Consider the following 113380-nt stretch of genomic DNA (forward strand, 5'->3'; position numbering starts at 1 on the left):
GTGGGACGGCGTTCGCGACCGGTTGCAGCGCGCCGCGGCCTGACGCGGGCGAATCTTTCCCTCAAGTTCGGCGGCGGCCGGCCGATAGCCCTTGCAGGATGCCCGTCAGGGCGCCTGCACCTTCGTCCGCCGAACCACCTGCGAGCCCGCCGTGAACCGCAACCACTTCGCTTTCCAGAGCGTCAGCGACGACCGTCTGGCCATCAACGACGCTACGAGACACCAGTACTACAGCACCATGCAGGCCGAGACCGGCGACGACGACCTGCTGCTGGCTGCGCTCAACCGCCGCAAGGCGCGCGCGCTGATCGCCCGCCGTGACCACCGCCGGCTGGGCATCGGGCTGGTGGTGCTGGCGGTGTGTGTCGTGCCCGCACTGGTCTGGTGGCTGGGCTGAACCCCACCCGCGGCGGCTTCAGTCGGGCAGGGAGGCGGTCCACTCGACCAGGGTGTCGAGCGCCGGGCGTGCCGCCATGGCGTTCGGGTGGTTGATGAACCCGACCACCACGTAACGACCACCGTTGCCCGCGTTCACATAGCCGGCGATGCCGGTCACGTCGCGCAGCGTGCCGGTCTTGAGCCAGGCGTTGCCATAGGCCGGGCTGCCCGGCTCCCGGCCGACGCGGGCCGCCGTGCCCTTGACCCCGGCCACCGACAGCGACTGGACGAAGGTCGCGCCGCGGGGGTGGCGGGCCGCGTGCTGCAGCAGATCGCCCAGGGCCTCGGGCGTGATGCGCTCGATGCGCGAGAGGCCGGAGCCGTTTTCCATCACCGGCACGGTGTGGCGGATGCCGAAGGTGGTTCTCCACCAGCGCGCGACGATCTCGCGCGAGCGCTCCAGCCGGCCCTGGCGTTCGGGCGTGAGCCGGCCGCGCGGCACGGTCATCGAATCCACCCGCGCGGGCGCCAGCTGCCCCAGCGTGAGGAACAGCTGCTGCGCCATCACGTTGTTGCTCCACTGGTTGACGTCCGCAATGATCTCCGACAGCGGCAGCGACAGGGCCTCGTGCAGCAGGCGGGCGCGGGCCGGGGTGGCGCCCATGACCACCTTGCCGGTGAGCGCGCCGCCGCTGTTGCGCCACAGGCCTTCGAGCGCGCGCGCCGCGTAGCTGGCCGGGTCCTGGTAGGCCACCGGCCACTCCTTGTCGCCGCAGCCGGCCGGGTAGCGGCCGGTGAAGCGGATCGCGTTGACGTCGTCGAAGCGGGCACCGATGGCGCCGCGCCAGTCGCCGCAGCCACCGCTGCGGGTGAGCGGCAGCGTGGCGTCCACCGCCAGCCCCGCCATGGGCGGTTCGCTGAACACCCGCGCCACGCCGGCGGCCGGGTCGGGAAAGAACTTGAGCACCACCGACTTGAAGTTCACCAGCAGCGCGTCGGGCCCGGCGTTGTAGGGCCGCAGCGCCTCGCCGTCGAAGGCGCCGGGGTCGCGCGGTGGCAGGTCGAAGGCGCTGTTGTCCAGCACCATGTCGCCCAGCACGACCACCACCCCCAGGTTCTGCAGCGCCTGGAAGGCGCCCTGGATGCGTTCGAGCACCAGCTTGGGGTCGCCGCCGCCCTTGATGTAGAGGTTGCCGCGCAGCGTGCCCCGGTCCACCACGCCGTCGGTGTAGAAGCGGGTCGACCAGGTGAAATCGGGGCCGAGCAGGTCCATCGCGGCGTAGGTGGTCACCAGCTTCATCACCGAGGCCGGGTTGACCGGCTGTTCGGTGTTGAAGCGCACCCGGGCGGCACCGGGGCCACCGACCGGCAGCACCAGGGCCGACATGGCCGCCGCGGGCACCTGGGCGCGCTGCAGCGCCGCCAGCACCGACGGCGGCAGGCCGGTCTGCACGGGGGGCGGAAGCGCCGCGGCGCGCGGCAGTGCGGAAGCTGCGGCGGTGGACGGTGCGCCGGGGGCATGCAGACCCGTTTCGGGGGTGAGGCGCAGCTCGCCGGCCGACAGCTCCTGTTCCTCCACCTGCGCAAGCGCACCGCCGCTGGCGGTCAGCAGCAGGCCGGTCAGCAGGGCAGCGTGCAGGGGGTGTCGCATGGAGACGCGATTATGGGTCCGGGCCCCTCACGGATAATCCCCCGAATGCCCGTTTCCGACCTGCGTTTTCTGGCGATCGACTCCAGCACCGACACCCTGTCGGTGGCCCTGGGCTCGGGCGCGCCCGGCGAGGTGCCGCTGGCCTTCATCGGCCCCGGCGCTGCCCAGGCCTCGGCCACACTGCTGCCGGCGGTGCAGTCGCTGCTGTCGCAGGCGGGCTGGTCGCTGGCCTCGCTGGACGCGATCGTGTTCGGGCGCGGCCCGGGCTCGTTCACCGGCCTGCGCACCGCCTGCTCAGTCGCCCAGGGCCTGGCCTATGGGGCCGGCGGCCGGCCGGTGCTGCCGGTGGACACCCTGCTGGCGCTGGCCGAATCGGCCCGGCTGCAGCGGATCGCCGACGGTTTGCCGGTGCCTTCCGTGATTGCCGCCCTGCTGGATGCGCGCATGGACGAGATGTACGTGGCCCTGTACGCCTGCGGCCCCGAAGGTCTGCGGACCGGGCCGCTGCAGGCGCCGCGCCTGTGTGCTCCGCAGGACCTGGGCGGCTGGCTGCGCGCCGCCGCACCGGACGACGGGCGCGACGTGCTGCTGGCCGGCAACGTGTTCGAGGTGTACCGCGACCGGCTGGACCTGCCGGCGCTCCCCCGGCAGCCCGCGCTGCCCACGGCCCAGGCCCTGCTGTCGCTGGCGCCGGCGCTGCTGGCGGCGGGCCACGCGGTGGACGCGCGCGAGGCGCTGCCGCTGTACGTGCGCGACAAGGTCGCGCGCACCACGCTGGAACGGGAGGGCCGGGCATGACCGCCCTGGCTGCGCCCTGGCCTGCGGCGGCTGCCGATCCCCAGCGCGGCCGCCGGGTGGCCTTCGAGCCCATGACGGACGCCGACCTGGACGCGGTCTGCGAGGTCGAGAAGACGGCCTATGCCCACCCCTGGTCGCGGCGCCATTTCGCCGATTCGCTGGCCAGCGGCCACCCCGCCGTGATGCTGCTGGCCGAGCCCCTGCCGGGCGAGGTGCCGCACCCGCAGCGCAGCGACGGCCGGGTGCTGCTGGGCTACCTGGTGGCCATGCCCGGTGTGGACGAGGTGCACCTGCTCAACATCACGGTCGCGCCCGCACAGCAGCGCCAGGGCTGGGCGCGCTTCCTGCTCGACGCCCTGGTGCTGTGGTCGCGCGGCCAGGGCGCGCAGTGGCTGTGGCTGGAGGTGCGCGCGGGCAACGACCCGGCGCGCACGCTCTACACCCGCTATGGCTTCCAGCAGGTCGGCCTGCGCCGCGCTTATTACCCGGCCGGGGGACTGCAGCGCGAGGACGCGGTGGTGATGAGCCTGGACCTGGCGGTCCGCGGCCCGGGAGACGGCGCATGAGCGACGCCAACGACGACCCCACCTCCTTCGTGCCGCAGCTGGACGCGCGCCAGCGTGCGATGCTGGCCGAGATGGGCGTGCGCGTCTGGGCGCCGCGCGCCGATGCGGCCGCGGTGGAGCCTGCACCGGCTGCGGTGCCGGCGGTGTCTGCTCCGGTGGCGCCCCCGCCGGCCGAGACCCGCCCCTCAGCCCCTCCTGCACCCGCCACCGCGCCGAGGACGGCGCCGGCTGCACCGGCCGTTGCACCGGTGGCCGTGCCGACATCACCCGCGGCCACCGAGCGCCTGCGCCCGGCCGGCGTGGCGCAGATGGACTGGCCGGCGCTGCGGGCGGCCGTGGCCGGCTGCGAGGCCTGTGGCCTGTGCAAGACACGGCGCAACACGGTGTTCGGCGTCGGCGACACGCAGACCGACTGGATGATCGTCGGCGAGGCGCCGGGCGAGAACGAGGACCTGCAGGGCGAGCCCTTCGTGGGCGCGGCCGGTCAGCTGCTGGACAACATGCTGCGTGCCGTCGGCCGCAGCCGCACGGGCGAGGGCGTCAAGGGTGCCTACATCGCCAACGTGCTCAAGTGCCGCCCGCCGGCCAACCGCAACCCCCAGCCGCAGGAGGTCGCGCAGTGCGAGCCCTACCTGGCGCGCCAGGTCGCGCTGGTGAAGCCCAAGATCATCGTGGCGATGGGGCGCTTTGCGGTGCAGTCGCTGCTGCGCACCGAGGAGCCCATCGGCCGCCTGCGCGGCCGCGTGCACCGCTACGAAGGCGTGCCGGTGATCGTGACCTACCATCCCGCCTACCTGCTGCGCACCCCGGCCGACAAGGCCAAGGCCTGGGAAGACCTCTGCCTGGCGATGGAGACGGCCGAAGGCCTCTGACGGTCCGGGGGCAGGGGTTCCCCCGGGTTGGCGGCCAGCGCCGGTCGCGCGATCCTGCGGTCATCACCAACGACGGGAGACCCCCATGACCCAGCTCTTCGACGCCCCCCTCATCGGCACCGGCCCGCGCAAGGTGCTGTGCCTGCATGGCTGGTTCGGCCATGCCCGCGGCTGGGGCCCCATGGTCCAGCACCTGGACAAGGACGCCTTCACCTACGCCTTCCTCGACCAGCGCGGCTACGGCCACCGCAAGGACAGCGGCGGCCCCTACACCATGGCCCAGATCGCGCAGGACGCGCTGGCGCTGGCCGACGCGCTGGGCTGGGACCGCTTTGCCCTGGTCGGGCATTCGATGGGCGGGCTGGCGATCCAGCAGCTGCTGGCCGACGCGCCGCAGCGGGTGCAGGCCCTGGTGGGCGTGACACCGGTGCCGGCCTCGGGTGTGCCTTTCGACGATGCGGGCTGGACCTTCTTCTCGGCCGCGGCCAAGGACGTGGGCACGCGCCGCGCCATCATCGACCTGACCACCGGCAACCGGCTCTCGGGCGTCTGGCTCGACGGCATGGCCCGGCGCTCGCTGCAGCACTCGGATGAAACCGCGGTGGCCGACTACCTCGTGGCGTGGGCCAAGACCTCGGTGCTGGACCGGGTGCAGGGCCAGACCCTGCCGGTGCTGGTGATCGCGGGCGAACACGACCCGGCGCTGGGCGCCGAGACCTGCAAGGCCACCTGGCTGCAGCACTACCCGAATGCCACGCTGGAGGTGATGGCCAACGCCGGCCACTACCCGATGGACGAGACGCCGATCGCGCTCGCGACGTCCATCGAACGTTTCCTGATGAAGGCGATGTGACTCAGGTGGCCGCGGTGGAGCGGGCGGGCCACAGCACCGTGGCGATCGAGAGCATCACCAGCGCCACGGCGGTCCAGTCCTGCCAGTGCAGCACCTCGCCCAGCCACCAGGCGCCGCTGAACACGCCCAGCACCGGGATGAACATCACCGACAGCGTGGACGCGATGGGCGGCAGCTCGCGCGCCAGCACCAGCCAGGCCACCTGCGCGAAGGCGAACACGCCGACCGCGTTGTAGGCGATGGCCGCCCACTGCGCGGGATTGGGGGCCAGCCACTGGCCGCGTTCGAACAGCAGCGCCAGCGTCGACATCCACAGCGTGGTCGCCACCGTCATCCAGAAGCTGATCGCCAGCGTGGGCGCAGCGATGCGGGTGCGGCGCATCAGCTGCGTGCCGATGGCCCAGGTGGCGGCGGCCACCAGCATCATCGCGACGCCCTGCGGCCGCCCCGAGAGGGTGGTGATCTCGTGCCACAGCAGCAGCACCACGCCCAGCGCGGCGGCGGCCACGCCGGCCCAGGCGCGCGTCACCAGCCGCTGACCGAACCACAGCGCGCCGATCACGGCCGAGAACACCGGCATGGTGTAGCCCAGGATGGCGGCGCGCCCGCTGGAGAGCGACTGGACCGCCAGGATCGCCAGTGTGTGCCAGAAGAACATGTTGAACACCGTGAGCACGGCCAGCTCTCGCCAGTGTTCGCGGCCGATGGTGAACGGCACGCACCGCAGCCACAGGAAGCCGCCCAGCAGCGGCAGCCCCAGCCACATGCACAGGGCGCGGAAGGTCAGCGGTGGAAAGCCGGTGACCCCGAACTTCATGATCGGCCAGTTGATGCCCCAGACCAGGGTGAGCAGGACGAGCAGAACGAGTTGCTGGCGGGAAAGCGACATGTGCAGAGCATCACGGTGATGGGGACGGTTGTCGATGAGGCGGAACGGATTCTTAAGCGGATTTAATAAAATCGCCCGCTTTGCCCGAATCCGACGCCTCCGGTCGGTCGTGATTGTTGTCCAACCAACGCCCGCCGGCCCATGGAAATCATCTGGTATCTGGAATTCATCGCACGGTTCTCGCTCAACCTGGGCGCAGCCAGTGTGCTGATGTTTGGCCTCTATTACAGAAGGCACCACAACCGCGACACCGCGGTCTCCGCCCTGCTGCTCAACGTGTTCGTGTTCGCCGTCCTCACGGTGCTGGCCGACGTGCAGTTCTCGCTGGCGGCGGGTTTTGGCCTGTTCGCGATCCTGGCGCTGTTCACGCTGCGCTCCGAGCAGCTGTCCCGGGTGGACATCGCCTACTTCTTCGGCAGCGCCTCGATGGCGGTGCTGTTCGCCATCAACGCGATCGACCGCGGCCTGATGGTCATCATCATCCTGGCCATGCTGGCCTCGGTCTACGTGCTGGACCACCCCAGGCTCAGCCGCCCGCTGCGCAGCACGCGCATCAAGCTGGACATGGACCGCAGCTTCGACGTGGGCGACGAGGCCGCGGTGGTCGAGGCCGTGGGCCGCCAGACCGGGCTGAAGGCGCAGCGCGTCCAGCTGGTCCGGGTGTGTGGCATCACCGAGACCGTGGAGCTGCAGGTTGAGTACTGATCATCCGGGCGCCGTCCCCGCGTCCCGGCTGGCCGGGTTCGCTGCCATCGGTCTGGCCGAGCTGAACGGGCAGGCCGCCCTGCTCAAGCGGCTGGAGCGCAAGTACGTGCTGGACCCGGCGGCGCTGGATGGTCTGTTCGACGTGCTACGCTTCAGCCACACGGTGCTGGAGATCGACGGCCTGCGCTCGCACGGCTACCAGAGCCGCTACTACGACACGCCCGACCTGCTGTGCTTCCGGGCCCACAACCAGGGCCGGGCCAACCGCTTCAAGCTGCGCATCCGGCGCTACGAGGACAGCGGCCTGGCCTTCTGCGAGCTCAAGGAAAAGACCCGGGTGGCGGCGACCGCCAAGTCGCGGGTGCCTCTGACTGGCCCGGACGATCTGGGCGCCGACTTCGGCGGCCTGCTCGGCCGCATCCGGCAGATCGCCGGCGCGGCGGCCGACCGTCCCTTCCTGCCGACGCTGGACGTGGGTTACCGGCGCATCACCCTGTTCGACGCGCGCGACCAGACCCGGGTCACCATCGACTCCGGCCTGTCGTTCAGCCATCCCACCGACCTCAGGGTCCACCAGACAACGGCCAGCGTGATCGTCGAGGTCAAGTCGGCGCGGCCGATGTCGCTGACCGACCGCCTGCTGCGCGATGCCGGCCTGCGGCCGCAGGCGCAAATGTCCAAGTACTGCATCGGCCTGCTGGCGTGCGGGCTCTGGACCGGTGCCAGCCGCTTCGGCGCCAACCACCGGCGGCTCGGGTGCCACCCGGTGGCGCCTGCGGCCCCGCCGATGTGCCCGGCGGAGGTGCCGGCATGAGTTTTCTGAACGGTCTGGGCCAGGCCCTGCGTTGCCTGGTGCTGCTGCTGGCCTGTGCCTGCTGGCCGGCGCAGGCGGCCGACATCATCAGCCCGCCGCAGTTCTCGCACGAGGCGGGGTTCCACCCCTACACCTTCAAGCTCAAGCTCTACCATCCCGACGCCGGGGTCTCGATCTTCTACACGCTGGACGGTTCGACGCCCTACGTGCAGTTCCCCTACGAGCGCAGCTTCCAGTACAAGACCGCCTACCGCCGCTCGCCGCGCAGCAAGGACGGTGTGCTGGAAAAAGGGCGGCTGGTGACGCTGCCGTACCGCGGGCCGATCAAGCTCTCCCGCGTGTTGAGCGGCGCGGGCCGCTACGCCCGCATCCCCACCAGCTACGGCGACCAGCCGGTGGCGCATCTGCCACCGGCACCCCCCGGCGCGGACCCCTATGGGTTGCAGCGGGTGTGGGACGAGTTCCTGGAGTACTCGCGCAATGGGATCGACGCCTGGGCGGGTGCAGACCCGGCGCAGGCGCTGGTGCACCCCCGCGCCAGCGATGGCCAGGTGGACCGGGCCGTGGTGGTGCGGGCGGTGGCGGTCGGTCCGCGCGGCGAGCGCAGCCACGTCGTGACCCGCAGCTTCTTCTTCGGCAACCCGGCGCGTTTCAACCTGCCGGTGGTGGTGCTCACGGCCGACCCTGAGGACCTGTTCGGCCACGAGCAGGGCGTGCTGGTGGCCGGGCGGCGCTTCGACGCCTGGCGCGAACGGCATCCGCACCACACCGCCACCGCGGGCACGGCCGACGCCAACTGGCGCGACGAGGGCGACAGCTCCGAGCGCGCCGTGCACGTGGAATACCTGGGCATGGAAAACGGCCGGCTGCAGTCCCAGCCGGCCGCGCAGTCGGCGGGTCTGCGGGTGCACGGGGCCTTCAGCCGGGCGGCGACCAACAAGTCCATGCGCCTGCACGCACGCAAGCGCTACGGCCAGGACGACATGGACGTGTTCGGTTCCATGGACCGGCCCTTTCCGGCCAAGCAGGTCATCCTGCGCAACGCGGGCAACGACCGCACGGGGGCGCTGTTCCGGGACGCCGTGCTGCACCGGGTGTTGGACGGTCTGCACCTGGAGGTCTCGCGCAGCCGCCCGGTGTCGGTGTTTGTGAACGGTGAGTACTGGGGGCTGTTCAACCTGCGCGAGCGCCTGGGCGATGACCACTTCGCCGGCCTGGCGGGCGTCAAGGACTCGGACATCGAACTCAGCCGGAACTACGGGGTCTCGGAGGAGCAGCCGGGCATGGCGCCCGAATGGCTGGACCTGATCGGGCGCATCGAGGCCGCGACGGCGGCGGGCCGCCCGGCGGGGCCGGTGGCCGAGGCCGAGATGGACCTGGCCAGCTACATCGACCTGCACATCGCGCAGATCTATGTCGGCAACATCGACTGGCCCTTCAACAACATGCAGGCCTGGCGGGTGCGTCCGTCGGCCTCGGTGCCCCCGCGGGCCCAGGCGCACCGCAAATGGCACTGGCCGGCCAACGACATGGACGCCTCCTTCCACGTGCCGGGCACCCCCAAGCTGACCGACATGCTGTCGGATCAGGGGCCGCGCGGCCGGCCGGACCTGGCCTGGAGCACCCGGCTGTTCCGCGCGCTCATGAAGGACCCGGCGGTCCGGGCGCGGTTCCTGCAGCGTTATGTGGACCTGCTGAACACCCGCTTCGCACCGGAGCGCGTGCACCGATTCGTCGACCAGTACCGCGGGGAGATCGCCACCGAAGTGCCGCACCACATCAACCGCTGGCGCGTGCCGGCCGACGTGGCGGCCTGGGAGCGCTCGGTCCGCCACGTCAAGGGGTTTGCCAGCCAGCGGGTGGGGGCGCAACTGGCGGAGTTCCAGTCGCTGTTCGGGCTGGAGGCGCCGGTGGCGATCCAGCTGGGGCCGCTGGTGCCGGGCGCGGTGCTGCAGGTCAACGGACTGCGCCACGAGGGCGATCCGTCGCAGCCGGTGACGCTGCGCTACTTCAAGGGCATGGCGCTGAAGATCGAGGTGCTCGAAGGCCCGTGCCGCCGCGTCCAAGGCTGGCAGGGGCAGGGCACCCGTGCGGCCTCGCTGGACCTGGTGGTGGACCAGCCGCTGGTGCTGCGGCCCGTGCTGGGCCCGTCCTGCGAGCCGGCGGGCACCGCCGCGCGACCGCAGGGTTCGTAAAATTCGGGCATGACCTTCCTCGACATGCTGGGCGCGGCAGAGCGCCAGAACCAGTCCCTGCTCTGCGTCGGCCTCGACCCCGATCCGGCCAAGTTCCCCGCGGCGATGAAGGGCGACGCCTCCAAGATCTACGACTTCTGCGCCGCCATCGTCGAGGCCACGGCCGACGCCGTGATCGCCTTCAAGCCGCAGATCGCCTACTTCGCCGCGCACCGCGCCGAAGACCAGCTCGAAAAACTCATGCGGCACATGAAGGCGGTGGCACCGCAGGTGCCGGTGATCCTGGACGCGAAACGTGGCGATATCGGCAGCACCGCCGAGCAGTACGCCATCGAGGCGTTTGAACGCTACGGCGCCGACGCGGTGACGCTCTCGCCCTTCATGGGTTTCGACTCGGTGCAGCCCTACCTGAAGTACCACGGCAAGGGTGCCTTCCTGCTCTGCCGCACCTCCAACCCCGGCGGCGACGACCTGCAGAACCAGCGCCTGGCCTCGGTGGACGGCCAGCCGCGGCTGTACGAACACGTGGCCGGCCTCGCGCAAGGGCCGTGGAACCTCAACGGCCAGCTGGGTCTGGTGGTCGGCGCCACCTACCCGGCCGAGATCGAGCGCGTGCGCGCACTGGCGCCGACCCTGCCGCTGCTGATTCCCGGCGTGGGCGCGCAGGGCGGCGACGCGGTGGCCACGATCCGTGCCGGTTACCGCACCCAAGGCGGGGCGACCACCGGCCCGGTGATCGTCAACAGCTCGCGCGCCGTGCTGTACGCCTCCGGCGGCGCCGACTTCGCGGCCGCCGCGCGCGCCGAGGCGCTGCGCACGCGCGAGGTCCTGAACGCGGCCAAGGGCTGAACGAAGGCCGACCATGAAGCTCTACGTGTCGCCCCGGGCCCCCAACCCGCGCCGGGTGCAGATGTTCCTGGCCGAGAAGGGCATCGACCCGGCGGCGCAGGGCATCGGGCTGGTGAACGTCGACCTCAACGCCCAGGAGCACAAGAGCGCGGCCTTCCGCGCCAAGAGCCCGCTGGCGCGCATCCCGGCGCTGGAGTTCGACGACGGGCGCGTGCTGACCGAGACGCGGGCCATCTGCACCTGGATCGAAGGCCAGTACCCCGAGCCCAACCTGATGGGCGTGGACGCCACCGAGCGGGCCTTCATCGAGATGGCCGACCGGCGCATCGAGTGGTACTTCCTGCTGCCCATCGCCAACTGCGTGCGCCACACCCACCCGGGCCTGGCGCCGCTGGAGCAGCCGCAGTTCCCCGACTTCGGCCGCTCGCAGGGCGAGAAGCTGCGCGAGACCGCGGCCTGGCTGGATGCCGAGCTGCAGCGCCAGCCCTGGATGGCGGGCGAGCGCTTCACCATCGCCGACATCACTGCGTTCTGTGCCATCGAGTTCGCGAAACTGATGCGCTTCAACGCCGGCGAGCAAGGGTTTTCCGCCTTGCAAGCCTGGCGCGACCGGGTCGCGCAGCGCCCCGCCGCACGGGCCTGAACCCAATGCCGGACGCCCCGCCGGGGCATCCGTGGGGCCCTTCATGTTGGGTGGCTATGATCTGCGCCCATGCTGTCCATTTGTCATCGCTCGGGCCTGGGTCTGGTTTTGTGTGCGTCCGCCGTCGCCGCGTCCGCTGCCGACGATGACTGGCTCACCATCGAAGGCGATTACCTGATCGGCGCCTCGGTCGTCTCCGGCAACGGACACATCGGCGATGCACCGGTGCGTTACGACTTCAAGCCCATGTGGGCCTTCCAGCTGGGGCCTTTCCGGGTGTCGCGCTCCCGCGCCTCCAGCCTGCTCAAGGCGGGCCGGGAGGAACTGGAAACCGGGGTCAGCGCCGACTTCGGCATCTTCAACGACTGGCGCCTGGGCGCTTCCCTGCGCATGGACAACGGGCGCGACTTCGGTGGCGACCCCCGCTTTCGCGGCCTGCCCGACATTCCGTCCACCCTGCGCGCCCGCATTTCCACCGGCTCGGCGCTGGGCGAGCGCTGGAGCTGGAGCACCAGCATCGACAAGGACCTGCTGGGGCGGCGGGGCGGGTCCCGGCTGTCGGCCGGGCTCGGCTACCGCCACCCGTTGACGGAACACAGCTACTGGGACTTCGGGCTGGGCGCGACCTACGGCAACGAGACCTACCTGCAGACCCACTACGGCATCACGCCCGAAACGGCCCAGAGCGTCGGGCGTTCGCCCTACACCCTCAGCAGTGGCTGGGAGAACATGCGCACCAGCCTGCAGTACACCCATGTGCTGAGCGAGCACTGGGTGCTGTTCGGTGGCCTGGACCTCTCGCGCATGCTGTCGGCGCCCTCGCGCAGCCCGCTGGTGGGCCGCAAGACGACGCATTCGATCAGCGCCGGCATCGCCTTCCGCGGCAAGCGCTGATCCTCAGCGACTGAGCAAGCGCGCCAGATAGCGCCCGGTGTGGCTGGCCTCGCAGGCCGCCACGTCTTCCGGCGTGCCCTGCACCACCACCGTGCCACCGCCCGAGCCGCCCTCGGGGCCCATGTCGATCAGCCAGTCGGCGGTCTTGATCACATCGAGGTTGTGCTCGATCACGACGATGGTGTTGCCCGCGTCGCGCAGCTGGTGCAAGACCTTGAGCAGCAGCTCGATGTCGGCGAAGTGCAGGCCGGTGGTCGGCTCGTCCAGGATGTAGAGCGTGCGGCCGGTGTCGCGCTTGCTCAGCTCCTGGGCCAGCTTGACGCGCTGCGCCTCACCGCCCGAGAGCGTGGTGGCGCTCTGGCCCAGGCGCACATAGGACAGGCCCACGTCCAGCAGGGTCTGCAGCTTGCGGTGCAGGGTGGGCACGGCGCTGAAGAACTCGGCCGCCTGCTCCACCGTCATGTCCAGGATCTGCGCGATGTTGCGGCCCTTGTACTGGACCTCCAGCGTCTCGCGGTTGTAGCGCTTGCCGTGGCAGACCTCGCAGGGCACATAGACATCGGGCAGGAAGTGCATCTCCACCTTGACCACGCCGTCGCCCTGGCAGGCCTCGCAGCGGCCGCCGGCCACGTTGAAGCTGAAACGGCCCGGGCCGTAGCCGCGTTCGCGCGCAGTCGGCACCTCGGCCATCAGCTCGCGGATGCCGGTGAACAGGCCGGTGTAGGTGGCCGGGTTGCTGCGCGGCGTGCGGCCGATGGGGCTCTGGTCGACGTTGATGACCTTGTCGAAGTGTTCGATGCCCTCGATGGCCTCGTGTTCGGCCGGCTCGTCGTGCGAGCGGTAGAGCGTGCGCGCCACCGCGGCGTACAGCGTGTCGTTGACCAGCGTCGATTTGCCCGAGCCGGAGACGCCGGTCACGCAGGTCAGCAGCCCGACCGGGAAGGCCACGCTCACGTCCTTGAGGTTGTGGCCCTTGGCGCCGCGCACGCGGATTTCCTGCAGCTCGCCCAGCGTGGCCTCGTGCGAGGCCTGGCGTTCGGCGCGGCGCTCGGCGGCCGGGCTCATGGGAAACCTCGACTTGACCGGCGCCGCCTTCACCTCGGGCTTGATCACCGGCAGCCAGGGCGTGCGCCGCGCGGGCACCGCGATCTGCTTGGTACCGCTGAGGTACTGGCCGGTGAGTGAATTCGGATCGGCCATCACCACCGCCGGCGTGCCCTGCGACATCACGCGCCCGCCGTGCACGCCCGCGCCGGGTCCGATGTCGATCACGTGGTCGGCGGTGCGGATCATGTCCTCGTCGTGCTCGACCACCAGCACGGTGTTGCCCAGGTCGCGCAGGTGCTGCAGCGTGCCGATCAGGCGGTCGTTGTCGCGCTGGTGCAGGCCGATGCTGGGCTCGTCCAGCACGTACATCACGCCACTCAGACCGCTGCCGATCTGGCTGGCCAGGCGGATGCGCTGGGCCTCGCCGCCGCTCAGGGTGTCGGCGCTGCGGTCCAGGCTCAGGTAGTTCAGGCCCACGTCGTTGAGGAACTTCAGGCGCTGGCGGATTTCGTTCACCACGCGCGCGGCGATGTCGGCCTTGGCCCCTTGCAATTCGAGGCGGCGGAAGTAGTCCAGCGCCTCGCCCAGGGTGATGTGGCTGACCTTGTAGATCGGCTGGCGCTGTTCGCCTTCACCGACGAACACATGGCGCGCCTCCTTGCGCAGCCGCGTGCCGCCGCATTCGGGGCAGGGCTGGGTGCTGCGGTAGCGCGCCAGTTCCTCGCGCACGGCCACGCTGTCGGTCTCGCGGTAGCGGCGCTCGAAGTTGCGGATGATGCCTTCGAAGGGGTGTTTCTTGGCGATCTTCTTGCCGGCGCGCTCGCCCGATTCAAGGGCGTAGCTGAACTTGATCTCTTCCTCGCCCGAGCCGTAGAGCAGCACCTGCTGCACCTTCTCGGGCAGGCTCTCCCAGGCCGCCTCGGCATCGAACTTGTAGTGCGCGGCGATGCTCTCGATCATCGCGAAGTAGTAGCCGTTGCGCCGGTCCCAGCCCTTGATGGCGCCGCTGGCCAGGCTGAGTGTGGGGAAGGCGACCACGCGCTCGGGGTCGAACACCTCGGTGTGGCCGATGCCGTCGCAGGCCGGGCAGGCGCCCAGCGGCGAGTTGAAGGAGAACAGGCGCGGCTCCAGCTCGCCCACCGTGTGGGTGCAGGCCGGGCAGGCGAACTTGGCCGAAAACGCCTGTTCCGCGCCGGTGTCCATGTCCACCGTCAGTGCGCGGCCCTCGGCCAGGCGCAGGGCGGCTTCGAAGCTCTCGGCCAGCCGCTGTCGCTGCGGGTTCGTGCCTTCCTCGTCGGCCGAGCGCACCTTGATGCGGTCGATCACCACGTCGATGTTGTGCTTCTCGGTTTTCTTCAGTGCCGGCAGGGCCTCGGCCTCCACCACCTCGCCGTTGAGGCGGAAGCGCACATAGCCCTGGGCCTGCATCTCGGCGAACAGGTCGGCGAACTCGCCCTTCTTCTCGCGCGCCACCGGCGCCAGGATCATCAGCTTCGTGCCCTCGGGCAATGCGAGGACGGTGTCCACCATCTGCGCCACGCTCTGCGAGGCCAGCGGCAGGTCGTGGTCCGGGCAGTAGGGCGTGCCGGCGCGGGCGTAGAGCAGGCGCAGGTAGTCGTGGATCTCGGTCACCGTGCCCACGGTCGAGCGCGGGTTGTGGCTGGTGGCCTTCTGCTCGATGGCGATCGCGGGCGACAGGCCCTCGATCAGGTCCACGTCGGGCTTGTCCATCAGCTGCAGGAACTGCCGGGCGTAGGCGCTCAGGCTCTCCACATAACGTCGCTGGCCTTCGGCGTACAGCGTGTCAAACGCCAGGCTGGACTTGCCCGAACCCGACAGCCCGGTGATCACCACCAGCGACTGCTTGGGGATGTCCAGGTCGATGTTCTTGAGGTTGTGCATGCGCGCGCCGCGCACCGACAGGGTGGAGGCGGTGGGGTGGGCGGCGGGGGCGGTGAGCTTGGAATCCACGGGAGGGGCATCAGATGGGCAACCCGACATGATAAGAGGCCGGCCCTTTCCCGGCCAAACCCCGGGACGCGCCATGACCGACAATCACGCCTTTGCCTCGACCGCACATTCCGCCGTGTCTCCGACCACCGCCACCCCGGATTCGACCGACTCCTCCCGCATGACACCCGACGAGCGCCGCGCCAGCGCCTCACTGGCCCTGGTGTTCGCGCTGCGCATGCTGGGCCTGTTCATCGTGCTGCCGGTGTTCGCGCTCGAAGCCGCGCGCCTGCCCGGCGGCGACGATCCGGCGCGGGTGGGTTTTGCCATGGGTCTGTACGGGCTGACGCAGGCGTTTTTGCAGATCCCCTTCGGCACCGCGTCCGACCGCTTCGGCCGCAAGCGCACCATCGTCGCCGGCCTGCTGCTGTTCGCGGTGGGCAGTGCCATCGCCGCCTGGGCGCCGGACCTCACCTGGCTGGCCGTCGGCCGCGCGGTGCAGGGCGCGGGCGCCATCTCGGCCGCGGTCACCGCCTTTCTGGCCGACGTCACGCGCGACGCCGTGCGCACCAAGGCCATGGCCATGGTCGGCGCCAGCATCGCGCTGATGTTTGCGCTGTCGCTGGTGATCGCCCCGCTGCTGGCCGGCTGGGTGGGCCTCTCGGGCATCTTCACCATGACCTGCACGCTGGCGCTGCTGGGCATCGCCGTGGTGCTGTGGGTGGCACCACCCGAGCCGGTGGTGCACAAGCCGTCGGACATGCAGCAGGTGCGCGGCGGCCTGGGCGAGGTGCTGCGCCACGCCGGCCTGCTGCGGCTGAACCTGGGGGTGTTCGTGCTGCACGCGGTGCAACTGGCCATGTGGATGGCGCTGCCCGCGCTGCTGGTGGACGCCGGACTGGCCAAGGCGGACCACTGGCAGGTCTACCTGCCCGCGGTGGCGGCCTCGCTGCTGGTCATGGGCGGCGTGCTGTTCCCCATGGAGCGCAAAGGCCGGTTGCGCGCGGCCTTCCTGGTGTCCATCGGCCTGATTCTGGCGGTGCAGCTGGGCCTGTGGGCCGTGGCCGGCGCGGCACCGGGCCTGTGGACCCTGGGCGGCCTGCTGTTCGTGTTCTTCATCGGTTTCAACATGATGGAAGCCAGCCAGCCCAGCCTGGTGTCCAAGCTGGCGCCGGCCCATGCGCGCGGCGCCGCGCTGGGGGTCTACAACACGCTGCAGTCGGTGGGTTTCTTTGTCGGCGGCGCCGTCGGCGGCTGGCTGGCCCGCACCCAGGGGCCGACTGGCCTGTTCGCCGCCTGTGCGGTGGCGACGCTGGTCTGGTTCGTGGTGGCCTGGCCGATGAAGGCGCCCGCGCCGAAGGGCTGAAACACCGTTCCGGACTCAGCTGGCGCCGTCCGGCGGGGGCGCGGTTTCCTTCGCCTCCCGTGCGCGGGCCTGTGCTTCGCGCAGGGGCCGCATCATCAGCCCCGACAGCGTGCTGTAAAGCGGGCGGCTGATCAGACGCGCGATCAGGCTGGCGATCATGGCCGAGGCCATCAGGCTCAGCACCATCGGACGGCCGTCGATCATCTCCATCACGATGATGAACGAGGTCAGCGGCGCCTGCGTGGCCGCAGCCAGGAAGCCGGCCATGCCCATGGCGATCAGGCTCGGTGCCAGGGTCTGGAACTGCGCGCCCGCCACCAGCTGGGCCATGTCGTGGCCGACGCCGGCACCAATGGACAGCGAGGGCGCGAAGATGCCGCCGGGCACGCCGCTCCAGGTGGTCAGCCAGGTGGCGACGAATTTGAGCAGCACATACAGACGGGACGCGTCGCTCTCGCCGGCCAGCATGCGCCGCACCTCCTCGGCACCGGCCCCGAAGGTGGCGCCATCCGTGACCAGGCCGATGACGGCGATCAACAGCCCGCAGCCGGCGGCAAAGCGCACCGGATAACGCTTGCGGAACGCGCTGAAGCGGTCGGGCATGCCCGCCGCCGAGGCGGCCAGCAGCCGCGCAAACAGGCCGCCGAGCACACCACAGGCGATGGCCACCGACAGGCCGGGCAGCAGGGCGCCCCAGCCCAGCCGGGTCACGGCCACCGAACCGAAATAGCTGAGGTTGCCAAAAGCCGAAATGCTCACCAGGCCTGCCAGGACGATGGCCGCGATGATCAGGCCGCTGTTGCGCGACTCGAGTTTCTTGGACAGTTCCTCGATGGCGAACACCACGCCGGCCAGCGGCGCATTGAACGCTGCCGCGATGCCGGCCGCCCCGCCGGCGACCAGCAGGGCGTGATCGTTCATCCCCGAGCCGGGGCGCAGCCAGCGGCGCGCGTTGTGCATCACACCTGCGGCCACCTGCACGGAAGGCCCCTCGCGCCCGGCCGAGAGGCCGGCGAGCAGGCTCATGGAGCCGAGCACCATCTTGGCCACCGTCAGGCGGATCGACACGAACCGCTGGCGCATGTCGCGCGGCAGGTGGGGGTCGAGGGCCGTCATCACCTGCGGAATGCCGGAGCCGGCGGCGCCGGGCGCGAAGCGGCGTGTGGCCCAGACGATGAAGGCGGTCAATGCCGGGGTCCAGATCAGGACCGCCCAGGGCGACCGGGCATGCAGGTGCGCGAACCACTCGAAGGCGGTTTCGCTCATCAGGGTGAAGATCACCACGCACAGGCCGGCGGCAACGGCATAGGCCAGCACGATCGACCGGTCCAGCCAGCCCCGTCCGTCCGACAGCTCGTCCTGCAGGTTCTGGAAAAAGTCCGGCTCACCTTTCATGGGCCCCGCAGTGTAGAAGCAAGCGTGCCCCCGGCCGGTTTATCTCAGTTCACAGGTCGTCTTCGCGGGTCGGACGGCGGGGAAGAAGGGCACTTGCGGCACAATGTCCGACCGCCCCGGCGCCGTCGCGGCGCCTGGTTCCAGTTCAGCAGGGTTCATCCATGGCATCCGTCAACAAAGTCATCCTCGTCGGCAACTGCGGCCGCGACCCCGAAATCCGTTACCTGCCCTCGGGCCAGGCGGTGGCCAACGTGAGCGTGGCCACCTCCAGCCGGCGCAAGGACCGCAACAGCGGCGAGACCATCGAAGACACCCAGTGGCACCGCGTCACCTTCTACGACCGCCTGGCCGAAATCGCCGGCGAATACGTCAAGAAGGGCCGCCCGATCTACGTCGAAGGCCGCCTGAAGTACGGCACCTATGTGGACAAGGCCACCGGCGTGGAAAAGAACACCGTGGACATCATCGCCACCGAACTGCAGCTGCTCGGCGGCCGCGAAGGCATGGGCGGTGGCGACGAGGGCGGTGGTGGTGGCGGCTACAGCCGTCCGGCCGCCGCTCCGCGCCAGGCGCCCGCGCCCCGTCAGGCACCGGCCCCCGCTCCGGCGGCCGCCCGTCCGGCCAGTGGTTTCGACGACATGGACGACGACATCCCGTTCTGATCCGAAGGAGACGGCCCCACCGCTCACCAGGCCCGCTCCCTCTCCGGGGTGCGGGCTTTTTTGTCGGCTCGGCGCCGTATCCGGGTTCAAGTCCGGGGGCGAACTGCCGAGGTAACAGGCTTCATTTGGGTCATCGCATGCATCAGGAACAGCACGTGCTTCGGCAGGGCCTGCTCGAGCTGGCCGGCGACACCTCGGTCGGGCTGCGCTGCTGCGAGAACATGGTGTCCCGGCTCGGGCGGCTGCTGGGCGTCCGGTACGTGTTCGTGGGGGTCATCGGCCCGGGGGAGGACCAGACGGTCCACTCCCTGGCCACCGCCATCGGCGGCGCGCTCTCGCCCAACTTCAGCTACGACCTGTCGGGCTCTCCCTGCGAAAGCATCGTCGGCAAAGGCATGTGCGTCTACTCCGGCGACGTCTGTGCCGAGTTCCCGGAGGACGCGCTGCTCAAGGAGATGGGCGTCAGCAGCTACCTGGGGGCGCCCATCTTCGACACCCAGGGCCAGGGCATCGGGCTGCTGGTGCTGCTGGACGACAAGCTGCTGCCCGACTCCGCGGAGCTGCGGGCGCTGGTCCAGATGCATGCGGCGCGGGCCGGGGTCGAGATCGACCGCATGCGCTACGAGCAGCGGCTCGAATCCCTGTCGGCCTCGCTGACCCAGGAGGTCGCCCGGCAGACGGCCCATCTGGAAGAGGCCAACCGGCAGCTGGCCTCGTTTGCCTACTCCATTTCGCACGACCTGCGCACGCCCCTGCGGCACATGATGGGCTACGGCGAGCTGATGCTCGGACTGGACAGCGTCGGCCAGGACCCCGAAGCCCGAAGCTGTGTCGAGGCCGTGCTGCAGGCGGGGTCGAAGATGGCGGTCATGATGGAGGCGCTGCTCGACTACTCGAGCAACCGCCAGGCCGAGCCCCGTTGCCAGTGGGTCGACCTGCCGGCGCTGCTCGCGGACATCGCCGCCCAGCTGGTGGGCGGCGCCGACCGGCTGCCGCGGCTGGAGTGGCCTGACGAGGCGCGGGTGTGGGCCGATCCGGCGCTCATCCGCATCGTGTTCCAGAACCTGCTGGGCAACGCGATCAAGTACAGCAGCAAGCACCCCAGCCCGCGGGTCTCGGTCACCTGCAGCGCAGGCATCGACATGGACGAGATCGCGGTCGAGGACAACGGCATCGGGTTCGACATGAAGCACGCCGACCGTCTGTTTGGCGTGTTCCAGCGGCTGCATGCCGAAAGCGACTACCCCGGGCACGGCATCGGGCTGGCGAACGCCCTGGGCATCGTCCGGCGGCACGGCGGGCAGATCGGCTTCCACGCCCGCCCCAACGAGGGTGCGCGGTTCGTGGTGTCGCTGCCCAGACCGCCGCAGACCCGGGGCTGAGCCGCCTGTGCCGGGCCGGGTGACAGAGGGGTTTCGGCACAATCGCGCCATGGACACCGCCCACCCCCTGCTGCCGACCAACGACCCCCTGCGCGAGATGCTGCACAACGAGGTGCACGCCCGCCCGCCGGCGCGCATCCGGCTGCCGGCGCTGGTGGTGTTCATCGCCGTGACCAACGATGGCGTGAGCCGTGAGCAGGAGCTGGCGCACCTGCGCCGCCTGCCGGGCCAGCAGGACCTGCAGGCCGAACAGCTCAGTGGCAGCTTCCTGCGCCTGCGGCTGCCGGGCTACACGCTCAAGTGGGAACGCCACACCGAATTCACCCGCTACTCGCTGGTGCAGCCGCTGCCCGAAGGCGCGCAGCTGGGCGCCCGCGACCCCGAACTGCTCTCGCACATCGTGCTGCCGGCCGACTGGCTGGCCGGCATCCCCGGGCGCACCATCGCCGCCATCAAGCTGGTGATGCTGCACGGCGACCTGGCGGACCCGCACGAGGCCCTGGCGCAGGGCCGCACCTGGCTGGGCGAACACACCGTGGTGGCCTCGCTCATGGGCAACCAGTCCCATTCGATGGTGATCACCGACCTGATGCTGCGGGAGTCCGGCTACGAACGCATCCTGGTGGTGGCGCCGCCCGACACCACCGAAACCCGGGCCGGCCGCATCTCGCAGCGCCTGCTGGAGATCGAGACCTACCGCCTGCTGGCGCTGCGCGGCCTGCCGGTGGCCAAGCAGCTCGGCCCGTTCCTCTCGCGCTGCGAGGCGCAGCTGGCCGACATCACCGCCCATCTGGAGAGCAAGAGCGCCACCGACCAGAGCCTGCTCGACACCCTGGTGTCGCTGGCCGCGGGGGTGGAGCGCGCCATCGCCGAACACGCCTACCGCTTCTCGGCCACGCGGGCCTACGACGGTCTGGTGGCGCAGCGCATCGCCGAACTGCGCGAGCAGCCGGTGCCGGGCACCCAGACGATTGGCGAGTTCATGCAGCGCCGGCTGTCACCGGCCATGGCCACGGTGCAGGCCACCGCGCAGCGCCTGGCCTCACTGTCGGAGCGCATCACCCGCACCAGCGCCCTGCTGCGCACGCGGGTGGACATTGCCACCGAGGTGCAGAACCAGCAGCTGCTGGCCAAGCTGACCCGGGGCCAGGAACTGCAGCTGCGCCTGCAGAGCACGGTGGAAGGTCTGTCGATCGCGGCCATCTCGTACTACGTGATCAGCCTGATCCTCTACCTCGGCAAGGCGGGCAAGGAGATCGGCCTGCCCATCAAGCCGGAGCTGCTGGCCGGCGCGGCGATTCCGCTGGTGCTGTGGTCGGTCTGGTGGACGACGAAGAAGATCCACGAGAAGCTGCACGCGGATCATTGAGCCCCTGCGCCAACCTGGCGGCGCGGGGCGTTCAGCTGCACCCGTTGTGCTGCTTCCACAGCGTCTCATGGCCGATGGCCTTGGCGAAGGCCGGCACCTGGCATCGTTCGGCGTCGGCCGCTGACGTCTCGCCCGGCGTGGGCTTGAGGCCCATCTCTTCCAGCGTCGCCATGTCGTCAAAGCCCTGCAGCGGGCCGGTGCGGTCGACCCAGCCCTTGGCCGCCACGAGCACGGCGGCGAAGGCCAGCAGCACGGCCGCCTGCGGCAGCGGCAGGCCCCAGCCCTTCTTCTGCGCCGGCAGCTCGCACACCCCGCCCGGGCACAGCTGGGCCTGCTCCTTGTGGAACAGGTTGTAGAGCTTGCAGCCCAGGCAGATGCCGAAGGCGGTCTCGAAGAACATCAGCAGCAGGCAGCTGCCGCAGATGAGCATGTTCAGCGGCCCCATGTAGCGGTTGAACACCATCAGGTACAGCATGGCCAGGCCCAGCAGCAGGCCCAGGCCCCAGGCGAAGCGCTTCTGCGGCGCGCCCACCCATTCCGGCGCCTGGTGGCGCACGATCCAGCCGCCGGCGATCATGCTCGGTGCCCAGCGCGGGTTGAGCATGCGCAGTGTCATGTCGACCAGGAACACGATGATGAACAGGCGCGTGTACTGGAAGTTGCCCAGCAGGAAGGAGTGCATGAACGACACCACGGCCGGGAAGAACAGCAGGCCGGCGGCGGCGCGGACCATGCGCTCGTTGACGACGCGGACCGGGTAGCCCTCGACCTGCTCACCGAAGGCGAACAGGCTGTTTTCAAGTTTTTTCATGCATGCATCCTGATATTTGAATGGATACCTGGAACTCTAGACCGATCAGGACGTTCCCGCCACCGGGTTTCTGGCGGGGGGCCGGCGTGGGGTGGCCGTGGTGGGACGCACCCCCGCCCCACGCACCTCGATGCGCACCCGGTCCAGCACCTCGCCGCGGGCGTTGAGCAGTTCGATCTGGTGTTTGCCCGGCCAGGGCATCCACGCCACTTCTTGGCCCTTGCCCAGCGGCTGACCGTCGATGCGCCATCGCACGTGGCCGGCCTCGGCCCGGAGCGTCAGGCGCTGGTGGGCCGGCGGGATGTCGGGGTCGAGGGCGAGGATGGTGCCGGTGGCCGGGCTGAGGATGCGCGGGCGCAGTGCCGGCGCGCCGCTGTCGCTGTCCGTGCCCAGGGCGAACAGCGGCTGTTCGGTGCCGGCGATGAACCACTCGCGCCGCGGCGGTTCCAGCTGCTGGCCGAAACGCACGGCCTGCGCCACCACGCCGGCCGGCGGTGTCGGCGCGCGGCTGGGCTGGCGTTCGTGCAGCCAGCGCATCAGGCCGGCCCAGACCGGCGCCGCGCCGGTGGTGCCGCTCACGTCGCCCATGGGCGCGCCGCTGGCGTTGCCGACCCAGACGCCCACCGTGTAGCGCTGCGACCAGCCCACCGCCCAGTTGTCGCGCATGTCCTTGCTGGTGCCGGTTTTCACGGCGGTCCAGACGCGGGTGGCCAGCAGGCTGTCGGTGCCGAAGGTGGCGGCCCGCGCATTCGCGTCGGACAGGATGTCGCCCACGATGAAGGCAGCGCCGGGGTCGAGCACCGCCTCGCTGCGCACCGCCAGGCGCGGGCCGGCCAGCAGCGGCGCGACCGGTGCGTGGCGGCCCTGGTTGGCCAGCGTGCGGTAGGCGTTGGCCAGCGAGAGCAGGCTCACCTCGGGGCTGCCCAGCGCGAGGCCGAGGCCGTAGTAGTCGCCGCTTTCGCGCAGCGGCAGGCCCAGGCGCAGCAGCTGCACTGCGAAGTCCTCGGGCGAGACCATGGCCAGCGTGCGCACGGCCGGGATGTTCAGCGAGGAGGCGAGCGCGGTGCGCACCGAGACCCAGCCGCGGAAGTGCCGGTCGTAGTTCTGCGGGATGTAGAGGCCGCCCGCGGTCGGGATGTGCGTCGGCGCGTCCTCGATCAGCGAGGCCGCGCTCAGGCGCTTCTCGGCGAGAGCCTGGGCATAGAGAAAAGGCTTGAGCGTGGAGCCGGGCTGGCGCAACGCGGTCACGCCGTCGACCTCGGCCGCCTGGCTCAGCAGGCCCGACGAACCGACCCAGGCCAGCACCTCGCCGCTGGTGTTGTCGAGCACCACCACCGCGCCGTCTTCGACGCGCCGCCCCAGCAGCGAGCGCAGCTGGCGCTGCAGCAGGGTCTGCGCCTCGCGCTGCAGCGGCGCCCAGAGCGTGGTGCGGACCTGTGCCGGCACCGCGCGCGTGCCGGCCTGCTGGCGCCATTCCGCCAGCGCACGCCGCGCCGCGTGCGGGGCGTCGCCCTCGCTGGCGGCCCAGCGGCGGTCGCGCAGCACGCTGCCGGCCAGCAGCCGCACCGACAGGCAGTCGGCCTTCGCACCCTGGGCACGCGCCATGGCCTGCTGCACCTCGCAGGCGCGTGCGGCCACGCGCTCGGGCGCGGCGTTGGGCGCGCGCACCAGGGCGGCGGTGATCGCCGCTTCGTCCGCGTTCAGCCCGTGCGGCGCCTTGGCGAACAGGCTGCGCGCGAGCGCGTCGACGCCGACGATCTCGCCGCGGAAGGGCACGCGGTTGAGGTAGGCCTCCAGGATCTGGTCCTTGCGCCAGCGCGTCTCCAGCCACTGCGCCCACACCGCCTGCCCGGCTTTCTGCGTCCAGCGGCGGCCGTTGGCGCCGGCCTTGAGGTCGCTGTCCAGCAGGCCGGCCAGCTGCATGGTGAGGGTGGAGGCGCCGCGCGTGCGCGTGTTCCACAGGTTGCCCCAGGCGGCGGCCGCGACGGCCTGCCAGTCGACCCCCCTGTGTTCGTAGAAGCGCCGGTCCTCGCTGTAGACCAGGGCACCGCGCAGCGCGGGCGAGACCTCGGGCAGCGCGACCCAGGCGCCCTGGCGCACCGTCGGGTCGGTGCGCTGGCGCTGCAGCAGCTCGCCGTGGCGGTCGAGGAAACGGGTCTCGGAGGTCGGGTGCGCGGCCTTCACCTCGGCGAAGCTGGGCAGAGCCGCCGCCGGCAGCGCGCAGCCCCCGGTCAGCAACACCACCAGCAGCGCCCGGCGTCTCACTTGGCCTCTACCTTCATGGGCGCGTTGGGCAGCTCGCCGAACGTCTCGGGCGCGTACATCGCCTCGATGCGCGTGGGCGGCAGCGCGAATGTGCCCACGTTGTTGAGCCGCACCGTGTACTCGGTCTTGAAGCGCCCGGCCGGCAGGTGGTCGTAGTAGCTGCGGAAGGCCTCGAAGCTGCGCTCCTCGAACACCGGCCAGCCGCTGCCCGAGCGCTTCTCGCCCGCGGTCGCGATGGCCGAGTCGCGGCCCAGGCCGCTGCCCAGCAGGGTGGCGCCGCCCGGGATCGGGTCGCTGAGCACGACCCAGGTCATGTCGGTGCTGGCGTTGACTTCGATCGTGACGCGCAGCACGTCGCCCCGGCTGTAGCGGCCGGCCACGGCCTGCTCGACCGGTGTGATGGTCTTGGTCACCGTGTAGCCGGCCGAGACCGGCGCCTTCAGCAGCGTGGCCGCCAGCGCCTGCAGCGTGACCCAGGGCTTGCCGCTGCCCTGGTGCTGCACCACCAGCGACGCGGCGCCGTCCTTGGGCCAGGCGAGGGTGGCGGCGTTGTTGCGCCACGGGCCGGTGGGCGCGTTGGGGTCGGCCTTGACGGGGCCGACGGTGGCGAAGCCCGCGGCCATCGGCGCCTTGGGATCGGCGCGCGACACCTTGCTCCAGTCGACCGCGGCGCTGGCGGCGCCCAGCGCGGCGCGGGTGCTGCCGGTCACCGGCACTGCCTCGAACCGCGCCGAGAACTTCTGCAGCGCCAGCCCGCCCCAGAGGTTGGCGGTCGTCGTCGACCAGGCGCCGCGCTGCTGGCGGCCGATGAAGCCGCTGGCGATGCGGCCCATGTCGTCTTTCCAGGCCGGGTCGTCCATCACGGCGAGCAGTAGGCGCGCGGTGTTGACGTCACCGTTCTGCATCAGCCACCACCAGCGGTCTTCGGCCTCGGTGCTGAAGACCAGCTTGGTGCCCTGGTACGACAGCCGCGCGCGCAGGATGTTGTTCGCCTCGGCCAGCTTCTCGTCGCGTTTGGGAATGTCGTTCACGCGGCGCAGCACGTTGAGCCAGTCGATCACCGCGTGCGTGGGCCACTGGTTGGGCGCGATCTCCACGCTCTGCAGCAGGCGCGCATTGGCCCGGCCGTGGCGCGAGAGCGCTTCCACCGCGGCGAGCTTGCGCAGGTTCAGGTCCTGGCGCGGGCTCCAGAAGCCGCGCTCGATCTTGCCGGTAACGAAGTTCTCCAGCCCGCGCAGCATGGCCGCGCGCGCCGTATCGGGCAGGGTCCAGGCCAGGTCGAGCGACGCCGCCTCGTGCGTGGCCGACAGCAGGTAGGCGGTCAGGGTGTCGCTGCCCGAGGGACGGTCGCCATCGCGCGGCGGGAAGTAGTTCGCCAGGCCGTCGCTGTCCAGGTAGGTCGGCAGCTGCGCCAGCACGGTCTGCCAGAGCTTGGCGTCGCGCAGGCCGATGGCCTTGGAGGTCTTCTGCTCCAGGCAGGCGAAGGGGTAGTTCACGAACCACTCGCGCACCGCCGGCAGGCCCTCGGCCAGCGTGGGCTGCAGGCTCATGCGGAGGCCGCCGCGCAGCGCGCCCTGGGCGTCGGTCAGCGCATCCGACGGGGTCGCCACCGGCACGGTCAGCGGGCCGTCGAGCTGGGCCAGCGAGGCCTGCCGCACCGTCAGCGGCACGGCCGGCAGCACGCGCTGGCTGAACTTGGCGGCATCGCGCGCCTGGCCGTTCTGGTCTTGCGCCGTGACCTCCCACAGCAGCGCCTCGAAGCGGCCCAGGCCCAGCGGCACCGGGGCCGTCACGTCCCAGGCCACCTCGCGGGTTTCGCCAGCGGGGATCTCGACCGTCTGCGCGGGCGTCTCGACCAGGGTCGCGCGCGCGCTCACATTCACCTTCATCGGCCGCGCCGTGGTGTTGCGCAGGCTGAACTGCGCCATGAAACGATCGCCCTCGCGCACCAGCGGCGGCAGGCCGCTGATGATCTGCAGGTCCTGGGTGGCGCGGAACCTGGCCTGGCCGGTGCCGAACAGGCCCGGGCCCGAATCGGCGATGGCCACCACCTGGAAGCTGCTGATCGCGTCGTTCAGCGGCACCTTCACCGTGGCGCGGCCCTGTGCATCGAGCACCACCGAGGGCTGCCACAGCAGCAGGGTGTCGAACAGCTCGCGCGTGGGGCTGTGGCCGCCGCCACCGCCGGCCGGGATCGCCTTGCGGCCGTAGTGGCGCCGGCCGATGATTTCCATCTGCGCGGTCGCGGTCTCGACGCTCCAGTTCCGCCGCTGCCACAGGCCGGCCAGCAGGTCCCAGCTGTCGTTCGGTCCCAGCTCCAGCAGGGCCTGGTCCACCACCGCCAGCGCCACCTCGGCATTGGCCGCGGGCTGGCCGTTGGGCAGCCTGGCCTGGATGCTGACCTGTGCGGTGCCGCGCACCGGGTAGGCCTCGCGGTCGGTGGCGACGCTGACTTTGATCTCGTGCGCCGCCGTGCCGACCTTCAGCTCGGCCACGCCCAGCCGGTAGGCCGGTTTGCTCAGGTCGACCAGCGCGGTCGGCGCGACGTATTCCTTGCCCTCGTACCAGAAGGCGGTCCACCACTCGCGCGGCGCCTGGTAGCCCCAGGTGAAGAAGCTGTACCAGGGCACCTCGCGCAGCCGCCCGCGCAGCGCCATCACGCTCACGTACACGTTCGGTCCCCAGCCGGGTTCGACCTTGAGGTCGATGGTCGGGTCTTTGCCGTTGAGCTGCACCACCCTCGTGTCGATGATGCCCTCGCGTTCGATGCTGACCAGGGCGGTCGCGAAGCGGAACGGCATGCGCACCTGCAGCCGCGCGGTCTCGCCCGGCTCGTAGCGCTTCTTCTCGGGCACCACGTCCATGCGGTCGTGGTCCTCGCCGCCGAACCAGAGTTCGCCCTGGCGCGTGACGTAGACCGAGGCGGCGCTCTGGTGGCGGTGGCCCTCGCGGTCTTTGGCGACCACGGTCAGCTCGACCTCGCCCGCGTCGTCGAGTTCGGCCTCGCACAGCAGCAGGCCGCGCGCGTCGCTCTTGCCCGAGCAGACGCTGCCCAGGTCCTTGGAGGTGGTCTTGTTGTCGTAGGTGTAGAAGCCGCCGACCATGCGCTTTCGCGTGGTGGTCGTCGTCCGGACCGAGGCGCGCACCTCCAGCAGCACATCGGCCGCCGGCTTGCCGTCCAGCGTGAGCGCCAGCGCCTGGAAGCGCGCCTGCTGCCGGGTCGAGACCCAGCCTTCGGTCCTGATGCCCGCGACCACCGCGGCCGGCCAGAGCGTGGTGACGTGGCGCAGGGTCTGGGTCTCGCCGTTGGGGTCGGCGTAGCTGGCCTCGATCAGCAGCTGCTGCGGCGCGGTCACGGCCGGCAGGTCCTTGATCTGTGTGCGGCCGCGGCCGTTCCTGTCCAGCGTCAGCGGCAGCTTGTCGGCCACCAGCTTCTGCGCTGCGTCGGCGCCGTCCTCGCCCTCGTCCGGGCTGCCTTGCGAGCGGTCGGCAATGCGCGGCGGGTCGAAGCTGAAACCCTCGTAGCCGGGGAAAGACAAGGACTTGCGGCGCATCAGCGCTGACACCTGGGTGGCGAGGTTGCCTGCGCCGCCGCCCGAGAGGTAGCTCACCTGCAGGTCGACCGGCGTGGCCGTTGCCGCCACCAGCGGCTTCTTGTCGTTGGCGCTGAGCAGGCCCTGCAGCACCGGCAGCCGGAACTCTTCGACCCGGAACTGCGCGCTGTCCAGGATCTCGGTGCCCTGGCGGCCCAGCGACTGCGAGAGCTGCACCGTGTAGACGCCCAGCCGCGCCGAGGGCGGGATGGCGAATTCGCTGGTGGCGCTCAGGCCGCCGGTGGGCGTCTTGCGCCAGGCCACGGGCTGGCGGAACTCCTGGCCGCTGCCCTGGTGGGTGATGACCAGTTCGCCACTCTTGAGCTCGGGCACGTGGAAGCCCTTCATGTCCTCGGTGCGCAGGAAGTGCTTCATCGACAGCGTCTCTCCCGCGCGCAGCAGGGCGCGGTCGAGCACGGTGTGGGCGCGTTGCGTGGCGCTGGACAGGTCGCCGGTCGGCAGATCGAAGCGCCAGGCCTCGATGCCGCGGTTCCAGTCGCTCCAGGTGAAGGCCAGGTCGTCCACGCCGTCGGCCGACTTGGCGCGCGCGCTGACGAACCAGGCGCCACCGTACTCGCCGTCTTCGGCCTCGCCGTTCTGGCACACCGGCGCCCGGCCGGGGAGGCCGTCGAGCTTCACCACACCCTGCGCATCGGTCTGGCCCTTGGCGACCGGCTTGCCGCGGCAGTCGGAGACCTGCACCGCCGCGCCCGCGACCGGTTGGCCCTTGTCCAGCGTGGTGACCCAGGCCAGCGCGTTCTCGCGCCCGAGCTTGAAGTGCACGCCCAAGTTGGTCACCAGCGCCGAGCTGCGCACGTACATCGTGCGGCCCTCGCCGTGGCGCTCGTCCAGCAGCGAGCGGCCCAGCCGCGGCGAGGCGATCTCGACCACGTGGAAGCCCGGCTGCAGCGGAATGCCCACCACCTCCATCGGGCGCGGGTCGCCCGCCGCCGCCTGGGGCAGGTCCAGCGGCTTCACGCCCGGCAGGCCCTGCAGCAGGCCGAGCATGCGCGACTCGACCCAGTCCTGGTTGTCCTTGTCGATCACCTTGGGCAGCGGCGTCTTCGCCCACTGCGCGGCCAGCTTGCGCTCCACCGTGCCCCCGTGGAACGTGGCGACGCGCTGGTACCAGGCAATGATGTCGGCGTCGCTGGAGAGCCGGAGGTCGCTGACCTTGCTGCCGGACACCACCAGGCCCAGGGCCTTGAGCTCGGGCTCGACGTTGCGCACGGTGATGGGCAGCAGGGCGGTGCCGCCGGGTTCGGCCAGCCGCTCGACCACGCCGAAGGGCGCGGCCGCGAACTTCACCAGCGGCGGCATCAGGCCGGTCGCCACCTTGAGCGGGAACTGGCCGGCGTTGGCCGGCGCGCGGCCCGAGGCGTCGACCAGGCCCTTGGGCAGCTCCACGGTGTAGCTGGCTTTCTCGGTCAGCGTGGGCGCGAAGTCCACACCGTCGACCGCATCCTCGCCCTGCGCGCCGTCTTCCAGTTTGGGCGTCAGTGCCTCGCCGCCGGCGGCGGGCCTGAGCCGGATTTCCATCGCCTGCTGGGCGGTGACCGGGGCGTTGAAGCGCAGCGACATGCCGCGCAGCGGTAGGCAGGGCGACTGCGCGTTCTCGCGCTCGCAGCTGAAGGTCACCTTGAAGGGTTCGCGCACGGTGAAGTTCAGGCGCTGGTCCTGGCGCGTAGCCACGCCGCTCGGTGTCGCCACGCCCTTGCCCAGCACCAGCTTCACCTTGGCGGCGGGTGTGAGCTGGCGCTGGCAGGCCAGGGCCACCACCTGGTCGGCCGGAATGTCCTTGCGGTCCCAGCCGCGCGCCCGGACCAGCTGGTCGCGCTCGGTGCCGGTGATCAGCTTGACCGCGATGCGCTCGCCCAGCCCGTCCATGCCGCACCAGGCGTGGGCCTGCACGCTTTCGGGCGCCACCGCGCCGTTGAAGCGCAGCAGGAAGTACTGGCCTTCTTCGATGGTCTGGCCGTCGGACGGGGCGCTCTGGCGCAGCGCCGGGCCGCCGGTCTCGAAAGCGAAGCGCTGCGGGCCGGTCAGCGGCCGGCCATCCAGCGCCACAAAGCCCGGCGCCACCTGCAGCGTGCACTTCACCCCCGGCGGCAGCATCTGCTGGAAGTCGTGCACCCAGCGGCGGTCGTTGACCCAGCGGCCGGTGCCCGCCGAGGCCTGGGGCTCGTTGCAGCTCAGCTGCAGCGGCGCCGCCGCGTTCGGGTTGCCGAAGGCCACCGCGGGCGCGTCGAAGGTCGCCACCACCTGCCGCACCCTGGCCACTTCGCCCTGCGGGCTCAGGCCGGTGATCTGCACCGCCCACGCACCGCCGGCCGCCGCCAGACCGAGACCCACCAGCGCACCGCGCAACCCGAACACCATGCCGCCACCCCGACCCCTGTTTGGATGGGATGGAGCCTAACGCAGATGCCCCGGCGTGGGCAGTCCCGATGGACCGCCCCCGGTGCTCATTCGAGGGACTTGAGCTTGCGGTAGAGCGAGCGTTCGCTGATGCCCAGCTTGGCCGCCAGCGCGGCGCGGTTGCCCCGGTGCTCGGCGACGATGGCGCGCAGCGTCTCGCGGCTCGCGGCCCGCACCGTGTCGCCGGCCGTGGCCGGTGCCGACGGCCCGGTCGTCGCGCGGCCTGGCCGCCGGCCGATGGCGATGGCCTCGTCGACGTGCGAGGCCTCGATCACCTCGCCGTCGCACAGCAGGGCGCTGCGCTCCAGCAGGTTGCGCAGCTCGCGCACGTTGCCCGGGAAGGGTTGTGCCTCCAGCCGCTGCATGGCGGCGGGCGACAGGCGCAGCCGCCGCGGCGCCGCCACCCGCTCCAGCAGGGCCGGCGCCAGCAGGGCCAGGTCGCCCGCGCGCTCGCGTAGCGGCGGCAGCGGAATCGGGAAGGTCGAGAGCCGGTGGTACAGGTCTTCGCGGAAGCGCCCCTCGGCCATCATCCGGTGCAGGTCGCGGTGGGTGGCCGAGACCACGCGGATGTCGGCGTGGCGCGGCTCGGTGCTGCCCACGCGCCGGTACATGCCGGTCTCCAGCAGGCGCAGCAGCTTGACCTGCATCGGCAGCGGGATGTCGCCCACCTCGTCGAGGAACAGCGTGCCGCCGCTGGCCGCCTCCACCAGGCCGCCCTTGGCGGTGGTCGCGCCAGTGAAGGCGCCGCGCTCGTGGCCGAACAGCTCGGACTCGAACAGCGTCTCGGGCAGGCTGGAGCAGTCCACCGGCACCAGCGGCTTGCTCGCGCGCGGGCTGGCCTCGTGGATGGCGCGCGCCACCAGCTCCTTGCCGGTGCCCGACTCGCCCAGCAGCAGCACCGTGGCCGGTGCGGGCGCCACGCGCGCCACCAGGCCCAGCATGCGCTGGAAGGCGGGCGAGCGGCCGATCAGGCCCTGCGCTGCCGGCTGGCCCTGGGCCACGCGCAGCGGCTCCATCTTCTCCACGAAAAAGGCCGGCTGCCCGTCCTCGCCCGGCAGGGGCGAGAGCTCGATGTTCACGTACTCCTCGCCGCGGCGCGTGTGGTGCAGGTGCAGCACGCGCTCGCGCTGGCCGGAGATCCTGGACTGCGCCAGCGGGCAGGACTCGCCGGCCTGGTCGCAGGGCACGGCGAAGTGGTGCGAGACCTCGTAGCAGCGCCGGCCGACCACGCTGCGCTCGGGGCTGAACTGGCGCCGGTAGGCGGCGTTGGCCGCCAGGATGCGGTACTGCGCGTCGAACAGGATGTGCGGCTCGGGCAGGCCTTCGAGGAAGGCGGTGAGTTCGGGCAGGGGTTTCATGGATGGACCCGCTGGGTTGGGGGGTATCCGGGATTGTCTGCCAGATCTGGCAGACAAGGCAGTCCCGGCGGCGCGGCGCCGGACCCGCAGTGGCGTGCAAGTGCTTGTTGGCAAAGGCGTTGGCGGGCCAGACGCGGCTGGCATGGATCTTGGAACGCTCGGTGCTCCGGACCCGACCCGACCCTATGAGTCTGCGCATCCTCTACGACGAACACAGCGGCGCACTGAGCTACCTGCTGGCCGACGAAGCGGCGCACGAAGCCGCCCTGGTCGACCCGCGCAGCGGCGACCGGCCGGTGCTGATGGCCCTGCTGGACGAGGCCGGCCTGCGCCTGCGCTGGGTGTTGCGCACCCACGAGCACGACGGCCACGATGACCAGCCGCCCGGCGAATTCGGGCGACTGCTGCACCTGGGGGCGCCGGTGGTGCAAGGCGCCCGGCGCGAGGGCGTGTGCAGCGTGGCCGACGGCGAGCGGCTGCCGCTGGGCGCGGGCTTCGTGCAGGTGCTGCACACGCCGGGACACACCGCCCATTGCCAGAGCTACCTCTGGCAGGACCGCGTGTTCTGCGGCGACCTGCTGACCGTCGACGCCTGTCCGTGGCAGCCCGGGCCGGCCCAGCCGCCGGCGCTGTGGGACAGCGTGCAGCAGCGCATCTTCACCCTGCCCGACGAGACCCTGCTCTACGCGGGCCACGCGCGGCGGGCGAGGGTGGTGAGCACGGTGCTGGAGCAGCGGCGCTGGAACCCCCATTTCGCCGGCCTCACCCGCGACGGATTCTTTGCCCGCATGGGCTCCATGGCCGTCCAGAGATGACACCGGCCACTTCCAGAATATGAACCGCGTTCCCCAACTTCCGCACAGGAGGACATGACCACCACCGACCACAACCCCGACCACTTCCCGCTGCTCGACAACGAGCTGGACCTGCTGACCGATCTGGTGCCCCTGGCGGGCCAGCGCATCATCGAACTGGGCTGCGGCAACGCGCGGCTGGCGCGTGAGCTGCTGGAGCGCCATGCGGACAGCGAGGTGGTCGGCCTGGAGGTCGATGCGGTCCAGCACGCGAAGAACCTGTCGCAGCCCCGGGAGCGGCTGCAGTTCCTGTCCGCCAGCGCCGAGGCCGTGCCTTTTGCGCGCCAGCGCTTCGACGGCGCCCTCATGCTCAAGTCGCTGCACCATGTGCCCATTCCCGCCATGGACCGCGCGCTGGCCGAGGTGGCGCGGGTGCTGCGCCCGGGCGGCTGGTTCTATGTGAGCGAGCCGGTCTACGGCGGCGCCCTCAACGACATCGTGCGCCTCTACAACGACGAGGGCGTGGTGCGGGCCGCCGCGCAGGCCGCGCTGGACCGCGCGCTGGCCAGCGGCGCCCACTGGGAGGCGGCCGCCGAGCGCCGGTTCGCCCAGCCGGTGCACTACCCCGACTGGCCCAGCTTCGCCCAGCGCATGCTCTACCCGAGCTTTGCCGACCACCAGATCACGCCGGAGATCGAGTCCCGCGTGCGCCGCGCTTTTGAGCCGCACCTCGGTGCGGACGGCGCCCGCTTCGTGCGCCCCATGCACGTGCGCCTGCTGCGCCGCAGGCGCTGAGGCAGCGGTCGCTCAGATCTGGGCCGCGGGGTCTGGCGCCGGCTCGTCCAGTGCGCTGATGGCCTGGTGGTGCGTGAGGAACACCCGTCCCGAGAGCCGCTCCAGGAAGTCGCTGCGGTGCAGGCGGTCCATCACCGGCCCCTTGACCTCGCTCAGGTGCAGCCGGATGCCGGCCTCCTGCAAGGTCCGGTGAATGCTGCGCAGGCTCTCCAGCGCGCTGGCGTCGATGTCGTTCACCGCGGTGCACTGCAGCACCACGTGGCGCACGCCGGGGTGGGCGGCCAGCTCGGCGGTGATGCGGTCCTCCAGGTGGCGCGCGTTGGCGAAGAACAGGCTTTCGTCCACCCGCAGGCCCAGGATGTGCGGGCGCGTCACCACCTGGTGGCGCAGCACGTTGCGGTAGTGCTCGGTGCCGGGCACGTTGCCCACCACGGCGATGTGCGGGCGGCTGCTGCGCCAGATGTGCAGCGCCAGCGAGGCGATCACGCCCACGGTCAGGCCCGTGACCAGGTCGACCAGCAGCGTGACGGAGAAGGTCAGGGCCTGGGCCGCGAAGTCGGCGCGCGCGTAGCGCCAGTTCAGCGGGAAGCTGCGGAAGTCGATCAGCGAGCCCAGCGAGATCAGGATGGTCGCGGCCAGCACGGCCATGGGCAGGTCGTGCAGCCAGGGCGTGAGGAACAGGGCCGTGAAGGCCAGCAGCGCCGCGGTGATGATGCCGGCCGCGGGCGTGCGGCCACCGCTTTCGGCCACCACCGAGGTGCGCGAGAAGCTCGCGCCGACGGCGAAGGCGCCGGTCAGGCCGGCCGCCAGGTTGGCGCCGCCCATGGCCCGCATCTCGGCGTTCACGTCGATGCGCTCGCGACGCTTGGCGGCCATGCCCTGGGCGATGGAGATCTGCTCGATGAAGGTCATCACCGCGATCAGCAGCGCCGGCACCATGAGCGCCCGCACGGTGGACATCGGCAGCTCCAGCAGCGGCGCCAGCACCAGGCTGGGCAGGCCCTGCGGAATCTCGCCCACCACCGCCAGCCCCTGCTCCGGCCAGCCCAGGGCCGTGGTCAGCGCGATGGACAGCAGGATCACCAGCAGCGGCGAGGCCTTGCCCGCCAGGTCCGCCGCCACCGCCGGCACGCCCAGGCGGCACAGCAGGGGCTTGAGCCAGCGCCGGGCCGCCCACAGCGCCGCCAGCGCGCCCAGGCCCACGGCCAGGGTCAGGCCATGGACCTCACCGAAGTGTGCGGCCAGGCTGCGGGCGAAGCCGGGCACGTCGTCGCCGCTCAGGGGCATGCCCAGCACGTGCTTGAGCTGGCTCATGCCGATCAGCAGGCCCGAGGCGGTGATGAAGCCCGAGAGCACTGGCTGGCTCAGGAAGCTGGCCATGAAGCCCATGCGCAGCGCGCCCATGACCAGCAGGGCCAGGCCCACCATCACCGCCAGCACCGCGCTCGCGGCGATGAAGTCGGCGCTGCCCGCGCCCACCACCGTGCCCACCGTCGCCAGCGACATGATGGACCGCAGCGCCGAGGGCCCGGGGCCCAGCACCGTGCTGCTGCCCATGAGCGCGTAGATGACCATGGGCACGATGCTGGCGTACAGCCCGGTCACCGGCGGCATGCCGGCCAGCATGGCGTAGGCCAGGCTCTGCGGGATCAGCAGCAGCGTGACGACGGCCGAGGCCGTGAGGTCGGCGGCCAGCAGCGGGCGGTTGTAGGTCCGGCCCCAGCGGAGGATGGGGAACCAGTCGGTGAGGGTGGAGCGCATGCGGGCAGGCGGAGCGGGTGGTGGTGGCGGTATTTTCAGGGACGGCCGATAAACTGGCGGCCACCCCGAACCCCGCGCCGCCCCGGCGGGCGAACCACCACCACCACCACAGGCCTCCCCATGGAACTGCGTCAGCTGCGGTACTTCGTGCGCATCGTCGAGCTGGGCTCGATGAGCCGCGCCGCGACCGACCTGGACCTGGTGCAGTCGGCCCTGAGCCAGCAGATCACGCGACTGGAAAGCGAACTCGCCACCCGCCTGCTCCACCGCACACCGCGCGGCGTGGCGCCCACCGAAGCGGGCGTGGCCTTCTTCCGCGAGGCGCAGCTGACCCTGCGCCACGCCGAGCAGGCCACGCGCGCCGCGCAGCAGGCGCGGCTGTCGGGTTCGGTCTCGGTGGGGCTGGCGCCCACCACCTCGGCGGTGCTGGGCCTGCCGCTCATGCAGGCCATGCGCGAGCGCTACCCGGACGTGCGCCTGCACATGGTCGAGAGCATGTCGGGCCACCTCACCGCCATGCTGAACGCGCGCCAGCTCGACCTGGCGGTGCTGTTCGACACCCGGCTGCACCAGACCCGGCAGGACGGGGGCGGGCGGGGCTGGAGCGTGATGCCGCTGCTGGAGGAAGACCTGTTCCTGGTGCAGCGCGCGGGCGCGCCGCACCTGCCGGCCGAGATCGCCATCGCCGACCTGGCCGGGGTGCCGCTGATCCTGCCCACCGGGCCGCACGGCCTGCGCAGCACGCTGGACACGGCCTTCGCGGGTGCCGGCATTGCGCCCAGCGTGGTGCTGGAGGTCGATTCGCTGGCCATGGTCATGGCCGCGGTGGACGCCGGCCTGGGCGCCACGCTGCAGCCCTGGGCGGCGCTGGGGCGCTACCCGGACGCGGCGCAGCGCTTCCAGTGCGCGCGCATCACCGACGCGCCGGCGCGCCGCGTGAACCTGCTGTGCAGCCTGTCGGACGACGAGCTCTCGCCGGCTGCGCTGGCCGCGCGCGTGGTGCTCAAGGACTGCGTGCGCACGCTGCTGGGCGAGGGCCGCTGGTCCGGCGCCACCGCGCTCGCGGCATTGCCCGACACCCATCACAACCCGTGATACCCCCATGACGCGGGCCCGCTGCACAGCGGGCGACGGTCTTCCTACAGTTCTTCACGCGCCGGATCGGCTCCGGCGCTCCCCGAGAGAACACGAAGGAGACCCATGTCAACGGACCCCGATGTCCTGGTGATCGGCGGCGGCAACGCCGCCCTGTGCGCCGCCCTGATGGCGCGCGAGGCCGGTGCCAGCGTGCTGCTGCTCGAAGCCGCGCCGCGCGCATGGCGCGGCGGCAATTCCGCCCACACCCGCAACCTGCGCTGCATGCACGACGCGCCGCAGGACGTGCTGGTCGACGCCTACCCCGAAGAAGAGTTCTGGCAGGACCTGCTCAAGGTCACCGGCGGCAAGACCAACGAAGCCCTGGCCCGGTTGGTGATCCGCGCCTCGGCCACCTGCCGGCCGTGGATGGTGCGCCACGGCGTGCGCTTCCAGCCCTCGCTCTCGGGCGCGCTGCACACGGCGCGCACCAACGCCTTCTTCATGGGCGGCGGCAAAGCCCTGGTCAACGCCTACTTCCGCAGCGCCGAGCGCCTGGGCGTGCAGGTGCGCTACGAGGCACCGGTGGACCGCATCGAGATGGACGGCGACCGCTTCGTGGCCGCCTGGGTGAAGGGTGAACGCATCACCGCGCGCAGCTGCGTGCTGGCGGCCGGCGGCTTCGAGTCGAACCGCGACTGGCTGCGCGAGGCCTGGGGCCAGAACGCCCGCGGCGAGTGGCCGTCGGACAACTTCCTGATCCGCGGCACGCGCTTCAACCAGGGCGTGCTGCTGCGCCATTTGCTGAACGACCACGGTGCCGACGGCATCGGCGACCCGACGCAGGCCCACATGGTGGCCATCGACGCGCGCGCGCCGCTGTACGACGGCGGCATCTGCACCCGCATCGACTGCGTGTCGCTGGGCGTGGTGGTCAACCGCGAGGCGCGCCGCTTCTACGACGAGGGCGAGGACTTCTGGCCCAAGCGCTACGCCATCTGGGGCCGCCTGGTGGCGCAGCAGCCCGGCCAGGTGGGCTTTTCCATCATCGACGCCAAGGCCATCGGCCGCTTCATGCCGCCGGTGTTCGACGGCGTGCAGGCCGACACCCTGCCCGAGCTGGCGCGCAAGCTGGGCCTCGACGAAACCACCTTCATGCAGACCCTGAACGACTACAACGCCGCCTGCCGCGTCGGCCGCTTCGACCACACCGCGCTGGACGACTGCCACACCGAGGGCGTGGCCCCGGCCAAGACGCACTGGGCCCGGCCCATCGACACCGCGCCCTTCTACGGCTACATGCTCAAGCCCGGCGTCACCTTCACCTACCTGGGCCTCAAGACCGACGCCACCGCGGCGGTGCACTTCGGCGGCCGGCCGAGCGACAACCTGTTCGTGGCCGGCGAGATGATGGCCGGCAACGTGCTGGGCCAGGGCTACACCGCGGGCGTCGGCATGTCCATCGGCACCGCCTTTGGCCGCATCGCCGGCACCCAGGCCGCTCAGGCCGTGCTGAAGGGAGCGCGCCATGCACACGCTTGAAGCCCTGGCCCGCGACGCGAGCGCCCTGGCCCGGGGCGAGGTCGTGCTGTCCGCGCCCGAGACCGAGGTCGCGCGCCAGCTGCAGATCTGCAACGCCTGCCGCTACTGCGAAGGCTTCTGCGCCGTGTTCCCGGCCATGACGCGCCGGCTCGAATTTGGCAAGGCCGACATCCACTTCCTGGCCAACCTCTGCCACAACTGCGGCGCCTGCCTGCACGCCTGCCAGTACGCGCCGCCGCACGAGTTCGCGGTGAACGTGCCGCAGGCCATGGCGCAGGTGCGCGGCCAGACCTACGTGGACTACGCCTGGCCGCCCGCCCTGGGCCGGCTCTACCAGCGCCAGGGTCTCACGCTGTCGCTGGCGCTGGCCGCCGGGCTGGCGCTGTTCCTGGTGCTGGCCGTGGTGCTGCAGGGGCAGGGCCTGGGTGCGCTGTGGAGCGCGCCGGGCAGCGACTTCTACGGCCTGTTCCCGCACAACCTGCTGGTGGGCCTGTTCGCGCCGGTGTTCCTGTTCGCCACACTGGCGCTGGGCCTGGGCGTGCGCCGCTTCTGGCGCGAGGTCACGCCCGCCACCAGCGGCGCGCCGCTGTCGGCGCCCGCCACGGCCGAGGCGACCGGTGCTGTGCTGCGTCTGAAGTACCTGGACGGTGGCCATGGCGACGGCTGCCACAACGAGGACGACGCCCACACGCTGGCGCGCCGGCGCTACCACCACCTCACCTTCTACGGCTTCCTGCTGTGTTTCGCCGCCACCAGCGTGGGCACGCTCTATCACTACCTGCTGGGCCTGCCCGCGCCCTACGACCTGCCCAGCCTGCCCAAGCTGCTGGGCGCCGTGGGCGGCCTGAGCCTGGCCATCGGCACGGCCGGCCTGTGGCGGCTGAACCTGCGCCGCCACCCGCTGCACGGCGATGCTGCGCAGAAGCCCATGGACCGCGGCTTCATCGCCCTGCTGTTCCTCACCGCCACCAGCGGCCTGGCCCTGTGGGCCGCGCGCGGCACCCCCGCCCTGGCGCTGACGCTGTGCCTGCACCTGGGCGCGGTGATGGCCCTGTTCGCCACCATGCCCTACGGCAAGTTCGGCCACGGCATCTTCCGCACCGCCGCCCTGCTGCGCCACGCGGTCGAGAAGCGCCAGCCCAACCCCATCGGTCTGGGCGCCGACTGAACCGGCGCCTCGTTCCCTCTCTGCGGCGGGTTCGCCGCGGCCACCCACCCTTTTCCCCCACCCCACGAACCTCACCGAGGAGACCTTGCCATGCACAAACGAGCCTTCCTGCGCGCCACCGCGCTCGCCCTGTCCACCCTGTCGCTGGCGGGCCTTGCCCAGGCGCAGGACTTCCCGCCCAAGAAGCCGGTCACGCTGGTGGTGGGGTTTGCGGCCGGCGGCGCGGCCGATGCCGCCGCGCGCCTGATCGCCAAGAAGCTGGGCGAGAACATCGGCCAGTCGGTGATCGTGGAGAACAAGGGCGGTGCGGGCGGCAACATCGCGCACCAGTACGTTGCCAAGGCGGCGACCGACGGCTCGGTGCTGCTGTTCGGCTCGGTCGGTCCGCTGACCATCGCGCCCCACCTGATGAAGCTGGCCTACGATCCCTTCACCGACCTGGCCCCTATTTCGGGCGGCGTGAACTTCCCCAACGTGCTGGTCGTGCACAAGGGCGTGGGCGTGAAGAACCTGGCCGAATTCGTGCAGCTGGAAAAGAAGAAACCCGGCAGCGTGGACTACGCCTCCACCGGCCCCGGCTCGGCCTCGCACCTCGCGGGTGAGCTGTTTAACCAGCGCGCCGCCATCGACATGGTCCACGTGCCCTACAAGGGCGGCGCGCCCGCGCTGCAGGACCTGCTGGGCGGCCGCATCGCCGCCTACTTCTCGGCGCCGCCCACGGCCATGCCGCACATCGAGAGCGGCAAGCTGGTGCCCCTGGCCACCACCGGCCTCACGCGCCCCGCCTACCTGCCCAACATCCCCACCGTGGCCGAGGCCGGCTACCCGGGTTTCGAGGCGCTGAACTGGTACGCCTTCGTGGCCCCGGGCAAGACGCCGGTGCCGCTGCTGGACCGCTGGAACCAGGAAATCGTGAAGGTGCTGAACGACCCGGGCGTGAAAGAGGCCCTGATGCACCACGGGCTGACGCCCCAGCCCACCACGCGCGCCGACTTCTCGGCCTTCATGAAGAAGGAATCGGCCCAGTGGGCCGCCACCATCCAGGCGCGCAAGATCACCGCGGACTGAGTCGACCCGAAGGCCACCCGCCTCAGGGAGCGTTCGCGGCCTCGGTGTGGATCACGCCGCCGCCCAGGCAGACCTCGCCGTCGTACAGCACGGCGCTCTGGCCGGGCGTCACCGCCCACTGCGGCTCGGCAAAGCGCAGCGTGAAACCGGTGTCGTCCACGGCCAGCGTGCAGGGCGCGTCGCTCTGGCGGTAGCGTGTCTTGGCGGCGATGGCCGTGATCGCCGGCGCCTCGCCCGCCACCCAGCTCACATCCTCGGCGCGCAGGCTGGGCGCCAGCAGCCAGGGGTGGTCGTGGCCCTGCACCACCCACAGGATGTTCTTCTCGACGTCCTTGCGCGCGACGAACCAGGGCTCGTGCTCGTTGCCGCCTTTCTGCGCACCCTTGGCTTTCACGCCGCCGATGCCCAGGCCCTGGCGCTGGCCCAGGGTGTAGAAGCTCAGGCCCACGTGCTGGCCAATCGTGCGGCCCGTCGGGTCCTTGATCGGCCCGGGTTCCTTGGCGATGTAGCGGTTGAGGAAGTCGCGGAAGGGCCGTTCGCCGATGAAGCAGATGCCGGTGCTGTCCTTCTTCTTCGCGTTGGGCAGGCCGATCTCGGCGGCGATGCGGCGCACCTCGGTCTTGGGCAACTCGCCGACCGGGAACAGGGTCTTGGCCAGCTGCGCCTGGTTCAGGCGGTGCAGGAAGTAGCTCTGGTCCTTCAGCGGGTCCAGGCCCTTGAGCAGCTCGTGTTGGCCGGTGGCTTCGTTCAGGCGCACGCGCGCGTAGTGGCCGGTGGCGATCTTCTCGGCGCCCAGGCGCATGGCGTGGTCCAGGAAGGCCTTGAACTTGATCTCGGCGTTGCAGAGGATGTCGGGGTTGGGCGTGCGGCCGGCCTGGTACTCGCGCAGGAACTCGGCGAACACGCGGTCCTTGTATTCGGCGGCGAAGTTGACGTGTTCGATCTCGATGCCCAGCACGTCGGCCACCGAGGCGGCGTCCACGAAGTCGAGGTTGGACGAACAGTATTCGCTGTTGTCGTCGTCCTCCCAGTTCTTCATGAAGATGCCGATGACCTCGTAGCCCTGCTGCTTGAGCAGGTATGCGCTCACCGCGGAGTCCACGCCCCCGCTCAATCCGACCACCACACGTTGCTTGTTTGCCATGGGGTGGATTATCCCAGCGGGTGTTCCGGCCGACCCCGGCTTCAAAAAATTGGAACGTGACCGGCGAGGGCATCGAACGATGGCGGCGGGTGCCGGTCCTACAGTGAAACCCATGCCGCCACTCCCGGCGCCACCCACCAGGAATCCGCGATGTCCCGCCTGCCCACGCTCTTCATCTCCCACGGTTCGCCCACCTTCGCCATCGACCCCGGTCAGGCTGGGCCGGCGCTGACCGCGCTGGGCCAGACCCTGCCGCGGCCCAAGGCCATCCTCATCGTCTCGCCGCACTGGATGACGCGCGAGCCGCGCGTTGCCACCACGCCGCGCCCGCAGACCATCCACGACTTCGGCGGCTTCCCGCCCGCGCTCTACCAGCTGCAGTACCCGGCACCTGGCGCGCCCGACGTGGCGCAGCGCGCCATCGAGCTGCTGCGCGCCGCCGGGCACAAAGCCGAGGCCGACCCGCAGTGGGGCCTGGACCACGGTGCCTGGGTGCCGCTGATGCACCTGCTGCCCGATGCCGACGTGCCGGTGTTCCAGGTCTCGCTGCCCGCGCGGCTGGACGGCGAGCGCGCCTACGCCTACGGCCAGGCGCTGGCACCGCTGGCCGAGGAGGGCGTGCTGGTGATCGGCTCCGGCAGCCTGACACACAACCTCTACGAGGTGCGCTTCGACGCGCCCGATGCGAACGCCGAGACCTACGCGCTCGAGTTCGCGCACTGGATCAATGGCGTGGTGACCGGCCGCGACCACGCGCGCCTGCAGCAGACCATGGCGATGGCGCCGCACGCCCAGCGCGCCCACCCCACGGCCGAACACCTGTGGCCGCTGATGGTGGCCGCCGGTGCGGCGGGCGCCGAGGTGCCGGCCACGCGCATCGAAGGGGGCATCACGCACGGTGTGCTGTCGATGGACGCGTTCCAGTTTGGCGACATCCCCGTCGATACACCCGACGAGGTGGCGGCGTGAACAGGGAGGCCCACATGAACACCCGCACCGAAGCGCCCACGGGCGACCTTGTCCTGCACCGCCCCACGGCGCCCGCGCGCCAGCTGGTGCTGCTGTTCCACGGCGTGGGCGCGAGTCCCGAGGGCTTCGAGCCCCTGGGCCCCGCGCTGGCGCGCGACGACCGCTGGGTCGTGGCGGTGCGCTCGCCGTTCGAGTCCGGCTTCGGCGCCGGCTGGCAGTGGTTCTCGGTGCAGGGCGTGACCGAGACCAACCGCGCCGAGCGCATCGCCGCGGCGATGCCGCGTTTCGCCGACACCGTGCGGCGCTGGCAGGCCCACTCCGGGCTGGGCGCGGCACAGACCGTGCTCGCCGGTTTCTCGCAGGGCGCGATCATGTCGCTCGAATCGACGCAGGCCGGCGAGCCGCTGGCCGCGCGGGTGGTGGCGATGTCCGGGCGCTTCGCCGTGCCGCCGCAGACCGCACCGTCGGGCGTGGCCTTCCGTTTCATCCACGGCACGCAGGACCCGGTGATTCCCGCGGCGTTCAGTTCGCAGGGCGCGCAGCAGCTGCAGGCCCTGGGCGCCGATGCCCGGGCCGACCTGCTGCCAGGTCTCGCGCACGGCATCGACCCGCGCGCCCTGGCGCTGCTGGCCCGTGCGCTGGACGAGGTGGCGCCGTGAACGCCGCCGACACCGGCCCGCAGCTGGCGCTGGACATCGGGGCGCGCGAGACCATGATCACCGCCGCCACCGGTGTCAGCTGGACCCTGCCCGTGGGCACGGGCTCGCTGTGGCCGTTGACGCCGTCGGGGCCCTCGGCGCTGGCGGTGGAGAACGGCATCCAGACCGTGGAGGACGCGATCGAGCGCATCGCGGCCCAGGTGCCGCGCGGCGCGCGCATGGTCTTGAGCGCGCGCAGTTTGGCGCCGCTGCAACGCGGCGGTGCCATTGCCGCGCTGGCGCAGGGGTCCATTGGGCTGGATGGCATCGAGCGCGAGTACCAGCTGCTGGCGGCCCGGGCGGTGGGTGCGCCTTCGGTGCGCAGCACGGGTTTCGACGATGCGGCAGGAGACGCGGTGCTGCTGATCCTGCGCGAACTGATGCACCACCTGGGCGTGGTGTCCCTGCAGCCAAGAGGCTGAATCCGCGCACGCCGTGGCGCGCTGTCACGGGACTTTCACGTGCTTGACATACGCTGGGCTTTGCCGGATTCTGCGTTGCGCCGTTTCCGCCACGTCGGCCGCAATCCCGCGGCGGCGGTTCATGTTTTCGTCATCCACACTGAAAGCACACCCATGAAGAACAAGATCTCCCGCGTGGCCCTGGCCGCGCTGCTGCTGACCGTTGGCGCCGCCCATGCCCAGGACAAGACCCTTCGCCTGATCACCTGGGCCGACTACGTGCCCAAGGACGTGATGGAGCAGTTCACCAAGGAGACCGGCATCAAGGTCGAGGTGACGCTCTCGAACAACGAGGAAATGATCTCCAAGCTGCGCGCCACCGCCGGCGCCGGCTTCGATCTGGCCCAGCCCAGCCAGGACCGCATCGCCGGCCCGCAGGCCGAGTTCGGCATCTACAAGCCGATGGACCTGTCCAAGATCAAGTCCGAGCAGTTCATTCCCTCGATGCTCGAAGCCACCCGCCTGAACACCACCGTGGGCGGCAAGGTCTACGCCGTGCCGCACATCTGGGGCACCGATGGTCTGGTGGTCAATACCAAGACCTCCAAGGCCGCCGACTACACCGACCTGTGCGCGGCCGAGAACGCCGGCAAGGTCAGCATGCGCCTGAAGCGCCCAACCCTGATCGCCTTCGCCTTCTCCATGGGCAAGAACCCGTTCGCGCTGTACAGCGACGCCAAGGCCTACGGCGCGCTGATGGACGACGTGGGCAAGGCACTGACCGAGTGCAAGAAGAACGTGAAGTTCTACTGGGACGGCAAGGACCAGCTGCTGGCGGGCATGCGCTCGGGCGAGCTGACCACGGCCATGATGTGGGACACCGGCGGCTGGGGTCTGAACAAGACCAACCCGGACATCAAGTTCGTCGCGCCCAAGTCCGGCGCGCTGGGCTGGGTCGACACCTTCGCCCTGCCGGCCAAGGGCAAGAACGACGAGGCCGCCTACGCCTGGATCAACTTCAACATGCGCCCCGAGATCGCCGCCAAGGTCGCCACCTCGGCCGGCAACTTCACCGCCGCCAAGGGTGGTGACGCCGGCATGGACCCGGTGCTCAAGAAGCAGTTCGCCGACAGCTTCCCCGAGGCCGCGCTGAAGAACATCAAGTGGTACCCGGCCGTGCCCGCCGGCATCGAGGACATCGAAGGCCGCGTGCTCGACCGCATCAAGGCCGCCAAGTAAGCTGATGACCATCGCCCCCGCCGTGACCGCTGCCACCGCAGCGGACCGCGCGGGCGCCTTCGATCTCGAGATCCAGACCGTCCGCAAGCGCTATGGCGCGTTTGCGGCGGTCGATGACCTGAGCTTCGGCGTCCGTTCCGGTTCCTTCTTCTCCATCCTCGGGCCCTCGGGCTGTGGCAAGACCACGCTGCTGCGCATGATCGCGGGCTTCATCGCGGCCGACGCCGGCGACATCGTGATCAAGGGCCAGTCCATGCAGGGCGTGCCGCCCAACCGGCGGCCGGTGAACATGGTGTTCCAGCACCTGGCGCTGTTTCCGATGATGACGGTGGGCGAGAACATCGCCTACGGGCTGGAGCGGCGGGGTGTGAAGGGTTCGACGGCCAAGACCAAGGTGACGGACATGCTGCGGCGCGTCGGCCTGCCGGGCAGCGAGGGCAAGCGCATCGACCAGCTCTCGGGCGGGCAGAAGCAGCGCGTGGCGATCGCGCGCTCGCTCGTGCTCGAACCCGCGCTGCTGCTGCTGGACGAGCCGCTGGGCGCACTCGACCTCAAGCTGCGCGAGCACATGAAGGTCGAGTTGAAACAGTTGCAGGCCGAGGTGGGCACCACCTTCGTCTACATCACGCACGACCAGAGCGAAGCGCTGGTCATGTCCGACCAGGTCGCGGTGATGAACCACGGGCGCTTCGAGCAGCTCGGTTCGCCGCAGGACCTCTATTACCAGCCGCAGACGGCGTTCGTCGCCGGTTTTGTCGGCCACAACAACCGCATCGAAGGCCAGGTAGAGACCCGCAACGGCGACCAGGTGCTGCTGCGCACCGGCGGCGGCCTGGGCCTGTGGGCGCAGCGCGTCGGCGCGGTGGACCAGGGGCAGACCGCCAGCCTGTTCATCCGGCCCGAAGCCATCGAGATCGGGCGCAGCCCGCGCGAGCTGCCGGCGGGTGAGCCGGCCTGGAGCGCGACCGTGCAGGCCGTGCTGTTCGACGGTGGCAACTCGACGGTGCAGGTGCAGGAAGCGCGCACCGCCACGCCGCTGCAGATCGCGCTGCCGCTGACCGGCCGCCTGGCCGACCTGCGCGCGGGCGAGACGGTCCATTTTTCCTACCGGCCGGCGCAGGCCTGGTGCTTCGCGGCCTGAGCGGTATGGACGTCGCCGCCCACCGCCGCTGGATGCTGCTCTTCCTGCTCGCGCCGGCCCTGCTCTGGCTGGGCGGGCTGGTGGTGCTGCCGCACGTCGAGCTGGCCCTGCTGTCGCTGCAGGCCCGCGTGGGGCCGGGCCAGTACGCGGCCAGCCTGGATCAGTACCGCACCTTCGTCGACGAGCCGCTGTACTGGAACACCTTCGTGCGCACGGCCGTGATGTCGGTGCTGGCGACGCTGTTCACGCTGCTGCTGGCCTTTCCCGCCGCCTGGTACATCGCCAAGGTCGCCCAGGGGCGGCTGAAGATGGTGCTGCTGGTGCTGTGCCTGCTGCCCTTCTGGGTGAGCGAGATGGTGCGCACCCTGGGCTGGCTGATTCTGCTGCGCGAGACCGGCGTGGTCTCGGGCCTGCTGCAGGCCACGGGCCTGGCGGACCAGCCGGTCGAGCTGCTGTACCACGACGCCACCATCCTGGTCGGCCTGGTCTACGCCTCGCTGCTGTTCATGGTGATCCCGCTGGTCAACAGCCTGGAGAGCCTGGACGACAGCCTGATCGAGGCGGCCTACGACCTCGGCGGCAGCACGGCCAACATCGTGCGCCGCATCGTCATTCCGCATGCCGCCCCGGGCATCGCCGCCGGCTCCATCGTGGTCTTCATGCTCTGCCTGGGCAACTACCTCACCCCCACGCTGCTGGGTGGCAAGGACTCGCTCTGGTTCACCGAGCAGATCTACACCCAGTTCATCACCCGCTTCAACTGGAACCAGGGCGCGGCCTTCGGCTTCCTGCTGCTGTTCCTCTCCAGCCTGCTGGTGTGGGCGGGTCTCAAACTCACCCGTCAGCGGTTTGGCGCCGTGATGAAAGCATCATGATCCCGAGCCTTCCGCGTCCTGCGATCCAGCGATACGGCCTCGCCGCCTTCGTCGGCGCGTTTTTTGTCTTCCTGTTCGTGCCGCTGCTGGTGGTCGCGGTGTTCGCGTTCAACAACGCCGACTACCCGACGCCGCCCTGGATGGGCTTCACGCTCGACTGGTTCTTCGCCGACAGCGACAGCCGCACCGGTCTGCTGCACGACGCAGAACTGCTCAAGGCCATCGGCGTGAGCGCCTGGGTGGCGCTGTGGGTGACACTGCTGTCGGTGGTGGTGGGCACCTGCAACGCCTTCCTGCTGGAACGCTTCGAGTTCCCGGGCAAGAGTGCGGTGGCGCTGCTCTCCATGGTGCCGCTGGTGATCCCGGGCGTGATCCTGGGCATCTCCATCCTGGCCTTTGCCAGCCGCATCGCCAACTTCGCCGACGCCACCTGGGGGCTCGAACTGGAGTTCCTGCGGCCCGGTCTGCCGCTGGTGATCCTGGGCCAGTTCAGCTACATCGTGACCATCGCCACGCTGACCATCTCGGCCAGCCTGCGCCGCTTCGACCGCACGCTCGAAGAAGCTGCGTTCAACCTGGGCGCCAGCCGTGCGGCCGTGCTGTGGACCATCACGCTGCCCTACCTGCGGCCCAGCATGATCGGTGCGGCGGCCATGGCCTTCCTGATGTCGTTCGAGAACTTCAACACCACGCTGATGCTGGTGGGCTCGGACGCGCCGCTGACCGTGCTGATGTACGGCCGCATGCGCGAGGGCGCGACGCCGGTGCTCAACGCCGTCAGCCTGTTCCTGATGGTGGCCTCGGCCCTGCTGGCGGTGCTGCTGATGTGGCGCAGCGCCCGTGCGCCGCGCCCCGAAGCCACCTGAGACGGGGCGGCGGCCGCACTCAAGAACCGTCGTACAGACGGTCACACAATCACACAGCTTAATTAAGGTCGGGCTAATCCGGCGCCGTTTCAATGCCCGCACCAGCACGTGCTGGGGTGCTATTGAAAAGGATGTTTCCGATGAAATCGATTGCTGTCGCCGCCCTCATGGTCGCCGTTTCCGGTGTCGCTCTGGCCGGTCCCAAGTGCGAGCAGCCCAAGGAAAAGTGGATGCCCGAAGCCCAGTTCAAGAAGGGCCTGGAAGACAAGGGCTACCAGATCAAGACCTTCAAGGTTTCCAAGGGCGAGTGCTACGAGATCTATGGCTTTGACAAGGCCGGCAAGAAGGTCGAGATCTACTTCGACCCCGTGACCGCCGCCGTGCTCGAAACCAAGTGATGCTGTGACGCGATGAAGACCCCTGCGCTCTCCGAGCCCAGCCGCCCTGTATGGGACCTGTTTGTTCGGGTCTTTCACTGGACCCTGGTCGGCACCGTGCTGCTCAACCAGTTCGTGCTCGAAGAGGGCGAAACGCCCCACGAGTGGGCCGGCTACCTGGCCGCCGCACTCGTGGTGGCGCGGGTCGTCTGGGGCTTCATCGGTTCGCGCCATGCGCGTTTCTCCGACTTTTTTCCGACGCCGTCCCGGCTGCTGCGGCATGTCCAGGCGATGCGTGCGGGCCACCCCGAACACCACTGGGGCCACAACCCGCTGGGCGCCCTGATGATGTTCCTGCTCATGGGTCTCGTGATCGCCCTGGGCGTGACGGGCTGGATGCAGGGCACCGACGCCTGGTTCGGTGAAGAGTGGCTGCAGGAGCTGCACGAGGTGCTGGCCCACGCGCTGCTGATCTCGGCCGGCCTGCACGCTGCCTCCGCCATCTTGATGGGGCGCATCGAGCGCACGCGCCTGGTCAAGGCCATGGTGACCGGCGTCAAGGAACGTTACTGAAGCGCATGGCACACTGCGCCGCACCATGCTGCGCATCGATCCTTCCGAAGTCGAGTTCACCGCCATCCGTGCCCAGGGCGCGGGCGGGCAGAACGTCAACAAGGTCTCCAACGCCGTGCACCTGCGCTTCGACGTGGCCGCGTCTTCGCTGCCCGAGGCGGTGAAGGCGCGGTTGCTTGCGCACGGCGACCAGCGCATCAGCGAGCAGGGCGTGATCGTCATCAAGGCCCAGACCAGCCGCAGCCTGGAGCAGAACAAGGCCGACGCGCTGGCGCGGCTGCAGGCGCTGGTGAACGCCGCCGCCCATGTGCCCAAGGCGCGCAAGCCGACGCGGCCCACGCTGGCCTCGAAGCAGCGCCGCCTGGCGGGCAAGGCCAGCCGGGCGCAGATCAAGCAGGGGCGCGGCCGGGTGCGCGGTTCTGAGTGAATCGGTTCGCTTAAGGTGTTTTTAGGGTTTTCTTAAGTGCTATTTAGCAGCGCATCCGGCCACTGATTTTTAGACTTTCTTCCCATGGCAGGCAACGCATGGGGCGCTGTCGCCAGGCAGCAAAAGCGGACCTGGTCCGCACAAGGAAGTCATCATGAAATTCACCCAACAGGAAATGAAACAGCTGGCCGAAGCCAGCCAGGCCGCCGGTCGCGAGGACCTGTACGCCGGCATCCACAAGGCGCTGCGCGCCGTCATGGCCGAGTGCCTGCTGGCGGTCGGCCGCGCCGACCCGACGGACCCGCAGGACGTGACCGACGCCGGGGCCCGTGTCTGCGCGCTGATGGACCTGTGCGTGTCCCACGTGCACCACGAGAACAACTTCGTGCACCCCGCCATCGAGGCGCGCACACCCGGCCTCAGCGCCGACGTGGCGCACGAGCACCTCGGCCACCTGGAGCAGATCGCCCGCCTGCGCGCGGCGGCGCGGCAGTTGGACACACTGCAGGGCGCGGCGCTGACCAGCGCCCTGCACACGCTGTACCTGGACCTGTCGCTGTTCGTGGCCGAGAACCTGCGGCACATGCACGTGGAGGAAACCGAACACAACGCGGCCCTGTGGTGCGCCTACACCGACGACGAGCTGCGCGCGATCCACGGCGCGCTGGTGGCGACCATCCCGCCGGGCGAGATGATGCTGGTGATGCGCTGGATGCTGCCGCAGATGAACGCGCCCGAGCGGCTGGCGGTGCTGGGCGGCATGCGCCAGGAAGCGCCGGAGCCGGTGTTCCGCGCGGTGCTCGATGTCGTGCAGCCGCACCTGTCGCCGCGCGACTGGGCCAAGCTGAGCGGCGGGCTGGGCCTGCCCGCCGTGCCAGGGCTGGTGGACGCGGTGTGAGGCGCCGGTCGACCCTCAGGCCTGCACGGTCTGGAGGTCGACCGCGGCGCCCACCCGCAGGCGGAAGCGCCCGCGGCCGGTCTTCTCGATGCGCAGCGCCGGGCACTGCTCCTGCAGGCGGCGCGCAAGCAGCAGCAGCCGCGCCTCGAGGTTGTCCACCACATCGGGCAGGCCCAGCCCGGGGTCGAGCCGCAGTTCGCGGTTGCAAAACTCCTGGCGGCCCTCGCGGCGGTGCACCTGCAGCAGCTTCCAGAGGATGGCGCCGGCCACGCCCTTGATGAGGTAGGCGTTGTTGATGAAGACGCTGTGGTTGGCCGGGTAGTAGCGCACCTGCAGGGCCGGTCCCCGCGGTGGCGCCACGGCCGGTTCCGGGGCGACACCCTCGGGGGGCTCGCCCGCCTCCGGCGTTTCCTGCAGCCGGTCGATGGCGGCGGCCAGCTGGCCAGCCAGCGTGACCAGCAGGTCTTCGTCCTCGAAGCCGAAGCGCAGGTCCTGCGGGCTTTCGACGAACAGCACGCCCAGCACCCGGTCGCCCGAACGCAGCGGCACCGCCAGCTGGCTGTGGGGCTCGGGCAGCCCGGGGTAGGGGATTTCGGTCATGTCGGCCGGCGCCAGGCCCCGGTCTTCGAGACCGCTGCGCACCGCCTGGCTGTAGAGGTAGGCGCTGGTCATGTGCATGATGCGCACCGGCGTGCCTTCGCGGGCGGCCACGCCGATGACGCCATCGCCCAGCGCGATCTCCGATCCCACGCCCGAGGTGGCGTAGCCGCGGCTGGCCACGGTGTAGAGGCGCAGCGTGGCCGGGTCGAGGATCAGCACCATGGAATGGGCAATGTCCATGTCGTGTTCCAGCGTCTGCAGCGTCGCCTCCAGCGCCTCGTCCAGCGTGGTGGCGCGGGCCAGCCGCTCGCTGCCGCGGCGCAATGCGCCCAGCAGGCTGCAGCGCGGCGGGCTGCCAGGCAGTGGCTCGCCGGCCACCCGCTCGATGTCGAGCACCTCGTAGATGTCGGAGCCGCGCAGCACGAAGACGCTGGCCATGCCGCTGTGCGAGGCGATGCCCGCCAGCTGGGCCTTCATGCTCTCGAACACCGGGCCGCCGGTTTCGGTGCGCAGGTAGCGCAGGTGCAGCCGGTAGAACTGTGCCGTCACCGGGTGCAGCAGCAGCACGGTGGCGCGTGGGTGCTCTAGGATGTTGCGGCGCGTCTTGTTGAAGAACTGGAACGACAGCGCCACATGCCGCTCGTCCACATGGAACACCTGCGAGATGTAGGCCACGTTGGGCGTGCCGTCTGCCGCCGTGGTGGCCATGATGGCCGGGATGGCCCCTTCGAAACAGGGGCGCACCTCGCCCAGCGTGACCGTGCTGTTCATGCCGGCCCCCGCAGCGGCTGGCCCGCCCGGGGGCCGGGGGTCTGGTCGAAGGCCTGCTCGGGTGCGAAGGTGACGGCGCTCAGGTCGTCCAGGCGGTGCGCCAGCATGGCGGCGGCGAAGTCGGGGGCGAAGCCGATGCGGCCCAGCTCGCCCTGCATGGCCAGCAGGTAGCGCTGCAGCGCGGGCACATCGTCGGGCGTGACCTCGCGCAGGCGCGCGCTGTTCGATTTGAGCTGCACCGTGCGGTGGCTGTGGGGCTCGCTGAACACCACCGCGACGCGACCGGTGCGGGCCACGTCGCGCAGCAGCTGCACCGACTGCCCGCGGTTGAGGAACACCGTGACCTGTTCGCCCTGCGGTCCCACCTGGCTGCCCACCGCTCGCATCAGGCTGGGCGTCAGGTCCGGCCCGCACGAGCTCACGATGACCGACACGCCGCGCGCCATCATGGCCAGCAGTTCCGGGGGCAGCAGCGGGGGAGTGCCTGGGGTTTCCAAGGTGGGCAGCGCCTGTGTTGGGAAAACCGTGGGTAGGAGCCGCTGATGATAGTGAGCCGCCCGTGCGCGGCCAAGTGCGGGCCGCGGCGGACGATGGTTTGCTCAGTTGCGTGGCGCAGTTTCCACGAAGCTGCGCAGCGACCACACGAGCGAGGGTTCGAGCACGCCGTCCCAGGGCGGCATGTGCACGATGCCGAACTTCTGTTTGCCGTAGCGGACCGATTTGACGAAGAAGTGGTCGGCGTCCGACAGGCAACGCTGGCGCAAGGCAGGGTCCTTCACGCGCTGGCAGGCCATGCCGATGCGGCGCAGGTCGGGGGCAGGTGAGCGCATGCCGTTGGCGTTCTCGCCGTGGCAGCGGGCGCAGGTCTGGTTGAAGATGGTGCCACCGATGCGGGCTGCGTCGGCGTTGCCGCGCAGGGGGTTGAGGTCGGCCCAGCCGGGTGCGATGGCCGGCAAGGCGGCGGTGTCCACGTCCGGGCGCTTGACGTCGGCGTCGGCCCGTGCCGTCAGGACGGTGAGGGACAGACCCAGCAGGCACAGGGCCCGCGATGCGCTGAGGGGGTGCGTCATGGTCAGTCCCAGCCCTTCGGACAGCCCTGGCAGTCCACCATGTTGGACGATGGGAAGACCGAATAGAGCATGACGTTGCCGTCGAACACCGCGCCCTGCAGGTTGACCTGGTTGAACTTCGCCTCCTGCAGGTTGTTGCCGATGAAGCGGGTGCCCAGGAACCAGGATTTGTCGAGCCGCGCGATCTCCAAGCTGGCGCCGTTGAATTCTGCCCCCGAGAAGTCCGAGCGCAGCAGGCGTGCGCCTTCGAGGTCGGTGCCGTAGAAGCGCACCCTCTTCAGGTTGGCGTTGGACACGGTGGCCTTGGACAGCCTGGCGCCGGTGAGGTTCGCACCTTCCAGATCGGCCACGGCCAGGTTGGCACCGCGCAGGTCGGCCCGGGTCAGGTCGGCCCCGCGGAAGTCGGCACCGGCCAGGTTGCGGCCCACCAGGTTGGCATGGCGAAGGTCGGCGCCGGGGCAGCGGGTGTAGGGCCAGATGGGACAGCCGTTGATGACCAGCGGCTGGTCGGCGTCGGTCGGGGCTTCGGTGCCAGGCGCCTGTGCGCCGGCGCCGGCGCACAGGGCTCCCAGCACCGCGGGCGCCAAGCGCCGGATGAGTGGCGTGAACATAGTGGGTGAAAGAAAAAAAGACCTGACCCGCCCAGAGGATCGGAGAGGGCGTGCCAGGTCAACGCAAAGGGTGAATCAGCGCGAAGCCACCTGTTTGGGCAGCTTGAAGACCCACATCGATCCCCCCTGGGACACCTGCTTGGTCAGCTCGGCCATGTCGCCGCCCCACAGCGGCACCGCGCCGCCGTAGCCCGACTGGATGCCGATGTACTGCTCGCCGTCCATCTCCCAGGTGACGGGGATGGAGACAATGCCCGAGCCGGTCTGGAACTTCCACAGCTCCTTGCCGGTTTTCTGGTCGAAGGCCTTGATGTAGCCGTCGGACGTGCCGGTGAACAGCAGGCCGCCGGCGGTGGTCAGCGTGCCGGCCCAGAGCGGGAACTGCTCCTTGTGCTCCCAGGCAATCTTGCCGCTCACCGGGTCGATGGCGCGCAGCACGCCCACGTGGTCGTTGAACAGCTTCTTGATGCGGAAGCCCTGGCCCAGGTAGGCCGCACCCGGCTTGTAGGTGATCTTCTCCGCCCAGTAGTCCATGGCCCAGTGGTTGCCCGGGATGTAGAACAGGCCGGAGTCCGGGCTGTAGCTCATCGGCATCCAGTTCGTGCCGCCCAGGAAAGGCGGCGAGACGAAGATGCTCTCACCCTTGTCCTGGCCGTCTTTGGGCTGCGGCGGGTACTGTGCGTCGACCACCTGGGGCATGCCGGTTTTCAGGTCGAAGCCCTTGGTCCAGGTGATGCCGTCCACGAAAGGCCAGGCGTTGATGATGGCGTTCTGCTTCCAGGGGTGGCCGCCGCCGGCCTTGGCGAGTTTTTCGCGGTCGGTCACGAAGAAGTAGCCGTTGCGGTCGGCGTGGGCCGAGGCCTTGACCACCTTGCCAGTCTTGGGGTCCTTGTAGTCGAACAGCAGCACCGAGTTGTTGCCCGAGAAGTCCCAGGCGTCGTTGGGTGTGTGCGAGAAGAAGCCTTTGAGCTCGCCGGTGGTCGGGTCCACGTAGGCCTGGCCCGAGGTGTACAGGCTGGGCCAGTTGATCGGCTTGTCGCCAGGGGCGGTGCGCTTCCAGGTGTTCCACGGCGCGGGGTTGCCGGTGCCCACGACGATGGTGTTGGTCTCGACGTCGAAGGACGCCGTCTGCCAGGGAGCGCCGCCGCCGTGGCTCCAGGCCTCGACCTTGCCGGTGGGCGAGTTCGGGTCGTTGGGCCACGTTGGGGCCTTGGGGTCGCCGGTCGGGGTGCTGGGCTGGCCGTTGAGGCGACCCACGTGGCCCTCGACAAAGGGCCGGGCCCAGAGCTCCTTGCCGGTGTCCACGTCGCGGGCGTAGAGGAAACCGACGACGCCGAACTCGTCGCCCGAGGAACCGTGCACCAGCATCACCTTGCCGGTCTTCTGGTCCTTCACGATGAAGGGTGCGCCTGTCATGGTGTAGCCCACGGCGTGGTCGGCAAACTTCTCTTTCCACACCACCTTGCCGGTGGCCCGGTCCAGCGCCACGATGGACGCGTCCAGCGTTCCGAAGAACACCTTGTCGCCGTAGATGGCCGGGCCGCGGTTGACCACGTCGCAGCAGGGGCGGATGTCTTCGGGCAGGCGGTGTTCGTAGCTCCACAGGCGCTTGCCGGTGCGCGCCTCAATGGCGACGAAGCGCGAGTACGACGCGGTGGCGTAGATCACGCCGTCGTGCACCAGCACCTGGCCTTCCTGGCCGCGCTGTTTCTCTCCGCCGAACGAGTAGCTCCACACCGGCAGCAGCCCGGCGACGTTCTGGGTGTTGATGGTCTTGGCCGGGCTGTAGCGCTGGGCGGTCAGGCCCAGGCCGTAACTCAGCACATCGCCGGTGGTCTTGTGGTCGTTCGCGATGTCTTCCCAGGTCACCGGCTTGGCGGCATGGGCGGTCGCGGTCAGCAGGGTGGCCAGTGCGAGCGCAATGTGGCTCGGCCGCGGGGTGAACGCAGGGCGTGCGGTCATGGTGGGTCTCCTCGGTGTGGGTGGTGGCTGCCGGGTCGCAGCGGAACTGCAGAGCGCCGCCAGTATCGGCAGCGCCCGGATCACCGTCGCGGGAGCGCCGCCCCCTCAACCCGGGAAAAATGCCCGACAGGCCCGGGAAAGCCGGACAGGGTGGCATGTGGATTGCGAAGCACGGGTTCCCTGTCGCCTGGAGCAACCCATGGACCTCAGACACCGATTGCTGGCTTGCCTGTCGGCGGGCTTCGCGGCCCTGCTGGTGGCGGGCGCGCTGCTGGTGGCGACGAGCCTGCGGGACGACGTGCAGGACGAGCTGGAAGGCACGGCGCGGCTGGTGGCGCTGGTCCTGCAGGCGGCCCAGGCCTCTCCCCAGGGCAGCGAGGCCGCGCACCGCGCGGTGGACAGCCTGCTGGCCCGCGGCGGGCTGCGCCATGTCCGCGTGGAGTGGGTGCGTTCAGCCGCGGAGCAGCCACTGCTCCATTCCGCAACAACCCGGGACGAGGACGCCGGCTGGGCGGAGCGACTGGCCGGCCTGCAGGATTGGGATTTACCCGAATACCGGCTCGCGGTGGGACCGAACGAACAACTGCTGATCCGCATGGACCCGCGCAGCGAGGTCGACGAGGTGCTGGAGGATGCGGCGGCGATGCTGGCGGTGTTCCTGCTGTTTGCGGGTGTGTCCCTGGCGGCCGCCTGGTGGGCCGCCGATCGGGCCTTGCGCCCGGTGCGCGAACTGGAGGAGGGCCTGGCGCGCATCGGTCGCGGAGAGCTGGACCGGCCGATGCCCCCCATGGCCTTGCGCGAGTACCAGCGGGTGGCCCATGCCATCAATCGACTGGAGCAGACCCTGGCGCAGGCGCACGAGAGCGAGCGCCGTCTGGGACAGCGGTTGATGGCGATGCAGGAGAGCGAACGGGAGGAACTCGCGCGCGAGCTGCACGACGAGTTCGGCCAGGGCCTTGCGGCCATGGGCGCGGCGGCCGCCTTTGTCGAACGGCACGCCGACTCCGCGCGTCCCGACACCCTGGTCGAATGCGCGCGGGACATCCGCACCGCATCGACCCGCATGACCCTGCAGGTGCGAAGCCGGCTGCGACAGCTGCGGCCGCACGGCCTGGAGGCCATGAACCTTCGCGAGGCCATCACTGAGCTGGTGTATGGCAGTCGCCTGCGGGCCGAGGGCGTTGCCATCGAGACCCAGGTGCCGGACGTGCTGCCCAGGTTGTCGGCGGAGGCGGGTCTGGCGCTGTACCGGACGGTCCAGGAGGCGTTGACCAACGTGTTGCGCCACGCCCATGCCGCGCGCGTGCGCCTGGTCATTGCCCTGGGTGCGCAGGGTTTGCAGATGACGCTGGACGACGATGGTGCGGGGCGTGCGAACGACGTGTTGCGGGCAGCCCGGGCCGGCGTGATGGGCATGCGCGAGCGGGCCGCCATGGCGGGCGGTCGCTTCGAATTGGGCACCGCCCCGCTGGGGGGGCTGCGCGTGATGCTGTGGCTGCCGCTGGCAACCCAGGGACAAGGAGACTTCGATGGTGAATGTGCTTTTGCTGGATGACCATGCCGTGGTGCGCACCGGCTACCGCCGGCTGATCGACGCGGAGCCGGACCTGCGCGTGGTGGCCGAGGCCAGCACGGCGGATGAGGCCTATGCCCACCTCCAGCTGGGCGGCATCGACGTGGCGGTGGTGGACCTGAGCCTGCGGGGTGCCAGCGGCGTCGAGGCGATCCGGCGCCTGGTCGCCCGGGACCCTCAGCTGCGTGTGATGGTCTTGTCCATGCACGACAGCCCCGGGTACGTGACGCAGGCCATGCGCGCCGGTGCGCTGGGCTACCTGAGCAAGAGCAGCGAGCCGGGTGACATGCTCGACGGCATCCGGGCGGTGGCGCGCGGCCGACGGGTGCTGGCGCCCGATGTCGCCCGGTCGCTGGCCGACGCCTCGCTGGACGGTGACGGCCTGCTCAACCGGTTGACGCCGCGGGAGTTCGAGGTGTTGCGGCTGGCCGCCACCGGCGAAGCCACGCACCGGATCGCCAGCCAGATGCACCTGAGCCCGAAGACGGTGCTGAACCACCTGTCCATGGTGCGGCAGAAGCTGGGCGCCGACAGCGACTTCAAGCTGCTGCGCCTGGCGGTTCGCCACGGACTGGTGGACCTGACCGGTGAAGCCGCTTGCTGAGGTCGGAACCCTCAACGCGCCACGAACACCGACAGATCCGTCTGCACCGTGTCGAGCGCAAAACGCCGCCCGGCCAGGTGGTCCTCGATGCAGCGCAGCACCAGCGGGCTGCGATGGCGATCGGCGCTGGCGCGCACCTCGTCGGGCGTCATCCACAGGGTGCGCACGATGCCGGTGTCGAGCGAGCGGTGCGCATCGAACTCGCCCAGCTCGCCGCAGTAGGCGAAGCGCAGGTAGGTGATGTCCTCGCCCGTGCGCTCGCGCTGGAAGCGCGAGAGGTAGATGCCCACCAGCGCGGTCGGGCGGAAGGCAAAGGCGGTTTCTTCCAGTGCCTCGCGCGCCACGCCCTGTTCGGGGCTCTCACCCGGGTCCAGGTGCCCGGCCGGGTTGTTCAGGCGCAGGCCCTCGGGCGTCTCTTCCTCCACCAGCAGGTAGCGGCCCTCGCGCTCGATGATCGCGGCCACGGTGGCACTGGGTTTCCATCGGGTGTTCATGGCGCCATTATCCCGACCGACCGTTCGGGTGTTCCTTTGAACGGGACATCCTGCCGCATCATGAAATTCGGCAGGGATGCGATGGGTCTGGGGGCATCCGGTGCTTGGTACAAACCCTTGTGCGACAAGGGCTTGCGGCTGGTGAAGGCCTGAAGGGCGTCGGTTAAGCTGGCGCGCTGCCAACGGCGCTCCCGGGCGGGCGCTCGCGCCGACCAGGGACGGCGTCCGTTAGGCGCGAGAGACAACACGGGGCGGAGGGCCCCGGCGCACATGATTGGAAAAAGACGAATGTCCAGAAGGATGTGGAAGGCGGCGGTCTGCGGCTGGATGCTCTGGGGAGCGGTGACCAGCCACGCGGCCGAGTTCTCGGTCGGGCGGGTGGACATCCGGTTCGCTGACGAGGGCTGGAAGGAAGTGCCCCTGCCGGATGCGGCGCAAGCCTACGGGGGCGACCGGTCGGGCGCGCTGGCGGTCCAGGAGAAGCTGTTTGTCCGGGATGGAGGCGCCAGCGAAACGCCGGTGCTGATCCTGGTGAGCGCCAATTCGGAGGGGCTGGGCGGTGGCCGGGGCGGCCACATGACGTACTCGGTCGAGTGCAAGTCCGATGAACACAACTACCGCGAAGGCAACGAGGGCTTCAGGGCCAGCTTCGCCCAGTGCCTGACGGTGACGCCCCTGTACGACGGCCCCGGCGTGATCAAGGCCCTGGCACCCCAGCTGGAAGGGGCTCTCAAGACCGACGGCGCCGAGATGCCGCCGTTCTACACCGTGTGGAGCCGGCACGCGATCTCCACGGGTTCGTTCGTGGATGTGCGCGTCTTCACGGTGTTTCCGATCAGCGCCGAAGGCGCCGCTGCTGCAGACGCACTGCCCAAGGACGTGCCACCTGCCCATGTGGTGTGGGGACGCCAGCTCAAGGACGCGGTCAAGAGCAGTGTGTATTCGCTCTCTGGCCGTCTGGACATGCCGCCCATCCGGCTGGTCGCGCCGCCGCAGCCTGCCGCGGCCGGCGGCGGCTGACCGCACGCCCTGCACTGTTTTTTGAACTTCCAGCAATGAGGACCTGCCCATGACTTCTGGCGCCCCGACCGACACCGCCGCTGCCACCCCGCAGCGCATCGGCATCCCCCGTGAAATCTTCCCTGGTGAAAAGCGCGTGGCCACCGTGCCCGACGTGGTCACCAAGCTCGCCAAGCTGGGCTTCGGCGTGGTGGTGGAGACCGGTGCCGGTGAGCTCGCCGACCTCTCCGACGATGCCTACCGCGAGGCCGGTGCCAGCATCGCCGGCTCGACCGCCGAGCTCTGGAGCAGCGCCGACATCGTCTTCAAGGTGCGCCCGCCCACCGCCGACGAGGTGGCGCTGATGCACGCGGGCCAGACCCTGATCGGCTTCGTCTGGCCGGCCCAGAATCCCGACCTGATGCAGCAGCTGGCGGCGAAGAAGGTGACGGTACTGGCCATCGACTGCCTGCCGCGCACGCTCAGCCGCGCGCAGAAGATGGACGCGCTGACCTCGATGGCCGGTGTCAGCGGCTACCGCGCCGTGGTCGAGGCGGCCAACGCCTTCGGCCGCTTCTTCAATGGCCAGATCACCGCCGCGGGCAAGGTGCCGCCGGCCAAGGTGTTCATCGCCGGCGCCGGTGTGGCGGGTCTCGCCGCCATCGGCGCGGCCGCCAGCCTGGGCGCCATCGTGCGCGCCAACGACACGCGCGCCGAGGTCGCCGACCAGGTGGTCTCGCTCGGTGGCGAGTTCGTCAAGGTGGACTACGAGGAGGAGGGCTCGGGCGGCGGCGGTTATGCCAAGGTCATGAGCGAAGGCTTCCAGGCCGCGCAGCGCGAGATGTACGCGAAGCAGGCGCGCGAGGTGGACATCATCATCACCACCGCGCTGATCCCGGGCAAGCCGGCGCCCAAGCTCATCACCGCCGAGATGGTGCGCAGCATGAAGCCCGGCAGCGTGATCGTCGACATGGCGGCCGAGCAGGGCGGCAACTGCGAACTCACCGAACCCGGCAAGGCGGTCGTGAAGCACGGCGTGACCATCGTCGGCTACACCGACCTGGCCTCGCGCATGGCGCGCCAGTCGTCCACGCTGTATGGCACCAACCTGTTCCGTCTGACGGAAGAGCTGTGCAAGACCAAGGACGGCGTGATCAACGTCAACATGCAGGACGACGCCATTCGCGGCCTGACCGTCATCAAGGACGGCGAGGTCACCTGGCCCGCACCACCCATCGCGGCTGCACCCAAGCCGCCGGCCAAACCCGCTGTGGCCGCGCCCAAGGCGCCGGCCCACGGCCACGGCCCGGGCGAGCCCATGTCGGCCAAGACCCTGGCCATCGTGTTCGGTGTCGGCGCGCTGCTGTTCGCGCTGGTCGGCCTCTATGCGCCAGCCTCCTTCCTGTCGCACTTCACCGTGTTCGTGCTGGCCTGCTTCGTGGGCTACATGGTGGTGTGGAACGTCACGCCCAGTCTGCACACGCCGCTGATGAGCGTGACCAACGCGATCAGCTCGATCATCGCCATCGGCGCGCTGATCCAGGTCGCGCCGCCGCTGGACGCGGCCGGGGCCGCCGACCGGCCCAACGCCCTGATCCTGGGCTGCGCGGTGGTCGCGCTGGTGCTGACCGCCATCAACATGTTCGGCGGCTTCGCCGTCACGCGCCGCATGCTGGCGATGTTCCGCAAGTAAGAAGAAGAGGACGACACCCATGACCTCCAGTCTGGCCACCATGGCCTACATCGGCGCCACCATCCTGTTCATCCTCAGCCTGGGCGGCCTCTCCAACCCCGAAACCGCCCGCCGCGGCAACCTGTTCGGCATGGTCGGCATGGCCATCGCCGTGCTGGCCACCGTGCTCGGCCCGCGCGTCACCGCGGCCGGCATCCCCTACATCGTCGGCGCGCTGGTCGTTGGCGGCGCCATCGGCCTCTTCGCTGCCAAGAAAGTGCAGATGACGCAGATGCCCGAACTGGTCGCGCTCATGCACAGCCTGGTGGGCCTGGCGGCCTGTCTGGTGGGTTTCGCGAGCTACGTGGACACCTCCACCGTGTTCGCCACGCCGGCCGAAAAAGCCATCCACGAGATGGAGATCTACATCGGCATCCTGATTGGCGCGGTCACCTTCTCGGGCTCGCTCATCGCGTTTGGCAAGCTGTCTGGCCGAATCGGCGGCAAGCCGCTGCTGCTGCCCGCCCGCCACTTCCTGAACCTGGCCGGTCTGCTGGTCGTGATCTGGTTCGGTCGCGCCTTCCTCAATGCACACGACATCCAGTCCGGCATGACGCCGCTGATCGTGATGACCGTGATCGCGCTGCTGTTCGGCATCCACATGGTGATGGCCATCGGCGGTGCCGACATGCCCGTGGTGGTGTCCATGCTCAACAGCTACTCGGGCTGGGCGGCCGCAGCCACCGGCTTCATGCTCAGCAACGACCTGCTGATCGTGGTCGGCGCGCTGGTGGGCTCCTCGGGTGCGATCCTGAGCTACATCATGTGCCGTGCGATGAACCGCAACTTCATCAGCGTGATCGCCGGCGGCTTCGGCGGCGGCGCGCCCGCACCCAAGGCCGCCGTGGGCGCCGCGGCCGAGCCGCAGGGCGAGGTGACGCCGGTCAGCGCCACGGAAACCGCCGAGATGCTGCGCGAAGCCAAGAACGTGATCATCGTGCCCGGTTACGGCATGGCCGTGGCGCAGGCCCAGCACACGGTGTTCGAGATCACCAGACTGCTGCGCGAGAAGGGCGTGAACGTGCGCTTCGGCATCCACCCGGTGGCCGGCCGCATGCCGGGTCACATGAACGTGCTGCTGGCCGAGGCCAAGGTACCTTACGACATCGTGCTGGAAATGGATGAGATCAACGAGGACTTCCCGGACACCGACGTGACCATGGTGATCGGCGCCAACGACATCGTGAACCCGGCCGCGCAGGACGACCCCACCAGCCCGATCGCCGGCATGCCGGTGCTCGAAGTCTGGAAGGCGCGCACCAGCATCGTCATGAAGCGCTCCATGGCCAGCGGCTACGCCGGCGTGGACAACCCGCTCTTCTACAAGGACAACAACCGCATGCTGTTCGGCGACGCCAAGAAGATGCTCGACGAGGTGCTGGCGGCGCTGCGGGGCTGATCCCGGTCGCCCTGCCAAGGCCCGGCGAGTCCGGGCCTTGTTCTTTTTGTGGGCGGCCTGGCAGACGTTCACTTTTTGTAGCGGGAAAGGTTCAAGGATTGCCGCCCGTGGGCGATGCGTCAGAATCGCGTCAGGGAAAACACGCGCTCGGGGTTCCGGGCCTGAACGGGAAAATGCATGCTGAACGACAACATCGACCCTGGAGACCCTCTCATGACTGAACCGACGCAGGCGTCCGCCGCCCGCCCCTGGCTGGGTGCGTATCCGGACGGTGTGCCGGCCGACATCGACGTCGAGCAATACCCCTCGCTGGTGCACCTGCTGGAAGAGAGCTTCCAGAAGCACGCCGCCAGCACCGCCTACAGTTTCATGGGCAAGGACGTGGGCTATGCGCAGGTCGACAGCCTGTCCCAGGCGTTCGCGGCCTATCTGCAGGGCCTCGGGCTGGTCAAGGGCGATCGCGTCGCGATCATGATGCCCAACGTGCCGCAGTACCCGGTGGCGGTGGCCGGCATCCTGCGCGCCGGCTTCGTGGTGGTCAACGTCAACCCGCTCTACACCGCGCGCGAGCTGGAGCACCAGCTCAAGGACTCGGGCGCCAAGGCCATCGTCATCATCGAGAACTTCGCCGCGACGCTGGAGCAGTGCATCGCTGCGACGCCGGTCAAGCACGTGGTGCTGGCCGCCATGGGCGACCAGCTGGGCCTGATCAAGGGCGGCATCGTCAACTACGTGGTGCGCAACGTGAAGAAGATGGTGCCGGCCTTCGACCTGCCGCAGGCGGTGCGCTTCAACGAGGCCATTGCACGCGGCACGCGCGGCACGCTCAAGCGGCCGGACATCCGGCCCGACGATGTGGCGGTGCTGCAGTACACCGGCGGCACCACCGGTGTCTCCAAGGGCGCGGTGCTGCTGCACCGCAACGTGCTGGCCAACGTCTTGCAGTCCGAGGCCTGGAACGCGCCGGTCATGAGCAAGGTGCCGGCCGGCGAGCAGACCACCAGCGTCTGCGCCCTGCCGCTGTACCACATCTTCGCTTTCACGGTGAACATGATGCTGGGCATGCGCACCGGCGGCAAAGTGATCCTGATCCCCAACCCGCGCGACCTGCCGGCAGTGCTCAAGGAGCTGAGCAAGCACACCTTCCACAGCTTCCCGGCGGTCAACACGCTGTTCAACGGCCTGGCCAACCACCCCGACTTCCACACCGTCAACTGGCGCAACCTCAAGGTGTCCGTGGGCGGCGGCATGGCGGTGCAGGGCGCGGTCGCCAAGCTGTGGCTGGAGAAGACCGGCTGCCCGATCTGCGAGGGCTACGGCCTGTCCGAGACCAGCCCGTCGGCCACCTGCAACCCGGTGACCAACACCGAGTTCACCGGAACCATCGGCGTGCCCCTGCCGAACACGTGGCTCAAGTGCCTGGACGACGAGGGCAACGAAGTGCCGCAGGGCCAGCCGGGCGAGATCGCGATCAAGGGACCGCAGGTCATGGCGGGTTACTGGCAACGGCCCGACGAAACCGCCAAGGTCATGACCGCCGACGGCTTCTTCAAGACCGGCGACGTGGGCATCATGGACGCGCGCGGCTACTTCAAGATCGTGGACCGCAAGAAGGACATGGTGCTGGTCAGCGGCTTCAACGTCTATCCCAACGAGGTCGAGGACGTGGTGGCCCAGCTGCCGGGCGTGATGGAGTGCGCAGTGGTCGGCGTGCCCGACGAGAAGTCGGGCGAGGCGGTCAAGCTGGTGATCGTCAAGAAAGACCCGGCGCTGACCGAAGCCCAGGTGCGCGAGTTCTGCAAGGCCAACCTCACCGGCTACAAGCAGCCCAAGGTGGTCGAGTTCCGTGAGGAGATGCCCAAGACGCCGGTGGGCAAGATTCTCCGGCGCGAACTCAGAGACAAGAAGTGACGCAGCGCCTGCGACACAATGACAGGGCGGCTTCGGCCGCCTTTGTCATTTCCGGAGCCGTTGCATGACCCGAACCGCCATCGTCGCCGCGCTGCACGACGAACTCGCCAGCGTGCTGGCGCTGATGCCCGACGAGCAGAAAGAGGTGGTGGGCGGGCGCGAGTTCTGGGTCGGTCATCTGCACGGGCAGGACGTGGTGGCGGTGCTGTCGGGCATCGGCAAGGTGTCGGCCGCCACGACCGCGACCCTGCTGATCGACCGCTTCAAGGTGCAGCGCATCGTGTTCACCGGCGTGGCCGGCGGACTGGGCCCGGGCGTGAAGGTGGGAGACGTGGTGCTGGCGCGCTCGTTCCTGCAGCACGACATGGACGCCTCGCCGCTGTTTCCCCGCCACGAGGTGCCGCTGTACGGCCGTGCCCGCTTCGAGGCCGACGCGGCCCTGGCCGACGCGCTGGAGCTGGCCTGCGAGCGCATGCTGCACAGCCTGCCGCAGCAGCTCGGCACCTCGACGGTGGACGCCTTCGGCCTGCAGGCGCCGCGCCTGCACCAGGGCCTGCTGATCAGCGGCGACCGCTTCGTCGCCACCACCGCCGAGAGCGTTGCGCTGCAGCGCGAGCTGCCGGACGCCCTGGCGGTGGAGATGGAGGGCGCGGCCTTCGCCCAGGTCTGCCACGACTTCGGCGTGCCGCTGGCGGTGGTGCGCACCATCTCCGACCGCGCCGACGACGCGGCGCACGTGGACTTCCCGCGCTTCCTGCGCGAGGTGGCCAGCCGCTACAGCGGCGCGCTGATCGACACCCTGCTGCGGACATGAACACCCCGCCTCTCCTGATCGCCGGCTCCGGCAAGCTGGCGCGCGAACTGCTCGCGGGCCTGGCGCCCGACGCCCGGCCCTGGCGCGACCGGACGGATGCGGTGCGGGCCGTGGTGCACGCCGGCTCCGGGCGCGAGCTGCCGGAGATCCTGCGCTTCTGCCGCGAACGCGCGCTGCCGCTGATCGAGCTGTCCACCGGCACCGGCATTGCGGACCTGGCCGATGGCGTGCCGGTGGTGGTCTGCGCCAACGCCAACCTGCTGATGCTCAAGTTCATGGCCATGCTCGCGCGTTGCGGGCCGTGGTTCCGCGGTGAGCCCATGCGCCTGACCGAGTCGCACCAGGCCGGCAAGACCTCGGTGCCGGGCACGGCGGTGGCCCTGGCGGCGTCGCTGGGCCTGTCGCCCGAGGCCATCGTCTCGGTGCGCGATCCGGCGCAACAGTCGGGCGGGCTGGGCATCCCGGCCGCCGACCTGGGGCGCCACGCCTTCCACCGCATCGAGATCGGCGAGGGCGACTGCCGGCTGCGCCTGGAGACCCTGGTGACGGGCGGCGCGCCCTATGCCGAGGGTGTGCGGCGCATCGTTGGCGCGGCGCTGGCCCATCCGCTGGAGCCGCGCTGCCACGACGTGGTCGAGTTCATCGACAAGGGCTGGCTCTGACCGGCCCCGGCCTCACGGCCCTGCATCACTTGAGCCAGCCGCGCTTGCGGAAGTACAGCATCGGCACCACGGCCGACAGCACCATCAGCCCCAGCGCAAACGGGTAGCCCCACTTCTGGCTCAGCTCTGGCATGTACTGGAAGTTCATGCCGTACAGGCTGGCGATCAGCGTCGGTGGCAGCAGCGCGACGCTGGCCACCGAGAAGATCTTGATGATCTTGTTCTGGTTGATGTTGATGAAACCGACCGTCGCGTCCATCAGGAAGTTGATCTTGTCGAACAGGAACGCGGTGTGGCCGTCCAGCGAGTCAAGGTCGCGCAGGATCTGGCGCGCGTCCTCGAACTGTTCAGCGTTGAGCATGCGACTGCGCATCAGGAAGCTCACCGCGCGGCGCGTGTCCATCACGTTGCGGCGGATGCGGCCGCTCATGTCCTCGTGGCGCGCGATGGCGGCCAGCACCTCGCCGGCCTTGTTGTCTGTCACGTCGCCTGCGAGCACCTGGCGGCTGACCGTCTCAAGGTCGTCGTAGATGTCTTCCAGCGTGTCGGCGCAGTACTCGGCGTCGGCGTCGAACAGCATCAGCAGCACGTCCTTGGCGTCCTCGATCAGGCCGGGCATGCGGCGCGCGCGCATGCGCAGCAGGCGGAACACCGGCACGTCCTCGTCGTGGATGGAGAACAGCACGCCCTGGCTCTTGAGCTCGGCGTTGTGCTGGTTGAGGATGAAGGCCACGCGGATGGCGCGCGGGTTCTCTTCGTCATCGATCAGGAAGTCCGAGCGGATGTGCAGTTCGCCGTTGTCTTCCTCGAAGAAGCGGGCCGACTCCTCGATGTCGTCGTCCATCGCGTCTTCGGGGATGGACAGGCCGAAGTGCTGCTTGACCCAGCGCCGCTCTTCGGGCGTGGGGTTCTCCAGGTCGACCCAGATGGGCTTGAATCGGGTCAGCGCTTCGAGCGACTCGATTTCTTCCTGGAACAGGCGGCCATTGGCCAGGGTGAAGACGTTGAGCATGGGGGCTCCCGGGCGGGTGGTCTGGCGAAACCGGGCGCGGGGGCGCGCCGGTGGGCGGTTCGGGCGGCGCTTTCAGCCGGCCGGCCGCCTGCGCATCAGACGGTCGCGGGGAGGGCTGAAAGCACACAACTGGGAGGTGTGCTTTCCATGAGGCTCTTTCGGGAACGGGAAGACCGGATTATGGCATCGCCACACCGGGCGAAGAGGCGGCGAGAGGCGCGAAAAAGGCCTTGATTTCGGCCTGGCGGCGCCAGGCATCGTGTTCGCCCAGCTCCATCAGCGCGTTGACGAAGGGTGGCTCGAACATCAGGTAGCTGGCCAGCGAGGCCGCGCTGCCGGCCGCACCGCGCCCGGTGTCCAGCGCGCCCAGGCCGATCAGCGTGTTGCGGGTGGCCGCGGGCAGGCTGGCGATGTGTTTGTGGGTCAGCTCGTCCAGGGAGAAGCTGGGCTGCAGGGCCAGCACCCGCACCGGGTGGTAGGGCAGGGCGGTGGCCAGTCCCTGGGGCAGCTGCGCAATGGTCTGGCTCACGCGCTGGGCCTGCTCGACATCGGCCTGCAACGTGTCGTGGAACACGCTGGCCATGGCGTGGCCGGCGATGGTGCCGGCGGTGGGCTCGTCGGCCACGCGGACCGCCAGTCCCGAGCGCTGGGGCTGGCCGGCGCCGATGGCCAGGATGCGCCGTGCGCCGAAATGGATGGCGGGCGACAGCGGCGAGAGCTGGCGCATCGAGCCATCCCCGAAATGCTCCCGGTGGCCGTCGACCCACAGCGGCACGGCCGGAAACAGGAAGGGGATCGCGCTGGAGGCCATCAGGTGCTCCACTGTGACGGGCTGGAAGTCGGCGCGCCGGCCCGGCCGGTGCCAGGGCGGCACCGGGTGCTTCGGCCGGGTCTGGCAGAAGGTCCAGTGTTCGCCGGTGGAATAGCTGGAAGCGGTCACGCCGAGGGCCTCCAGGTGGCCATCGGCCAGCCCGAGTTCCAGGCTGCGCAGATCGATGGCCCGGTGCAGGGTGTCCACCAGTGGCAGTGTGTCGAGCAGGGCGCGGTGACGGCGCACCTGGCGCGCCAGCGTCAGTCCGGCGACGACGCGGTTGGCCCGCACCCAGGTCGGCGCGTCCAGCCGGTAGACGCGTTCTGACCGCAGGGCGCTCCAGAACGCGGCCAGGTCATGAAAGGCCTGCAGATCCAGCGCGGCACGGCTGGCCAGAAAGGTGGCGTTGAGCGCGCCGGCCGAGGTGCCGAAAAGCCAGCGGAAGGGAAACCCGTGGTCGGTCACCGTTCCGTCGTTGCGCCAGTGGCCGTGCATCACGGCGATGGCCTTGAGCACACCCGCCTGGTAGGCGGTGCGCGCACCGCCACCCATCAGGACCAGCGCACAGGCGCCGTCGTCCGCCGGTGCAGGAGCGGGGCTCAGCAGGTTGTAGGAGATCAGCGTATCGAGGGACACAGAAGAGGGCCTGCGCTTACAGTGGCGGGCTGTTCCGAAAATCATGACACAACATTCCCTCGCTCCCGGCCGCGAGCGCTGGCTGCTGCTGACCATCGCCGGCATCCAGTTCACGCACATCCTCGATTTCATGATCATGATGCCGCTGGGGCCGCAGTTCACGCAGCTGTTCGGCATCAGCGATGCGCAGTTCGGTTTGCTGGTGTCGGCCTACACATTCTCGGCCGGGTTCTCCGGCCTTGCGGCAGCGACCTATGTCGACCGTTTCGACCGCAAGCGGCTGCTGCTGGTGCTGTACGGGCTGTTCGCGCTGGCCACCCTGGCCTGTGGCCTGGCGCCCGGCTATGGCTTCCTGATGGCGGCGCGCGTCGCCGCCGGGTTGTTCGGTGGCGTGCTGTCGGCGCTGTCGCAGACCATCGTGGCCGACGTGGTGCCGTTCGAGCGGCGCGGGCGCGCCATGGGCATCGTGATGTCCTCGTTCTCGTTCTCCACGGTGGCCGGTTTGCCGATCGGCCTGTTCCTGGCCTCTTACTGGGGCTGGCAACTGCCGTTCCTGGCCATTGCCGGTCTCAGCGGTGTGCTGGCGGTCGCGGCGGCGCTCACGCTGCCTCCACTGCGCGGCCATCTGCACGCCCACGGCAAGCCGTCGGCCTTGCGCGCCATCGGCCGCGTGCTGGCCAATCGCAACCATCTGCGGGCGTTCGGCTTTTCCGCGCTGCTGGTGTTCGCAGGGTTCTGCGTGATTCCGTTCATCACCATCTACCTGCAGTCCAACGCCGGCGTTCTGCCGGAGCAGGTGCCCTACATCTACCTGGTCGGCGGTGTCACCACCCTGGTCACCGCCCGCTGGATCGGTCGCCTGACCGACCGCCGGGGCAAGGTGGCCGTGTTCAGCGCGCTGGCCGCCATCGTCACCGCGCCGATCCTGACGATGACGTTGCTGCCGCCCTGGCCCTTGCCGGTGATCCTGGTGGCCACCACGGCCTTGTTCGTGTTTCTCAGCGGGCGAATGATCCCCGGCATGGCCCTCACCGGAGCCGCCGATCCGTCCCTGCGTGGCACCTTCATGGCGCTCAACGGGGCGGTGCAGTCGGCTTCGATGGGGTTCGCCTCGTTCCTGTCCGGCCTGGTCATCGGTCGCGATGCCGCAGGACAGGTGCAGAACTACTGGGTGGCGGGGGTGATTGGCGTCGGTGCCAGTCTGGCGTCCATCTCTCTGGCGCGCCGCCTGGTCATCCATTCGGCCGCACCCGCCGGACGGGCATGAATGCCAAGGTTTTCTTTGATGTCCTTTGTTGCGCTGCGGGCTTGCGCCCCGGCGCAATCGTGGGCATAGTGGGTTCAAGACATCCCCGAGGCCGCAGGGGGGTCCGCCCCACCGGCGGCTTGTGTCAACCCGGAGCATTAGGAGGCTCTTGTATGAACCTGACGATCAGCGGTCACCACCTCGAAGTCACCCCCGCCCTGCGCGGTTACGTCACTTCCAAACTGGAACGCATCTCCCGACACTTCGACCAGGTGGTCGACATCAAGGTGCTGCTGACGGTGGACAACCTCAAGGAGAAAGACCAACGGCAGAAGGCCGAATGCAACATCCATGTCAAGGGGAAAGACCTGTTTGCCGAATCGGCTCACGCCGATCTGTACGCCGCTGTCGATGAACTGGCCGACAAGTTGGACCGTCAGGTGCTGCGCTACAAGGACAAGGCGCAAGATCACCACCACGATTCGGCCAAACGGCTGATGTGAGTCCCCGCTGCGGCCGGCCGCCTTGGCGCCGCGCGTGCTGCAATGCAACAAGCCGCTTGGAAAGTCAAGCGGCTTTTTTGTACCTGCTGTCTAGGCAAGCATCCTCAACTCGGCATAATTTGCGCTCCGAAGAGGCCCCAATGAACCGTCTATCCGTGATCCTGCCTGCCACCCAAGTGCTCGTTGGTGTGGACGCCACCAGCAAGAAGCGTGCTTTTGAAGAGGCGGGCCTTCTGTTTGAAACCCTGCATGGTCTCAACCGTGCGCTGATCACCGACAGCCTGTTCGCCCGGGAGCGCCTGGGCTCCACCGGGCTGGGTCATGGCGTGGCCATTCCCCATGGTCGCATCAAGGGCCTCAAGCAGCCGCTGGCCGCCGTGTTCCAGCTGGGCAACCCGATCGGCTTCGACGCGCCCGACGAACAGCCGGTGCAGCTGATGATCTTCCTGCTGGTGCCGGAAGCCGCCACGCAGAAGCATCTGGAAATCCTCTCCGAGATCGCCGAACTGCTCAGCGACAGCCCGCTGCGCGAGCAGATGAAGAACTCGACCGACGCGGCCGCCCTGCACGCGCTCATCACCGGTTGGCAGTCGGCCCACGCGGCCGCATAAGACTTGCCTGCCCCCACGCTCCACCGCTGCGCGGGTCGCTGCCCCCCGAGGGGGCTGGTCTTGCCTTAGGGTGGCCTGGTGGCAGGCCCTTCCAACGTCGTTTCATGAAGCCCACCGTTGTCAGTGCCGACGTTCTTTTCGAAGACCACCGCGATGCGCTGAAATGGCAATGGGTCGCCGGGCTCGGAGCGTCCGAGCGCCGGTTTGACGAGGTTGCGGTGCGCGAAGCCCGCTCGGGCGCCGACCTGGTTGGCTACCTCAACTACATCCATCCGTACCGTGTCCAGGTGTTCGGTGAGAGGGAGATGGCCTACCTCACCAGCCCCAGCGACGACGACAACCGGCGCCGCATCGCGCGCATCGTGACCCTGGAGCCGCCGGTGCTGATCGTGGCCGACGGCCAGGCGGTGCCTGATCCGCTGATGGCGATGGCCGAACGTGCACAGATCCCGATGTTCGCGACGCCCGAGCCGGCCGCGTTCGTGATCGACGTGTTGCGGGCCTACCTCTCCCGGCACTTCGCCGACCGGTCGTCCATGCACGGCGTGTTCATGGACATCCTGGGCATGGGCGTCATGATCACCGGCGAGTCGGGCCTGGGCAAGAGCGAACTGGGGCTGGAACTCATCTCCCGCGGTCACGGCCTGGTGGCCGACGACGCGGTGGATCTCTACCGCATCAACCAGACCAGCGTGGAGGGCCGCTGCCCCGAGTTGCTGCAAAACCTGCTGGAGGTGCGCGGCATCGGCCTGCTGGACATCAAGGCCATCTTTGGCGAGACCGCGGTGCGCCGCAAGATGAGGCTGCAGCTCATCGTGCACCTGGTTCGAAAAGAAACCATGGAGCGGGACTACGACCGGATGCCGCACGAGCCCCTGTACCAGGATGTGCTGGGCGTACCGGTGAGAAAGGCCGTGATCCAGGTGGTGGCCGGCCGCAACATCGCCGTGTTGGTGGAGGCCGCGGTGCGCAACACCATCCTGCAGTTCCGCGGCATCGACACCTACCAGGAATTCGTCTCACGGCACCGCGCGGCCATGATGCGCAGCGAGTGAATCAGGGACCGCGACGGGTCAGCGGTGATCCGCCGGTGTGGCGCGGTGCGGGCAATCCGCCTTGCTGCACGTGGCGTACAGCGAGAGGGCGTGTTCCTGGAGCACAAACCCCCGGGTTTTGGCAATCATCTGCTGGCGCTTTTCGATTTCCGGATCGAAGAACTCCTCGACCCGACCACAGTCCAGGCACACCAGGTGGTCGTGGTGCTGGCCCTCGTTGAGTTCGTAGACGGCCTTGCCCGACTCAAAGTTGCTGCGCGAGAGCAGGCCGGCCTGCTCGAACTGCATCAGCACGCGGTAGACCGTGGCGAGGCCAATGTCGGAGTGCTCTTCGAGCAGGATGCGGTAGACGTCCTCCGCCGTCATGTGGCGGCGCTTGGCGTTTTGAAAGACTTCGAGAATCTTCAGCCGCGGCAGGGTGGCCTTCAGGCCCGTGCTCTTGAGTTCTTCGATGTTGGACATGGCGGCAGAAGCGGGTGGCAATTGGATGGCCGCCGGATCCTGTCTGGACCCCGGGGCTACAATGGCCGGATCATATCGTCAGCGCGCGGCGGTGGTGCCAATGACCCGGGGATCCCCGCGGTCGAGCGCTTTATCTGAGAGTCGCACATGCGCCTGTCTATCCTGAATCCCCTGATGCAGCCGCAGGCCCGTATCCGCAGTGGCGCATGGCCACGCTCCGCACTGGTGCTGGCTGCCTGCATGGCCCTCGGGGCCTGTTCCAGCGTGGGTGAGAAGATGCCTTCCGCCTCCAGCGTGGCGGGTTTCGTGACGCCCTACAAGGTGGACGTTCTTCAGGGCAATGTGGTGACCCGCGAGCAGGCCCAGGCGCTGCAGCCGGGCATGGCGCGCGACCAGGTGCGTGGCGTGCTGGGCTCGCCGCTGCTGGCCAGTGTCTTTCATGCCGACCGCTGGGACTATGTGTTCACCCTCAAGCGCCAGGGACAGCCGCCGCAGCAGCGCCGGTTGACCGTGTTCTTCAAGGGCGACGTCATGGACCGCATCGAGGCGGACGAACTCCCCAGCGAAACCGAGTTCGTGTCGTCCCTGGATTCCCGCCGCAAGACCGAGAAGGTGCCGCCACTGGAGGCCACCGAAGAGCAGCTCAAGGCCTTCCAGGCGCGCAATGCAGGGTCTGCGCCCGCCCCGGCGCCGGCGACCCCAGCCGCGCCCTCCACTTCTTACCCACCGCTGGAAACCTCAGGGGCACCACGATGAGCCTGGCGACCGACTCCCTGCACCGGGTGTGCATCGCCGGTGCCAGTGGCCGCATGGGCCAGATGCTGGTCGACGCGGTGCGTGGCAGCGGTGACTGCACGCTGACCGGCGCGCTGGATGTGGCGACGAGCACCGCCATCGGCCTCGATGCAGGCGCGTTCTCCGGCAGGTCCACAGGGGTAGCGATCACTGCCGACCTCGCCGCCGGACTGGCGGGCAGCCAGGTGCTGATCGACTTCACCCGCCCCGAGGGCACGATGGCGCACCTCAAGGCCTGTGTGGCCCACAAGGTCAACCTGGTGATCGGGACCACGGGTTTCAGCGATGAGCAGAAGGCCGAGATCGCGGAGGCCACGAAGTCGATCGCCATCGTGATGGCGCCCAACATGAGCGTGGGTGTGAACGTCACGCTCAAGCTCCTGGAGATGGCGGCCAAGGCCCTGTCGACCGGGTACGACATCGAGATCATCGAGGCACACCACCGCCACAAGGTCGATGCCCCCAGCGGCACAGCCCTGAAGATGGGCGAGGTGATCGCCGACGCCCTCGGCCGCAACCTCAAAGACTGCGCGGTGTACGGCCGTGAGGGCGTGACCGGCGAGCGGGATCCGTCGACGATCGGTTTTGCAACCGTGCGCGGCGGTGACATTGTGGGCGACCACACCGTGCTGTTCGCCGGCACCGGCGAGCGCATTGAAATCACCCACAAGTCCAGCAGCCGCGCCACCTATGCGCAGGGCAGCCTGCGCGCGGTGCGGTTCCTGGCCGGCCGGTCGGCTGGCCTGTACGACATGTTTGACGTGCTCGGCCTGCGCTGAGCCGGACGGGACGAGGGAGAACGATCCATGGGTGGCGTCTGGCAAACCATCTGGCAGGGCGATGCGGTCAGCCGCAGTGTGGCCCTGCTGCTGCTGGCCATGTCGGTCGCGAGCTGGGTCGTGATCCTCTGGAAGGGGTGGCTCCTGCGCCGGGCGGTGCGCGACGTTCAGACCTCGACCGCCGCCTTCTGGCAGGCCGGGTACCTCGACGAGGCGCAGCAGCGCCTCAAGACCTTCGATCCCCGCCGTCTGGTGCTGCCTCTGCTGGAGGCCGCCCGCACCATCGAACAGGCCGCCCCGCAGACGCTGGCCGCCGCCGGCGACCGCTCGCAGCAGCTCACGCGCGTGCTGCGCGATGCGCTGCACCGGGTGCTGCACCGCCTGCAGTTCGGGCAGGTGCTGCTGGCCACCGTGGGCTCCACGGCGCCTTTCGTGGGCCTGCTGGGCACGGTGTGGGGCATCTATCACGCGCTCACCGAGATCGGCATCGACGGCAAGTTCCGCATCGAACAGGTGTCTGGCCCCGTGGGCGAGGCTCTGGTCATGACAGCGGCCGGCCTGGCCGTCGCCATCCCGGCGGTGCTGGCCTACAACGTGCTGGGCCGTCAGATCGCCCGCATCGAGGCCGACCTCGAGGGCTTCGCGCGCGACCTGCGCGAGCTGCTGGTGCACCACCAGGAGCGTGCGCAGTGAGCTTCGGACGACTGGAAAAACCGGGCGGCAACCAGCCGATCAGCGACATCAACGTCACGCCGCTGGTGGACGTGATGCTGGTGCTGCTGGTGATCTTCATCATCACCGCGCCGCTGATGTCCAGCCGGCTGGAGCTGGAGCTTCCCAAGACCGAAGACAAGGCCGCCCAGGTCGAGGAGCCCGAGGCCTTCGTTTCGATCAGCGTCGATGCACAGGGTCAGGTCTACTGGGACGAGCAGCCGGTGGATGCGGCCGCGCTCCAGAAGCGCCTGGAAGAGATCGCCAGGCGCGACCCGGAAACCGAGCTGCAGCTGCGCGCCGACACCGCGGTGCCCTACGGGCGCATGGTGCAGCTGATCGGGATGGCGCAGTCCGTCGGCCTTTCACGCATCGGTTTTGTGGCCGATCCGGCTACGGGCGCACCCTCCGCGCCGGTGCCGGGTCGCTGAACCGCAAGCCCTAAAATCAGGGGTGACGCAGTCCGCTGCCCCTTCCGAACGCCGGCCCAGCCCGGCCCCAGCCCCATGCAAGACAAATACGCCCACCAGGACGTCGAGCGCGCAGCGCACGCCCACTGGACCGCCACCGACGCCTACCGCGTCACCGAAGACCAGAGCAAGAAGAAGTTCTACGCCTGCTCCATGCTGCCCTACCCCTCGGGCAAGCTGCACATGGGCCATGTGCGCAACTACACGATCAACGACATGTTGACGCGGTACCTGCGCATGAACGGCCACAACGTGCTCATGCCCATGGGCTGGGACGCCTTCGGCCTGCCGGCCGAGAACGCGGCGCTCAAGAACGGCGTGCCGCCGGCCAAGTGGACCTACGAAAACATCGCCTACATGAAGCAGCAGATGCAGGCGATGGGCTTGGCCATCGACTGGTCGCGCGAGGTCGCCACCTGTTCTCCGGACTACTACAAGTGGAACCAGTGGCTGTTCCTGAAGATGCTGGACAAAGGCATCGCCTACCGCAAGACCCAGGTCGTCAACTGGGACCCGGTGGACCAGACCGTGCTGGCCAACGAGCAGGTGATCGACGGCCGCGGCTGGCGCACCGGCGCGTTGGTCGAAAAGCGTGAGATTCCCGGGTATTACCTGAACATCACGTCCTATGCCGACGAACTGCTCAACCACGTGCAGCTGGGCAATGAGAAGGCTACGCTCAACGGCTGGCCCGACAAGGTCCGCCTGATGCAGGAGAACTGGATCGGCAAGAGCGAGGGTGTGCGCTTTGCCTTCACGCACGACATCCAGGGTACCGACGGCGCGCTGATCGGCGACGGCAAGATGTACGTGTTCACCACGCGCGCCGACACCATCATGGGTGTGACGTTCTGCGCGGTGGCCGCCGAGCACCCGCTGGCACACCACGCCGCCTCGGCGCAGCCCGCGCTGGCCGCCTTCATCAACGAGTGCAAGACCGGCGGCACGACCGAGGCCGAGCTGGCCACGCAGGAAAAGAAGGGCATGGCCACAGGCCTGTTCGTCACCCACCCGCTGACCGGCGCACAGATTGAGGTCTGGGTCGGCAACTACGTGCTCATGAGCTACGGCGACGGCGCTGTCATGGGTGTGCCGGCGCACGACGAGCGCGATTTCGCGTTCGCGCTCAAGTACCAGTTGCCGATCAAGCAGGTCGTGGCGGTCGAAGGCGAGACCTTCTCCACCGACGCCTGGGCCGAGTGGTATGGCGACAAACAGAAGTGCGTGTGCGTGAACTCCGGCGAACTCGACGGCCTGGGCCACAAGGCCGCGGTGGACAAGGTCGCCGAGCTGCTGGCCGCCAGGGGTCTGGGCGAGAAGAAGACCACGTTCCGCCTGCGCGACTGGGGCATCAGCCGCCAGCGCTACTGGGGCACGCCGATCCCGATCATCCACTGCGAGTCCTGCGGCCCGGTGCCGGTGCCCGAGAAGGACTTGCCGGTGCGCCTGCCCGAGGACCTGGTGCCGGACGGCAGCGGCAACCCGCTGAACAAGTGCGAGGCCTTCCTGAAGGTGGACTGCCCCTGCTGCGGCAAACCCGCGCGGCGCGAGACCGACACCATGGACACCTTCGTGGATTCGTCCTGGTACTTCATGCGCTATTGCGACCCGACCAATTCTGAAAAGATGGTCGCGGGCGGCGCCGACTACTGGATGCCGATGGACCAGTACATCGGTGGCATTGAGCACGCCATCCTGCATCTGCTGTACGCGCGTTTCTGGACCAAGGTCATGCGCGATCTGGGCCTGGTGAAGGTGGACGAGCCCTTCACCAAGCTGCTGACGCAGGGCATGGTGCTCAACCACATCTACTCGCGCCGCACCGAGAAGGGCGGCAAGGAGTATTTCTGGCCGCACGACGTGGAGCATGTGCTCGACGAAGGCGGCAAGATCGTCGGCGCGAAGCTGAAGAACGCGGTGGGTGACCTGCCGGTGGGCACGGCCATCGACTACGAGGGCGTGGGCACCATGTCCAAGTCCAAGAACAACGGCGTCGACCCGCAGGACCTGATCGAGAAGTACGGCGCCGACACCGCGCGCCTGTACACCATGTTCACCGCGCCGCCCGAGGCCACACTGGAGTGGAACGACGCGGCCGTGGAGGGCAGCTACCGCTTCCTGCGCCGCGTCTGGGGGTTCGGCCACAAGCTCAGCGCCATCGGTGGCCTGGGTGCGCTGGCGGCCGGCGTGTCGGGACAGAGCCTGTCCAAGGCGGCCAAGGCGCTGCGTCTGGAGATCCACACCGTGCTCAAGCAGGTGGACTATGACTACCAGCGCATGCAGTACAACACCGTGGTCTCGGGCGCGATGAAGATGCTCAACGCGCTGGAAGACTTCAAGGGCGATGGCGGCGAGGGCGACAACGCCGCGCTGGCAGAGGGCTTCGGCATCCTGCTGCGCGCGCTGTATCCCGCCACCCCGCACATCGCCCACACGCTCTGGAGCGGGCTGGGCTATGCCGCCGTGTCGGGCGACCTGCTGGATGCGCCCTGGCCCAAGGCCGATGAATCGGCCCTGCAGCGCGACGAGATCGAGCTGGTCCTCCAGGTCAACGGCAAGCTCCGTGGCAGCGTGATCGTGCCGGCCGGCGCCGACAAGGCCGCCATCGAGGCCGCTGCGCTGGCCAGCGAGGCGTTCCAGAAAGCCGCCAACGGCGCTGCGCCCAAGAAGGTCGTGGTGGTGCCCGGCCGTCTGGTGAACGTGGTGGTATAAAACTTCGATTCCCGTCGCATGTCCCCTTTCAACCGAGCGAGAACCCAAGCCATGGCCCCTGCTGTCCTGAAATCACCGGCCCGTCGGGCCGCCCTGCGGGGTCTGGCAGCGGCCGGTTCGGCAGGTCTTCTGGCCGGTCTGACGGGCTGCGGTTTTGCGCTGCGCCAGGCGCCCAAGTTCGCGTTCGAGTCGGTGCAGGTGGCGGGCTTTGAAAACACCTCGGTGTCCCGGTCGCTGCAGCAGGCGCTGGTGTCGTCGGGGCTGCGCGTGGTCAATTCGTCGGCTGGCGCCCGGGCGCCGGTGGATCCCGCGCAGGCCGCGGTGCCGCCGCAGGTGGTGCTCATCGTCACACTGGACCGCCATGAGCGCGTGGTGTCCGGCCAGACCGACACCGGCCAGGTGCGGGAACTGACCCTGCGCGCCCGGTTCCGTTTCCGGCTGGTGACCCCGGCGGGAAAGATCCTGATCGAAGACACCGAGCTGCTGCTGGAGCGCGACATCAGCTTCAGCGAAACGGCGGCCCTGGCCAAGGCCGCCGAAGAGAACCTGATGTTCCGCGACATGGACGGCGACATCGTGCAGCAGGTGCTGCGCCGGCTCGCCGCTGTGAAGACCCTCTGATCCCATGCAGCTTGCCGCCCCGCAGCTGGCCGGGCATCTGCAAAAGGGACTGCGCTCCCTCTACACGCTGCACGGTGATGAGCCGCTGCTGATCCAGGAGGCGGCGGATGCGATCCGTGCCACCGCGCGCGCCCAGGGCTACACCGAGCGCACCGTGCACACCGTGGCCGGTGCCCACTACGACTGGAGCGAGGTGCTGGCCAGCGGCGGTTCGATGAGCCTGTTTGCCGACCGGCAGCTGATCGAGATCCAGATCCCGTCGGGCAAACCGGGCAAGGACGGCTCGCAGGTGCTGCAGCAAGTGGCCGAGGCCGCGCGGGACAACGACTCGACCCTCACGCTGGTGCTGCTGCCGCGGCTGGACATGGCCACGCAGAAGGGCGCCTGGTTTGGCGCTCTGGACAGTTTTGGGGTCACCGTCCGGGTGGACCCGGTCGAGCGGCAGGCGCTGCCCGCCTGGATCGCCCAGCGCCTTCAGGCCCAGGGGCAGCGGGTGTCGGCCGGAGAAGCAGGGCAGCGCACGCTGCAGTTTTTTGCCGACCGGGTCGAGGGCAACCTGCTGGCGGCGCACCAGGAAATCCAGAAGCTGGGTCTGCTGTATCCGGCTGGCGAACTGAGCTTCGAGCAGATCGAGAACGCGGTGCTGAACGTGGCCCGCTACACGCCGTTCAAGCTGGCCGAGGCGGTGCTGGGCGGCCAGGTGCTGCGGGTGCAGCGCATGCTCGATGGCCTGCAGGCCGAGGGGGAGGCTGCGGTGCTGGTGCACTTCGCGCTGTCCGAGGACATCCGCACGCTGCACCGGGTGCGCGCCGCGATGGACGCCGGCCGGCCGCTGCCCATGGCACTGCGCGAGAACCGGGTCTGGGGTGTCAAGGAAAAGCTGATGGAGCGCGCGCTGCCGTTGATCCGGCCCGCACAGCTGGCGCAGTGGCTGCAGGACGCGCACACGGTGGACGGTATCGTCAAGGGGCTCAAGCAGCCCGACTGGCCGGCCGATCCGTGGGACGCCTTGCACCGCATGGCACTGAGGGTGGCCAATGCCTGTGCGCTGAAGTAGGCACTCTGCGAAAATCGCGTGATGAACGCGATTTCCACTTCCGAACTGATGAACACCCTGGGTAGCCAGGCCAAGGCCGCTTCGGCGCTGATGGCCAAGGCCGGTGCCGCGACCAAGATCAAGGTGCTGCGCGAGCTGGCGCGCCTGCTGCGCGAGAACGTCGCCCCGCTGCAGGTGGAGAACGCGAAAGACCTGGAGCGGGCCCGCGCCGCCGGTCTGGCCGAGCCCATGGTGGACCGGCTCAAGCTGACGCCCAAGGTGCTGGAGACCTGCGCCGAGGGCTGTGAGCAGCTGGCGGCCATGCCGGACATCATCGGCGAGATCTCGGGCATGAAGCAGATGCCCAGCGGCATCCGCGTGGGCCAGATGCGGGTGCCCATCGGCGTGTTCGGCATGATCTACGAGAGCCGCCCGAACGTGACCATCGAGGCCGCCAGCCTGAGCATCAAGAGTGGCAACGCCTGCATCCTGCGCGGCGGTTCCGAGGCCATCGATTCCAACCGGGCGCTCGCCGCGCTGGTGCAGCAGGCCCTGGTGGCCGCGGGTCTGCCGGCCGACGCGGTGCAGCTGGTGCCCACCACCGACCGCGCCGCCGTGGGCCAGCTGATCGCCATGCCGCAGTACGTGGACGTGATCATCCCGCGCGGTGGCAAGGGCCTGATCGAGCGCATCAGCGCCGAGGCCAAGGTGCCGGTCATCAAGCACCTGGACGGCAACTGCCACACCTACGTGGACGACCCCTGCGACATCGCCATGGCGGTGAAGGTGGCCGACAACGCCAAGACCCAGAAGTACAGCCCCTGCAACGCCACCGAAAGCCTGCTGGTGGCGCGCGGCGTGGCGGCTGAGTTCCTGCCAAAGATCGGCGCCGTCTACGCCGCCAAGGGTGTGGAGATGCGCGGCTGCCCCGAGGCCCAGGCCATCCTGGCCGCCGTGCCCGGTGCCCATGTGACGACCGCCAGCGAACAGGACTGGAGCGAGGAATACCTCGCGCCCGTCGTCAGCGTGAAGCTGGTGGACGGCGTGGACGAGGCCATCGCCCACATCAACCGCTATTCCAGCCACCACACCGACGCCATCCTCACCACCGACCACGTGCACGCCCAGCGCTTTTTGCGCGAGGTCGATTCGGCAAGTGTCATGGTGAATGCGAGCACCCGCTTCGCAGACGGCTTCGAGTACGGGCTGGGCGCCGAAATCGGTATCAGCACCGACAAGTTCCACGCCCGCGGGCCGGTCGGCGTCGAAGGCCTGACCTCGCTGAAGTACGTGGTGCTGGGCGAAGGCGAAATCCGCACCTGAGCGGGGCTTGCAAGCCGGGCCGCCGCCCCCATTTCCGACCTTTGGCTGTCTTGGCCGGTCCCTACAATGGGGCGGTCGTCTTATTCTTCGCGCAAAGGTTGTCCCATGGTTCCGCACCTCGTCACGGCATTGACCGGTCCGATCAACGAGCTGGAGCAGCGGATCCTCGAGTCCACGCCGGTGATCGAGCGCTGGTTCCGTCTGGAATGGATGGAGCACACCCCGCCGTTCTACACCTCGGTGGACGTGCGCAACGCCGGCTTCAAGCTGGCACCGGTCGACACCAACCTCTACCCCGGCGCCTGGAACCACCTGACGCCCGAGATGATGCCGCTGGCGGTGCAGGCGGCGATGGCGGCGATCGAGAAGATCTGCCCCGAGGCCAAGAACCTGCTGCTGGTGCCGGAAAACCGCACCGACTCCTTCTACCTGGCCAACCTGGCGCAGCTGCAGCGCATCTTCTACCAGGCCGGCCTGAACGTGCGCCTGGGCTCGCTGTCCAACGACATCAAGGCACCGACCACCTTCGACCTGCCCGGCGGCGAGTCGGTCACGCTCGAACCGCTGATCCGCAGCAAGCGCCGCCTGGGCCTCAAGCACTTCGACCCCTGCACCATCCTGCTCAACAACGACCTGGCCGCCGGTGCGCCGGGCATCCTGGAAGACCTGCACGAGCAGTACCTGCTGCCGCCGCTGCACGCCGGCTGGGGCATCCGCCGCAAGAGCAACCACTTCAAGGCCTATGAAGAGGTGGCCAAGCGTTTCGGCAAACTGCTGGGCATGGACCCCTGGCTGATCACGCCCATGTTCAACCAGTGCGGCGCGGTGAACTTCGCCGAGCAGAGCGGGCTGGAGTGCCTGCGCAGCAACACCGACGCGCTGCTGGCGCGCGTGCGGCGCAAGTACAAGGAATACGGCATCAACGAGAAGCCCTTTGTCGTCATCAAGGCCGACAACAGCCATGCGGCGCTGGGCCAGCTGACGGTGCGCGACGCCAAGGAGCTGGACGATGCCTGGTTCCAGGCGCGCGCCAAGGCCACTGCGGGGCACGCGATCGGCGAAGTGATCATCCAGGAAGGCGTGCTCACCAACGAGCGCATCAACGCCGCCGTGGCCGAGCCGGTGGTCTACATGATGGACCGCTACGTGGTGGGGGGCTTCTACCGCGTGCACGCCGACCGCAGCACCGACGAGAGCCTGTCGGCCCCGGGCGCGAGCTTCGTGCCCCTGGCCTTCGAGCAGAGCGCCCAGCTGCCGCAGCCGGGTGCCAAACCCGGGGCCAGCGTGCCCAACCGCTTCTACATGTACGGGGTGATCGGCCGGCTGGCCATGCTGTCGGCCGCCTACGAACTCGAAGCCACCGACCCCGAGGCCGAAACCTACGACTGACGCCGGACGGTTGTTGCGCCGCAACATCCGGCGCCCGGCCGTCCGTTTGAGGCCATCTCCCGGCTGACAGCCAGGTGGGCGCGGGCGCAGAATCGCGGTCTTCCAGACAACGGGTCTGGCCCGCCCGGGCCGGACGGTTTTGTGTCCTCGAACAAGTCGTCGCTTGCTGCGCTCACCCTGGGCGCCATCGGTGTGGTCTACGGCGATATCGGCACCTCGGTGCTGTACGCCATCAAGGAAATTTTCGGGTCGGGCCATGTGCCCTTCACCCACGCCAACGTCTACGGCGTGCTCTCCATCGTCTTCTGGACGCTGACGGTCATCGTCTCCCTCAAGTACGTCACCCTCGTGCTGCGCGCTGACAACGGCGGCGAAGGCGGCCTGATCGCGATGCTGGCGCTGGCCTCGCAGGCGGTGAAAGACAAGCCCGAACTGCGCAAGTGGCTGCTGGCCATCGGCATCTTCGGCACCTCGCTGTTCTACGGCGACGGCGTCATCACACCGGCCATCTCGGTGCTGTCCGCGGTGGAGGGTCTGGAGGTGGTGTCGCCCCACTTCAGGAAATACGTGGTGCCCATCACGCTGCTGGTGCTGTTCGCGCTGTTCTTCGTGCAAAAGCGCGGCACGGGTGGCATCGGCCGGTTCTTCGGACCGATCACCGTGCTGTGGTTCCTGTCCATCGCCCTGCTGGCGGTCCCACACATCGTCGGCCACCCCGAGATCCTGGGGGCGCTCAGCCCGCACCATGCGCTGCGCTTCATGTGGGAGCAGCCGGGCACGACTTTCATCATCCTGGGCGCGGTGGTGCTGTGCGTCACCGGTGGCGAGGCGCTGTACGCCGACATGGGCCATTTCGGCAAGAAGCCGATCCGCCTGGCCTGGTTTTCCATCGTCATGCCCTGCCTCACCATCAACTACTTCGGCCAGGGCGCGCTGCTGCTGGAAGACCCGGAGGCGGTGAAGAACCCCTTCTTCAACATGGCGCCCGACTGGGCCCTGCTGCCCCTGGTGGGCCTGGCCACCATGGCCACGGTGATCGCCTCGCAGGCGCTGATCTCCGGCGCCTTCAGCGTGACCAAGCAGGCCATCCAGCTGGGCTACCTGCCGCGCCTGAACATCCGCCACACCAGCGTCAGCGACACCGGGCAGATCTACATCCCCTTCGTCAACTGGGGCCTGTTCACCGCCATCGTGCTGGCGGTGGTGATGTTCAAGTCCTCGTCCAACCTGGCGGCTGCCTACGGCATCGCGGTCACGCTGGACATGCTCATCACCACGGTGCTGACCTTCTTCGTCATCCGCTACGGCTGGAAGTACCCGCTGGCCCTGTGCGTGGCCGCCACCGGCTGGTTCTTCATCGTCGACCTGGCCTTCTTCAGCTCCAACCTGCTCAAGCTGTTTGCAGGCGGCTGGTTCCCGCTGCTGATCGGTGGCGTGGTGTTCACGCTGATGATGACCTGGAAACAGGGCAGGGCCCTGATGGCCAAGGCGCAGCAGGCCGAGGCGATCGAGCTGGACAGCTTCCTCGAAGCCGTGTTCATGGACCCGCCCACGCGGGTGGCCGGCACGGCGGTGTTCCTGGCCGCGGACACCGGCACCGTGCCCAACGCGCTGCTGCACAACCTCAAGCACAACAAGGTGCTGCACGAGCAGAACCTGTTCGTCACCGTGCGCAGCCACGAGCGCCCCTGGATCGGGCTGGACAAGCGGTTGGAGGTCGAGCCGCTGGGCCACGACTGCTGGCAGGTGGTGATTCACTACGGCTTCAAGAACGACCCGGACGTGCCCAAGGCGCTGGAACTGATGCGCGGTCGCGGCTGCGACCTGGAGCCGATGCTGACCAGCTACTTCCTCTCGCGCGACCTGGTGGTGCCCACGCTGGGCGAGGGCATGGCGCTGTGGCGCGAGAAGCTGTTCGCGCAGATGCACCACAACGCGGGCGCGGCGGCCGAGTTCCTGAACCTGCCGGCCAACGCCGTCATTGAACTGGGCTCCAAGCTGGAGATCTGACGCCCGGCACAATCGCCGGATGTCTTTTTTCCGTGACCTGAACCTCTCGGCCGCCACGGCCGGCTTCGTGGCGGTGCTGGTGGGCTTCACCAGCTCGGTCGCCATCGTCTTCCAGGCCGCGCAGGCCTTCGGCGCCACGCCCGAGCTCATCACCTCGTGGATGTGGGCGCTGGGCCTGGGCATGGGCCTTTGTTCGGCCATCCCCTCGCTGATCCTGAAGAAGCCCGTGATGGTGGCCTGGAGCACGCCGGGTGCCGCGGTGCTGGCCACGGCCGGCCTGGCCGGCGGCTTCACGATGGCGCAGGCGGTGGGCGCCTTCATGGCCTGCGCCGTGCTCATCATCCTCTCGGGCGCGACCGGCCTGTTCGAGCGGGTGATGAACCGCATTCCCATGGCCATTGCGTCGGCGCTGCTGGCAGGCGTGCTGGCGCGCTTCGGCCTGCAGGCCTTCGCCGCGGCGCAGACCGCGCTGCCGCTGGTGGTGCTGATGCTGCTGGCCTACCTGCTGGGGCGGCGCTTCCTGCCGCGCTACGCCGTGCCGCTGACGCTGCTGGTGGCGGTGGTGACCGTGGTGGCCAACGGGCAGTTCAACGCCGGTGCGCTCACGCTGCAGTGGGCGGTGCCGGTGTTCACCGCGCCCGAGTTCACCTTCGGTGCCTTCGTCAGCCTGGCGCTGCCGCTGTTCATCGTGACCATGGCCTCGCAGAACCTGCCGGGTGTGGCGGCGATCCGCGCGGCGGGTTACCACATGCCGATCTCCAGGATCATCACCATGACCGGCGTCGCCACCCTGGTGCTGGCGCCCTTCGGCGGCTACGCGCTCAACCTCAGCGCCATCACCGCCGCCATCTGCATGGGCGAAGAGGCGCACGCCGACAAGGACAAGCGCTACACCGCGGCCGTGGCCTGCGGGCTGATCTACATCGCCATCGGCCTGGTGGGCGCGGCGGTCACCGGTCTGCTGCTGGCCTTCCCCAAGGAACTGGTGCTGGCCATCGCCGGACTGGCGCTGCTGGGCAGCATCGGCGGCGGCCTGCATGCGGCGCTCAAGGACGACACCCACCGCGAAGCCGCGCTCATCACCTTCCTGGTCACGCTCAGCGGCGTGGTGATTGCCGGCATCGGCTCGGCGTTTTGGGGTGTGGTCGCCGGCGCGCTGGCGCTGTTTGTGCAACAGTACGGAGCCCGAAAGCACACACCATGAACATCCTCTTCGTTGCCGATCCGCTGGAGTCCTTCAAGACCTACAAGGACACCACTTTTTCCATGATGCGCGAGCTGCAGAAACGCGGCCACGCCATCGCCGCCACCGAGCCACGCCACATGGGCTGGCGCAGCGGTGGCACCGTCAACGCCACGGTGCGCCGCATCCGCCTGACCGGCGATCCGCACGACTGGTTCTCGGTCACCGGCGAGGCGGTCGAAGCGCTGAAAGACTTCGACGCCGTGCTCATGCGCAAGGACCCGCCGTTCGACAGCGAGTTCTTCTACTGCACCCACCTGCTGGAGCAGGCGCAGCGCGAAGGCGCGCGCGTGTTCAACCGGCCCTCCGCGCTGCGCGAACACCCGGAAAAACTGGCGCTGATGGAGTTTGCCGAGTTCGCGCCGCCCACGCTGGTGACGCGCTCGCCCGAGGCCATCCGCGCCTTCCACGCCGAACACCGGGACATCATCCTCAAGCCGCTGGACGGCATGGGCGGCATGGGCATCTTCCGAGTCGGCGCCGACGGCATGAACCTCGGCTCCATCATCGAGACGCTCAACCAGGGCGGCGCCACCAGCGTGATGGTGCAGCGCTACCTGCCCGAGATCGTCCTCGGCGACAAGCGCCTGCTGCTGATTGGCGGGAAGGTGGCGCCCTATGTGCTGGCGCGCATCCCGCAGGGCAACGAGGTGCGCGGCAACCTGGCGGCGGGTGGCAAGGGCGTGGCCCAGCCGCTGTCCGACGAGAACCGCGCCGTGGCCGAGGCCATCGCGCCGGTGCTGGCGGCGCGCGGCCTGCTGCTGGTGGGGCTGGACATGATCGGCAACAAGGTCACCGAGATCAACGTCACCAGCCCGACCTGCTTCCAGGAGATTCACGACCAGACCGGCTTCGATGTGCCGGCCATGTTCGCTGACGCCTTGCTCGATGCGCTGGGCCGCTGAGCCCTTGCACCCAAATCGCTAGCGCCGAATGCATGCCGGCCGCCGTCGGTCATGCATCAAGAACCCTTGGTCCCGAAGTCGGCCGATCGTGACAAATTCGATCGGTAGAAAGTACGCACACAAGGGTTAACCCGGTCTTGCTTGGCTTGCGAGGGTGTGGGTGCTGCATTACAAATACGCGGGCCAGGGGAGAGTAAGCATCCGAACAGCACACCATGCCCGAGAACATCGATACGAAGCGCACCATTTTTGCCAAGACCGCCTTGGGCCAGCAGCAGATCCAGACGCGCGACCTGGGACTTTCACCGATCGTGCGCCGCGCCCTGGTGCTGGTGGATGGCAAACGCACCGCCGACGAGCTGTCGGTCTTCCTCGTGGGCAAGGGCGACATCGCAGAGGTGCTGGAGCAGCTTCTGCAGCTGGGTTGCATTGAAGCCGTCGGTCAGGCCCCCGCCGCAACAACGTCCAGGGCGGCCGCGTCCCATGAGCGGATGGCGGCGGCTCACACCGCAGGCGAGCCGGACGACACCGGGGCAGACCTGGCGGGGCTTCCGCCGGCGGACAGCCGCAGCGCCCAGGACAACGAGATGGCGCGCAACTTCATGATCAATTCGATCAACGCCATCATCGGGCAGAACATGCGCGTCACCCTGGTCACCAACATCTTCCAGGCGCAGGGTTCGGAAGGCCTGCGCAAGGTTTACCGCGACTGGGAAACCAGCATGGCGGGGCACAGCGCCGGTGCCCGCAGACTGCCAGAGCTGCGCGAGAAGCTGTTCAAGATTCTGTGAGCGACCCGCCGCCCTGAGGCAGGCCGTCAACGAACACCTTGAGTTCCCCGGGCTCGAACGCGGTCCATTGCTCGTCGCTGGTCAGCGGTGTGGTGACGATCACGGCCGCGCGGTCGCCGGGCTGGTTGACCTCGGCGAAGTTGACCGTCCAGTCGTGGTCCATCAGCGTGGCCTTGGAGAACGGGTACTGGCGCACCAGATAGTGGAGTTTCGTGCTGCAGTGCGCCCACATCGCCTCGCCGTTGGACAGCAGGAAGTTGAAGGTGCCGAAGCGGGTGACCTGCGGGATCAGTTCGCGCAGGGTGTGCGTCAGCTCCTCGACGCTGGGCAGGCTGGCGTGCGACTTGGCCAGTTCCTGCATCAGCCAGCAGAAGGCGCGCTCGCTGTCGGTGGTGCCGACCGGGCGGAACGCGCTGTGCAGCTTGGGGAAATAGTCCTTGAGGTCGCCATTGTGGGCGAACACCCAGTGCCGGCCCCAGAGCTCGCGCGTGAAGGGATGGGCGTTCTCCAGGCTCACCTCGCCGATGGTGGCCTTGCGCACGTGGGCGACGATGTTCCTGCTCTTGAGCGGGTAGCTGCGCAGGAACTCGGCCATGCGCGAGTTGGCCGCGCTCTCGTGATCGATGAACAGCCGCAGGCCCCGGCCCTCGAAGAAGGCGATGCCCCAGCCGTCCGCATGGTTGTCGGTGGCACCACCGCGCCGGCAGAAGCCGGTGAAGCTGAAGGATGCGTCGGTCGGGGTGGCGCAGTTGAGGGCGAGCAGCTGGCACATCCGGCTATTGTCCGGCAGCCTTCCCGGTTTTTGCGCGCATTTTCACGGCGGCCCCGATGGCCAGCGCACAAATGGCTGCAACCATGAAAAACGTCTCGTTGAATGGCGCGAGGTGGCCAGGCGCGGTGTTGCCCGGGACCAGCTTGAGGCCGTGCGCCGCGGTTCGCCACTCCAGCACGATGCCGCACAGGCTCACCCCCGCGGCGCCACCCAGCATGCGCAGGAAGTTGATGGCGCTGGCGCCCTGCGGGATCTGTGCACGTGCCAGACCGCGCATCGCCCCGACGTTCAGCGAGGGCAGGATGAAGCCAAGACCGAGCCGGCCCAGGATGGCCCAGGCCACCAACAGGGTGAGGGTCTGGGCGCGGTGGTCGGTGTCGATGGTGGGCATCAGCGCGAACGAGCAGGCCAGCAACAGCAGGCCGATGCTCACCAGGCGGTGGGCCGGCTGGCGGTCCGAGATCCGGCCCACGACGGCGATGGTCACGGCCAGCACCAGGCCGGCGGGCAGCAGGATGGTGCCGACGAACGACGCCGACAGGCCCAGGCCCATCTGCATGTAGACCGGCAGCAGGTAGGTCGAGCCGAACAGCGCGACGCCGTAGATGAAGGCCACGATGCTGCCCATTGCGAAGCGCCGGTCGCGGAACAGCGAGAGGTTCAGCAGCGGGTCCGTGCCCTCGTGGGGGTGGCGGGCGCGCGCCAGCAGCATGCGCCGCTGCAGCGCCACGAAGACCAGCAGCGCCAGCGCGGCCCCGCCCAGCAGCCCGGCCGCCGCGAGGGGCGTGCCGCCCTTGAGCTCCACCAGGCCGTTGAGCAGGCACAGCGTGCCGGCCGTGGCCAGCAGCAGGCCGCGCCAGTCCAGCGCGGCGCCCTGCGGATTGGGGGCGGCACCGCCGGGGGCGGTGGTCGGCACGAAGCGCCGTGCCATCCACAGCGAGGCCAGGCAGAACGGCACCACCAGGAAGAAGATGGAGCGCCAGCCGAAGGCGTCGACCAGCAGGCCACCGATGGACGGGCCCAGCGCCGGCGCCAGCACCACGCCCATGCCGAAAATGCCGCTGGCGCGGCCCTGTTCCTGGGAGTCGAAGGCGCGCAGGATGATGATGGCCGGGATCGGCTGCACCACGCCCGCGGCCAGTCCTTCGGCCACGCGCGCGGCCAGCACCAGCGGGTAGTGCTGTGCGAAGCCGCCCACCAGGCCGCCGACCAGCAGCAGCCACATGCAGCCGGTGTAGGTGCGGCGGTAGCCGTAGCGCGTCAGCAGCCACGGCGTGGTGAGCATGGACACCGTCATCGCCGCCATGAAGCCCGAGGAGGCCCACTGCGCGCGCTCCTGGCCGAGTGCGAAGTGGTGGCTCATGTCGGGGATGGCCACGTTGACGATGGTCGAGGACATGACCGAGGCCATGGTGCCGACCATCACCGAGAGCAGCAGCAGCCAGCGGTAGCGCGGCCCGTGGCGTTCGCGCAGGGCGGCGATGGAATGAGGGTCGGGTGGTGTGTTCATGCGGGCGGGTCCAGGCGGCAGCTTATCGGGTTTGCCGGTGCCCGGCGTCGCCGGGGACATGCCGCGCATGCATGCCGCGTAACATTGCCGGCACCCGCGCGCGGCACTCAGGCCGGCGCGGTTTGCAATGCGCCTCTTGCTGGTGGAAGACGACTCGATGATCGGCGAATCGGTGCTCGACCTGTTGCGCGCCGAGCAGTACGCCGTGGACTGGGTGCGCGACGGCGACGCCGCCGACACGGCCCTGCGCACCCAGGACTACGACCTGGTGCTGCTCGACCTCGGCCTGCCGCGGCAGGACGGCCTATCGGTGCTGCGCCGGCTGCGCGCACGCCGTTCCCGCGTGCCGGTGCTGATCGCCACCGCCCGCGACGCCCTGGCGCAGCGGGTCGAGGGGCTGGACGCCGGGGCCGACGACTACGTGGTCAAACCCTACGAGATGGACGAGCTGCTGGCGCGCATCCGCGCCCTGCTGCGCCGCGCCTCGGGCCGGGCGGAGCCGGTCTACGAGCACCAGGGCGTGTGCATCAACCCGGCCACGCGCGAGGTCACGGTGAATGGCGAACCGGTGGTGCTCTCGGGGCGCGAGTGGGCGGTGCTGGAGCCGCTGCTGGCGCGGCCCGGGATGGTGCTCTCGCGCGCGCAGCTGGAAGAAAAGCTCTACGACTGGAAGCACGAGATCAGCTCCAACGCGGTCGAGGTCTACATCCACGGCCTGCGCAAGAAGCTGGGCGCCGACCTGATCCAGAACGTGCGCGGCGTCGGCTACCTGGTGCCCAGGGCATGACGCTGCGCTGGCCCACCTCCCTGCGCGCCCGCCTGCTGGTGTTCGTGCTGCTGGCCATCCTGGCCACCGCGCTGCTGCAGGCCGCCCTGGCCTGGCGCGCGGCGCGGGCCGAGGCCGACGCCCTGTTCGACTACCAGATGCGCCAGACCGCCCAGACCCTGCGCGCCGGTCTGCCCGAGGGTCTCGCCACCGGCGTGCTGCCGGTGCCGCCGTCGCAGCAGGACTTCGACTTCGTGCTGCAGATCTGGTCGGTCGACGGCTCGCTGCTGCTGCGCTCGGCCGACCGGCCCGAGCTGCCCGCGCGCGCGGTGCTGGGCTTCGCCGACGTGGTGGCCCACGGCACCACCTACCGCGTCTATTCGGTGATCACCGGCGGCCTGGTGATCCAGGTGGCGCAGGACATGGCGGTGCGCCGGCGCATGGCCGGCGACCTGGCGCTGCGCACGGCCGCGCCGGTGCTGTGGCTGGCGCCGGTCCTGATGCTGGCCGTGGGCTGGCTGGTGCGCCGCACCCTGGCCCCGGTGGCGCGGGTGCGCGAGCAGGTGGCCGCGCGCAGTGCCGACGACCTGGCGCCGCTGGCCGGGCAGGACCTGCCCGACGAGGTCCGCCCGCTGGTGCAGGAGTTCAACGGCCTGCTGCAGCGCCTGGGCCAGGCCTTTGAGGTGCAGCAGCGCTTCGTGGCCGACGCGGCCCACGAGCTGCGCTCGCCGCTGGCGGCGCTCAAGCTGCAGGTGCAGGGCCTGCGCCGCGCCGAGGGCGTCGAGACCCGCGAGCGCGCATTGCAGCGGCTGGACGCCGGCATCGACCGCGCCACCCGGCTGGTCGGCCAGCTGATGGAGCTGGCGCGCCAGCAGGCGCGGCAGGCCGAGGGCGCCCCGGCCGCGCCGCTGGACCTGGCGGCGCTGGCGAGGTCGGTGATCGGCGAGGCGGTGGCCGATGCCCAGGCCCGCTCGCAGGCGCTGGGGCTGTCGGGCCTGGAGACGGCGATGGTGACGGGCCATGCCGACGCGCTGCGCCTGCTGCTGCGCAACCTGATCGAAAACGCCATCAAGTACGCGCCGGCCGCTGGCCGCATCGAGGTCGGTGTGCTGGCCGGCGAAGCAGCGGGCAGGGTGGCGCTGGTGGTGGAGGACAGCGGCCCGGGCATTCCCGAGGCCGAGCGCACGCGCGTGCTCGACCGCTTCTACCGCCTGCCCGACGCGCCTTCCACCGGCAGCGGCCTGGGGCTGGCCATCGCGCAGTCGGTGGCGCAGATGCACGGCGGCGCGCTGCGGCTGGACGCCTCGCCCACGCTGGGCGGCCTGCGCGTGCGGCTGGAGCTGCCGGCGGCCTGATCAGGCCAGCGTGCTGGCCAGCACGTTCACCGCCAGTGCCAGCACGGTGAGGTTGAAGGCGAACGACAGCAGACCGTGCCCCGTGGCCAACCGGCGCAGCGAGCGCTCGGTGATGGCGACGTCCGAGACCTGCGAGGTCATGCCGATCACCGCGCTGAAGTAGAAGAAGTCCAGGTAGTCGGGCGCCTCACCGCCCGGAAACGCCAGGCCGCCCACGTGCGGGCGGTCATGCCCGTCCGGCCGGTAGTAGCGCCGCGCGTAGTGCAGCGCGAACACGCTCTGGATCAGCAGCCAGGCGCCCATCAGCGACAGCACCATCAGCGCCAGGTGGGCCATGCGCGGCGCGCCGCGCAGGTGGGCGCCGGCGTCGGCGGCGATGGCCACGGCCACCAGGCAGGCCAGCCCCGCCAGCGTGACCAGCACGAACAGCATGGCCGCGCCCGGGTCTTCCCACTGGGCGCGGCGGCGGGTGTCGGCGGCGTTGAGGCGGTGGGCCAGGTGGGCCATCAGCCCCAGGTAGGTGGTGCAGTACGCGACCCAGCCGCAGAGCAGGGCGGTGCCGGCCGGCGCCGCCACCAGCCGCGCCACCGCCAGGCCGGTCAGCACCCCGGGCAGCAGCGCCAGCGCCTGGCGTTCCAGGGCGCTGAAACGGGCCGACCAGTGCAAGCCGTGCAGGGGGTGCGATCTCATGCGGCCAGTGTGCCACCGCGGGCGGATTAAGCCCCGTCTAAGTGAACGCGCCCACATTCTTGGCCAGTCCAACCCTTTTCACAGGAGCGATCATGCAACTCAACACCCTCACCCCCACCCGTCTGGTGCTGGCCCTGGCGGCCGCCGGTGCGATCGGCGGTGCCGGCGCCAGCTGGCTGCACGGTTCGCACGCCAGCGCCGCCGCCCCTGCGCCGACCGCAGTGGTGGCCGCTGCGCCCGTCTCCAGCGCCGGCCAGGCCGACTTCGCCAGCATCGCCGAGCGCCACGGCGCGGCGGTGGTCAACATCAGCGTCAGCGGAATGCGCAAGGTGTCCGACGAGGAGCGGGCCGGCGTGCCCGGGCTCGACCCGCGGGACCCCTTCTACGACTTCTTCCGCAGCTTCCCGGGCTTCGCCGGCCCGCGCGGCGGGCCCTCGGAGCAGCCGGTGCGCGGCCAGGGCTCGGGCTTCATCGTCAGCAGCGACGGTCTGATCCTCACCAACGCCCACGTGGTGCAGGACGCCAGCGAGGTCACGGTCAAGCTCACGGACCGGCGCGAGTTCCAGGCCAAGGTGCTCGGGACCGACCCGCGCACCGACGTGGCGGTGCTGCGCATCGACGCGAAGAACCTGCCCGTGGTGCCGCTGGGCAGCTCCAAGTCGATGCGGCCCGGCGAATGGGTGCTGGCCATTGGCGCGCCCTACGGCTTCGAGAACAGCGTGACCGTCGGCGTGGTCAGCGCCAAGGGCCGCTCGCTGCCCGACGACAGCCTGGTGCCCTTCATCCAGACCGACGTGGCCATCAACCCCGGCAACTCGGGCGGGCCGCTGTTCAACGCCCGCGGCGAAGTGGTGGGCATCAACTCGCAGATCTACAGCCGCTCGGGCGGCTACCAGGGCCTGTCCTTCGCCATCCCGATCGAGGTGGCCAGCAAGGTGCGCGACCAGATCGTCGCCACCGGCAAGGCCAGCCATGCGCGGCTGGGCGTGACGGTGCAGGAGGTGAACCAGGCGCTGGCCGATTCCTTCAAGCTCGACAAGCCCGAGGGCGCCCTGGTCTCTGGCGTCGAACCCGGTGGCCCGGCGGCCCAGGCCGGGCTGAAGACTGGCGACGTGATCCTGAGCGTCAACGGCCAGCCCATCGTGTCCTCGGCCGACCTGCCGGCCTACATCGGCCAGGCCAGCCCGGGGGAGAAGGTCACGCTCGAACTCGCACGCCAGGGGAAACGCGAAACCCTCAGCGCGCAGCTGGGCGATGCGGGCGACAAGAAGGCCGAGGTGGCCCAGGCCGACAAGGCCGCGAGCCAGGGCCGTCTGGGGCTGGCGCTGCGGCCGCTGCAGCCGCAGGAAAAGCGCGAGGCGGGCGTGGACGGCGGCCTGGTGATCGAGGACGTGGCCGGTGCCTCGGCCCGCGCCGGTGTGCAGCCCGGCGACCTGCTGGTGGCGGTCAACGGCACGCCGGTGACCAGCATCGACCAGGTGCGTGCGGCGGTGGCCAAGGCCCAGAAGTCGGTGGCGCTGCTGATCCAGCGCGACGGCGACCGCATCTTCGTGCCGGTGAAACTGGGCTGATGGTGCCCGGCACCGCGGGCGCGCGGTGTGCCGGATTCAGGGCCCGAGACCTTCACCGGCGAAGCGCGCCACACAGGCGGCACAGATGCAGGCCTTGCCTTCGGCTTCCGCGGGCAGCTGCGCCAGCAGGCCGGGCGGGAACGCGGTATCGACGCACCAGCAGGGCGGCTGGGGCTGGCCGGTCGCGCGCTCAAGCTCCATCGCGCAGCGGTTGTCGCCGCCGCAGAGCGGGCAGCGGGTGGGGTCGGAGGTGGGTGTGGTCTGCATGGAAAAGGCCGGTTCTGATCAGTGTAGTCATCCACGCCCTGTGGTACTTTTTGCACTACTCTGTCCAAGGTCTTCCGTGCTGCCCCTGTCACCCTTTCCCCTTCTTGTGTCGTTCGTGCTTGCACTCGCCGTTGGCGGCGCGGCGGCGGCCGATCCGCGCACCGTTCCCCACTCCATGGACCAGCGCGTCCAGGCCTGCACCCTCTGCCACGGCAAAGAAGGCCGCGCCACGCCGGGAGGCTTCTTCCCGCGCATCGCGGGCAAGCCGGCCGACTACCTCTACCACCAGCTGCTGAACTTCCGCGACGGCCGGCGCAACAACGACGGCATGCGCTACCTGCTGGACCACCTGAGCGACGACTACCTGCGCCTGATCGCGCAGCACTTTGCATCGCTGGACCTGCCCTACCCGCCACCGCTGCCGCCGCAGGGCAGCGCCGCCGATCTGGCCCGCGGCGAGGCGCTGGTGCGCCGCGGCGACCCGGCGCGTGATCTGCCGGCCTGCACCGCCTGCCACGGCGCGGCCATGACCGGTGTGCGGCCCGCCGTGCCCGGCCTGCTGGGCCTGCCGCGCGACTACCTGATCGGCCAGCTCGGCGCCTGGCAGACCGGTTTGCGCAAGGCCTTTGCGCCCGACTGCATGGCCCATGTGGCGCAGCGTCTCTCGCCCACCGATGTGGCGGCCGTGGCCAGCTGGCTCGCCGCGCAGCCGCTGCCGGCCGACCCGCACCCGGCCGCACCCACCACCGAGCCACTGCCGCTGCGCTGCGGGCTGACACCGCCCGCGCCGGGGGCCACGAAATGAGGCACCCGTTGCGCTGGATCGCCGCCGTCTTCGTCGCGGGCCTGGCCCTGCTGGGCGCCGTGGTCGGTGTGGAAATGCACGCGCCTGCGCTGCCGCCCGCGACCGACGCCGCGCCCGCCGACCCCACGCTGCTGGCGCGCGGCGCCGAACTGGCGCGCGCCGGCAACTGCATGGCCTGCCACACCGAGCGCGGGGGCGCACCCTATGCGGGCGGTCGCCGCATCAGCACGCCGTTTGGCGACCTCTATGCGGGCAACCTCACGCCCGACACTGAGACTGGCCTGGGCGCCTGGTCGCAGCAGGCCTTCCAGCGTGCGCTGCACGAAGGCCGCTCGCGCGACGGCCGGCTGCTCTACCCGGCTTTTCCCTACGCGCATTTCACCCGCCTGAGCGACGAGGACGTGGCTGCGCTCTGGGCCCACCTGCGCAGCCTGCCGCCGGTGCGCCAGCCCAACACGCCGCACGCGCTGCGTTTCCCCTACGGCACCCAGCCCGCGCTCGCGGTCTGGCGCGTGCTGTTCTTCGAACCCGGGCGCTTCCGGCCCGACGCCACGCAGAGCGCCGAGTGGAACCGCGGCGCCTATCTGGTCAACGGCGTCGCCCACTGCGCCGCCTGCCACGGCACGCGCAACGCCTGGGGCGCGACCACCGAGGCCTTCGGGGGCGAGCGCCTGCCCGATGGCCGCTGGTTCGCACCCTCGCTGCTCGACCCGCGCCAGGCGGGCGTGCAGGATTGGCCGGTGGAGCGCGTGGCGGCGCTGTTGAAGAACGGCAGCGTCGACGGCGCGAGCGTGGCCGGGCCGATGGCCGAGGTGGTGTTCCACGGCACGCAGTACCTGCCCGAGGCCGATGTGAACGCCATGGCCGGCTACCTGAAGAGTCTGCCCGTGAAAGCCAGTGAACCTCCGGCCTTCAAGCGCGCCGACGGTGCGCTGCTGGAAACCGGCGGGCGCCTGTACCGGCAGCACTGCGCCGACTGCCACGGCGAGCAGGGTGAGGGCCGCCAGGGCATGTACCCGCCGCTGGCCGGCAACCGCGTGGTCACCATGGACGACCCGACCAACGCGCTGCAGGCCATCGTCGGTGGCGGTTTTGCGCCGTCCACGCCGGGCCACCCGCATCCCTACGGCATGCCACCGTTCCGCACCCTGCTGCAGGACGCCGAGATCGCGGCGGTGGCGAGCTTCCTGCGCCAGAGCTGGGGCCACCAGGCGAACCCGGTGAACCCGCTGGACGTGCAGCGCGTGCGCTGAGGGGGATCAGCCGATGCGGAACTGGCCCACGGTGCGGGCCAGGCGCTCGGCCTGATCCTGCAGACCGCTGGCCGCAGCGGCGCTTTCCTCGACCAGCGCGGCGTTCTGCTGGGTCATCTGGTCCAGGTTGCCGATGGCCATGCCCACCTGCTCGATGCCCGATCGCTGTTGGGACGAGGCGGTGGCGATCTCCTGCATCATCTGCGAGACGCGCCGCACGTTCTGCACGATCTCCTGCATCACCTCGCCGGTGCGCCCCACCAGGGCCGAGCCGGCCTCGACGCTTTCGACCGAGCGACCGATCAGCTGCTTGATCTCCTTGGCCGCTTCGGCGCTGCGCTGCGCCAGGTTGCGCACCTCGCCGGCCACCACGGCGAAGCCCCGGCCCTGTTCGCCGGCGCGGGCCGCTTCCACCGCCGCGTTCAGCGCCAGGATGTTGGTCTGGAACGCGATGCCATCGATCACCGAGATGATGTCGTTGATCTTGCGCGAGCTGTGGGTGATGGCTTCCATGCTGGCCACCACCTGGCCCACCACTTCGCCACCCTTTTCGGCCGAGGCGGCCGCGCCGCCGGCAATCTGGTTGGCTTCCTGGGCCGACTGTGCCGATTGCGCCACCGCCGAGGTCATTTCCTCCATGGTGGCCGAGGTCTGCTGCAGGCTGGAGGCGGCCGACTCCGTGCGCGACGACAGGTCGTGGTTGCCGCTGGCGATTTCTCGCGAGGCCTCGTGCACCGCGTCGCTGGTGGCGCGGATGTCGCGCAGCGTGGCCTGGATCTTGTCGACAAAGGCGTTGAAGCCCTGGGCAATGCGCGCCAGCTCGTCGTGCCCGCTCGCGTCCAGCCGCTTGGTCAGGTCACCGTCGCCCGAGGCCACGTCCTGCATGGCCGCCTGCAGGCGGTCCAGGCGCTGGAGCGAACGCGCGACCACCATACCCGCCAGCAGCACGGCCGCCACGGTCACCACCACAGCCCCGATCAGGGACTGCAGCAGGAAGTTCGACACCGAGGCCAGCGCTTCGCTCTTGTGCAGCGAGATCACCAGCTTCCAGTTGGTGCCCGCCACCGGCACCGCGGTCAGCAGGCGGGCGGTGCCGCCGATGTCCACCTCGGTCAGGTCGGCGCCCAGCGCCGCCACCGCCACCGGGGTCAGCGCAGGGCTCAGGCTGGACGCCTCCTTGAGCACCAGATCCAGGTTGCTGTGCACCACCACCTTGCCTTCGGCCGACAGCACGAAGGCATCGCTCGACGGCGTGGGTTTGATGGCGGTCACGGCCGCGGCCACCACGTCCATGAACACGTCGCCGGCGGCCACCGCCCGCGTGTCGCTGCCGTTGCGGTCGGCCACCGCGAAGGTCATGACCAGCTTCTTGCTGCCCGCATCCACATAGGGTTCGGTCAGCACCACGCCCTGGCCATTGGCCGCCTGCAGGTACCAGGGCCGTCCGGTCGGGTCCCAGTCGGGCGGCAGGTTCTGCGGGCTCGAGAAGATCGCCCTTTTTTCCTGGTAGCCGATGTAGGTGGTGTCGAAGAACCCGCTCCTGACCGCTTGGGTGAGCGCCGGCATGGGGTCTTCCACCTGGGTGGCGGGCAACAGCGCACCCACCACGGCCGACTTGCTGGCGACCCACTGACCGATGCCCTCGGCGCGCGCCAGGGCCAGACTTTGCGCCGAGGCGTTCACCGATGCCCGGGTGGTCGAGCGCAGGCTCAGGAAGTTGAAGGTGCTGACGACGACCAGGCTGACCACCACCAGCACGGCGACCGTCAGGACCAGGCGGGCCTTGATCGACAGGCGAAGAAATTTTGACGAAGCTGGGACCACGTTGACCTCATTGGACGGAAACATCGCATCTGATGAATGCGTTGGACGGCCTGGCCTGGTAGGCGAGACCTCGGGGTTGTTCATGATCGGCCAAAGTCCAGCGGCACTTGAGTCCGAACAGACGGGTGGATCCCCGCCTTTTCGCCGGGCAAGGCGACACGAAGGCGACCGCAGTGGGTGACCGGTCCTCCTACGGTGCGGTGATGAACACGTCCCCCACCCCCGCCGAGGCCGCATCACCTGCCTGGCGCGCGGTCCGCCGCTGCTGATCGGTATCGACCGGCCCGCCAAGCGCAACGGTTTCACGCCGGCCATGATGCAGGCGCTGGCCGAGGGTGCGACGGCGTTCCGCGAGAAGCGCCCGCCGGTGTTCAAGGGGCGCTGAAGCCGGCCACCAAGGCCTCCCCCCAGTCCCAGGGCCCGGTCAGCGTGAGCCGGACCTCGGTCCAGTCGCCATCCTCGTGCACCTGGGTGTCGGCGTCCCAGGCGCCGCCTTCGTCCAGCGGACCGCGCGGTCCGGGTGCTTCGCGCTGTGCGAGCGCCAGCACGGCCTCCACCTCGGCCATCACCGCCGGCAGGTCGGCGCGGCGCACGCTGGCGACGGCCTCCCAGCTGCCGGTGCCTTCGCCATCGTCGGCGGCGTCGAAGATCAGGTAGTTCAGGGACATGGGTGGTTCCGGGTTCAGCGCATGGCGTCCAGCGTGCGCGCGATCTCGCCGCCGCAGGCCGTGCGGTTGCGCGCGTACTCCTCGGGCGTGTCGATCTCGCGGTGGCGCTGCAGCGTGTGCTTCATCTGCGCATCGACCCAGGGCAGCCACTGCTCGCGGATGTGGCGGGTCAGGCGCTCCTGCAGCTCCTTGGGTTCGCCGTAGTAGATCTTGTTGCCGAAGGACTGCCGCATGCCCTCGCGCATGCGCTCGGCCGCTGCCGATAGCGTGAGCTGGTTGACCTGCACGTGGCGCATCTCGTGGGCCAGGATGTGGCGGTGCGCGCAGCTGCCTTCCTCGAACTCGCTGGCCACCGACACCACGTGCGGGTCCAGGCTGAGCGTGACGGTGATGGCCGGGCGCATGCACACCAGGCGCTCGCGCGGGTGGCTCAGCGTGGGGCTGCGGAAGGCGATGCGCGTGCCCAGCTGCAGCTCGGTCAGGCCCAGGGTGAAGGCGTTCTCCTGCGGCAGGCGCTGGAGCTGCATCAGGTCGGCGATGCGGCGGTCGTTGCGGTGGCGCACGGGGGCCGGTTCGGCGTTCACCTCGATCACCGTGGGCGGCAGCCGCGCCTCACACTGGGCCTGCCAGCGAGCCGACGGCTGCTCGGCCAGCGCCGGAGCGGGCAGCAGGGCGAGGGTGAACAGCAGGGCGAAGGGCAGGCGCATGGCTGGATCAACCCGCGGAAGCCGCCAGCACCGGCACCAGCAGGCCCTGCTGCACCAGCGGCACGCCGCGCTCGCGAGCTGCCGCCGACAGGCTGCCCAGCGCGGCCACGCGGGCGAACAGTTTGAGGTCGTCGAAGGCGAGAGCGTCCATGCGGCGATGGTAGTGCGCGCCAATGCTCGGGGCCTTGCGCGGAATGCAAAACCGTTTTGAGCCGCCCGCCGTTTCGCGATGACGGGCGCTTGCTTGGAGTCGCTGCACCCCTTCATTTCATGCCGACAGGAGCACGCCATGCGCCCCGAGGTGTAGGCCCCAAAGAAAACGGCGCCCCGAAGGGCGCCGCTTTTGTCTCCTCGGCTCTCAGTGACCGTCAGGCAGCCTTCACCTTCAGACGCCACGCGTGCAGCAGCGGCTCGGTGTAGCCACTCGGCTGCTCCTTGCCCTTGAACACCAGGTCCAGCGCGGCCTGGTAGGCCTTGCTGGTGGCCGCGTTGCCCGCCATGGGCTGGTAGAGCTTGTCGCCCGCGTTCTGCTTGTCCACCTTGGCGGCCATGCGCTCATACGTGTCGCGCACCTGCTGCTCGGTGACGATGCCGTGGTGCAGCCAGTTGGCCACGTGCTGGCTGGAGATGCGCAGCGTGGCGCGGTCTTCCATCAGGCCGATGTCGTTGATGTCGGGCACCTTGGAGCAGCCCACGCCCTGGTCGACCCAGCGCACCACATAACCCAGGATGCCCTGGATGTTGTTGTCCAGTTCGGCCTGCTTCTCGGCCTCGGTCCAGTTCGGGTTGGCGCTCACTGGCACGGTCAGCAGGCCGGTCAGCAGGTCGTCGCGCAGCTTGTCGGCCTTGACCTTCTCCAGCTCCTTCTGCACGTCGGACACCAGCACCTGGTGGTAGTGCAGGGCGTGCAGCGTGGCGCCGGTGGGCGAGGGCACCCAGGCGGTGTTGGCGCCGGCCTTGGGGTGGGCGATCTTCTGCTCCAGCATGGCCTTCATCAGGTCGGGCATGGCCCACATGCCCTTGCCGATCTGTGCCTTGCCGCGCAGGCCGCAGGACAGGCCCACCAGCACGTTGTTGCGCTCGTAGCTCTGGATCCAGGCGCTGGTCTTCATGTCGCCCTTGCGCACCATCGGGCCGGCCAGCATGGCGGTGTGCATCTCGTCGCCGGTGCGGTCCAGGAAGCCGGTGTTGATGAAGGCGACGCGGCTGGCGGCGGCTTCGATGCAGGCCTTGAGGTTGACCGAGGTGCGGCGTTCTTCGTCCATGATGCCCAGCTTGACCGTGCTGTCGGCCAGGCCCAGCACCTTCTCGACGCGGCTGAACAGTTCGCAGGCAAAGGCCACTTCGCGCGGGCCGTGCATCTTGGGCTTGACGATGTAGACCGAGCCCTTGCGCGAGTTGCGGATCGCGTCCTTCTTGCTCTTCTTCAGGTCGTGGATGGCGATGGCGGTGGTGACCATCGCGTCCATGATGCCTTCGGGAATCTCCTTGCCTTCCGCGCCCCACAGGATGGCGGGGTTGGTCATCAAGTGGCCCACGTTGCGCACGAACATGAGCGAGCGGCCATGCAGGCGGACCTTCTTGCCGTTGGCGCCGGTGTATTCGCGGTCGGCGTTCAGGCCGCGGGTCATCGTCTTGCCGCCCTTCTCGAACGACTCGGTCAGCGTGCCCTGCAGGATGCCCAGCCAGTTGCGGTAGGCCAGCACCTTGTCCTCGGCGTCCACCGCGGCCACGGAATCTTCCAGGTCCAGGATGGTGGACAGCGCGGCCTCGACCACCAGGTCGCTCACGCCGGCGGCGTCGGTCTTGCCGATGGCGGTGGCGCGGTTGATCTGGATCTCCAGGTGCAGGCCGTTGTGCTTGAGCAGCACGGCGGTGGGCGTCTTGGCCTCGCCCTGGAAGCCGATGAACTGGCTCTTGTCGGCCAGCTTGGAGGTGCCGCCTTCGGCCAGACCCACGACCAGTTCACCGTCCTTGTTGACCTTGTAGCCGGTGGAGCCGACGTGCGAACCCTTCTTCAGCGGGGCGCAGCGGTCCAGCACGTAGCGGCAGTACTCGATGACCTTGGCGCCGCGCTTGGGGTTGTAGCCGCCCTTCTTGCCGACCTTCTCGCAGCCCTTGTCTTCGCTGATCACGTCGGTGCCGTACAGCGCGTCGTACAGGCTGCCCCAGCGCGCGTTGGCGGCGTTCAGGGCGTAGCGGGCGTTCAGGATGGGCACCACCAGCTGCGGGCCGGCCTGCGTGGCCAGCTCGTCGTCCACGTTCTTCGTGGTGGCCTTGACCTTCTTGGGCTCGGGCACGAGGTAGCCGATGGTTTCCAGGAACTTGCGGTAGCCGGCCATGTCCAGGATCGGGCCGGGGTTGGCGCTGTGCCAGGTGTCCAGCTCGGCCTGCAGGCGGTCGCGCTCGGCCAGCAGGGCGGCGTTCTTGGGCGCCAGGTCGGTGACGATGGCGTCGAAGCCCTTCCAGAAGCTCTCGGCGCTCACGCCGGTGCCGGGCAGGACCTGCTCGTTGATGAACTGGTATAGGTCGGTGGAAACCTGCAGACCGTGGATGCTGGTGCGTTGCGTCATGGAAGGACTCCGTCGGTTCAAAAGGAAAAGGAAATCAGTCGAAGAAGGCGAGGACCTCGCGCAGGTTCGTGGCCGTGCGCGTGGGCGGGGTGCCCAGTTCCTCGAAGGGCTGGTTCTGGCGGTTCACCCACAGCGTGCGGTAGCCGAACCAGGTCGCGCCCAGCGCGTCCCAGGCGTTGCTGCTGACGAACACGATCTGCTGGCGCGTCAGGCCGGTCACCTTCTCGCCCTGCGCATACGCGTCCGGGTGCGTCTTGTACTTGCGCACGCCGTCCACGCTGATCACGTGGTCCAGCAGGCCTTCCAGCCCGGCGCTGCGCACGGCGATGCCCAGCATCTGCGGTTCGCCGTTGCTCAGGATGCCGGTGACGATGCCGCGGCTTTTGAGGGCCTGCAGCACCTCGCGGTTCTCCGGGAAGGCGCTCAGGTGACGGTATTGGTTCATCAGCTGCGTGGCCTTGGCCTCGTAGGCCGCCCAGTCGCTGCGGGCGGCCGGTTCGATCAGCTTGATGGCGTAGGTCAGGGCGGCCTGGGTCAGTTCCCAGAACGGGCGGTAGTGGGGCTGATGGGGCGCGCCCTGGTCGCTGGTGGTCACCAGCCGGGTGTATTCGATCTGCTTGTCGCGCCACACGGTGGCCAGCCGGGCGCCCTGGCCTGGGAACAGCTGCTGGGCGAGCAGGCCCACGCTGTACACGTCGAACAGCGTGCCATAGGCGTCGAACAGGACCGCGCGGGGTTTTTCCATCCCGTCACTTTATTCGATACTTGTCTCTGGATTAATTGCCTGAGATTTGATTTATCTGTGACAAAAATGTGGGCAATCAACTGGAGGCGGCCTCTCGCACCAGGTGGTCCCGCAGCAGGCGGGCGGCCGGGCCCAGGTCGGATTCGTCCCGGTAGCAGATCGCGAAGCGGCGTTCGGCCCAGTCCTCGTCCAGCGGCACCACGGCCAGGTCCAGACTGTCGACCCGGGGCAGGGCCACCGCCACCGGCATCACGCTGACCGCCAGCCGGGTGGCCACCACGCGCAGCGCGGCCTCGAAGTCGGTCACGATCATGCGGTAGCGCAGCGTGTGGCCCAGCTCGGTCGCGGCGCGCAGCATCAGCGCCTGCACCGCGCTGTCCACCGGCAGGCCGACGAAGGGGTTGTCCAGCGCCTGCGCCAGCCGCACCCGCGCCCGTCCGGCCAGCGCATGGCCCCGGGGCAGCACCAGCCCCAGCCGGTCGCTGCGGTAGGGCGCGTGCGCCAGGCCGCGCAGGTCGGCGCCGTGCGGGCTGTGCCAGCAGATGCCCAGCGAGGCCACGCCGTCGCGGATGCCCTGCACCACCTGCGCGCCCGACCGCGACGCCAGCTCCACCTGGATGCCTTCGTGGCCCGGCTGGGCCAGGAAGCCGGCCACATCGCCCGGCAGTGGCGCCGCCATCACCGACGCGGTGGCCAGCAGGCGCACCTGGCCGCGCACGCCGGCCGCGAAGGCTGCCATGTCGCGTTCGATGCGCTGGGCGCCCAGCAGCAGTTCGCGCGCGTGTTCGCGCAGGCTCTCGCCGGCGGGCGTGGGCTCGACGCCGTGGCGGCGCCGGGTCAGCAGCGACGTGCCGATCTGCGCTTCCAGCTGGGCCAGGCGCTTGCTGACCGCGCTGGCCGTCAGGTGGGCTTCGGCGGCGGCGCGGACGATGTTGCGGTGGTCGCAGACGGCCACGAACAGCCGCAAATTGGTGAGATCCAGGTCGCGCATGGGTCGAGAATTTCCATATTGGAAAACCAAAGGCGAAAAAATACCTCTTTGCACTGTTTTGGTAAAGCCTAAACTGCCAATCACCGAGCCCGACACCCAGGCGCCCAGAACGGAGACTTGCATGAACCAGACCGCCGGGGACGCCGCTGCCCCCACCCGCCCGCTGCCACTGACCGGCCTGCGCGTCGTTGAATTCACCCACATGGTCATGGGCCCCACCTGCGGCATGGTGCTGGCCGACATGGGGGCCGAGACCATCAAGGTCGAACCCATCGACGGCGACCGCACGCGCCACCTGCTCGGCTCGGGCGCGGGCTTCTTCCCGCTCTTCAACCGCAACAAGAAGAGCATCGCCATCGACCTGCGCCAGGCCGAGGGCGCCGAGGTGGCGCGCCGCCTGGCCGCCAGCGCCGACGTGGTGGCCGAGAACTTCAAGCCCGGCACCATGGTCAAGTACGGGCTGGACTACGCGGCCCTCTCGCAGGTCAACCCGCGCTGCATCTACATCAGCCTCAAGGGCTTTCTGCCCGGCCCCTACGACCACCGTACCGCGCTGGACGAAGTGGTGCAGATGATGGGCGGCCTGGCCTACATGACCGGCCGGCCCGGCGACCCGCTGCGCGCGGGCACCAGCGTCAACGACATCATGGGCGGTATGTTCGGCGCCATCGGGGCCCTGGGCGCGCTGATCCAGCGCGGCATCACCGGCAAAGGCCAGGAGGTGCAGAGCGCGCTGTTCGAGAACAACGTGTTCCTGGTCGGCCAGCACATGCTGCAGTACGCCATCACCGGCAAGCCGGCGGCGCCCATGCCCGAGCGCATCTCAGCCTGGGCGGTGTACGACGTGTTCACCGTGAAAGACGACGAGCAGATCTTCCTGGCGGCGGTGAGCGACGCGCAGTGGGTGACCTTCTGCGATGCGCTGGGCTTTGCCGACCTCAAGGCCGACCCGCGGTACCCCGACAACAACGCCCGCGTGAAGCTGCGTTCGCAGCTGCTGCCCATCCTGCGCGAGCGCCTGGCCACCTGGCGCGCGGCCGATCTGGCGGCCCTGTTCGAGAAGGTGGGCCTGCCCTTCGCCCCGATCCGCAAACCGGAGGAGCTGTACGCCGACGAGCACCTGCTGGCCACCGGCGGCCTGGCCGACATCACCCTGCCCGACGGCGAGCGCGCCGGCCAGACCGTCAAGACCACGCTGTTCCCGTTCACCCTCGACGGCCAGCGCCCCGGCGTGCGGCTGGACCCGCCGACCATGGGCGCACACACCACCGAGCTGCTGCACGGTCTGGGCTACGCGGCGTCCGACATCGAACGCCTGCGCCAGCAGGCAGTGGTCGCGTGAGGCCGGCATGAGCACACCCGACGTTCACATCAGCGAGGTGGGGCCGCGCGATGGCCTGCAGTCCGTCAAGGCCACCATGCCGACGGCGGACAAGTGCCGCTGGATCGACGCGCTGGCCGCGGCCGGCCTGCGCGAAATCGAAGTGGGTTCTTTCGTGCCCGCCAGGCTGCTGCCGCAGATGGCCGACGTGGCCGAGGTGGTGCGCCACGCCGTCACCTTGCCGGGTCTGACGGTGATGGCCCTGGTGCCCAACCGGCGCGGCGCCGAGGCCGCGCTGGCCGCCGGCGTGCACAAGCTCACGCTGCCGGTCTCGGCCAGCGAGGCGCATTCGCTGGCCAATGTGCGCAAGACGCGCGAGCAGATGGTGGCGGAGCTGCGCGAGGTGGTGGCGCTGCGGCGCGAGCTCGCGCCGCAGGTGCCGGTGGAGGTGGGGCTGTCCACGGCGTTCGGCTGCACCCTGCAGGGTGCGGTGCCCGAAGACGAGGTGATCGCTCTGGCCGTGGCCTGCGTGGACGCGGGCGTGGACGAGGTGGGCCTGTCCGACACCACCGGCATGGCGAATCCTGCACAAGTCAGGCGCCTGTTCACCCGGCTGCGCGCCGAACTGGGCGACAAGGCCGGCGCAGCCCACATGCACAACACGCGCGGCCTGGGTCTGGCCAACTGCCTGGCGGCGTACGACGTGGGCGTGCGCGCCTTCGACAGCTCGCTCGGCGGTCTGGGCGGCTGCCCCTATGCGCCGGGCGCCAGCGGCAACGTGGTGACCGAAGACCTGGTGTTCATGTTCGAGGCCATGGGCGTGTCCACGGGTGTGGACATCGGCCAGCTCATCGCCGCGCGCGAACCGCTCCAGACCGGTCTGCCCGGCGAGCCGGTGTACGGCATGACGCCCGAGGCCGGGTTGCCCAAGGGGTGGCCCCTCTGATTCGTGCGCAAAGTGGCGATCTGGATCAAGACGTGGAGCGCGAGCTGTCTTAGACTGCTCGTGATGGGCGCATCGGGCGTCCATGTTCATCCATTCCTGAGGAGGAAACCCATGAAGAAGTTGTGGACCTGGGGGGCGGCCCTGATCGCCGCCGTGACGCTGGCGGCTTGCGGGGGGGGCGGCGACAGCAATGGCTACGGCTCCATCGCTGTCAGTGCGTCGACCAACCGGGTGGGCATTGCTTCCGAAGCCTTGACCCAGTCGATCGCCAACGACGCAGCGCGCGACGAGTGCGATGCCGGCGATTGCCAGGTGGTGTTGCAGTTCGAGGAGTGCGGTGCCATTGCCCAGGGACAGACGGCATCCGGTGCCTGGGTCTGGGGTGTGGGCGCCGGGGGCTCGGCCTTCGATGCGCAGACCACGGCGAACAACGCCTGTGCGGCCAAGGGCGGACAGGCTTGCACCGAGATTCCCAACCTGCCTGCCCAGTGCAACTGATCGTTCCGGCGTAACACCCAGGTAAAAAATCTGTCCGGAAGTCCCGTTGATTGCCTCCTTTTGATGGGGTAATCTGCGGGCCCATGGACAAGCTCAAGCAGCTCGAAACCTTCGTCTCGGTGGCCACGCGCGGCAGCCTGACGGCCGCCGCCAAGGCCGAGGGCGTGGCGCCGGCCATCATCGGCCGGCGGCTGGATGCGCTGGAATCCCGCCTGGGCGTCAAGCTCATGGTGCGCACCACGCGCCGCATCACGCTGACCCACGAAGGCAGCGCCTTCATCGAGGACTGCCAGCGCCTGCTGACCGATCTGGCCAACGCCGAGGCCAGCGTCAGTGCGGGCGGCGTCAAGGCCAGCGGCCATTTGCGCATCACGGCCCCTGCCGGTTTCGGGCGCCGCCACGTGGCGCCGCTGGTGCCGCGTTTTCGCGAACTGCATCCCGAGGTCACGATCTCGCTCAACCTCAGCGACCGGGTGGTCGACCTCGCGGGCGAGGGCTACGACTGCGCGGTGCGGGTCGGCGACCTGCCGGACTCGTCCCTGGTGAGCGTGCGGCTGGCGGACAACCGCCGCATGTGCGTGGCCACGCCCGACTACCTGCGGCGGCACGGCCGCCCCGCCCACCCGGCCGACCTGGCACGCTTCGACTGCCTGACCCTGTCGTCCGACGCGTCCCAGACCCGGGGCTGGGCCTTTCGCATGCCGCCCGGCGAAGGCGCTTCCGAAGGAGCCGAGGCCGAGATCGTGCACCTGCGCCCCGGTGGGCCGCTGGACTGTTCGGACGGGCAGGTGCTGCGCGAGTGGTGCCTGGCCGGTTACGGCATTGCCTGGCGCAGCACCTGGGAGGTGGAGGCCGACATCGCGGCAGGCCGGCTCGAAACCGTGCTGGACGAGTACGCCGCGCCGCCCAACGGCATCTACGCGCTGTTCCCTCAGCGCAAGCACCTGGCGCTGCGGGTGCGGCTGTGGATCGACTTCCTCAAGCACCACTATGCGCAGGCCGACTTCTGGGCCGGCGGTACATTGGCGGCTGCGACGGGGCCGGCGGGTCGGCCCTTCCCCATTTCTCAACCAACAGGGTGAATCCATGAACAGGATCGGCAAGGGAGTGATGGCCACGGTGGCAGCCGCCGCTGCGGCGGTGTTGTTGGCGGCTTGCGGGGGCGGCGACGACGCCTCGCTGCCCAGCGCGGAGTCCATGTGCGGCAGCATGGGCCTGCAACCCAAGGTGCTCAACGGCGCCAACTGCGGGACTCCGGAGCGCTCGTCGGTCATCCTGCTCAACGTGTCCACCAGCTCGGGCACAGCGGTGTGCTCCGGCACGCTGATCACCCCTACCAAGATCCTCACGGCGGCGCACTGCCTGCCGGGTGGCACACGGCGCGTGCTGGCAGGGCTCTGGCGCGGGGACGGCACCGTGGTCGGCGTGCCCGCCAGCCGCTGGGCCGTGCACCCGCAGTACCAGCGCAGCACCAATGCGCTGCTCAACGATGCGGCGGTGATCGTGCTGCAGCAGGCATTGCCCAACCCGACCATGCCGGTGCTGGTGAGCCAGCCGTCCTCGCCCGGCCAGCCGATCTACGTGGCCGGCTGGGGCGCGCCCGGCTTCGACCTGGCGGTCGGCTTTGCCACGCTGACCACGGTCAACGAAACCAGCATCGGCTACACCTACTCGGGTGAGCTGAGCAACACCTGCAGCGGCGATTCGGGTGGTCCGGCCTACCGCACGGTGGGTGGTCAGCCGGCGCTGATCGGCATCACGTCCTCGGGCACGGTGGTCGACTGCGGCAAGGGCGACGGTTCGCTGTTCACCAACGCCCAGGGGCCGTCGGTGATCAACTTCATCCGCGCCCAGGCGCCCGAAGCGGCCTACCTCTGAGATTGCGCCAGCGGCCCGCAGAGGTCGCTGCGCCGGTCCTGCAGCTGCGCCGCGGGAGTGGCGGTCCGCGCCGAGGTTTGCAGGGCGGCCCTCAGCAGGGTTTCTCCTGCGCCGGTCCGAGCCAGAGCGCTCCCGTCCGGCGCGTTCACCTGGCTCAGGCCGTTGTAGTGCAGCCCGCCTTCCCGGCCACAGGCGTTGGCGTAGGCCAGGAACAGGCGGTTCTCCAGCGCCCGCGCGGGCAGCAGGACGCGCTGCACCTCGTCGAACGGCACCATGTTGGCCGTCGGCACCAGCACCGCGTCGGCACCCTGGAGTGCCAGCAGGCGCACGGTTTCCGGGAACTCCACGTCGTAGCAGATCAGCAGGCCCATGCGCCAGCCGCGCCACTCGAAGGCCTGCGACGCCGCACCGCCCGGGCTGAACTGCGCGCGGTCGAGGTCGCCGAACAGGTGGGTCTTGCGGTAGTTCATGAGCCGCGCGCCGTCGGGCGCGATGGCCTGCGCAGCGTTGAAGGGTCGGCCTTCTGTGTTCTGTTCCGGGTAGCCGTACACGACGCCCATGCCGTGGCGCTGCGCGATGGCGCTCACCGCCTGCGCCAGCGGCCCATCGGCCGGTTCGGCCAGCGACGCGACGCGTTCGGCGCCGATGGCATAGCCGGTCATGAACATCTCCGGCGTGATGAGCAGCTCGGCGCCTTGCGCGCGCGCCTGCGCGCAGGCCGTGCCCAGCCGCTGCAGCGCCTCGGCGGTGCTGGCCGGGTGCGGGGTCTGCCAGAGGGCGATGTGCAGGTCGTTCACGCTGTCATTCTGGCAAGGCCACAGGACCCAGTGTGGGAAACAGCTCACCCGGCCCGGGGTTGTCGGCGGGACACTGCCCGCCCAGTTGGTGGACGATGCCCCAGACCGCGTTCAGCGAGGTCTGCACCGCGCCTTCGACCCAGGCGGGCGTGAACGAGATGTCGTCGCCGGCCAGGAAGATGCCACGCTCGGCCGCCGGCAGGCTGTCCTGCATGAAGTGGCCGTACATGCGCTGGTTGTAGCGGTAGTGACCGGGCAGGGCGCCCTTGAAGGCGCCCAGGAAGTAGGGGTCCGCCTCCCACGAGATCGTGATCGGGTCGCCGACGATGTGGCCGGCGATGTCCACCGTGGGGTAGATCTTGCGCAGCGCGTCCAGCGCCAGCTGCACACGTTTGGCGGGCGGGTGCGGCAGCATCTTGAGCGCGTCGCTCATCCACGCGTAGCTCAGGCACATCACCGCGGGTTTGTCCGGCCCGTTGTCGAACAGGTAGGTGCCGCGCGTGAGCCGGTCGGTCAGCGTCATGCTCATCGTGTCGCGACCGGTGGCAGGCTGAACGTCCTTCCAGAACGGGCGGTCCACCATCACGAAGGTCTTGCTCGACTGCATGTAGCGCGTGCGGTCCAGCGCCATCCACAGCTTCTGCGAGAACAGCGACTCTTCGACCGCGATCTGCGTGGTCAGCAGCCAGCTCTGGCAGGTCACCAGCACGGCGGGGTACTCGCGTTCGGTGCCCCAGCTGTCGGTGACGGCCAGTTGTCCCGAGGGGGCACGCCGGATGGCGGTGACGCCCGGCCGCGTGGCGCCGCCGTGCAGGCGGGCGAGCGAGGTGCCGGCCGGCCAGTGGGTGATCTGTTCGGGCGCGTGTTGCCACAGCCCCAGTGGCACCTGCTGCACCCCGCCCACGATCAGGTGCTGGTCCTCGTCGCAGCCGGTCAGCACCACGCGCAGGATTTCCAGCATGGTGTTGGGAAAGTCCGAGTCCCAGCCACCGGTGCCGAAGCCCACCTGGCCGAACACCTCGCGGTGGCGGAACGACAGCTTCGAAAACGCCTTCGACTGCGCCACGAAGTCGTAGAAGGTGCGGTCGTCCCACAGCGGCACCAGCGCGTCCCACAGCGCCTTGAGCCTGGGCACGTCGCGCTGGCGCAGCGCCTGCTGCAGGTCGCCGAAGCCCAGCTCGTCCAGCGCCGCGGCCCAGGCGTCGGCCACCTCGCGGAACAGCGGCGGCAGGTCGGCCAGTGTGCGGGCGTAGTGGGTCTGGCCTTCCAGGTCGACCACTGTGCTGCCGGCTGCGGGCGTGAGCGGGTTGGGGAAGGGCTTCGACTCCAGCCCCAGCAGGTTCACGTAGTGGAAGAAGGCGGTGGACGAGGCCGGGAAGCGCATGCCGCCCAGCTCGGCCACCACGCCCTGGCCGCCCTCGAAGGGCTGCGAGCGCAGGCGCCCGCCCATGCGCGAGGCCTCGTAGATGACGGGCTTGAGGCCGAGCTTCATCAGCTCGTAGGCCGCGGTCATGCCGGCCATGCCGGCGCCGACGATGGCGACCTCGGTGCCGCGCGCGCTGGCCGGCAGCGTGGCCAGGCCCTGCGGGTGGGTCAGCCAGTCGTCGTAGGCGAATGGAAAGTCCGGGCCGAAGGTGGTGACCGGGGCATTGGCGGGACGGGTGGCGCTCATGGGGGCTCCTTGGGCTTCAGAACAATCCGGCGACCAGCCAGGCGGCGGTGCCCCACATCATCAGCGCGACCACACCGTCCAGCACGCGCCAGATGTGCAGCGAGTTCAGCCGGCGGCCGAGCCAGAACGCCGCGGCGCCCAGCACCAGGAACCACACCACCGAGCCGGTGGCGGCGCCCAGGCCGAAGGCCTTGCTGCCCGGGCCATAGGCCAGCGAGGCGGTGCCGATCAGCACGGCGGTGTCCAGCCAGGCGTGCGGGTTGAGCCAGGAGAAGGCCAGGGCCGACAGGATGGCCTGGCGCTGGCTGATCGGGGCGGGCGCCTGCTGGCTCGTTGCTTGGGCGGTGGCCAGCGGGGCGGCCGCCTGCGGCCTGAGGAAGCGCTGGAACGCCTGCCAGCCGTACACGCCCAGGAACAGCACGCCGGCGCCGATGAGCGCGCCCAGCAGCTTGTCAGAGAGGCCACCGAGCTGGGCCAGGCCGAACACACCGAGCGAGATGAGCACGATGTCGGCCAGCGCGCAGACGGCGACGGTGAGCCAGAGGTGCTGGCGCTGCAGGCCCATGCGCAGCACGTGCGCGTTCTGCGGGCCGATGGCCATGATGAGCGACATGCTGAGCACCATGCCGGCGGTGAAGGTGGGGAATGCGAGGGTCATGGGGCAGGAGTCTGCCGCCGCCGCTGGTTTTGTTAAACCATTTCAACTCGAAATCTAGTTTGTTAAAAAGGAATCAACCAATTCGATGGGTTGCTCAAGCCGCGGTGCGCGTGTTCGAGGGGGATTCCCCGAACAGCGCCTTGTAGTCGTGGCTGAAATGGCCCATGTGCCAGAAGCCCCAGCGCGCCGCCACGTCGCCGATGGTCTGGTCGGCGTCCGCGTCGCGCAGCTCGCGCCGCACCGCGTTCAGCCGCACCAGGCGAAGGTAGCTGGCGGGGCTGATGCCCAGGCTGTCCTGGAAGCAGTTCTGCAGTGTGCGGCGGGTGATGTGCAGCGCCTCGCACAGGCGTTCCACGCCCAGGTACTCCTGCGGCTGTTCGGTCACCAGTTCGCGCACGCGGCGCACCACGTCCTGCCGGCGCTGCTGGCGCGGCGTGACCGCGTCGGCCTGGCCGTTCGGCATGAGCGTGTCGCCCAGCACCGAGAACAGCGCCTCGCGCAGGCTGCGGCGGCTGGCCTCGTGGTGCAGCACGCCGGGGTCGGCCTCCAGGCCGCGCAGCACCTCGCGCATCAGCCCGACCAGGCGAAAGCGCAGGGTGGGTGTCAGGGTCTGCACCCGCACCCCCGGCCCGCGCACCGGGGCCGCATCGGCCTGGTCGCGGGTGCGCACATGGGCCTGCAGCTCGGCCGGGTCGAACACCAGGCCGTAGAGGCCGTGGCCTGCCGGCACCTGCAGGTCGAAGGCCTCGCTGCCGTCGGAAATCATCAGTTCGTGCCCGCCCACCGGCCGCCCCATGAAGCGCAGGCCCTCGGGGCGCTCGGGCACCGACAGACCCAGCCAGACACCGCCGCGCCAGGGCCGGCAGTGCTGGCTGGTGGCGCAGTTGGCCACCTCCTCGAAGGCCTGCAGCGGGCCATCGAACAGCTCGCGCACCTGGCCCTGGAACACGCCGGGCGAGGTCTGCACGTAGTCCTGGTCCCAGGCGTCGAGGTTGCGGGCGTGCACGTCCACCTCGCGCGTGCGTTTGACGCGGAAGGCGGTCGGCGGGGTGGGGCTGGCGACGGGCATGGCGGGCTCCTTCGGCGCACGCGGCGCCGGGGTGCAGCGGGAGTATCAAGTTCCGTGCCACGCCCGGCCTGCTGGAAAACCCGGAGGTGTGGCCGTCCGGGCTATCCCGTTTCGGAAAAAGTGCGCCACGGCGGGGCGTGTTTCCGATCCGGGATAGGGCGCCGCGGGCCGGCGAACCACACTTCGCGCCAGGCCGCCCGAGCCGTTCGGGCTTTTCATCCACACACAAGAGAACGTCCCATGTCCACCGCATCCACTCAGGTCAGCCGGGAACTCAAGCCCGTGCTGGGCACCTTTTCCCTCTGGGGCATCGCCGTCGGTCTGGTCATTTCCGGTGAGTACTTTGGCTGGAGCTACGGCTGGGCCAGTGCCGGCACCCTGGGCTTCCTGCTGGCCACGCTGTTCGTGGCGCTGATGTACACCACCTTCATCTTCAGCTTCACCGAGCTGTCCACCTCCATCCCGCACGCGGGTGGCCCCTTCGCCTACGCGCGCCGGGCCTTCGGACCCACCGGCGGCTTCATCGCCGGCTTCGCCACCCTGGTGGAGTTCGTGTTCGCGCCGCCGGCCATCTCGCTGGCCATCGGCGCGTACCTGAACGTGCAGTACCCGGCGCTGGACCCGAAGTGGGCGGCGGTCGGCGCCTACGTGATCTTCATCGGCCTCAACGCAGTGGGCGTGGGCATCGCGGCGGCGTTCGAGCTGTTCGTCACCATCCTGGCGGTGATCGAGCTGCTGGTGTTCGCCGGCGTCGTCGCCCCGGGCTGGTCGCTGGCCAATTTCACCGCCAACGGCTGGGCCGGCTCGGCCGAGTTCAGCGCAGCGACCTGGGCCGGCATCTTCGCCTCCATCCCGTTCGCGATCTGGTTCTTCCTGGCCATCGAAGGCGCGGCCATGGCCGCCGAAGAAGCCAAGGACCCCAAGCGCACCATCCCCATCGCCTACATCACCGGCATCCTGACCCTGGTGGCGCTGGCCTTCCTGGTCATGGTCATGGCCGGCGGCGTGGGCGACTGGTCCAAGCTGTCCAACATCAACGACCCGCTGCCCCAGGCCATGAAGATGGTGGTGGGCGAGTCCAGCGGCTGGCTGCACATGCTGGTGTGGATCGGCCTGTTCGGCCTGGTCGCCTCGTTCCACGGCATCGTGCTGGGCTACTCGCGCCAGATGTTCGCGCTGGCCCGCGCCGGTTACCTGCCGGCCTGGTTCGCCAAGGTCCACCCGCGCTTCCGCACCCCGGTGAATGCGCTGGTCGGCGGTGGCATCGTGGGCATCGCGGCCGTGTTCAGCGACCAGTGGGTCACCATCGGCGGCCTGCCGCTGACGGCCAACATCGTCACCATGGCGGTGCTGGGCGCGCTGGTGATGTACATCATGTCCATGGCCTCGCTGTTCAAGCTGCGCGCCACCGAGCCGAAGCTGGACCGCCCCTTCCGTGCGCCGCTGTACCCGCTGTTCCCGGCCATCGCCATCGTCTGTGGCCTGGTCTGCCTGGCCGCGGTGGTGTACTTCAACCAGTTGCTGTCGCTGATCTTCCTGGGCTTCATGGCGGTCTGCTACCTCTACTTCCGCCTGACCTCGGCGCAGCGCGACGCCGCGCCGCACGACGCGATGCTGGCCGCTGCGGCAGAATGAAATCCACCGTTTGATCCGACCCCCACCGAGGAGCCGCTGACGTGAACTTGAGCGCGACGCTGGGACACCAGACCTTTCGCTTCGGCAGCCTGCGCGAGGTGATGGCCAAGGCCACGCCGCTGCGCTCGGGCGACGCCCTGGCGGGGCTGGCCGCCACCACCGAACAGGAGCGGGTGGCCGCGCGCTGGGTGCTGGCCGAGGTGCCGCTGCAGCGCTTCCTCGACGAGGCGCTGATTCCCTACGAGAGCGACGAGGTCACGCGGCTGATCATCGACGGCCACGATCAAGACGCCTTCGCGCCGGTCAGCGGGCTGACCGTGGGCGGTTTCCGCGACTGGCTGCTGAGTGATGCGGCCACGCCCGCGGTGCTGGAACGACTCTCGCCCGGCCTCACGCCCGAGATGGTGGCCGCGGTCAGCAAGATCATGCGCAACCAGGACCTGATGCTGGTGGCGCGCAAATGCGAGGTGGTCACGCGCTTTCGCAACACGGTGGGCCTGCGCGGCCACCTGAGCGTTCGGCTGCAGCCCAACCACCCGACCGACGACCCGGC

At 69.6% G+C, this 113380-nt stretch carries 104 protein-coding genes (2 of these 104 running past the window's edge); 70 read left to right on the plus strand and 34 right to left on the minus strand.

Going from position 1 to position 113380, the window contains the following annotated elements:
- Positions 1-43: the end of an L-threonylcarbamoyladenylate synthase gene (locus BC358_RS21005; RefSeq protein WP_079367436.1), read on the plus strand. The gene continues 962 nt to the left of window position 1, outside the view; the window shows 43 of its 1005 coding nt (coding positions 963-1005); its start codon lies off the left edge, out of view; it ends in the stop codon at positions 41-43.
- 108 nt (positions 44-151) lie between these two features.
- Positions 152-397 (plus strand): hypothetical protein, encoded by a 246-nt coding sequence (locus BC358_RS21010; protein ID WP_143434395.1) that lies wholly within the window; start codon positions 152-154, stop codon positions 395-397.
- 18 nt (positions 398-415) lie between these two features.
- Here BC358_RS21010 and dacB read toward each other — a convergent pair whose 3' ends face one another.
- Entirely contained in the window at positions 416-2029 is a 1614-nt protein-coding gene (dacB, locus tag BC358_RS21015) for a D-alanyl-D-alanine carboxypeptidase/D-alanyl-D-alanine-endopeptidase (protein ID WP_079367340.1), read from the minus strand.
- 45 nt (positions 2030-2074) lie between these two features.
- On the opposite strand from dacB, the gene tsaB reads away from it, so the two are divergent.
- From tsaB to BC358_RS21035, 4 genes are all read left to right on the plus strand, one after another.
- Positions 2075-2827, plus strand: coding sequence for a tRNA (adenosine(37)-N6)-threonylcarbamoyltransferase complex dimerization subunit type 1 TsaB (gene tsaB, locus BC358_RS21020; RefSeq protein WP_079367341.1), 753 nt, complete (start codon positions 2075-2077; stop codon positions 2825-2827).
- On the plus strand, positions 2824-3393 hold the full coding sequence (gene rimI, locus BC358_RS21025; protein ID WP_079367342.1) for a ribosomal protein S18-alanine N-acetyltransferase: 570 nt from the start codon (positions 2824-2826) through the stop codon (positions 3391-3393). The genes tsaB and rimI overlap by 4 nt, the downstream gene beginning before the upstream one ends.
- The gene (locus BC358_RS21030; RefSeq protein ID WP_079367343.1) at positions 3390-4265 is read left to right on the plus strand and encodes a uracil-DNA glycosylase family protein; all 876 of its coding nucleotides are present in this window, start codon (positions 3390-3392) and stop codon (positions 4263-4265) included. The genes rimI and BC358_RS21030 overlap by 4 nt, the downstream gene beginning before the upstream one ends.
- Positions 4266-4350: 85 nt before the next feature.
- Complete coding sequence (locus tag BC358_RS21035; protein WP_066156988.1) at positions 4351-5118, plus strand: alpha/beta fold hydrolase; 768 nt, start codon at positions 4351-4353, stop codon at positions 5116-5118.
- Between the two features lies 1 nt (position 5119).
- Here BC358_RS21035 and BC358_RS21040 read toward each other — a convergent pair whose 3' ends face one another.
- The gene (locus BC358_RS21040; RefSeq protein WP_079367344.1) at positions 5120-6007 is read right to left on the minus strand and encodes a DMT family transporter; all 888 of its coding nucleotides are present in this window, start codon (positions 6005-6007) and stop codon (positions 5120-5122) included.
- A 141-nt stretch (positions 6008-6148) separates the two neighbouring features.
- On the opposite strand from BC358_RS21040, the gene BC358_RS21045 reads away from it, so the two are divergent.
- The 6 genes from BC358_RS21045 (at position 6149) to BC358_RS21070 (ending at position 12107) form a co-directional block, all read left to right on the plus strand.
- A complete protein-coding gene (locus BC358_RS21045; RefSeq protein WP_066156983.1) occupies positions 6149-6712 on the plus strand; it encodes a DUF4956 domain-containing protein in 564 nt (187 codons plus the stop codon).
- Positions 6702-7526: a polyphosphate polymerase domain-containing protein gene (locus BC358_RS21050; protein WP_179130116.1), complete on the plus strand. Its 825-nt coding sequence runs from the start codon at positions 6702-6704 to the stop codon at positions 7524-7526. The genes BC358_RS21045 and BC358_RS21050 overlap by 11 nt, the downstream gene beginning before the upstream one ends.
- Positions 7523-9721 carry a CotH kinase family protein gene (locus BC358_RS21055; RefSeq protein WP_079367345.1) on the plus strand — a complete coding sequence of 733 codons (2199 nt, stop codon included), beginning with the start codon at positions 7523-7525 and terminating at the stop codon, positions 9719-9721. Before BC358_RS21050 ends, BC358_RS21055 begins: the two co-directional genes overlap by 4 nt.
- Before the next feature lie 9 nt (positions 9722-9730).
- Positions 9731-10570, plus strand: a complete 840-nt coding sequence (gene pyrF, locus BC358_RS21060) for an orotidine-5'-phosphate decarboxylase (RefSeq protein ID WP_179130117.1) — start codon at positions 9731-9733, stop codon at positions 10568-10570.
- A gap of 13 nt (positions 10571-10583) precedes the next feature.
- Positions 10584-11213 (plus strand): glutathione S-transferase family protein, encoded by a 630-nt coding sequence (locus tag BC358_RS21065; RefSeq protein WP_079367346.1) that lies wholly within the window; start codon positions 10584-10586, stop codon positions 11211-11213.
- A gap of 69 nt (positions 11214-11282) precedes the next feature.
- On the plus strand, positions 11283-12107 hold the full coding sequence (locus BC358_RS21070; RefSeq protein ID WP_079367347.1) for a MipA/OmpV family protein: 825 nt from the start codon (positions 11283-11285) through the stop codon (positions 12105-12107).
- Positions 12108-12110: 3 nt separating this feature from the next.
- On the opposite strand, the gene uvrA is transcribed toward BC358_RS21070, so the two are convergent.
- A complete protein-coding gene (uvrA, locus tag BC358_RS21075; protein WP_079367348.1) occupies positions 12111-15155 on the minus strand; it encodes an excinuclease ABC subunit UvrA in 3045 nt (1014 codons plus the stop codon).
- A 130-nt stretch (positions 15156-15285) separates the two neighbouring features.
- Between uvrA and BC358_RS21080 the strand changes: the two genes are divergently transcribed.
- Positions 15286-16470: an MFS transporter gene (locus tag BC358_RS21080; protein WP_079367440.1), complete on the plus strand. Its 1185-nt coding sequence runs from the start codon at positions 15286-15288 to the stop codon at positions 16468-16470.
- 15 nt (positions 16471-16485) lie between these two features.
- Here BC358_RS21080 and BC358_RS21085 read toward each other — a convergent pair whose 3' ends face one another.
- Positions 16486-17865, minus strand: coding sequence for a chloride channel protein (locus tag BC358_RS21085; RefSeq protein ID WP_079367349.1), 1380 nt, complete (start codon positions 17863-17865; stop codon positions 16486-16488).
- A gap of 161 nt (positions 17866-18026) precedes the next feature.
- On the opposite strand from BC358_RS21085, the gene ssb reads away from it, so the two are divergent.
- From ssb to BC358_RS21100, 3 genes are all read left to right on the plus strand, one after another.
- Complete coding sequence (gene ssb, locus BC358_RS21090) at positions 18027-18527, plus strand: single-stranded DNA-binding protein (protein ID WP_079367350.1); 501 nt, start codon at positions 18027-18029, stop codon at positions 18525-18527.
- A gap of 137 nt (positions 18528-18664) precedes the next feature.
- Entirely contained in the window at positions 18665-19909 is a 1245-nt protein-coding gene (locus BC358_RS21095) for an ATP-binding protein (protein WP_079367351.1), read from the plus strand.
- Positions 19910-19958: 49 nt separating this feature from the next.
- Positions 19959-21278 carry a DUF3422 family protein gene (locus BC358_RS21100; protein ID WP_079367352.1) on the plus strand — a complete coding sequence of 440 codons (1320 nt, stop codon included), beginning with the start codon at positions 19959-19961 and terminating at the stop codon, positions 21276-21278.
- Positions 21279-21309: 31 nt separating this feature from the next.
- Here the strand turns inward: BC358_RS21100 and BC358_RS21105 are convergent, their stop codons facing one another.
- The 4 genes from BC358_RS21105 to BC358_RS21120 form a co-directional block, all read right to left on the minus strand.
- Complete coding sequence (locus tag BC358_RS21105; protein WP_066156953.1) at positions 21310-22089, minus strand: DUF4395 domain-containing protein; 780 nt, start codon at positions 22087-22089, stop codon at positions 21310-21312.
- A 45-nt stretch (positions 22090-22134) separates the two neighbouring features.
- Complete coding sequence (gene pbpC, locus BC358_RS21110; RefSeq protein WP_079367353.1) at positions 22135-24354, minus strand: penicillin-binding protein 1C; 2220 nt, start codon at positions 24352-24354, stop codon at positions 22135-22137.
- Positions 24351-30326 carry an alpha-2-macroglobulin gene (locus BC358_RS21115; RefSeq protein WP_079367354.1) on the minus strand — a complete coding sequence of 1992 codons (5976 nt, stop codon included), beginning with the start codon at positions 30324-30326 and terminating at the stop codon, positions 24351-24353. The genes pbpC and BC358_RS21115 overlap by 4 nt, the downstream gene beginning before the upstream one ends.
- 86 nt (positions 30327-30412) lie before the next feature.
- Positions 30413-31723, minus strand: coding sequence for a sigma-54-dependent Fis family transcriptional regulator (locus BC358_RS21120; RefSeq protein WP_179130118.1), 1311 nt, complete (start codon positions 31721-31723; stop codon positions 30413-30415).
- A 185-nt stretch (positions 31724-31908) separates the two neighbouring features.
- Between BC358_RS21120 and BC358_RS21125 the strand changes: the two genes are divergently transcribed.
- Entirely contained in the window at positions 31909-32538 is a 630-nt protein-coding gene (locus BC358_RS21125; protein WP_079367355.1) for a hypothetical protein, read from the plus strand.
- 54 nt (positions 32539-32592) lie between these two features.
- On the plus strand, positions 32593-33312 hold the full coding sequence (locus tag BC358_RS21130; RefSeq protein WP_179130119.1) for a class I SAM-dependent methyltransferase: 720 nt from the start codon (positions 32593-32595) through the stop codon (positions 33310-33312).
- Positions 33313-33324: 12 nt separating this feature from the next.
- On the opposite strand, the gene BC358_RS21135 is transcribed toward BC358_RS21130, so the two are convergent.
- Positions 33325-35073, minus strand: coding sequence for a SulP family inorganic anion transporter (locus BC358_RS21135; RefSeq protein WP_079367356.1), 1749 nt, complete (start codon positions 35071-35073; stop codon positions 33325-33327).
- 120 nt (positions 35074-35193) lie between these two features.
- On the opposite strand from BC358_RS21135, the gene BC358_RS21140 reads away from it, so the two are divergent.
- The 4 genes from BC358_RS21140 (at position 35194) to BC358_RS21155 (ending at position 39925) form a co-directional block, all read left to right on the plus strand.
- The gene (locus tag BC358_RS21140) at positions 35194-36168 is read left to right on the plus strand and encodes a LysR substrate-binding domain-containing protein (RefSeq protein WP_079367357.1); all 975 of its coding nucleotides are present in this window, start codon (positions 35194-35196) and stop codon (positions 36166-36168) included.
- A 105-nt stretch (positions 36169-36273) separates the two neighbouring features.
- Entirely contained in the window at positions 36274-37689 is a 1416-nt protein-coding gene (gene tcuA, locus BC358_RS21145; protein ID WP_079367358.1) for an FAD-dependent tricarballylate dehydrogenase TcuA, read from the plus strand.
- Positions 37676-38857: a tricarballylate utilization 4Fe-4S protein TcuB gene (gene tcuB / locus BC358_RS21150; RefSeq protein WP_079367359.1), complete on the plus strand. Its 1182-nt coding sequence runs from the start codon at positions 37676-37678 to the stop codon at positions 38855-38857. The genes tcuA and tcuB overlap by 14 nt, the downstream gene beginning before the upstream one ends.
- Before the next feature lie 90 nt (positions 38858-38947).
- A complete protein-coding gene (locus tag BC358_RS21155) occupies positions 38948-39925 on the plus strand; it encodes a tripartite tricarboxylate transporter substrate binding protein (RefSeq protein WP_079367360.1) in 978 nt (325 codons plus the stop codon).
- A gap of 22 nt (positions 39926-39947) precedes the next feature.
- Here BC358_RS21155 and mnmA read toward each other — a convergent pair whose 3' ends face one another.
- Positions 39948-41069, minus strand: a complete 1122-nt coding sequence (gene mnmA / locus BC358_RS21160) for a tRNA 2-thiouridine(34) synthase MnmA (protein ID WP_079367361.1) — start codon at positions 41067-41069, stop codon at positions 39948-39950.
- 150 nt (positions 41070-41219) lie between these two features.
- Here mnmA and BC358_RS21165 point away from each other — a divergent pair, with 150 nt between their 5' ends.
- The 11 genes from BC358_RS21165 to BC358_RS21215 all read left to right on the plus strand — a co-directional run bounded on the left by BC358_RS21165 (position 41220) and on the right by BC358_RS21215 (position 49533).
- Entirely contained in the window at positions 41220-42038 is an 819-nt protein-coding gene (locus BC358_RS21165) for a dioxygenase (protein WP_079367362.1), read from the plus strand.
- 14 nt (positions 42039-42052) lie between these two features.
- Positions 42053-42697, plus strand: coding sequence for an esterase (ypfH, locus tag BC358_RS21170; protein ID WP_079367363.1), 645 nt, complete (start codon positions 42053-42055; stop codon positions 42695-42697).
- The gene (locus tag BC358_RS21175) at positions 42694-43158 is read left to right on the plus strand and encodes a hypothetical protein (protein ID WP_079367364.1); all 465 of its coding nucleotides are present in this window, start codon (positions 42694-42696) and stop codon (positions 43156-43158) included. The genes ypfH and BC358_RS21175 overlap by 4 nt, the downstream gene beginning before the upstream one ends.
- 153 nt (positions 43159-43311) lie before the next feature.
- The gene (locus BC358_RS21180) at positions 43312-44376 is read left to right on the plus strand and encodes an extracellular solute-binding protein (protein ID WP_066259533.1); all 1065 of its coding nucleotides are present in this window, start codon (positions 43312-43314) and stop codon (positions 44374-44376) included.
- A gap of 4 nt (positions 44377-44380) precedes the next feature.
- Positions 44381-45517, plus strand: a complete 1137-nt coding sequence (locus BC358_RS21185; protein WP_079367365.1) for an ABC transporter ATP-binding protein — start codon at positions 44381-44383, stop codon at positions 45515-45517.
- Between the two features lie 5 nt (positions 45518-45522).
- Entirely contained in the window at positions 45523-46392 is an 870-nt protein-coding gene (locus BC358_RS21190; RefSeq protein ID WP_079367366.1) for an ABC transporter permease, read from the plus strand.
- Positions 46389-47258, plus strand: coding sequence for an ABC transporter permease (locus tag BC358_RS21195; protein ID WP_079367367.1), 870 nt, complete (start codon positions 46389-46391; stop codon positions 47256-47258). Before BC358_RS21190 ends, BC358_RS21195 begins: the two co-directional genes overlap by 4 nt.
- A 140-nt stretch (positions 47259-47398) precedes the next feature.
- Positions 47399-47656, plus strand: a complete 258-nt coding sequence (locus tag BC358_RS21200) for a PepSY domain-containing protein (RefSeq protein ID WP_066157162.1) — start codon at positions 47399-47401, stop codon at positions 47654-47656.
- 12 nt (positions 47657-47668) lie between these two features.
- The gene (locus BC358_RS21205) at positions 47669-48208 is read left to right on the plus strand and encodes a cytochrome b/b6 domain-containing protein (protein ID WP_079367368.1); all 540 of its coding nucleotides are present in this window, start codon (positions 47669-47671) and stop codon (positions 48206-48208) included.
- A 25-nt stretch (positions 48209-48233) separates the two neighbouring features.
- Entirely contained in the window at positions 48234-48635 is a 402-nt protein-coding gene (gene arfB, locus BC358_RS21210; RefSeq protein WP_079367369.1) for an alternative ribosome rescue aminoacyl-tRNA hydrolase ArfB, read from the plus strand.
- Positions 48636-48789: 154 nt separating this feature from the next.
- Positions 48790-49533: a hemerythrin domain-containing protein gene (locus BC358_RS21215; protein WP_066156897.1), complete on the plus strand. Its 744-nt coding sequence runs from the start codon at positions 48790-48792 to the stop codon at positions 49531-49533.
- Between the two features lie 15 nt (positions 49534-49548).
- Here the strand turns inward: BC358_RS21215 and BC358_RS21220 are convergent, their stop codons facing one another.
- The 5 genes from BC358_RS21220 to BC358_RS21240 form a co-directional block, all read right to left on the minus strand.
- Positions 49549-50904 (minus strand): GAF domain-containing protein, encoded by a 1356-nt coding sequence (locus tag BC358_RS21220; protein WP_079367370.1) that lies wholly within the window; start codon positions 50902-50904, stop codon positions 49549-49551.
- Positions 50901-51401 (minus strand): hypothetical protein, encoded by a 501-nt coding sequence (locus BC358_RS21225; RefSeq protein WP_243721646.1) that lies wholly within the window; start codon positions 51399-51401, stop codon positions 50901-50903. The genes BC358_RS21220 and BC358_RS21225 overlap by 4 nt, the downstream gene beginning before the upstream one ends.
- 102 nt (positions 51402-51503) lie before the next feature.
- The gene (locus BC358_RS21230) at positions 51504-51974 is read right to left on the minus strand and encodes a c-type cytochrome (protein ID WP_066156893.1); all 471 of its coding nucleotides are present in this window, start codon (positions 51972-51974) and stop codon (positions 51504-51506) included.
- Between the two features lie 2 nt (positions 51975-51976).
- Positions 51977-52585 carry a pentapeptide repeat-containing protein gene (locus BC358_RS21235; RefSeq protein ID WP_079367371.1) on the minus strand — a complete coding sequence of 203 codons (609 nt, stop codon included), beginning with the start codon at positions 52583-52585 and terminating at the stop codon, positions 51977-51979.
- Positions 52586-52660: 75 nt separating this feature from the next.
- A complete protein-coding gene (locus tag BC358_RS21240; protein ID WP_066156890.1) occupies positions 52661-54547 on the minus strand; it encodes a methanol/ethanol family PQQ-dependent dehydrogenase in 1887 nt (628 codons plus the stop codon).
- A gap of 199 nt (positions 54548-54746) precedes the next feature.
- Here BC358_RS21240 and BC358_RS21245 point away from each other — a divergent pair, with 199 nt between their 5' ends.
- Entirely contained in the window at positions 54747-56102 is a 1356-nt protein-coding gene (locus tag BC358_RS21245; protein ID WP_066156888.1) for a histidine kinase, read from the plus strand.
- Complete coding sequence (locus BC358_RS21250; protein WP_066156883.1) at positions 56077-56724, plus strand: response regulator transcription factor; 648 nt, start codon at positions 56077-56079, stop codon at positions 56722-56724. Before BC358_RS21245 ends, BC358_RS21250 begins: the two co-directional genes overlap by 26 nt.
- 11 nt (positions 56725-56735) lie before the next feature.
- On the opposite strand, the gene BC358_RS21255 is transcribed toward BC358_RS21250, so the two are convergent.
- On the minus strand, positions 56736-57218 hold the full coding sequence (locus BC358_RS21255) for an NUDIX hydrolase (RefSeq protein ID WP_079367373.1): 483 nt from the start codon (positions 57216-57218) through the stop codon (positions 56736-56738).
- Positions 57219-57506: 288 nt separating this feature from the next.
- Here BC358_RS21255 and BC358_RS21260 point away from each other — a divergent pair, with 288 nt between their 5' ends.
- The 6 genes from BC358_RS21260 (at position 57507) to BC358_RS21285 (ending at position 64735) form a co-directional block, all read left to right on the plus strand.
- Positions 57507-58238 (plus strand): hypothetical protein, encoded by a 732-nt coding sequence (locus BC358_RS21260; RefSeq protein WP_143434396.1) that lies wholly within the window; start codon positions 57507-57509, stop codon positions 58236-58238.
- A 49-nt stretch (positions 58239-58287) separates the two neighbouring features.
- A complete protein-coding gene (locus BC358_RS21265; RefSeq protein ID WP_079367375.1) occupies positions 58288-59910 on the plus strand; it encodes a Re/Si-specific NAD(P)(+) transhydrogenase subunit alpha in 1623 nt (540 codons plus the stop codon).
- Between the two features lie 19 nt (positions 59911-59929).
- Positions 59930-61348: a Re/Si-specific NAD(P)(+) transhydrogenase subunit beta gene (gene pntB / locus BC358_RS21270; protein ID WP_079367376.1), complete on the plus strand. Its 1419-nt coding sequence runs from the start codon at positions 59930-59932 to the stop codon at positions 61346-61348.
- Positions 61349-61561: 213 nt separating this feature from the next.
- Positions 61562-63259 carry a long-chain-fatty-acid--CoA ligase gene (locus tag BC358_RS21275; RefSeq protein ID WP_079367377.1) on the plus strand — a complete coding sequence of 566 codons (1698 nt, stop codon included), beginning with the start codon at positions 61562-61564 and terminating at the stop codon, positions 63257-63259.
- Positions 63260-63323: 64 nt separating this feature from the next.
- Positions 63324-64073, plus strand: a complete 750-nt coding sequence (locus BC358_RS21280) for a 5'-methylthioadenosine/adenosylhomocysteine nucleosidase (RefSeq protein WP_079367378.1) — start codon at positions 63324-63326, stop codon at positions 64071-64073.
- Positions 64070-64735, plus strand: coding sequence for a dihydrodipicolinate reductase (locus BC358_RS21285; protein WP_079367379.1), 666 nt, complete (start codon positions 64070-64072; stop codon positions 64733-64735). Before BC358_RS21280 ends, BC358_RS21285 begins: the two co-directional genes overlap by 4 nt.
- Positions 64736-64760: 25 nt before the next feature.
- On the opposite strand, the gene corA is transcribed toward BC358_RS21285, so the two are convergent.
- Both corA and BC358_RS21295 read right to left on the minus strand, forming a co-directional pair.
- Positions 64761-65747, minus strand: coding sequence for a magnesium/cobalt transporter CorA (corA, locus tag BC358_RS21290; RefSeq protein WP_066156869.1), 987 nt, complete (start codon positions 65745-65747; stop codon positions 64761-64763).
- A gap of 178 nt (positions 65748-65925) precedes the next feature.
- Complete coding sequence (locus tag BC358_RS21295; RefSeq protein ID WP_079367380.1) at positions 65926-67194, minus strand: patatin-like phospholipase family protein; 1269 nt, start codon at positions 67192-67194, stop codon at positions 65926-65928.
- Positions 67195-67237: 43 nt separating this feature from the next.
- Here BC358_RS21295 and BC358_RS21300 point away from each other — a divergent pair, with 43 nt between their 5' ends.
- From BC358_RS21300 to hprK, 4 genes are all read left to right on the plus strand, one after another.
- Positions 67238-68461, plus strand: a complete 1224-nt coding sequence (locus BC358_RS21300; RefSeq protein WP_079367381.1) for an MFS transporter — start codon at positions 67238-67240, stop codon at positions 68459-68461.
- Between the two features lie 152 nt (positions 68462-68613).
- Positions 68614-68943: a ribosome hibernation-promoting factor, HPF/YfiA family gene (gene hpf / locus BC358_RS21305; protein WP_066156861.1), complete on the plus strand. Its 330-nt coding sequence runs from the start codon at positions 68614-68616 to the stop codon at positions 68941-68943.
- A 140-nt stretch (positions 68944-69083) separates the two neighbouring features.
- Positions 69084-69554, plus strand: a complete 471-nt coding sequence (locus BC358_RS21310; protein ID WP_066156858.1) for a PTS sugar transporter subunit IIA — start codon at positions 69084-69086, stop codon at positions 69552-69554.
- A 104-nt stretch (positions 69555-69658) separates the two neighbouring features.
- A complete protein-coding gene (gene hprK, locus BC358_RS21315) occupies positions 69659-70609 on the plus strand; it encodes an HPr(Ser) kinase/phosphatase (protein WP_066156855.1) in 951 nt (316 codons plus the stop codon).
- Positions 70610-70627: 18 nt separating this feature from the next.
- On the opposite strand, the gene fur is transcribed toward hprK, so the two are convergent.
- A complete protein-coding gene (gene fur, locus BC358_RS21320) occupies positions 70628-71071 on the minus strand; it encodes a ferric iron uptake transcriptional regulator (protein ID WP_066156852.1) in 444 nt (147 codons plus the stop codon).
- Between the two features lie 174 nt (positions 71072-71245).
- Between fur and BC358_RS21325 the strand changes: the two genes are divergently transcribed.
- The 13 genes from BC358_RS21325 to BC358_RS21385 all read left to right on the plus strand — a co-directional run bounded on the left by BC358_RS21325 (position 71246) and on the right by BC358_RS21385 (position 85856).
- Positions 71246-71827 carry an outer membrane protein assembly factor BamE gene (locus BC358_RS21325; RefSeq protein WP_066157151.1) on the plus strand — a complete coding sequence of 194 codons (582 nt, stop codon included), beginning with the start codon at positions 71246-71248 and terminating at the stop codon, positions 71825-71827.
- Positions 71824-72645: a 4-hydroxy-tetrahydrodipicolinate reductase gene (dapB, locus tag BC358_RS21330; RefSeq protein ID WP_066156849.1), complete on the plus strand. Its 822-nt coding sequence runs from the start codon at positions 71824-71826 to the stop codon at positions 72643-72645. The genes BC358_RS21325 and dapB overlap by 4 nt, the downstream gene beginning before the upstream one ends.
- A 27-nt stretch (positions 72646-72672) precedes the next feature.
- Positions 72673-73338, plus strand: a complete 666-nt coding sequence (locus BC358_RS21335; protein WP_079367382.1) for a MotA/TolQ/ExbB proton channel family protein — start codon at positions 72673-72675, stop codon at positions 73336-73338.
- Positions 73335-73787, plus strand: a complete 453-nt coding sequence (locus tag BC358_RS21340) for a biopolymer transporter ExbD (protein WP_066156844.1) — start codon at positions 73335-73337, stop codon at positions 73785-73787. The genes BC358_RS21335 and BC358_RS21340 overlap by 4 nt, the downstream gene beginning before the upstream one ends.
- A gap of 75 nt (positions 73788-73862) precedes the next feature.
- On the plus strand, positions 73863-76538 hold the full coding sequence (gene leuS, locus BC358_RS21345) for a leucine--tRNA ligase (protein WP_079367383.1): 2676 nt from the start codon (positions 73863-73865) through the stop codon (positions 76536-76538).
- A gap of 51 nt (positions 76539-76589) precedes the next feature.
- On the plus strand, positions 76590-77159 hold the full coding sequence (gene lptE / locus BC358_RS21350; protein ID WP_079367384.1) for an LPS assembly lipoprotein LptE: 570 nt from the start codon (positions 76590-76592) through the stop codon (positions 77157-77159).
- Positions 77160-77163: 4 nt separating this feature from the next.
- The gene (gene holA / locus BC358_RS21355; RefSeq protein ID WP_079367385.1) at positions 77164-78216 is read left to right on the plus strand and encodes a DNA polymerase III subunit delta; all 1053 of its coding nucleotides are present in this window, start codon (positions 77164-77166) and stop codon (positions 78214-78216) included.
- A gap of 21 nt (positions 78217-78237) precedes the next feature.
- Positions 78238-79518, plus strand: a complete 1281-nt coding sequence (locus BC358_RS21360) for a glutamate-5-semialdehyde dehydrogenase (protein WP_066156838.1) — start codon at positions 78238-78240, stop codon at positions 79516-79518.
- A 105-nt stretch (positions 79519-79623) separates the two neighbouring features.
- Positions 79624-80907: a glutamate--cysteine ligase gene (gene gshA, locus BC358_RS21365; protein ID WP_066156836.1), complete on the plus strand. Its 1284-nt coding sequence runs from the start codon at positions 79624-79626 to the stop codon at positions 80905-80907.
- A gap of 141 nt (positions 80908-81048) precedes the next feature.
- Positions 81049-82917, plus strand: coding sequence for a potassium transporter Kup (locus BC358_RS21370; RefSeq protein ID WP_079367386.1), 1869 nt, complete (start codon positions 81049-81051; stop codon positions 82915-82917).
- A gap of 19 nt (positions 82918-82936) precedes the next feature.
- On the plus strand, positions 82937-84121 hold the full coding sequence (locus BC358_RS21375; protein ID WP_066156832.1) for a benzoate/H(+) symporter BenE family transporter: 1185 nt from the start codon (positions 82937-82939) through the stop codon (positions 84119-84121).
- Entirely contained in the window at positions 84118-85065 is a 948-nt protein-coding gene (gshB, locus tag BC358_RS21380) for a glutathione synthase (protein WP_079367387.1), read from the plus strand. Before BC358_RS21375 ends, gshB begins: the two co-directional genes overlap by 4 nt.
- A gap of 215 nt (positions 85066-85280) precedes the next feature.
- Positions 85281-85856, plus strand: a complete 576-nt coding sequence (locus BC358_RS21385) for a hypothetical protein (RefSeq protein WP_066156825.1) — start codon at positions 85281-85283, stop codon at positions 85854-85856.
- Here BC358_RS21385 and BC358_RS21390 read toward each other — a convergent pair.
- Both BC358_RS21390 and BC358_RS21395 read right to left on the minus strand, forming a co-directional pair.
- Positions 85843-86628, minus strand: coding sequence for a class II glutamine amidotransferase (locus BC358_RS21390; protein ID WP_079367388.1), 786 nt, complete (start codon positions 86626-86628; stop codon positions 85843-85845). The two genes, BC358_RS21385 and BC358_RS21390, sit on opposite strands and share 14 nt — an antisense overlap.
- A 4-nt stretch (positions 86629-86632) precedes the next feature.
- Positions 86633-88138 carry an MFS transporter gene (locus BC358_RS21395; RefSeq protein WP_066156821.1) on the minus strand — a complete coding sequence of 502 codons (1506 nt, stop codon included), beginning with the start codon at positions 88136-88138 and terminating at the stop codon, positions 86633-86635.
- A gap of 127 nt (positions 88139-88265) precedes the next feature.
- Between BC358_RS21395 and BC358_RS21400 the strand changes: the two genes are divergently transcribed.
- Together BC358_RS21400 and BC358_RS21405 are read left to right on the plus strand one after the other, a co-directional pair.
- Positions 88266-88925: a response regulator transcription factor gene (locus BC358_RS21400; protein ID WP_066156818.1), complete on the plus strand. Its 660-nt coding sequence runs from the start codon at positions 88266-88268 to the stop codon at positions 88923-88925.
- The gene (locus tag BC358_RS21405) at positions 88922-90259 is read left to right on the plus strand and encodes an ATP-binding protein (RefSeq protein ID WP_079367389.1); all 1338 of its coding nucleotides are present in this window, start codon (positions 88922-88924) and stop codon (positions 90257-90259) included. The genes BC358_RS21400 and BC358_RS21405 overlap by 4 nt, the downstream gene beginning before the upstream one ends.
- On the opposite strand, the gene BC358_RS21410 is transcribed toward BC358_RS21405, so the two are convergent.
- Positions 90260-90949, minus strand: a complete 690-nt coding sequence (locus BC358_RS21410) for a DUF1345 domain-containing protein (protein ID WP_165961757.1) — start codon at positions 90947-90949, stop codon at positions 90260-90262. It abuts the gene before it with no gap.
- Between the two features lie 92 nt (positions 90950-91041).
- Between BC358_RS21410 and BC358_RS21415 the strand changes: the two genes are divergently transcribed.
- Positions 91042-92520, plus strand: a complete 1479-nt coding sequence (locus BC358_RS21415) for a DegQ family serine endoprotease (RefSeq protein WP_079367391.1) — start codon at positions 91042-91044, stop codon at positions 92518-92520.
- A 36-nt stretch (positions 92521-92556) separates the two neighbouring features.
- Here the strand turns inward: BC358_RS21415 and BC358_RS21420 are convergent, their stop codons facing one another.
- On the minus strand, positions 92557-92787 hold the full coding sequence (locus tag BC358_RS21420; protein ID WP_079367392.1) for a cysteine-rich CWC family protein: 231 nt from the start codon (positions 92785-92787) through the stop codon (positions 92557-92559).
- A 115-nt stretch (positions 92788-92902) separates the two neighbouring features.
- On the opposite strand from BC358_RS21420, the gene BC358_RS21425 reads away from it, so the two are divergent.
- The gene (locus BC358_RS21425; RefSeq protein ID WP_373270151.1) at positions 92903-93592 is read left to right on the plus strand and encodes a cytochrome c; all 690 of its coding nucleotides are present in this window, start codon (positions 92903-92905) and stop codon (positions 93590-93592) included.
- The gene (locus BC358_RS21430) at positions 93589-94845 is read left to right on the plus strand and encodes a cytochrome c (RefSeq protein ID WP_079367394.1); all 1257 of its coding nucleotides are present in this window, start codon (positions 93589-93591) and stop codon (positions 94843-94845) included. The genes BC358_RS21425 and BC358_RS21430 overlap by 4 nt, the downstream gene beginning before the upstream one ends.
- A gap of 6 nt (positions 94846-94851) precedes the next feature.
- Here the strand turns inward: BC358_RS21430 and BC358_RS21435 are convergent, their stop codons facing one another.
- The 7 genes from BC358_RS21435 to BC358_RS21460 all read right to left on the minus strand — a co-directional run bounded on the left by BC358_RS21435 (position 94852) and on the right by BC358_RS21460 (position 102353).
- A complete protein-coding gene (locus BC358_RS21435; RefSeq protein WP_256861606.1) occupies positions 94852-96669 on the minus strand; it encodes a methyl-accepting chemotaxis protein in 1818 nt (605 codons plus the stop codon).
- A 371-nt stretch (positions 96670-97040) separates the two neighbouring features.
- Positions 97041-97337: a hypothetical protein gene (locus BC358_RS21440; RefSeq protein WP_079367396.1), complete on the minus strand. Its 297-nt coding sequence runs from the start codon at positions 97335-97337 to the stop codon at positions 97041-97043.
- A gap of 14 nt (positions 97338-97351) precedes the next feature.
- Positions 97352-98044 (minus strand): hypothetical protein, encoded by a 693-nt coding sequence (locus BC358_RS21445; RefSeq protein WP_079367397.1) that lies wholly within the window; start codon positions 98042-98044, stop codon positions 97352-97354.
- A gap of 7 nt (positions 98045-98051) precedes the next feature.
- On the minus strand, positions 98052-98195 hold the full coding sequence (locus tag BC358_RS22030; protein WP_179130120.1) for a hypothetical protein: 144 nt from the start codon (positions 98193-98195) through the stop codon (positions 98052-98054).
- Between the two features lie 217 nt (positions 98196-98412).
- Entirely contained in the window at positions 98413-100617 is a 2205-nt protein-coding gene (locus BC358_RS21450) for a malate synthase G (RefSeq protein ID WP_079367398.1), read from the minus strand.
- A gap of 34 nt (positions 100618-100651) precedes the next feature.
- Positions 100652-101362: a haloacid dehalogenase type II gene (locus tag BC358_RS21455; protein ID WP_079367399.1), complete on the minus strand. Its 711-nt coding sequence runs from the start codon at positions 101360-101362 to the stop codon at positions 100652-100654.
- 76 nt (positions 101363-101438) lie between these two features.
- Positions 101439-102353: a LysR family transcriptional regulator gene (locus BC358_RS21460; RefSeq protein ID WP_079367400.1), complete on the minus strand. Its 915-nt coding sequence runs from the start codon at positions 102351-102353 to the stop codon at positions 101439-101441.
- 121 nt (positions 102354-102474) lie between these two features.
- Here BC358_RS21460 and BC358_RS21465 point away from each other — a divergent pair, with 121 nt between their 5' ends.
- The 5 genes from BC358_RS21465 (at position 102475) to BC358_RS21485 (ending at position 106996) form a co-directional block, all read left to right on the plus strand.
- Positions 102475-103695, plus strand: coding sequence for a CaiB/BaiF CoA-transferase family protein (locus BC358_RS21465; RefSeq protein WP_079367401.1), 1221 nt, complete (start codon positions 102475-102477; stop codon positions 103693-103695).
- A 7-nt stretch (positions 103696-103702) separates the two neighbouring features.
- Positions 103703-104620: a hydroxymethylglutaryl-CoA lyase gene (locus BC358_RS21470; RefSeq protein ID WP_066156770.1), complete on the plus strand. Its 918-nt coding sequence runs from the start codon at positions 103703-103705 to the stop codon at positions 104618-104620.
- A 111-nt stretch (positions 104621-104731) separates the two neighbouring features.
- Positions 104732-105118: a DUF4189 domain-containing protein gene (locus BC358_RS21475; protein WP_179130121.1), complete on the plus strand. Its 387-nt coding sequence runs from the start codon at positions 104732-104734 to the stop codon at positions 105116-105118.
- 83 nt (positions 105119-105201) lie between these two features.
- Positions 105202-106200, plus strand: a complete 999-nt coding sequence (locus tag BC358_RS21480) for a LysR family transcriptional regulator (protein WP_079367403.1) — start codon at positions 105202-105204, stop codon at positions 106198-106200.
- A 4-nt stretch (positions 106201-106204) separates the two neighbouring features.
- Entirely contained in the window at positions 106205-106996 is a 792-nt protein-coding gene (locus BC358_RS21485; RefSeq protein ID WP_179130122.1) for a trypsin-like serine protease, read from the plus strand.
- Here BC358_RS21485 and BC358_RS21490 read toward each other — a convergent pair.
- The 4 genes from BC358_RS21490 to BC358_RS21505 all read right to left on the minus strand — a co-directional run bounded on the left by BC358_RS21490 (position 106987) and on the right by BC358_RS21505 (position 111192).
- A complete protein-coding gene (locus tag BC358_RS21490; RefSeq protein ID WP_218016599.1) occupies positions 106987-107793 on the minus strand; it encodes a carbon-nitrogen hydrolase family protein in 807 nt (268 codons plus the stop codon). The genes BC358_RS21485 and BC358_RS21490 overlap by 10 nt on opposite strands.
- Positions 107794-107797: 4 nt before the next feature.
- Positions 107798-109465, minus strand: coding sequence for an NAD(P)/FAD-dependent oxidoreductase (locus BC358_RS21495; protein ID WP_079367405.1), 1668 nt, complete (start codon positions 109463-109465; stop codon positions 107798-107800).
- Between the two features lie 16 nt (positions 109466-109481).
- Positions 109482-110123: a LysE/ArgO family amino acid transporter gene (locus BC358_RS21500; protein ID WP_079367406.1), complete on the minus strand. Its 642-nt coding sequence runs from the start codon at positions 110121-110123 to the stop codon at positions 109482-109484.
- Positions 110124-110217: 94 nt separating this feature from the next.
- Complete coding sequence (locus tag BC358_RS21505) at positions 110218-111192, minus strand: helix-turn-helix domain-containing protein (protein ID WP_079367407.1); 975 nt, start codon at positions 111190-111192, stop codon at positions 110218-110220.
- 240 nt (positions 111193-111432) lie between these two features.
- Here BC358_RS21505 and eat point away from each other — a divergent pair, with 240 nt between their 5' ends.
- Together eat and BC358_RS21515 are read left to right on the plus strand one after the other, a co-directional pair.
- Positions 111433-112827, plus strand: a complete 1395-nt coding sequence (gene eat / locus BC358_RS21510; protein WP_079367408.1) for an ethanolamine permease — start codon at positions 111433-111435, stop codon at positions 112825-112827.
- Positions 112828-112928: 101 nt separating this feature from the next.
- Positions 112929-113380, plus strand: partial view of an ethanolamine ammonia-lyase subunit EutB gene (locus BC358_RS21515; RefSeq protein ID WP_373270152.1) — the beginning only. Its footprint extends 883 nt past the window's final position; 452 of the gene's 1335 nt are visible here — the first part of the coding sequence; it begins with the start codon at positions 112929-112931; the stop codon falls past the right edge of the window.

The organism is Hydrogenophaga sp. H7 (assembly GCF_002025745.1).
In the GTDB taxonomy this organism is placed as follows: domain Bacteria; phylum Pseudomonadota; class Gammaproteobacteria; order Burkholderiales; family Burkholderiaceae_C; genus Hydrogenophaga; species Hydrogenophaga pseudoflava.

Coding starts and splice junctions, on each gene's coding strand:
- gshA (WP_066156836.1), top strand. CDS start 79,624: ATGGTTCCGCACCTCGTCACGGCATTGACCGGTCCGATCAACGAGCTG.
- BC358_RS21265 (WP_079367375.1), top strand. CDS start 58,288: ATGACTTCTGGCGCCCCGACCGACACCGCCGCTGCCACCCCGCAGCGC.
- BC358_RS21415 (WP_079367391.1), top strand. CDS start 91,042: ATGCAACTCAACACCCTCACCCCCACCCGTCTGGTGCTGGCCCTGGCG.
- BC358_RS21205 (WP_079367368.1), top strand. CDS start 47,669: ATGAAGACCCCTGCGCTCTCCGAGCCCAGCCGCCCTGTATGGGACCTG.
- rimI (WP_079367342.1), top strand. CDS start 2,824: ATGACCGCCCTGGCTGCGCCCTGGCCTGCGGCGGCTGCCGATCCCCAG.
- BC358_RS21475 (WP_179130121.1), top strand. CDS start 104,732: ATGAAGAAGTTGTGGACCTGGGGGGCGGCCCTGATCGCCGCCGTGACG.
- BC358_RS21440 (WP_079367396.1), bottom strand. CDS start 97,337: ATGTCCCTGAACTACCTGATCTTCGACGCCGCCGACGATGGCGAAGGC.
- BC358_RS21400 (WP_066156818.1), top strand. CDS start 88,266: ATGCGCCTCTTGCTGGTGGAAGACGACTCGATGATCGGCGAATCGGTG.
- ssb (WP_079367350.1), top strand. CDS start 18,027: ATGGCATCCGTCAACAAAGTCATCCTCGTCGGCAACTGCGGCCGCGAC.
- mnmA (WP_079367361.1), bottom strand. CDS start 41,069: ATGGCAAACAAGCAACGTGTGGTGGTCGGATTGAGCGGGGGCGTGGAC.
- BC358_RS21245 (WP_066156888.1), top strand. CDS start 54,747: ATGGACCTCAGACACCGATTGCTGGCTTGCCTGTCGGCGGGCTTCGCG.
- BC358_RS21080 (WP_079367440.1), top strand. CDS start 15,286: ATGACACCCGACGAGCGCCGCGCCAGCGCCTCACTGGCCCTGGTGTTC.
- BC358_RS21485 (WP_179130122.1), top strand. CDS start 106,205: ATGAACAGGATCGGCAAGGGAGTGATGGCCACGGTGGCAGCCGCCGCT.
- BC358_RS21465 (WP_079367401.1), top strand. CDS start 102,475: ATGAACCAGACCGCCGGGGACGCCGCTGCCCCCACCCGCCCGCTGCCA.
- BC358_RS21410 (WP_165961757.1), bottom strand. CDS start 90,949: ATGAGATCGCACCCCCTGCACGGCTTGCACTGGTCGGCCCGTTTCAGC.
- pntB (WP_079367376.1), top strand. CDS start 59,930: ATGACCTCCAGTCTGGCCACCATGGCCTACATCGGCGCCACCATCCTG.
- BC358_RS21335 (WP_079367382.1), top strand. CDS start 72,673: ATGGGTGGCGTCTGGCAAACCATCTGGCAGGGCGATGCGGTCAGCCGC.
- BC358_RS21390 (WP_079367388.1), bottom strand. CDS start 86,628: ATGTGCCAGCTGCTCGCCCTCAACTGCGCCACCCCGACCGACGCATCC.
- BC358_RS21500 (WP_079367406.1), bottom strand. CDS start 110,123: ATGACCCTCGCATTCCCCACCTTCACCGCCGGCATGGTGCTCAGCATG.
- BC358_RS21420 (WP_079367392.1), bottom strand. CDS start 92,787: ATGCAGACCACACCCACCTCCGACCCCACCCGCTGCCCGCTCTGCGGC.
- BC358_RS21505 (WP_079367407.1), bottom strand. CDS start 111,192: ATGCCCGTCGCCAGCCCCACCCCGCCGACCGCCTTCCGCGTCAAACGC.
- BC358_RS21325 (WP_066157151.1), top strand. CDS start 71,246: ATGCAGCCGCAGGCCCGTATCCGCAGTGGCGCATGGCCACGCTCCGCA.
- BC358_RS21280 (WP_079367378.1), top strand. CDS start 63,324: ATGACCCGAACCGCCATCGTCGCCGCGCTGCACGACGAACTCGCCAGC.
- BC358_RS21445 (WP_079367397.1), bottom strand. CDS start 98,044: ATGCGCCTGCCCTTCGCCCTGCTGTTCACCCTCGCCCTGCTGCCCGCT.
- BC358_RS21045 (WP_066156983.1), top strand. CDS start 6,149: ATGGAAATCATCTGGTATCTGGAATTCATCGCACGGTTCTCGCTCAAC.
- BC358_RS21495 (WP_079367405.1), bottom strand. CDS start 109,465: ATGAGCGCCACCCGTCCCGCCAATGCCCCGGTCACCACCTTCGGCCCG.
- eat (WP_079367408.1), top strand. CDS start 111,433: ATGTCCACCGCATCCACTCAGGTCAGCCGGGAACTCAAGCCCGTGCTG.
- BC358_RS21385 (WP_066156825.1), top strand. CDS start 85,281: ATGCCCGAGAACATCGATACGAAGCGCACCATTTTTGCCAAGACCGCC.
- BC358_RS21195 (WP_079367367.1), top strand. CDS start 46,389: ATGATCCCGAGCCTTCCGCGTCCTGCGATCCAGCGATACGGCCTCGCC.
- BC358_RS21405 (WP_079367389.1), top strand. CDS start 88,922: ATGACGCTGCGCTGGCCCACCTCCCTGCGCGCCCGCCTGCTGGTGTTC.
- BC358_RS21095 (WP_079367351.1), top strand. CDS start 18,665: ATGCATCAGGAACAGCACGTGCTTCGGCAGGGCCTGCTCGAGCTGGCC.
- BC358_RS21375 (WP_066156832.1), top strand. CDS start 82,937: ATGTCTTTTTTCCGTGACCTGAACCTCTCGGCCGCCACGGCCGGCTTC.
- BC358_RS21180 (WP_066259533.1), top strand. CDS start 43,312: ATGAAGAACAAGATCTCCCGCGTGGCCCTGGCCGCGCTGCTGCTGACC.
- BC358_RS21140 (WP_079367357.1), top strand. CDS start 35,194: ATGGAACTGCGTCAGCTGCGGTACTTCGTGCGCATCGTCGAGCTGGGC.
- dapB (WP_066156849.1), top strand. CDS start 71,824: ATGAGCCTGGCGACCGACTCCCTGCACCGGGTGTGCATCGCCGGTGCC.
- uvrA (WP_079367348.1), bottom strand. CDS start 15,155: ATGTCGGGTTGCCCATCTGATGCCCCTCCCGTGGATTCCAAGCTCACC.
- BC358_RS21360 (WP_066156838.1), top strand. CDS start 78,238: ATGAACGCGATTTCCACTTCCGAACTGATGAACACCCTGGGTAGCCAG.
- BC358_RS21190 (WP_079367366.1), top strand. CDS start 45,523: ATGGACGTCGCCGCCCACCGCCGCTGGATGCTGCTCTTCCTGCTCGCG.
- BC358_RS21155 (WP_079367360.1), top strand. CDS start 38,948: ATGCACAAACGAGCCTTCCTGCGCGCCACCGCGCTCGCCCTGTCCACC.
- BC358_RS21220 (WP_079367370.1), bottom strand. CDS start 50,904: ATGAACAGCACGGTCACGCTGGGCGAGGTGCGCCCCTGTTTCGAAGGG.
- BC358_RS21185 (WP_079367365.1), top strand. CDS start 44,381: ATGACCATCGCCCCCGCCGTGACCGCTGCCACCGCAGCGGACCGCGCG.
- BC358_RS21450 (WP_079367398.1), bottom strand. CDS start 100,617: ATGACGCAACGCACCAGCATCCACGGTCTGCAGGTTTCCACCGACCTA.
- BC358_RS21105 (WP_066156953.1), bottom strand. CDS start 22,089: ATGAAAAAACTTGAAAACAGCCTGTTCGCCTTCGGTGAGCAGGTCGAG.
- BC358_RS21055 (WP_079367345.1), top strand. CDS start 7,523: ATGAGTTTTCTGAACGGTCTGGGCCAGGCCCTGCGTTGCCTGGTGCTG.
- BC358_RS21250 (WP_066156883.1), top strand. CDS start 56,077: ATGGTGAATGTGCTTTTGCTGGATGACCATGCCGTGGTGCGCACCGGC.
- hpf (WP_066156861.1), top strand. CDS start 68,614: ATGAACCTGACGATCAGCGGTCACCACCTCGAAGTCACCCCCGCCCTG.
- BC358_RS21035 (WP_066156988.1), top strand. CDS start 4,351: ATGACCCAGCTCTTCGACGCCCCCCTCATCGGCACCGGCCCGCGCAAG.
- BC358_RS21455 (WP_079367399.1), bottom strand. CDS start 101,362: ATGGAAAAACCCCGCGCGGTCCTGTTCGACGCCTATGGCACGCTGTTC.
- BC358_RS21085 (WP_079367349.1), bottom strand. CDS start 17,865: ATGAAAGGTGAGCCGGACTTTTTCCAGAACCTGCAGGACGAGCTGTCG.
- BC358_RS21470 (WP_066156770.1), top strand. CDS start 103,703: ATGAGCACACCCGACGTTCACATCAGCGAGGTGGGGCCGCGCGATGGC.
- fur (WP_066156852.1), bottom strand. CDS start 71,071: ATGTCCAACATCGAAGAACTCAAGAGCACGGGCCTGAAGGCCACCCTG.
- BC358_RS21300 (WP_079367381.1), top strand. CDS start 67,238: ATGACACAACATTCCCTCGCTCCCGGCCGCGAGCGCTGGCTGCTGCTG.
- BC358_RS21065 (WP_079367346.1), top strand. CDS start 10,584: ATGAAGCTCTACGTGTCGCCCCGGGCCCCCAACCCGCGCCGGGTGCAG.
- holA (WP_079367385.1), top strand. CDS start 77,164: ATGCAGCTTGCCGCCCCGCAGCTGGCCGGGCATCTGCAAAAGGGACTG.
- BC358_RS21480 (WP_079367403.1), top strand. CDS start 105,202: ATGGACAAGCTCAAGCAGCTCGAAACCTTCGTCTCGGTGGCCACGCGC.
- BC358_RS21040 (WP_079367344.1), bottom strand. CDS start 6,007: ATGTCGCTTTCCCGCCAGCAACTCGTTCTGCTCGTCCTGCTCACCCTG.
- BC358_RS21260 (WP_143434396.1), top strand. CDS start 57,507: ATGTCCAGAAGGATGTGGAAGGCGGCGGTCTGCGGCTGGATGCTCTGG.
- BC358_RS21070 (WP_079367347.1), top strand. CDS start 11,283: ATGCTGTCCATTTGTCATCGCTCGGGCCTGGGTCTGGTTTTGTGTGCG.
- BC358_RS21235 (WP_079367371.1), bottom strand. CDS start 52,585: ATGTTCACGCCACTCATCCGGCGCTTGGCGCCCGCGGTGCTGGGAGCC.
- BC358_RS21165 (WP_079367362.1), top strand. CDS start 41,220: ATGTCCCGCCTGCCCACGCTCTTCATCTCCCACGGTTCGCCCACCTTC.
- lptE (WP_079367384.1), top strand. CDS start 76,590: ATGGCCCCTGCTGTCCTGAAATCACCGGCCCGTCGGGCCGCCCTGCGG.
- BC358_RS21030 (WP_079367343.1), top strand. CDS start 3,390: ATGAGCGACGCCAACGACGACCCCACCTCCTTCGTGCCGCAGCTGGAC.
- arfB (WP_079367369.1), top strand. CDS start 48,234: ATGCTGCGCATCGATCCTTCCGAAGTCGAGTTCACCGCCATCCGTGCC.
- BC358_RS21230 (WP_066156893.1), bottom strand. CDS start 51,974: ATGACGCACCCCCTCAGCGCATCGCGGGCCCTGTGCCTGCTGGGTCTG.
- BC358_RS21215 (WP_066156897.1), top strand. CDS start 48,790: ATGAAATTCACCCAACAGGAAATGAAACAGCTGGCCGAAGCCAGCCAG.
- leuS (WP_079367383.1), top strand. CDS start 73,863: ATGCAAGACAAATACGCCCACCAGGACGTCGAGCGCGCAGCGCACGCC.
- dacB (WP_079367340.1), bottom strand. CDS start 2,029: ATGCGACACCCCCTGCACGCTGCCCTGCTGACCGGCCTGCTGCTGACC.
- BC358_RS21285 (WP_079367379.1), top strand. CDS start 64,070: ATGAACACCCCGCCTCTCCTGATCGCCGGCTCCGGCAAGCTGGCGCGC.
- BC358_RS21130 (WP_179130119.1), top strand. CDS start 32,593: ATGACCACCACCGACCACAACCCCGACCACTTCCCGCTGCTCGACAAC.
- hprK (WP_066156855.1), top strand. CDS start 69,659: ATGAAGCCCACCGTTGTCAGTGCCGACGTTCTTTTCGAAGACCACCGC.
- BC358_RS21255 (WP_079367373.1), bottom strand. CDS start 57,218: ATGAACACCCGATGGAAACCCAGTGCCACCGTGGCCGCGATCATCGAG.
- BC358_RS21100 (WP_079367352.1), top strand. CDS start 19,959: ATGGACACCGCCCACCCCCTGCTGCCGACCAACGACCCCCTGCGCGAG.
- BC358_RS21135 (WP_079367356.1), bottom strand. CDS start 35,073: ATGCGCTCCACCCTCACCGACTGGTTCCCCATCCTCCGCTGGGGCCGG.
- BC358_RS21120 (WP_179130118.1), bottom strand. CDS start 31,723: ATGAAACCCCTGCCCGAACTCACCGCCTTCCTCGAAGGCCTGCCCGAG.
- tsaB (WP_079367341.1), top strand. CDS start 2,075: ATGCCCGTTTCCGACCTGCGTTTTCTGGCGATCGACTCCAGCACCGAC.
- BC358_RS21200 (WP_066157162.1), top strand. CDS start 47,399: ATGAAATCGATTGCTGTCGCCGCCCTCATGGTCGCCGTTTCCGGTGTC.
- BC358_RS21310 (WP_066156858.1), top strand. CDS start 69,084: ATGAACCGTCTATCCGTGATCCTGCCTGCCACCCAAGTGCTCGTTGGT.
- BC358_RS21430 (WP_079367394.1), top strand. CDS start 93,589: ATGAGGCACCCGTTGCGCTGGATCGCCGCCGTCTTCGTCGCGGGCCTG.
- corA (WP_066156869.1), bottom strand. CDS start 65,747: ATGCTCAACGTCTTCACCCTGGCCAATGGCCGCCTGTTCCAGGAAGAA.
- tcuA (WP_079367358.1), top strand. CDS start 36,274: ATGTCAACGGACCCCGATGTCCTGGTGATCGGCGGCGGCAACGCCGCC.
- gshB (WP_079367387.1), top strand. CDS start 84,118: ATGAACATCCTCTTCGTTGCCGATCCGCTGGAGTCCTTCAAGACCTAC.
- BC358_RS21125 (WP_079367355.1), top strand. CDS start 31,909: ATGAGTCTGCGCATCCTCTACGACGAACACAGCGGCGCACTGAGCTAC.
- BC358_RS21115 (WP_079367354.1), bottom strand. CDS start 30,326: ATGGTGTTCGGGTTGCGCGGTGCGCTGGTGGGTCTCGGTCTGGCGGCG.
- BC358_RS21395 (WP_066156821.1), bottom strand. CDS start 88,138: ATGAACACACCACCCGACCCTCATTCCATCGCCGCCCTGCGCGAACGC.
- BC358_RS21240 (WP_066156890.1), bottom strand. CDS start 54,547: ATGACCGCACGCCCTGCGTTCACCCCGCGGCCGAGCCACATTGCGCTC.
- pyrF (WP_179130117.1), top strand. CDS start 9,731: ATGACCTTCCTCGACATGCTGGGCGCGGCAGAGCGCCAGAACCAGTCC.
- BC358_RS21275 (WP_079367377.1), top strand. CDS start 61,562: ATGACTGAACCGACGCAGGCGTCCGCCGCCCGCCCCTGGCTGGGTGCG.
- ypfH (WP_079367363.1), top strand. CDS start 42,053: ATGAACACCCGCACCGAAGCGCCCACGGGCGACCTTGTCCTGCACCGC.
- BC358_RS22030 (WP_179130120.1), bottom strand. CDS start 98,195: ATGGACGCTCTCGCCTTCGACGACCTCAAACTGTTCGCCCGCGTGGCC.
- BC358_RS21460 (WP_079367400.1), bottom strand. CDS start 102,353: ATGCGCGACCTGGATCTCACCAATTTGCGGCTGTTCGTGGCCGTCTGC.
- tcuB (WP_079367359.1), top strand. CDS start 37,676: ATGCACACGCTTGAAGCCCTGGCCCGCGACGCGAGCGCCCTGGCCCGG.